The organism is Alcaligenes faecalis (genome assembly GCF_009497775.1).
Taxonomy (GTDB): Bacteria; Pseudomonadota; Gammaproteobacteria; order Burkholderiales; family Burkholderiaceae_B; genus Alcaligenes; species Alcaligenes faecalis_D.
In genome coordinates, this window is record NZ_CP031012.1 from 3650607 (window position 1) to 3765949 (window position 115343).

Annotated in this window: 94 protein-coding genes and 2 tRNA genes (2 of these 96 cut by a window edge); 39 read left to right on the forward strand and 57 right to left on the reverse strand. The window is 57.0% G+C overall.

Annotation, left to right across the window (positions count from 1 at the left end):
- A protein-coding gene (locus tag DUD43_RS16810; protein ID WP_153231177.1) for an exopolysaccharide biosynthesis polyprenyl glycosylphosphotransferase crosses the window boundary here: on the forward strand, nt 1-639 show its 3' portion. It extends 633 nt beyond the left edge of the window; 639 of the gene's 1272 nt are visible here — the last part of the coding sequence; its start codon lies beyond the left edge, outside the window; it ends in the stop codon at nt 637-639.
- Nucleotides 640-649: 10 nt separating this feature from the next.
- Here DUD43_RS16810 and DUD43_RS16815 read toward each other — a convergent pair whose 3' ends face one another.
- The 11 genes from DUD43_RS16815 to DUD43_RS16865 form a co-directional block, all read right to left on the reverse strand.
- On the reverse strand, nt 650-1456 hold the full coding sequence (locus tag DUD43_RS16815; protein WP_153231178.1) for a glycosyltransferase: 807 nt from the start codon (nt 1454-1456) through the stop codon (nt 650-652).
- Nucleotides 1456-2637: an O-antigen ligase family protein gene (locus DUD43_RS16820; RefSeq protein ID WP_153231179.1), complete on the reverse strand. Its 1182-nt coding sequence runs from the start codon at nt 2635-2637 to the stop codon at nt 1456-1458. Before DUD43_RS16820 ends, DUD43_RS16815 begins: the two co-directional genes overlap by 1 nt.
- Nucleotides 2638-2642: 5 nt before the next feature.
- Nucleotides 2643-3752, reverse strand: a complete 1110-nt coding sequence (locus DUD43_RS16825; RefSeq protein ID WP_153231180.1) for a glycosyltransferase — start codon at nt 3750-3752, stop codon at nt 2643-2645.
- A 43-nt stretch (nt 3753-3795) separates the two neighbouring features.
- Nucleotides 3796-4920, reverse strand: a complete 1125-nt coding sequence (locus tag DUD43_RS16830; RefSeq protein WP_153231181.1) for an N-acetyl sugar amidotransferase — start codon at nt 4918-4920, stop codon at nt 3796-3798.
- Complete coding sequence (locus tag DUD43_RS16835) at nt 4917-5678, reverse strand: AglZ/HisF2 family acetamidino modification protein (protein WP_153231182.1); 762 nt, start codon at nt 5676-5678, stop codon at nt 4917-4919. Before DUD43_RS16835 ends, DUD43_RS16830 begins: the two co-directional genes overlap by 4 nt.
- The gene (hisH, locus tag DUD43_RS16840; RefSeq protein WP_221080322.1) at nt 5675-6292 is read right to left on the reverse strand and encodes an imidazole glycerol phosphate synthase subunit HisH; all 618 of its coding nucleotides are present in this window, start codon (nt 6290-6292) and stop codon (nt 5675-5677) included. Before hisH ends, DUD43_RS16835 begins: the two co-directional genes overlap by 4 nt.
- Nucleotides 6289-7536, reverse strand: coding sequence for a lipopolysaccharide biosynthesis protein (locus DUD43_RS16845; RefSeq protein ID WP_153231183.1), 1248 nt, complete (start codon nt 7534-7536; stop codon nt 6289-6291). The genes hisH and DUD43_RS16845 overlap by 4 nt, the downstream gene beginning before the upstream one ends.
- A 39-nt stretch (nt 7537-7575) precedes the next feature.
- Complete coding sequence (locus tag DUD43_RS16850; RefSeq protein WP_153231184.1) at nt 7576-8670, reverse strand: DegT/DnrJ/EryC1/StrS family aminotransferase; 1095 nt, start codon at nt 8668-8670, stop codon at nt 7576-7578.
- Nucleotides 8667-9257 carry a UDP-2-acetamido-3-amino-2,3-dideoxy-D-glucuronate N-acetyltransferase gene (gene wbpD / locus DUD43_RS16855; protein WP_153231185.1) on the reverse strand — a complete coding sequence of 197 codons (591 nt, stop codon included), beginning with the start codon at nt 9255-9257 and terminating at the stop codon, nt 8667-8669. Before wbpD ends, DUD43_RS16850 begins: the two co-directional genes overlap by 4 nt.
- Nucleotides 9254-10201 (reverse strand): Gfo/Idh/MocA family protein, encoded by a 948-nt coding sequence (locus DUD43_RS16860; protein ID WP_153231186.1) that lies wholly within the window; start codon nt 10199-10201, stop codon nt 9254-9256. Before DUD43_RS16860 ends, wbpD begins: the two co-directional genes overlap by 4 nt.
- A 230-nt stretch (nt 10202-10431) precedes the next feature.
- On the reverse strand, nt 10432-11691 hold the full coding sequence (locus DUD43_RS16865) for an O-antigen ligase family protein (protein WP_153231187.1): 1260 nt from the start codon (nt 11689-11691) through the stop codon (nt 10432-10434).
- Nucleotides 11692-12089: 398 nt separating this feature from the next.
- On the opposite strand from DUD43_RS16865, the gene rfbB reads away from it, so the two are divergent.
- Genes rfbB through rfbD form a run of 4 tightly spaced genes read left to right on the forward strand, consistent with a single transcriptional unit; the run spans nt 12090 to nt 15547 of the window.
- Nucleotides 12090-13154, forward strand: coding sequence for a dTDP-glucose 4,6-dehydratase (gene rfbB, locus DUD43_RS16870; protein WP_153231188.1), 1065 nt, complete (start codon nt 12090-12092; stop codon nt 13152-13154).
- Nucleotides 13151-14017 (forward strand): glucose-1-phosphate thymidylyltransferase RfbA, encoded by an 867-nt coding sequence (gene rfbA, locus DUD43_RS16875; RefSeq protein WP_153231189.1) that lies wholly within the window; start codon nt 13151-13153, stop codon nt 14015-14017. The genes rfbB and rfbA overlap by 4 nt, the downstream gene beginning before the upstream one ends.
- Nucleotide 14018: 1 nt before the next feature.
- A complete protein-coding gene (gene rfbC, locus DUD43_RS16880) occupies nt 14019-14558 on the forward strand; it encodes a dTDP-4-dehydrorhamnose 3,5-epimerase (RefSeq protein ID WP_153231190.1) in 540 nt (179 codons plus the stop codon).
- Nucleotides 14555-15547: a dTDP-4-dehydrorhamnose reductase gene (rfbD, locus tag DUD43_RS16885; RefSeq protein ID WP_153231191.1), complete on the forward strand. Its 993-nt coding sequence runs from the start codon at nt 14555-14557 to the stop codon at nt 15545-15547. Before rfbC ends, rfbD begins: the two co-directional genes overlap by 4 nt.
- A 259-nt stretch (nt 15548-15806) precedes the next feature.
- Here the strand turns inward: rfbD and DUD43_RS16890 are convergent, their stop codons facing one another.
- From DUD43_RS16890 to DUD43_RS16935, 10 genes are all read right to left on the reverse strand, one after another.
- Entirely contained in the window at nt 15807-16229 is a 423-nt protein-coding gene (locus tag DUD43_RS16890; protein ID WP_045929555.1) for a F0F1 ATP synthase subunit epsilon, read from the reverse strand.
- A 12-nt stretch (nt 16230-16241) separates the two neighbouring features.
- On the reverse strand, nt 16242-17663 hold the full coding sequence (gene atpD, locus DUD43_RS16895) for a F0F1 ATP synthase subunit beta (protein ID WP_042486019.1): 1422 nt from the start codon (nt 17661-17663) through the stop codon (nt 16242-16244).
- Nucleotides 17664-17707: 44 nt separating this feature from the next.
- Entirely contained in the window at nt 17708-18616 is a 909-nt protein-coding gene (gene atpG, locus DUD43_RS16900) for a F0F1 ATP synthase subunit gamma (RefSeq protein ID WP_035270228.1), read from the reverse strand.
- Between the two features lie 94 nt (nt 18617-18710).
- Nucleotides 18711-20252, reverse strand: a complete 1542-nt coding sequence (atpA, locus tag DUD43_RS16905; RefSeq protein ID WP_026483720.1) for a F0F1 ATP synthase subunit alpha — start codon at nt 20250-20252, stop codon at nt 18711-18713.
- A 35-nt stretch (nt 20253-20287) separates the two neighbouring features.
- Nucleotides 20288-20827: a F0F1 ATP synthase subunit delta gene (locus DUD43_RS16910; protein WP_003805005.1), complete on the reverse strand. Its 540-nt coding sequence runs from the start codon at nt 20825-20827 to the stop codon at nt 20288-20290.
- Nucleotides 20828-20841: 14 nt separating this feature from the next.
- Nucleotides 20842-21312, reverse strand: coding sequence for a F0F1 ATP synthase subunit B (locus tag DUD43_RS16915; protein ID WP_153231192.1), 471 nt, complete (start codon nt 21310-21312; stop codon nt 20842-20844).
- 154 nt (nt 21313-21466) lie between these two features.
- Nucleotides 21467-21709 carry a F0F1 ATP synthase subunit C gene (gene atpE / locus DUD43_RS16920; protein WP_009464117.1) on the reverse strand — a complete coding sequence of 81 codons (243 nt, stop codon included), beginning with the start codon at nt 21707-21709 and terminating at the stop codon, nt 21467-21469.
- 104 nt (nt 21710-21813) lie between these two features.
- Nucleotides 21814-22695 carry a F0F1 ATP synthase subunit A gene (atpB, locus tag DUD43_RS16925; RefSeq protein WP_035270224.1) on the reverse strand — a complete coding sequence of 294 codons (882 nt, stop codon included), beginning with the start codon at nt 22693-22695 and terminating at the stop codon, nt 21814-21816.
- Between the two features lie 56 nt (nt 22696-22751).
- Nucleotides 22752-23237: an ATP synthase subunit I gene (locus DUD43_RS16930; RefSeq protein WP_228125830.1), complete on the reverse strand. Its 486-nt coding sequence runs from the start codon at nt 23235-23237 to the stop codon at nt 22752-22754.
- A gap of 282 nt (nt 23238-23519) precedes the next feature.
- The gene (locus tag DUD43_RS16935; RefSeq protein WP_153231193.1) at nt 23520-24296 is read right to left on the reverse strand and encodes an enoyl-CoA hydratase; all 777 of its coding nucleotides are present in this window, start codon (nt 24294-24296) and stop codon (nt 23520-23522) included.
- A 34-nt stretch (nt 24297-24330) separates the two neighbouring features.
- Between DUD43_RS16935 and DUD43_RS16940 the strand changes: the two genes are divergently transcribed.
- Genes DUD43_RS16940 through ttcA form a run of 3 tightly spaced genes read left to right on the forward strand, consistent with a single transcriptional unit; the run spans nt 24331 to nt 27628 of the window.
- The gene (locus DUD43_RS16940) at nt 24331-26106 is read left to right on the forward strand and encodes a M61 family metallopeptidase (protein WP_153231194.1); all 1776 of its coding nucleotides are present in this window, start codon (nt 24331-24333) and stop codon (nt 26104-26106) included.
- Nucleotides 26107-26157: 51 nt separating this feature from the next.
- The gene (gene folB / locus DUD43_RS16945; RefSeq protein ID WP_086061608.1) at nt 26158-26517 is read left to right on the forward strand and encodes a dihydroneopterin aldolase; all 360 of its coding nucleotides are present in this window, start codon (nt 26158-26160) and stop codon (nt 26515-26517) included.
- Nucleotides 26518-26572: 55 nt separating this feature from the next.
- Nucleotides 26573-27628, forward strand: a complete 1056-nt coding sequence (gene ttcA, locus DUD43_RS16950; protein WP_153231195.1) for a tRNA 2-thiocytidine(32) synthetase TtcA — start codon at nt 26573-26575, stop codon at nt 27626-27628.
- 157 nt (nt 27629-27785) lie between these two features.
- On the opposite strand, the gene DUD43_RS16955 is transcribed toward ttcA, so the two are convergent.
- The 5 genes from DUD43_RS16955 to hemA all read right to left on the reverse strand — a co-directional run bounded on the left by DUD43_RS16955 (nt 27786) and on the right by hemA (nt 32034).
- Nucleotides 27786-28367: a UbiX family flavin prenyltransferase gene (locus tag DUD43_RS16955; protein WP_080748002.1), complete on the reverse strand. Its 582-nt coding sequence runs from the start codon at nt 28365-28367 to the stop codon at nt 27786-27788.
- Entirely contained in the window at nt 28364-28690 is a 327-nt protein-coding gene (gene grxD / locus DUD43_RS16960; RefSeq protein WP_094197909.1) for a Grx4 family monothiol glutaredoxin, read from the reverse strand. The genes DUD43_RS16955 and grxD overlap by 4 nt, the downstream gene beginning before the upstream one ends.
- Before the next feature lie 21 nt (nt 28691-28711).
- A complete protein-coding gene (prmC, locus tag DUD43_RS16965) occupies nt 28712-29578 on the reverse strand; it encodes a peptide chain release factor N(5)-glutamine methyltransferase (protein ID WP_153231196.1) in 867 nt (288 codons plus the stop codon).
- Between the two features lie 2 nt (nt 29579-29580).
- Nucleotides 29581-30660 carry a peptide chain release factor 1 gene (prfA, locus tag DUD43_RS16970; RefSeq protein WP_153231197.1) on the reverse strand — a complete coding sequence of 360 codons (1080 nt, stop codon included), beginning with the start codon at nt 30658-30660 and terminating at the stop codon, nt 29581-29583.
- 99 nt (nt 30661-30759) lie between these two features.
- Entirely contained in the window at nt 30760-32034 is a 1275-nt protein-coding gene (hemA, locus tag DUD43_RS16975; RefSeq protein ID WP_153231198.1) for a glutamyl-tRNA reductase, read from the reverse strand.
- A 295-nt stretch (nt 32035-32329) separates the two neighbouring features.
- Here hemA and DUD43_RS16980 point away from each other — a divergent pair.
- Nucleotides 32330-32405: transfer RNA gene (locus DUD43_RS16980), tRNA-Phe, on the forward strand.
- A gap of 199 nt (nt 32406-32604) precedes the next feature.
- Here DUD43_RS16980 and DUD43_RS16985 read toward each other — a convergent pair.
- The 14 genes from DUD43_RS16985 to DUD43_RS17050 form a co-directional block, all read right to left on the reverse strand.
- Complete coding sequence (locus DUD43_RS16985; RefSeq protein WP_153231199.1) at nt 32605-33255, reverse strand: RNA polymerase sigma factor; 651 nt, start codon at nt 33253-33255, stop codon at nt 32605-32607.
- Nucleotides 33256-33277: 22 nt separating this feature from the next.
- Nucleotides 33278-46885, reverse strand: coding sequence for a filamentous hemagglutinin family protein (locus DUD43_RS16990; RefSeq protein WP_153231200.1), 13608 nt, complete (start codon nt 46883-46885; stop codon nt 33278-33280).
- Nucleotides 46886-46987: 102 nt separating this feature from the next.
- Complete coding sequence (locus DUD43_RS16995; RefSeq protein WP_153231201.1) at nt 46988-47965, reverse strand: FecR family protein; 978 nt, start codon at nt 47963-47965, stop codon at nt 46988-46990.
- A gap of 11 nt (nt 47966-47976) precedes the next feature.
- Complete coding sequence (locus DUD43_RS17000; RefSeq protein ID WP_045929546.1) at nt 47977-48531, reverse strand: RNA polymerase sigma factor; 555 nt, start codon at nt 48529-48531, stop codon at nt 47977-47979.
- A gap of 3 nt (nt 48532-48534) precedes the next feature.
- Nucleotides 48535-49143, reverse strand: coding sequence for an STN domain-containing protein (locus tag DUD43_RS17005; RefSeq protein WP_194273413.1), 609 nt, complete (start codon nt 49141-49143; stop codon nt 48535-48537).
- A gap of 238 nt (nt 49144-49381) precedes the next feature.
- Nucleotides 49382-49852 (reverse strand): hypothetical protein, encoded by a 471-nt coding sequence (locus DUD43_RS17010; RefSeq protein ID WP_153231203.1) that lies wholly within the window; start codon nt 49850-49852, stop codon nt 49382-49384.
- A gap of 111 nt (nt 49853-49963) precedes the next feature.
- Nucleotides 49964-50947, reverse strand: a complete 984-nt coding sequence (locus tag DUD43_RS17015) for a peptidylprolyl isomerase (RefSeq protein ID WP_153231204.1) — start codon at nt 50945-50947, stop codon at nt 49964-49966.
- 11 nt (nt 50948-50958) lie between these two features.
- Nucleotides 50959-51492, reverse strand: a complete 534-nt coding sequence (locus tag DUD43_RS17020) for a YbjN domain-containing protein (RefSeq protein WP_153231205.1) — start codon at nt 51490-51492, stop codon at nt 50959-50961.
- Nucleotides 51493-51524: 32 nt separating this feature from the next.
- A complete protein-coding gene (locus DUD43_RS17025) occupies nt 51525-52238 on the reverse strand; it encodes a DNA repair protein (RefSeq protein ID WP_153231206.1) in 714 nt (237 codons plus the stop codon).
- Between the two features lie 3 nt (nt 52239-52241).
- Nucleotides 52242-53960, reverse strand: a complete 1719-nt coding sequence (locus tag DUD43_RS17030; RefSeq protein ID WP_153231207.1) for a putative porin — start codon at nt 53958-53960, stop codon at nt 52242-52244.
- 43 nt (nt 53961-54003) lie between these two features.
- Complete coding sequence (locus DUD43_RS17035; protein ID WP_228125831.1) at nt 54004-54723, reverse strand: TonB family protein; 720 nt, start codon at nt 54721-54723, stop codon at nt 54004-54006.
- A 19-nt stretch (nt 54724-54742) separates the two neighbouring features.
- Nucleotides 54743-55156, reverse strand: coding sequence for an ExbD/TolR family protein (locus tag DUD43_RS17040; protein WP_153231208.1), 414 nt, complete (start codon nt 55154-55156; stop codon nt 54743-54745).
- A gap of 9 nt (nt 55157-55165) precedes the next feature.
- A complete protein-coding gene (locus DUD43_RS17045; RefSeq protein WP_153231209.1) occupies nt 55166-57112 on the reverse strand; it encodes a DUF2341 domain-containing protein in 1947 nt (648 codons plus the stop codon).
- A gap of 51 nt (nt 57113-57163) precedes the next feature.
- A complete protein-coding gene (locus DUD43_RS17050; RefSeq protein WP_228125832.1) occupies nt 57164-58702 on the reverse strand; it encodes a ShlB/FhaC/HecB family hemolysin secretion/activation protein in 1539 nt (512 codons plus the stop codon).
- Between the two features lie 445 nt (nt 58703-59147).
- Between DUD43_RS17050 and DUD43_RS17055 the strand changes: the two genes are divergently transcribed.
- Nucleotides 59148-59468, forward strand: coding sequence for a hypothetical protein (locus DUD43_RS17055; protein WP_153231211.1), 321 nt, complete (start codon nt 59148-59150; stop codon nt 59466-59468).
- Between the two features lie 144 nt (nt 59469-59612).
- Here the strand turns inward: DUD43_RS17055 and DUD43_RS17060 are convergent, their stop codons facing one another.
- Entirely contained in the window at nt 59613-60242 is a 630-nt protein-coding gene (locus DUD43_RS17060) for a class I SAM-dependent methyltransferase (protein ID WP_194273414.1), read from the reverse strand.
- Between the two features lie 234 nt (nt 60243-60476).
- On the opposite strand from DUD43_RS17060, the gene DUD43_RS17065 reads away from it, so the two are divergent.
- A complete protein-coding gene (locus tag DUD43_RS17065) occupies nt 60477-61241 on the forward strand; it encodes a class I SAM-dependent methyltransferase (RefSeq protein ID WP_153231213.1) in 765 nt (254 codons plus the stop codon).
- Between the two features lie 63 nt (nt 61242-61304).
- On the opposite strand, the gene DUD43_RS17070 is transcribed toward DUD43_RS17065, so the two are convergent.
- From DUD43_RS17070 to DUD43_RS17080, 3 genes are all read right to left on the reverse strand, one after another.
- Nucleotides 61305-63713 (reverse strand): TonB-dependent siderophore receptor, encoded by a 2409-nt coding sequence (locus DUD43_RS17070; protein WP_194273415.1) that lies wholly within the window; start codon nt 63711-63713, stop codon nt 61305-61307.
- 419 nt (nt 63714-64132) lie between these two features.
- Nucleotides 64133-65119 (reverse strand): FecR family protein, encoded by a 987-nt coding sequence (locus DUD43_RS17075; RefSeq protein ID WP_153231215.1) that lies wholly within the window; start codon nt 65117-65119, stop codon nt 64133-64135.
- 78 nt (nt 65120-65197) lie between these two features.
- On the reverse strand, nt 65198-65704 hold the full coding sequence (locus DUD43_RS17080) for an RNA polymerase sigma factor (RefSeq protein ID WP_153231216.1): 507 nt from the start codon (nt 65702-65704) through the stop codon (nt 65198-65200).
- A gap of 199 nt (nt 65705-65903) precedes the next feature.
- Between DUD43_RS17080 and DUD43_RS17085 the strand changes: the two genes are divergently transcribed.
- From DUD43_RS17085 to sodC, 5 genes are all read left to right on the forward strand, one after another.
- A complete protein-coding gene (locus DUD43_RS17085; protein ID WP_060185399.1) occupies nt 65904-66242 on the forward strand; it encodes a DUF485 domain-containing protein in 339 nt (112 codons plus the stop codon).
- A gap of 10 nt (nt 66243-66252) precedes the next feature.
- Entirely contained in the window at nt 66253-68100 is a 1848-nt protein-coding gene (locus DUD43_RS17090; RefSeq protein WP_153231217.1) for a cation acetate symporter, read from the forward strand.
- Between the two features lie 19 nt (nt 68101-68119).
- Nucleotides 68120-69181, forward strand: a complete 1062-nt coding sequence (locus tag DUD43_RS17095) for a carbon-nitrogen hydrolase family protein (protein ID WP_153231218.1) — start codon at nt 68120-68122, stop codon at nt 69179-69181.
- 241 nt (nt 69182-69422) lie between these two features.
- Entirely contained in the window at nt 69423-70325 is a 903-nt protein-coding gene (locus DUD43_RS17100) for a LysR family transcriptional regulator (protein ID WP_153231219.1), read from the forward strand.
- Between the two features lie 139 nt (nt 70326-70464).
- Nucleotides 70465-71013 carry a superoxide dismutase family protein gene (sodC, locus tag DUD43_RS17105; protein WP_153231220.1) on the forward strand — a complete coding sequence of 183 codons (549 nt, stop codon included), beginning with the start codon at nt 70465-70467 and terminating at the stop codon, nt 71011-71013.
- Nucleotides 71014-71102: 89 nt separating this feature from the next.
- Here the strand turns inward: sodC and DUD43_RS17110 are convergent, their stop codons facing one another.
- Entirely contained in the window at nt 71103-72143 is a 1041-nt protein-coding gene (locus tag DUD43_RS17110) for an AbrB family transcriptional regulator (RefSeq protein ID WP_153231221.1), read from the reverse strand.
- Between the two features lie 124 nt (nt 72144-72267).
- Nucleotides 72268-73209 (reverse strand): LysR family transcriptional regulator, encoded by a 942-nt coding sequence (locus DUD43_RS17115; RefSeq protein ID WP_228125833.1) that lies wholly within the window; start codon nt 73207-73209, stop codon nt 72268-72270.
- Nucleotides 73210-73345: 136 nt separating this feature from the next.
- Between DUD43_RS17115 and DUD43_RS17120 the strand changes: the two genes are divergently transcribed.
- Together DUD43_RS17120 and DUD43_RS17125 are read left to right on the forward strand one after the other, a co-directional pair.
- Complete coding sequence (locus tag DUD43_RS17120; RefSeq protein WP_153231223.1) at nt 73346-74668, forward strand: MFS transporter; 1323 nt, start codon at nt 73346-73348, stop codon at nt 74666-74668.
- A gap of 20 nt (nt 74669-74688) precedes the next feature.
- On the forward strand, nt 74689-75639 hold the full coding sequence (locus DUD43_RS17125) for a carbon-nitrogen hydrolase family protein (protein ID WP_153231224.1): 951 nt from the start codon (nt 74689-74691) through the stop codon (nt 75637-75639).
- Between the two features lie 140 nt (nt 75640-75779).
- Here the strand turns inward: DUD43_RS17125 and DUD43_RS17130 are convergent, their stop codons facing one another.
- The 6 genes from DUD43_RS17130 to DUD43_RS17155 form a co-directional block, all read right to left on the reverse strand.
- Nucleotides 75780-76199: a helix-turn-helix domain-containing protein gene (locus DUD43_RS17130; protein ID WP_153231225.1), complete on the reverse strand. Its 420-nt coding sequence runs from the start codon at nt 76197-76199 to the stop codon at nt 75780-75782.
- 685 nt (nt 76200-76884) lie between these two features.
- Entirely contained in the window at nt 76885-78993 is a 2109-nt protein-coding gene (locus DUD43_RS17135) for a TonB-dependent receptor family protein (RefSeq protein ID WP_153231226.1), read from the reverse strand.
- Between the two features lie 23 nt (nt 78994-79016).
- Complete coding sequence (locus tag DUD43_RS17140; protein WP_035270184.1) at nt 79017-79460, reverse strand: CopD family copper resistance protein; 444 nt, start codon at nt 79458-79460, stop codon at nt 79017-79019.
- Nucleotides 79457-80158 carry an ABC transporter ATP-binding protein gene (locus DUD43_RS17145; protein WP_153231227.1) on the reverse strand — a complete coding sequence of 234 codons (702 nt, stop codon included), beginning with the start codon at nt 80156-80158 and terminating at the stop codon, nt 79457-79459. Before DUD43_RS17145 ends, DUD43_RS17140 begins: the two co-directional genes overlap by 4 nt.
- Nucleotides 80151-80930 carry an ABC transporter permease gene (locus DUD43_RS17150; protein WP_153231228.1) on the reverse strand — a complete coding sequence of 260 codons (780 nt, stop codon included), beginning with the start codon at nt 80928-80930 and terminating at the stop codon, nt 80151-80153. The genes DUD43_RS17145 and DUD43_RS17150 overlap by 8 nt, the downstream gene beginning before the upstream one ends.
- Nucleotides 80927-81910 carry an ABC transporter substrate-binding protein gene (locus DUD43_RS17155; protein WP_228125834.1) on the reverse strand — a complete coding sequence of 328 codons (984 nt, stop codon included), beginning with the start codon at nt 81908-81910 and terminating at the stop codon, nt 80927-80929. The genes DUD43_RS17150 and DUD43_RS17155 overlap by 4 nt, the downstream gene beginning before the upstream one ends.
- Before the next feature lie 358 nt (nt 81911-82268).
- Here DUD43_RS17155 and DUD43_RS17160 point away from each other — a divergent pair, with 358 nt between their 5' ends.
- The 9 genes from DUD43_RS17160 (at nt 82269) to DUD43_RS17200 (ending at nt 93229) form a co-directional block, all read left to right on the forward strand.
- A complete protein-coding gene (locus DUD43_RS17160) occupies nt 82269-82982 on the forward strand; it encodes a Crp/Fnr family transcriptional regulator (protein ID WP_153231229.1) in 714 nt (237 codons plus the stop codon).
- Nucleotides 82983-83069: 87 nt separating this feature from the next.
- Nucleotides 83070-83744, forward strand: coding sequence for a DUF1971 domain-containing protein (locus DUD43_RS17165; protein ID WP_153231230.1), 675 nt, complete (start codon nt 83070-83072; stop codon nt 83742-83744).
- Nucleotides 83745-83981: 237 nt separating this feature from the next.
- Nucleotides 83982-87056 (forward strand): formate dehydrogenase-N subunit alpha, encoded by a 3075-nt coding sequence (gene fdnG, locus DUD43_RS17170; protein WP_153231231.1) that lies wholly within the window; start codon nt 83982-83984, stop codon nt 87054-87056.
- 3 nt (nt 87057-87059) lie between these two features.
- Entirely contained in the window at nt 87060-87977 is a 918-nt protein-coding gene (gene fdxH / locus DUD43_RS17175; RefSeq protein WP_088451917.1) for a formate dehydrogenase subunit beta, read from the forward strand.
- Nucleotides 87970-88623, forward strand: a complete 654-nt coding sequence (locus tag DUD43_RS17180) for a formate dehydrogenase subunit gamma (protein ID WP_108728432.1) — start codon at nt 87970-87972, stop codon at nt 88621-88623. Before fdxH ends, DUD43_RS17180 begins: the two co-directional genes overlap by 8 nt.
- Nucleotides 88624-88700: 77 nt before the next feature.
- Nucleotides 88701-89627, forward strand: coding sequence for a formate dehydrogenase accessory protein FdhE (fdhE, locus tag DUD43_RS17185; protein ID WP_153231232.1), 927 nt, complete (start codon nt 88701-88703; stop codon nt 89625-89627).
- Nucleotides 89628-89713: 86 nt separating this feature from the next.
- A complete protein-coding gene (gene selA / locus DUD43_RS17190) occupies nt 89714-91132 on the forward strand; it encodes an L-seryl-tRNA(Sec) selenium transferase (RefSeq protein ID WP_153231671.1) in 1419 nt (472 codons plus the stop codon).
- Nucleotides 91129-93048, forward strand: coding sequence for a selenocysteine-specific translation elongation factor (selB, locus tag DUD43_RS17195; RefSeq protein ID WP_153231233.1), 1920 nt, complete (start codon nt 91129-91131; stop codon nt 93046-93048). The genes selA and selB overlap by 4 nt, the downstream gene beginning before the upstream one ends.
- Before the next feature lie 85 nt (nt 93049-93133).
- Nucleotides 93134-93229: transfer RNA gene (locus DUD43_RS17200), tRNA-Sec, on the forward strand.
- 86 nt (nt 93230-93315) lie between these two features.
- On the opposite strand, the gene DUD43_RS17205 is transcribed toward DUD43_RS17200, so the two are convergent.
- Nucleotides 93316-93918, reverse strand: coding sequence for a helix-turn-helix domain-containing protein (locus DUD43_RS17205; protein ID WP_153231234.1), 603 nt, complete (start codon nt 93916-93918; stop codon nt 93316-93318).
- 86 nt (nt 93919-94004) lie between these two features.
- Complete coding sequence (locus DUD43_RS17210; RefSeq protein ID WP_153231235.1) at nt 94005-94787, reverse strand: aldolase; 783 nt, start codon at nt 94785-94787, stop codon at nt 94005-94007.
- Between the two features lie 392 nt (nt 94788-95179).
- Between DUD43_RS17210 and DUD43_RS17215 the strand changes: the two genes are divergently transcribed.
- The 12 genes from DUD43_RS17215 to pgi all read left to right on the forward strand — a co-directional run bounded on the left by DUD43_RS17215 (nt 95180) and on the right by pgi (nt 111624).
- Nucleotides 95180-97438 (forward strand): FepA family TonB-dependent siderophore receptor, encoded by a 2259-nt coding sequence (locus DUD43_RS17215; RefSeq protein ID WP_153231236.1) that lies wholly within the window; start codon nt 95180-95182, stop codon nt 97436-97438.
- Nucleotides 97439-97646: 208 nt separating this feature from the next.
- Nucleotides 97647-98735, forward strand: coding sequence for a hypothetical protein (locus DUD43_RS17220; RefSeq protein WP_153231237.1), 1089 nt, complete (start codon nt 97647-97649; stop codon nt 98733-98735).
- 70 nt (nt 98736-98805) lie between these two features.
- Nucleotides 98806-99840: a selenide, water dikinase SelD gene (selD, locus tag DUD43_RS17225; protein WP_153231238.1), complete on the forward strand. Its 1035-nt coding sequence runs from the start codon at nt 98806-98808 to the stop codon at nt 99838-99840.
- Nucleotides 99840-100934 carry a tRNA 2-selenouridine(34) synthase MnmH gene (mnmH, locus tag DUD43_RS17230; RefSeq protein WP_153231239.1) on the forward strand — a complete coding sequence of 365 codons (1095 nt, stop codon included), beginning with the start codon at nt 99840-99842 and terminating at the stop codon, nt 100932-100934. The genes selD and mnmH overlap by 1 nt, the downstream gene beginning before the upstream one ends.
- 171 nt (nt 100935-101105) lie before the next feature.
- Nucleotides 101106-103367 carry a NosR/NirI family protein gene (locus tag DUD43_RS17235; protein ID WP_153231240.1) on the forward strand — a complete coding sequence of 754 codons (2262 nt, stop codon included), beginning with the start codon at nt 101106-101108 and terminating at the stop codon, nt 103365-103367.
- Between the two features lie 62 nt (nt 103368-103429).
- Nucleotides 103430-105334 (forward strand): TAT-dependent nitrous-oxide reductase, encoded by a 1905-nt coding sequence (gene nosZ, locus DUD43_RS17240; RefSeq protein ID WP_153231241.1) that lies wholly within the window; start codon nt 103430-103432, stop codon nt 105332-105334.
- Between the two features lie 7 nt (nt 105335-105341).
- Nucleotides 105342-106682, forward strand: a complete 1341-nt coding sequence (locus DUD43_RS17245; RefSeq protein ID WP_228125835.1) for a nitrous oxide reductase family maturation protein NosD — start codon at nt 105342-105344, stop codon at nt 106680-106682.
- Complete coding sequence (locus DUD43_RS17250) at nt 106666-107577, forward strand: ABC transporter ATP-binding protein (RefSeq protein WP_153231242.1); 912 nt, start codon at nt 106666-106668, stop codon at nt 107575-107577. Before DUD43_RS17245 ends, DUD43_RS17250 begins: the two co-directional genes overlap by 17 nt.
- A 3-nt stretch (nt 107578-107580) precedes the next feature.
- A complete protein-coding gene (locus DUD43_RS17255; RefSeq protein ID WP_153231243.1) occupies nt 107581-108411 on the forward strand; it encodes an ABC transporter permease in 831 nt (276 codons plus the stop codon).
- The gene (locus tag DUD43_RS17260) at nt 108408-108923 is read left to right on the forward strand and encodes a nitrous oxide reductase accessory protein NosL (protein ID WP_153231244.1); all 516 of its coding nucleotides are present in this window, start codon (nt 108408-108410) and stop codon (nt 108921-108923) included. The genes DUD43_RS17255 and DUD43_RS17260 overlap by 4 nt, the downstream gene beginning before the upstream one ends.
- Nucleotides 108924-108955: 32 nt before the next feature.
- Entirely contained in the window at nt 108956-109963 is a 1008-nt protein-coding gene (locus DUD43_RS17265) for an FAD:protein FMN transferase (protein WP_153231245.1), read from the forward strand.
- Between the two features lie 89 nt (nt 109964-110052).
- Entirely contained in the window at nt 110053-111624 is a 1572-nt protein-coding gene (gene pgi, locus DUD43_RS17270) for a glucose-6-phosphate isomerase (RefSeq protein WP_153231246.1), read from the forward strand.
- 148 nt (nt 111625-111772) lie between these two features.
- Here pgi and DUD43_RS17275 read toward each other — a convergent pair whose 3' ends face one another.
- From DUD43_RS17275 to DUD43_RS17285, 3 genes are all read right to left on the reverse strand, one after another.
- On the reverse strand, nt 111773-113014 hold the full coding sequence (locus DUD43_RS17275; RefSeq protein ID WP_153231247.1) for a hypothetical protein: 1242 nt from the start codon (nt 113012-113014) through the stop codon (nt 111773-111775).
- A gap of 103 nt (nt 113015-113117) precedes the next feature.
- Nucleotides 113118-114665, reverse strand: coding sequence for an LTA synthase family protein (locus DUD43_RS17280; protein WP_153231248.1), 1548 nt, complete (start codon nt 114663-114665; stop codon nt 113118-113120).
- A protein-coding gene (locus tag DUD43_RS17285) for an SDR family NAD(P)-dependent oxidoreductase (protein WP_153231249.1) crosses the window boundary here: on the reverse strand, nt 114655-115343 show its 3' portion. 85 nt of this gene lie beyond the right edge of the window; 689 of the gene's 774 nt are visible here — the last part of the coding sequence; its start codon lies off the right edge, out of view; it ends in the stop codon at nt 114655-114657. The genes DUD43_RS17280 and DUD43_RS17285 overlap by 11 nt, the downstream gene beginning before the upstream one ends.

Here is a 115343-nt window from a genome sequence, read left to right on the forward strand (position 1 = left end):
CGGGTTCGCATCAACCGCATGTCGGAAAACAATCTGGGGGCCTTGCTGCCTACCAAGGTGTACGAGAGCACGAAGCTGCTTATGGACCTGAGCATTGTGCTGCTCTCTTTGCCTATCGTCCTGCCTCTTGGTCTGATCACGGCCTTATTGATCAAGCTGGAGAGCCCTGGCCCGGCTATCTATACACAGCAACGCATTGGCTTGGGCAACAAGGAATTTACCATCTACAAATTCCGCAGCATGCGCTTTGATCGGGAGCAAGCCCAGCAATTTGCCGGGGAAGATGATCCCCGTATCACGCGTATTGGCCGCATCATACGCAAGCTACGTATCGACGAGCTGCCTCAGTTCCTCAATATCATCAAAGGCGAGATGAGCCTGATAGGCCCTCGTCCCGAACAGCCAAACTTTGTGCGGGAATTCGACGAGAAAATCCCTTTTTATAATTATCGCCACGTCGTCAAGCCAGGCATTACGGGATGGGCACAAGTTCGCCAAGGCTATACCGCTGATGCTGATGCCACCCGCATCAAGATCGAGCATGACTTCTACTACATCAAGAACTGCTCGACCTCTCTGGACTTGCACATTGTCTTTCTGACCATCAAAACCATGTTGACGGGTTTTGGGGCGCGTTAAACAAAGCCGATTAACGCAATAGTTTCAGATAAATAAACTCTCGCACAGCAGGTGGCAACAAACGTGCCGGAGTCCGTTGCAGGCAATTAAGAGTAAAGCGCTTGAAGCCAATAAAGCCCAGGGAATAAAACATATATTGTGCGGCGATTTCTTGCCGCACATAACGCCACCCACCCCGGCGACGATACATGGAGGGGTCGGTTCGGACCCGCACCAATGGTCGTTCGATATTCATCCCCTTGGCACCCGACAAGAGCAAACGCACCCACAAGGCGTAGTCCTCGTAGAAGTACTCGTTGCCATAACTTCCACATGCCAGGACCGCATCCTTACGGTACATCACGGTGACATGATTGAACGGATTTCTGGACTGCCCGTATTGCAAAATTTCAGCGTGGCTTGCAGGAGCGGTACGGTAACTTCGAATGACTTCAGGGTCATCAACGAACTCGGCAATAGCCGATCCGATAATATCGATTTCAGGGTGCAGTTCCAGTTGCTCCAGCTGTGCTGAAAAACGATCCGGCTCATTAATATCATCAGTGTCAAACCGCGCTACCCACGGCTTGGTGCAATGCAAAAGCCCGATATTCAATGCCTTGCCCAAGCCGACGTTTTTCTCCAGCGGCACACTGACGATAGGCAACAGGCCTCTATAGTGCTCAATCAGACTTAACAGCTCCGGGCGCAAAGGCCCATCCTGGACCAGGACGACTTCATCGGGCTGGCGAATAGACTGCACAACGCTATCCATGGCCTGCGCAAAATTCGAGGCTTTTTCACCGTCGTACAAAGAGAGAAGTAAGGAAAACTGCATCAGGAAGCCTTGGCATCAGCCACAGAAAATCGCAAGGACGCCAAAGCGGCTAACGCGAACCAGATATAGGGATATAAATAGCTACGTGCAGCGACTATCCCCAACAGACAAAAACACAATACCGCCAGTATTGCCTGAACATGATGATGGTGCATGGCTTGTCGCACGCCCCCGCTCAGGCTGGCAATAATGACACAAACCAGGCCCACTGCCGGGCCAATCCCGTAAGCACTCAAGAACGACATATAGTTGTGGGCATAGTTGCCTGTCACCCCGGTAGCGACTACGTCATACATATAACGACCCAGCACCCAGTTGCTCCTCAGGAACTCCAGCTCCTGTTGAAACAAGACCATCCGCCCCGATAGCGAAGAGTCGCTCTCAAACAGGAACAAACGCACCATGCGATGCTCGGGCCCCAGAATGTCGACCAGCAAGGGACCGATCAAGAACAAGACCATCACAGCCAACAAGACCATCACAATCGCAGCCAGCTTGTTTCTTACAAACATGATGACCATGCAGGCAAATACAAAAGCAATGAACGAGAAGCGTGAGTTCAGAAAGAACAACACCCAGAAACTGATCGCCAAAAACAAGGCTGCCTGCGTCTTGTTGCGCACCGACACCAACAGCAAAAGGGAAACAATTGCATAGCAGTCGGACAAGGTCAGGTAGACACTGGCTTCTACAATTTCCCTGTGAAAGTCCTGCCCTATGTAAAAATAACTGAACACGTAGATGACGGTAGAGCAGAGCCAGGAAACACGCACGGTACGAGCGCTCCCCTCCTCATTTTCGGCATACCATTTCCCAAGCAAGGTCAGCAAAATAGGTGACACACCCGTATTGGAGAAATAACGCAACAAGGTCCACCAATCGACCTGTTGCAACAAGCTGAAGAACTGCAATATCTGGATCGCCAACACCCACAACAACAAGATGGATATCGCGACAAAAACAGGTTTTCCCTGAAGCCTGCGCGCAGAAAATGCCGCCTTTACCAATAGCAAAAGCAGCAATACAAGCGTACACAACAGGTAAATAGCACTGACGTTCACTCTGGGAAACGCAAACATGGTTTCCAGGAACTTCCAGACCGGGCCAAACACAAAGAAGGCGAAAAACGTCACTTTCGCGACAAAATCATAGAGCGCGTCCGGCCCAATGCGTAATGCCACAGAACTCATAGGTGCTTTACACCCTGCCCCTCCAGGGCCTGAGCCAAACCAGCCAACAGATTGGTCTTGGCAATAAAGGGCTCTGCCTGCTTGCTGACCTCTGCCTTGCTGGCTGTCCGTACGGTGTGTGCATAATCCAGAATCGCTTCCATATCTACCTCGCCTAAACGATAGAAGGGGAACCGGGCATCAAAGACATCCTGATGACCCGAGTAAACCGGCAAACCCAGCATCAAATACTCACGTACCTTCAAGGTACAAGCCTGCTGCATACCTTTGCGGTCCAAGGCAAAAGAAGTCAGCCCGACCCAGCAGCGCTCTACCAATGCAGCAATCTGCATTGCATTCAAGGTCCCGTGCAACACAATCCGGGGGTCTTTCTGGCACCTGGCCAGATCTGCATCAAAAACGATCCCAACAACATGAAGACGAAAGTCTTTTTGGGTACGCTCCATGGCATCCAGCAACAAATCCAGGCCATGCCAGTCATAAAAGTGGCTTGCCACAAACAAGAGTTCTGGCTGATCCGTACGCTGGTCAGGCAAGGCCACATTGGACGAGGGACCGTACATCACTCCATTAGGATAGGTGAACGTGTATTTGTCTGCTTGCCCGGCACGGGCGCACTCATACTCGCTTAACTCTGGGGTCACACCAATCACCCCGGCTGCACGGCGAATAGACCAACGCCCCAGGACAGCTTCTGCACCTGCCCGCAACTTGCCAATCAAGCCCCCACCGGCCAACTCCGGAAGCTCTTTGCTGTGATGCACCAGATAAACGGGTTTGCTACAGGAACGAATAAAAAAGTACTGGAACGGATCATGCACACTATGGCGCAAGATAAACACGTCCACATCCGTCTGTTCCCGTAGCCACCGAACATAACGAACACGGAAAACAATCCAGGCCCAGGCCAGCTTGAATTTATTCTGCCCAGAAACCTGAACACCCGAGTCTACGCGAATAGTCTCGGGCACCTTGCCCTGCGCCGCCGTAAAAGCACGCGTCTGCCAGGACAAGCCCAATTGGTCTGCTGCCTGCTGTTCCCAACTCATCTGAGCCACAATGCCATTGACCGGACGCAACAGCATCGCAGAGTGTAAAAACCGCATATTCCAACCTTTATCTCAAGCCTTGCGCTGACACAGCAATGAATCAGGAGCGGCCAAGCACACGTTTATACAATTTGGCCATCCACTTCCAACGGGCCAAATCACTTGGATAATAGTCATGCGCCACTGCGGGGGCCTTGATATAGGCTTCCAGCTGAGCAGGCGTCCACCCCATTTTCTTCAGGAAATACTGCTTGTCCTCATCGAGCTCGCGCTGGCTGTGATACGGGATTTTTTCCAGATCGGCCAGAGCTTCGTCCCGGCTCATCTGACCCGTCACAATCAAGGTGCTCATGTGAACACGGCGCTTATCAACCCCAAACTTCTCGGGCAGGATATAGCCCTGATAAAAACGGGTGAAGATCGACTCGTAGTGTTTATAGGGATACGGCTTGTAAGAGTAGCGTTCCTGCAACTGCTGCATGGCAGAGAACTTGTTGAACTCCATCAGGTCCAGAATCGAGACCCAGCGTATTTTCTGCAGTACGGCATAGCGTATGTACTCACCGATGCCAAACAAGGGGAAAGTCTCGATCTTTACGTCGCTAAAGCGTTTGGCAATGCTGCGGATGTTTTTCTTGTCAAACTTGAACCAGTTCCAGCTCTCGGGAATCTGCATCCCTTCGGTCGCCTCGTTGGTGCCCGCCAGCAAATGCTTCAGGCCATATTTGGCCGCCTGTTGATAGTTCACGGCCGTCATGGCGTTGTCGTACAGCAGCTCGATATCAACCACATTGGCATCGAAAAAGGCCTGCATCAACTTGCGGTATTCATGCCAATCAATGACGTGGGTATACAGATCCACGCCCAGGCCGTTGATCAGGTTCTCGATATTGTTCTGGGCCAGCTCGGAGTTCCAGCCGTTATCCATGTGCACAGCCAGGGGACGCAGGCCCAGTTCGACCGCCTTGACCAGCACCCAGGAGCTATCTACGCCGCCTGAGACTCCCACAATACAGTCGTAAGGCTTGCCCTTGCCCTGTGCTTTGACCTCGGCCACCAGGGCCTGCAAACGGCGTTCTTTTTCTTCCGGTGCCAAGCCCAAGGTGTTCTTGGTGCTGGCCTCCAGGTCCGTGCAATAGTTGCAAACACCGTCACTGTTAAAAACAATGTCGCGTGCACTGGTGTCCATAACACAGCGCGAACACACCTGGTAATGTTGATTCATTCAATATCATCCAAAGAGTCAAACTCGGCCCGTTTCGGGTAGTTAATCAGTACCGCACGGTGTGGGCCTTTGAACACAAACATGGCACCGGCCGCGACAGCCGAAGCGCCCGCCTTCAAAGCCAGGTTGAAATCATCCATCGAGCGGGCTCCGCCCAGGGCAACGACAGGAACAGGCAAGCGACTGGCCACCGAATGGATCAAATCCAGATCATAGCCATCCATCATGCCGTCATGGTCCACGGCGCTCAAGAGGACTTCCCCTACCCCTGCATCAACTCGCTCAGCCAGATAATCATAAATAGGGCGATTCAGTAATTTGCCCGACTGCGAAATATACAGCTTGGGCTGCTTGAGCCAATTCTTTTTGATATCCACGCCCAGCACGACACTTTGCTGGCCATAAACACGAGCGATATCCTGTATCAGGCGTGTATCCTGCATTACGGCAGACTGCAAACTGACCTTTTCAATACCCAGATCAAAGATGCGCTCTACCTGCTGCATATTCTGAATACCGCCCCCATAGGTCAAGGGCATAAAGCACTCTTCGGCAAACAAGCGCACGACTTCAAAATCGGGCGCAGTGCCGGCACTGGATGCTCCAATATCCAGCACAACCAGCTCATCCACTTCTTTCTCGTTGAAGATGCGAATCGCATTGGTGGGATCACCCACATACTTGGGGTCCTGATAGCGGCGGGTTTTAACCAGACCACCATTTTTCAAGGACAAAACGGGAATAACGCGTGGCTTCATACGGCCTCAGCCATAAAATTCTTCATCAATCCGAAACCAAACTGGTGGCTTTTCTCGGGGTGAAATTGCACCCCCATTACATTCTCACGCTGGAATGCGGCCACAAAAGAGCCACCATAATCTGCCGTCGCCAAAATATCCTCGGGGCAAGCAGCTTCGACCTTATAAGCGTGCACAAAGTAAAAGCGATGACGGCGCTCACCCTCCTGCAACAAGGGGTTCGCCTTGGCGATATCCACTTCCGACCATCCCATATGCGGAATCTTCAGAGGTCTTTCGGGTGTACTTTGAAAACGCCGCACCTGGGCATCAATCCAACCCAGGCCAGGCAAACTGCCTTCCTCACTGGCACGACACATTAATTGCATGCCCAGACATATGCCCAATACCGGCTTTTTATCCTGCAAGGCGTATTGCTCCAGCACAGGCAACAGCCCCCGGTCATGCAATTGCTGCATGCCATGATCAAAGGCGCCGACTCCCGGAATAATCAGCCTGTCTACCGCCGCAATCTCCTGCGCAGTCGATACCTTGGAGGCTTCCCCTCCAAGCTTTTGAATCATTCGGATAACCGAATTAATGTTGCCACAACCGTAGTCCAGGATGCCGATCATAAACTTGCTCGCTGTTTGTGCGATTCACCACAACTATATCGATACGAAATGGCCAGATACACCACGTAGAGCAAGGCATAGGACACAGAGTAGATGAAGATAGCGGCTACCTCTGTATCTACATAGCTCAGCACACCGTAGGTCATGGCCAACAGGCAGGTTTGCCATAGCAGATCGACTTGTTGCTTGTTAAAAATATATATTACGTAACTTAGAGGGCTGGCGATGAAACGCAAGGTAAACATCGGTACCAGCAATACGCTCATGGCGCCTGCAGGACGCCACTCCTCGCCAAAGGCGATGGCAAATACGGGCTCTGACAAAAAGTAGGCACCCACTGCAAAAAGAGCAGACCCGGCCCCCAATACCCAGAATGTGCGCACGTACTCATCGCGGCACTCGCCCCGCTCGCGAAACGCCATCGACGCCTGACGCTTGAACACATCCAGAACAGCCTTGCCCAGGAAAGACAAAGGCAAGCCTAAAACTCGTATGACAAGCGCCAGATAACCAGCACTCTCGGCCCCAAAGCGATGGGCCACAATCATGACAGGCAACTGGATCGCCAATGCATTGATAAAGTCAGCAGGCAAGGAATACGCCAGGAATTTCCGATGACGACGGGCATAAGCAAGCATCAAGGGCCGCCAACGTCGCATCCAGCGCAGGGACACTGGCAACAACCACATGCAATAGGCCTGTGCCAGCAGCAAACCCAGTGCGTAGGACAAGGCGAGTGCAGTCGCATTAGGCCAGAACACACCAGCCACAATCTGCAGAACCACAACAAAGATAGACTGGGCCACCCGCATCATATTCAACTGACGAAAGCGCCCTTCTGCGGCCGCCCAGGACTGCCAAACCTGATTCAAGGCAAATAGGGTTGCACAAGGCACCAGCACGACCAGCAACATTACCGTGTCAAAGTAGTTGTAGCCGGTCAGTATGTGGAGCAAACCCAGGACCAGTAGCACGACGACCGCGATCAGCAAGGTCATGGTCAACACGGCAAAGGCCGCCGCATTGCGGAAACGCCCGTCCCGCTCCAGAGCCAGCGACACTTCCAGACGGGCCGTCAAGGCCGTCGACAAGATAATGACGATACCCAACCACGCTGAAAACAGGCCGAACTGACCAGGTCCAAACTGCCGGGCAATCAACAAAGCGCCCAGCACAGGAATTACCTGAGCAATCGCCGATCCAGTGAATACGGAGAGTACGGTTTTCCAGTAACTATTTTGCATAAAAATGGCTGCGGAATTAAGCCGCAGCCTTTATCGAGATTAAAGCGGTACGCATGCCTGTAGCGCTTGGACGATGTGATCCATATCGTCATCTTTCAGGTAAGGTCCCATTGGCAAACTCAAGACCTCTGTGGCAATCAAATCCCCCACCGGCAATACCGCATCCAGGTCCTGAACCGCAGGCTGCCGGTTCAAAGGGATGGGATAGTGCACAGCAGTGGGAACACCCGCTTTTTGCAAGCTGGCCTGCACCTGATCACGTTGTTGAACCCGGATGGTGTACTGGGCATACACATGCCGGTTATGTGCTTCAACAAACGGGGTGCTTTCGATGCCAATTGCGTTCAGGCTGCTTTGATAACGCTGCGCAACACGGTCGCGCATTTCCAGCTCTTCCGTCAAAATCGCCAGCTTGGGCAACAAAATAGCCGCTTGCAAGGTATCCAGACGACTATTGATACCAATACGGATGTGGTGATAACGACGATCCTGCCCATGACGCGCAATTTGCCGGATCACAGTTGCCAGACCTTCATCATTGGTAAAGATTGCACCGCCATCCCCGTAGCCGCCCAAAGGTTTGCTGGGGAAAAAACTGGTACAGGCGATGGTGCTCAGATTGCAGGAATAACGCCCTTTATAGGTCGCGCCAAAGCTTTGAGCTGCATCCTCGATCACAGCCAGGCCATGCTTGGAAGCGATGGCATTGATCGTGTCAAAGTCAGGGCACTGACCATACATGGAAACCGGAATAATCGCTTTAGTGCGAGGCGTGATGGCAGCCTCCAGCAAAGCCGGATCCAGATTGTAGGTACGTGGCTCTACATCCACGTAAATTGGCTTGGCACCCAGCACGGCGACCGTTTCAGCGGTTGCCACATAGGTAAAGCCTGGGGTGATCACCTCATCGCCTGGCCCGACACCCAAGGCCATCAGGGCAATCTGCAAGGCATCCGTGCCATTGGCGCAGCTGATGCAATACTTGGCCTGGACGTAATCGGCCAGTTTCTCTTCCAGCTCTGTCACTTCAGGGCCAAGAATATAACGACCATGCTGCAGAACCCGCGCAATACCCGCATCAATTTCCGATTTGATACGCGCTTGCTGAGCGTGTAGATCCGTAAATTCAATCATTGCTGTTGGACTTCCCGTTTAATCAAACGATCATTGTGCAATTCATAAATAGCCCCTGAATGCGGGCAGACACACTGTCCAGACCCTTTCAAGGGCAAATCCAGCTGCTCTCCAAACTCACTCATCCAGCCTTTCTGACGCGCAGGCACACCCAGCATCAAAGCGTAGTCCGGGACATCCCTATTGATCACCGCTCCGGCCCCCACAAAGGCAAACTTGCCTATGGTGACGCCACAGACAATGGTGCAATTCGCACCCAATGTCGCTCCGGTACGTACCAAGGTGTCACGATACTGATCCTTACGCTCGATCAAGGAGCGTGGATTATAGACATTGGTAAACACCATGCTCGGACCACAGAAAACACCTTCTTCCAGGGTGACATTGTCATAAACCGAGACATTGTTCTGGATCTTGCAGTTGTCCCCAATCAGCACCTTGTTGCCAACAAAGACGTTCTGCCCCAGCGATACACCCGAGCCGATTTTGGCGCCCGCACAGACGTGGACAAAATGCCAGACACGGGATCCTGCCCCGATCTGTGCCCCTTCATCCACAATGGCTGATTCGTGTTTGTAATAGCTCATTTTTTCAGGAAGGGGTGGTAGTCACCCTGCAAAGGAGCGAGGTCGGCTGTACGAATAGACTGCACGGTCGAAATGGCAGTACGGTTTTCTTCCAGACCAAAACCGCGGCCAGCCAGGATTTCTTCGTAGCTGCGTGTATGCAGGTCGGTAAAACCACCCGAGAACTCGATTTCCTCGCCATCAACGGTGATGGAGCGGAAGGTACGCATGCCTTTGTCCTGAGCGGACTGAGGAACATCTTCCACATCGATCGACAGGAACCAGCGCACCCGAGCGTTTTCATATTCCAGGAAACCGGCGGCTTTGCTGTCTGTACGCGTATGCACCACGCTTTGCTGCAAATCACCAAAAATAAAATGCAGCATGTCAAAAAAGTGCACGCCAATATTAGTGGCAATACCACCAGACTTTTTCACATCGCCCTTCCAGGACTGGTGATACCAATTACCCCGAGAGGTAATGTAGGTTAAATCCACATCGTATTTATTTTTCTTGTCTTTATTATTTAAGACCTTTTCCCGCAGCGCAATAATAGCCGGATGAACACGCAACTGCAAAATGGTATTTACTTTTCTTCCCGTATCGCGCTCGATATCCAGCAAGCCATCAATATTCCAGGAATTCAATACCAACGGTTTTTCACAAATTGCATCAGCGCCAGAGCGCAGTGCGAATCGCATGTGCGAATCGTGCAGGTAATTAGGCGAGCAAATAGACATGTAGTCCACTGCCTCACCCGTTTTTGCGCGGCTCAACTTATCAATATGGCGATCGAAACGCTCGAATTCAGTAAAAAAATGAGCATCAGGAAAATGGCTGTCAATAATGCCTACCGAGTCATTCGGATCCACAGCAGCAACCAGCACATTGCCTGTTGCCTTGATAGCCTGCATGTGACGAGGTGCGATGTATCCACTTGCACCAATAAGAGCAAATTTCTTCATGTTTCCTAGTATTTCTTTAAAAAATTTAAAAACCGATGTCTTGACTCTGGCTACAGATAGGCAACCCTACACCTTACCGAAATATCTTTAATATTTTTTTAAATTATGTTTAAAAATATGACCGCAAAAAATAGAACTGCCTGAATACTGCTGGTCTTCCGAAAAACCGCTTTTCATCAAAACCATGGATGCAGCACCATCAAACCTCAAGCAAAACCTACGATAAACACTCAACTATTTCCAGCAAGCACAGCACGACGGCGTTGATGCATCAACGCCATTAAAACCGCCAACGATAACAAAAAAAACAGCAATGTGTTATTGCGAATCAACATTATTTGCGTTTGCCCGTAAATAACATAGCCACCTATCAAGCATAAACCGCCCAATGCATAACTGCGCAAAACAGAATCAACGTGACGAATAAAAGACAGGAAATACCATGCTGCACTCAGCATGGCAAGCAATAAGGACAGCAAAGCCAAACCACCATACCAAACCCATACTTCCAGAAAGGTATTATGGGTATTAGCCAAACCGGCAGCCACCTCTCCAATCAGACCTGCCTGGCTTTTTTCCTTTAATGCCTGGCGAAACTGAACTTCGCCAACACCCAGCACAGGCTGATCTTTAAGGATTTCCCACGTTGCACCCCAAATCGCAAACCGGGCCCCCAGGGAACTGGAGCTGCTGGATCCGTGAGCCTGATACTCGGACAGGTCGGTAGATACTTCCTGAACGCGACTTTTGATCAGGGGGGATTGATAAGCCAAAAAGCCAGATGCCCCCACCAATACCGCCAAAACAACGCCGCAAGCGAGCAAATTGCCGCGCCGCACGTAAGCAAGCAAGAAAAGAGCAACAAACAAGGGAATCGCAACCCAACCACCGCGAGTTCCAGAATAGTAGGACCCCAGCAGGCCACATACTGCCCCTAATGCCAACAGCACAAACCAAAGGCGGCGATGGGCGCTCTGGTTGGCCATCAGCCAGCACAGTGCCACCATCAGCAAGACGGCCATACTCAGGGCCAGATTCCCGAACTGGATTGCGCCGGTGAAACCAAAGGCCTTGAACTCTCCGAGCTGCCACATCTTCCATGCAGCTACCGCCAGGCCACTCACTGCCCCCACCACCAGGCCCGACCACACTGCCGCCGGTTTGGGAGGGAACTTGATCAGACACAGCGTCAAAAGGATGCTGAATGCAAACTTGACAGGAACCTCAAAACTACGAACGTAAGCCCCATGCCAAAACGTTGCAGCAATACTGATACCGGCAAAAAGCAGCATCCAGCCCAGGACGAATTTCTCTTGCTTGCTCAATGAGACAGCAGGCAGGCCAGGTGCTTTCCACAGGGAGAAAAGCACAAGCGCCCCTATCACGTATGAATACATGTCCTTGGTGGACAACAAGGTGGCATAGAACAGGAACACCAGTACCGATGTCAACCGGTTACCTGGACCTGTTAAAAGAGTGGGAAGAGCCATATGCGACGAGCCGAAAAAACCCTAAAACAACGGTGAACGATACTCGTACTAGCCGGCACTGTGACAGCTCGCCATAGACCCTGAACCCTCAAGGCAGGCTGTCCAGCCAAGCAAATAAAAGCTGCGTAACAAATTATAATCGCCACGACACAAAGCGCAGCGTTCAAAGATAGCAACTAAACGTGTAACTTGCTGGCGGAAATCGGAGTACGCACACGCTAGACAAGCAAGCCATACCCAGAAGTCTAAAAAAAATGCAGACATGCTCCACATATCGGAATGTCTGCTATCTTGCGAGCTAGGTTAAGGTAAGCACTTGGCCATATCCTCCCCCTGAGGGGTTACCGCAGCATGACCTTTGTGCACTCTTTAGCTCAACCCGCGCTCACAACACAACTATGCGTATCCTTGTGACTGGCGGAGCCGGTTTTATTGGCTCCGCTCTTATCCGTCATCTACTCCAAACTAGCGAGCATCACATCCTGAATGTTGATGTGTTGAGCTACGCCGGAAATCTGGAGTCACTGACTCAGGTGCAGGGGCATCCGCGCTACTCGTTTAGCCAGACCAATATTTGCAACGCTGCACAAATCGCCGCGCAACTTCAACAATTCCAGCCGGATACCATCATACACCTGGCAGCAGAGTCACACGTTGACCGCTCCATTGATGGCCCCGCCTCATTTATCCAGACCAATATCGTGGGCACGTACACATTGCTTGAGCAATGCCGCCAATACTGGGAAGGTCTGGAACCACAGCGCAAGCAAGGCTTTCGCTTCCATCATGTGTCTACTGATGAGGTCTACGGCGACCTGGGCAGAACTGATGCGCTCTTTACCGAGTCAACTCCCTACAGTCCCAGTTCCCCCTATTCCGCCAGCAAGGCCAGCGCTGACCATCTGGTTCGAGCCTGGCACCGCAGCTATGGCCTGCCTGTCATCGTCAGCAATTGCTCGAACAACTACGGTCCGTACCAGTTTCCGGAAAAACTGATTCCGCATATGGTGCTTAATGCGCTGAAAGGCCAGCCCCTGCCCGTTTACGGAGCCGGCGATCAAGTACGCGACTGGCTCTATGTTGATGACCACGTCCGCGCCCTTGTCGCCGTCGCAACCCAAGGAAAAATAGGCGAAACCTACAATATTGGCGGCAAGCAGGAGAAGAAAAACCTGGATGTGGTCCAGGCTATCTGCTCTATTCTTGAGGAGCTACGCCCTGGCAAACCAGCCGGACTGGCTCACTACTCGGACCTGATCACCCTGGTAGAAGATCGCCCAGGCCATGATCAGCGCTATGCGATTGATGCCAGTAAAATAAGTGCGGAACTTGGCTGGCATGCTCAAGAAAGTTTTGAGACAGGTCTGCGCAAGACTGTACTTTGGTACCTTGAAAACACATCCTGGTGGGAGCGCATCTTGAACGGTGCCTACCGTCTGGATCGCCTGGGAAAACAAGCTTGAAAGGAATTGTATTGGCAGGCGGCTCGGGCACGCGCCTGCACCCTATCACCATGGGTGTGTCCAAGCACTTGCTCCCTGTCTACGACAAACCCATGATCTACTACCCCTTATCCGTGCTGATGCTGGCGGATATCAGGGAGATTCTGATCATCTGTACCCCGGAAGATCTACCCAATTTCCGCAATTTACTGGGGGACGGTTCACAGTTTGGTATTGAGCTTTCCTATGCTGAACAAGCTTCACCCGACGGCCTGGCCCAGGCTTTTCTGATTGGTGCTGACTTTATAGGCTCGGATTCTGTCTGCCTGATTCTGGGTGACAATATTTTCTACGGCTATGGTTTTAGCCAGATGCTGCGCTCGGCTCGTACCCGCCCTCATGGCGCCACGATTTTTGGCTACCCCGTCAATAATCCCGAAAGCTTTGGTGTAGTCGAAATGGATGCGGCGGGCAAAGCAGTATCCATTGAAGAAAAGCCAGCCAAACCCAAATCCAACCTTGCCGTAACAGGCCTGTATTTTTACGATAATCGCGTCGTGGATATCGCCCGCCAAGTCACCCCATCTGCTCGTGGTGAGCTGGAAATTACCGACATCAACAATGCCTACCTGCACCTGGATGATCTGCATGTTTCCATCCTGGGGCGAGGCTTTGCCTGGCTGGACTCCGGCACGCACGAGAGCCTGATGGAAGCGGGCTCTTTTATTCGCACCATTGAACATCGCCAGGGTTTGAAAGTCGCCTGCCTGGAAGAAATCGCATTCAATCAAGGTTGGCTATCCCGACAAGCCCTGGAAACACAGGCCCTGGCCTTGGAAAAAACGGGCTACGGACAATACTTGGCTCGCTTGCTGCAACAGTAATATGCGCACGCACACCACCCATTTACCCGGCGTTCTGATTATTGAGCCTCGCGTATTCAACGATGAACGGGGCTTTTTTAAAGAAAGCTTTAATGCGGCACGCTATCAAGCGGTAGCCGGGATAGATAGTGCCTTTGTCCAAGACAATCAGTCCTACTCCAAAGGCTCCGTGTTGCGAGGGCTGCACTTTCAGAGGACCAAACCTCAAGGCAAGCTGATCAGCGTCACGCGGGGAGCCATCTTTGATGTCGTCGTGGATATAGACCCTCGCTCCAGCACCTTCGGACAGTATGTAGGATTGGAGCTTAGCCAGGACAACCATAAACAGCTCTGGGTTGCTCCCGGATACGCACACGGTTTTTGTGTTCTAAGCGACGAGGCCGACATCAGCTATAAATGCACGGACTACTATCAGCCGGACGATGAAGGTGGACTCGCGTGGGATTGTCCACGCCTAGCCATCAACTGGCCAATTCAGAACCCTGTGCTCTCCGCCAAAGACAGGTCACACCCAGGGCTGGAGCAGTTCCTGCTGCCATGACACGCATCTTGATCGCCGGAGGGTATGGGCAGCTAGGCCAGGCACTTGCTAGCTGCCACACGCATCTCTGGCCTTCTGCAAGCAACAAGCGCACAACTGACCTTGATCATCTGCCCTCCCAGTCCCCACTGGCAGTCTCCACACAAGCGCTGCAACTGATTCCGCTCAGTCACCAGGAGCTTGATATTACGCACGGCGACTCTATTGCCCGCGCCTTGGATCACTATCAAGCCGATGTCGTCATCAACACAGCTGCCTACACCGCAGTCGACAAGGCTGAATCCGAACCGGATACAGCACATCTGATTAACGGTGTAGCCCCAGGCCTTCTGGCCACTGCCTGCGCCGAACGTGGCATAGGGCTGGTACATGTCTCTACCGACTACGTTTTTGACGGCCTGGCAAAGCAGCCCTATACCGAAGACGCCCCTACGCATCCTGTCAGTGTCTATGGGCAAAGCAAACTGGCAGGAGAGCAAGCCATCCTGGCTGCCCTGCCCTCCGCCATCATTTTGCGTACCAGCTGGGTGTTCAGCCAGTTTGGAAACAACTTTCTGAAGACCATGCTTCGCTTGGGCCAGGAACGCACCGAGCTGAACATTGTGGATGATCAGATTGGTGGCCCCAGCTACGCGCCACATATTGCCCAAGTCTTACTCCAGCTGGCACAACGGCTGTATGAAGCCAAACGAAGCAGCGGTAAGCATCAGCCTCCATCAGGTGTCTACCATTTTGCTGGCCAGCCCTCTGTAAGCTGGTATGGCTTCGCTCAGGAAATCTTTGATCAGGCGGTCAAACTCGGCCTGCTGACTCAAGCACCAAGGCTGACCGCCATCTCTACCAACCAATACCCGACACCTGCCAAGCGGCCAGCTCAATCCAGCTTGCAGCAAGGCAAGCTGGATGCTTTGCTAGGTACAGAACATATAGAAAGAAACTGGCAACACGGTATCGAGCAAAGTCTGCTTACCCTAAAACAGATGTCGTAAACCAAGCCGCATGGGTACCGCCAACAAAGCGGATGATGTGCTTATTCTGTACTGTAGTAGCCGAGTCCGACGAATCATGTACACCCCAACCGTCAGTCGGAATCTCTACTTATACCTTTGACATAGGCGCAACTCACATGGTGGGTTGGTTGCTGTTGCTACCCGGAAATTAGACTTTCCCACCCATCCCTTCAACTGCTTCAAACGCAAAAAAGCCACCCCTAAGGGTGGCTTTTTCACGGATGCTACCGACTTGAACTTAGTGCTTGCGCACGTTGCTCAAGCGACGTGCTGCGGCTGCTTGAGCGGCCAGCATGGCCAGCTCGGCTTCCACAACAGCGATGTCGGCCTTGTCCTTGGTGTTGCGCAGGGCCTCTTCCGCATGTTTGCGGGCTTCCAGAGCCTTTGCTTCATCCAAGTCGTGTGCGCGAATCGCGGTATCCGACAATACAGTGACTTTCCCAGGCTGAACCTCGAGTATGCCGCCAGCGACAAAGATATGCTCTTCGCTGCCATCGTCCATAACGATCTTCAGCGTGCCGGGACGAATCCGCGAGATCAGTGGAGTGTGACCGGGCAAAATACCCAGCTCTCCAGCCTCGCCGGGCAGCGCCACGAACTTTGCCTCACCGGAAAAGATCGATTCTTCGGCACTGACCACGTCAACATGAAGCTTAGCCATGAGTAATCCTTATTACTGAATAGTCTTGGCTTTTTCGAAAGCCTCGTCGATGGAACCGACCATGTAGAAAGCCTGTTCTGGCAGAGCATCACACTCGCCGTCGACGATCATCTTGAAGCCGCGCAGGGTTTCAGCCAGTGGAACGTACTTACCAGGCGAGCCGGTAAACACTTCTGCCACGTGGAAAGGCTGAGACAGGAAGCGCTGGATCTTACGAGCGCGGGCAACAGCCTGCTTGTCTTCTGGAGACAGCTCGTCCATACCCAGAATGGCGATAATATCGCGCAATTCCTTGTAGCGCTGCAGAGTCTGCTGAACGCCGCGAGCCACTGCGTAGTGCTCTTCGCCCACAACTTGTGGATCCAGCTGACGGCTGGTGGAATCCAGAGGGTCCACAGCGGGGTAAATACCCAGAGCAGCAATGTCACGAGACAACACAACGGTGGAGTCCAAGTGCAGGAAGGTCGTAGCAGGCGATGGGTCAGTCAAGTCATCGGCTGGAACGTAAACGGCCTGGATGGACGTAATCGAACCGGTCTTGGTGGAGGTAATACGCTCTTGCAGCTTACCCATTTCCTCGGCCAGCGTAGGCTGGTAACCCACTGCAGAAGGCATACGACCCAGCAGAGCGGACACTTCGGTACCGGCCAGCGTGTAGCGGTAGATGTTGTCCACAAAGAACAGGATGTCACGGCCTTCGTCACGGAACTTCTCGGCCATGGTCAGGCCGGACAGTGCCACACGCAGACGGTTGCCTGGAGGTTCGTTCATCTGACCGAACACCATGGCCACTTTGGATTCGCTCAGGTTGTCCATCTGGATAACGCCAGCATCGGCCATTTCGTGGTAGAAGTCGTTACCTTCACGGGTACGCTCACCCACACCGGCAAACACGGACAGACCGCTGTGTGCCTTGGCGATGTTGTTGATCAGTTCCAGCATGTTCACGGTCTTGCCCACACCGGCACCACCGAACAGACCAACCTTACCACCCTTGGCGAACGGGCAAACCAGGTCAATCACTTTAATACCGGTTTCCAGCAGCTCTACGGAAGGCGACAGTTCGTCGAAAGTAGGAGCAGCCTGGTGAATGGCGCGACGCTCGTCGGACTGGATAGGACCGACTTCGTCGATCGGGCGACCCAGAACGTCCATAATGCGGCCCAGGGTACCAACACCGACTGGCACGGAGATAGGAGCGCCCGAACCGGCCACTTCCATACCGCGGCGCAGGCCGTCGCTGGAGCCCATGGCGATGGTGCGAACTACACCGTCACCCAATTGTTGCTGTACTTCAAAAGTCAGGCCTTTTTCTGCGAAAGCCGAACTTTCGTCAACGAGAGTCAATGCTTCGTAGACTTTAGGGATGCTGTCGCGGGGGAACTGAATATCCACCACGGCGCCGATGCACTGAACGATGGTACCGTTGCTCATGTTGAGTCCTTGCAATATAACTTTGATGGTGTGCCTTGCCGTGATTACACAGCGGCGGCACCCCCCACGATTTCAGAGATTTCTTTCGTAATCGCTGCCTGGCGGGTCTTGTTATAGACCAGCTGAAGATCACCGATAACGGTCTTGGCGTTGTCCGAAGCGGCTTTCATGGCCACCATACGGGCAGACTGCTCAGAGGCCATGTTCTCGGCAACGGCCTGATACACCAGACCCTCTACGTAACGCAGCAACAAGTCGTCAATAACCGACTTGGCATCGGGTTCGTAGATGTAATCCCAACCGTATTCGGAAGAGTTAGCGCTTTCTTGAGCGACTACCTGATCACCAGCCTGGAAAGGATCTTTCAGACCGGAAGGCAGAGGCAACAAGCGAATAAATGTTGGGTCCTGCTTCATCGTATTGACAAAGCGGCTGGTCGCCAGATAAACAGCATCAATGCGGCCTTCCACGAAGTCGTCGATCTGCACCTTGATGGCGCCAATCAGACGTTCCAGGTTAGGCGCATCGCCCAAGCCCACTTCCTGAGAAACCAGATTGGCACCAACACGCGCCAATGTTCCAGCAGCTTTACCACCCAGAGCCGTTGTCTGAACTTTAATACCTTTGTCTTCAAACTCGCGAACACGCGCAAGTACCAGACGCAGAATATTGGTGTTCAGGCCGCCACACAGACCTTTGTCCGTGCTGACAACCACGATACCTACCGATTTGACTTCGGCGGGCTCAACCATGTAGGGGTGAGTGTAGTCGGGGTGCGCCTGCATCAGATGCGAAGCAATCTCGCGCACCTTGTCTGCATAGGGACGGCCAGCACGCATCCGCTCTTGCGCCTTGCGCATCTTGGATGCCGCCACCATCTCCATGGCTTTGGTGATCTTGGACGTGTTTTGCACGCTCTTGATCTTAGTACGAATTTCCTTGATTCCGGCCATCACACTTTCCTGTAAGGGCATTATCGGGAGCCAGACTAGGCTGTCGACTCCCGCTAATCATGACGCCGGGGTTTCCGGCGCCTGCCAACAATGATTAGAAAGCGCCGTGCTTTTTGAAGTCCTGGATGGCTGCAACCAACTCAGCCTCGTCTTCTTTAACCAGTTCCTTCTTGCTTTCGATACGCTCAACCAGAGCAGCGAACTTGCTGCGCAGGTGATCTTTCAGGCCTTTCTCGAAAGGCAGAACCTGAGCGACTTCCAGATCGTCGAAGTAACCGTTGTTCACAGCGTACAGGCTCACGGCCAGTTCCCACACAGCCAGAGGCTGGTACTGGGGCTGCTTGAGCAGTTCGACCACGCGCTTACCACGTTCCAGCTGGCGACGGGTTGCGTCGTCCAGGTCGGAAGCGAACTGAGCAAACGCGGCCAATTCACGGTACTGAGCCAAGTCGGTACGAATACCGCCGGACAGCTTCTTGATGACCTTGGTTTGAGCAGCGCCACCCACGCGAGACACCGAAATACCGGCGTTAATAGCGGGACGAACACCAGCGTTGAACAGGTCGGACTCCAGGAAGATCTGACCGTCAGTAATCGAAATCACGTTGGTTGGAACGAAAGCGGAAACGTCACCGGCTTGCGTTTCAATGATAGGCAGTGCGGTCAACGAACCGGTCTTGCCCTTCACTTCACCGTTAGTGAATTTTTCTACGTACTCGGCGTTCACACGAGCAGCGCGCTCGAGCAGACGGGAGTGCAGGTAGAACACGTCACCAGGGTAGGCTTCACGGCCTGGTGGGCGACGCAGCAACAGGGATACTTGACGGTAGGCCCAAGCTTGCTTGGTCAAATCGTCATAAATGATCAGGGCGTCTTCGCCACGATCACGGAAGTATTCACCCATGGTGCAACCGGAGTAAGGAGCCAGGTATTGCATGGCGGCGGACTCGGAAGCCGAGGCGGCCACAACAATCGTGTACTCCAGAGCACCGTGCTCTTCGAGCTTGCGCACCACGTTGTTGATCGTGGAAGCTTTTTGGCCCACGGCAACGTAGATACATTTAACGCCATTGCCCTTTTGAGCAATGATGGTGTCCACAGCCACGGCAGTTTTACCGGTCTGACGGTCACCAATGATCAGTTCGCGCTGACCACGGCCGATTGGCACCATGGAGTCCACGGCTTTCGTGCCGGTCTGCATGGGCTGGGAGACGGACTCACGGGCGATAACGCCAGGAGCCACTTTCTCGATGACGTCTGTCATCTTGGCGTTGATCGGGCCCTTGCCGTCGATAGGCATACCCAGAGTATCAACCACACGACCCAGCAGTTCGGGGCCAACGGGTACTTCCAGAATGCGGCCAGTTGTTTTAACTGCGTCGCCTTCGGAAACACCTGTATATTCACCCAAAATCACGGCGCCGACAGAGTCGCGCTCGAGGTTAAGGGCCAGACCGAACGTGTTGTTCGGAAATTCGAGCATTTCGCCCTGCATCACATCGGACAAACCGTGGATGCGCGTAATACCGTCGGTCACGGATACGACCGTGCCTTGTGTACGAACGTCAGTCGACGCACCCAGGCCTTCGATGCGGCTCTTGAGCAGTTCGCTGATCTCGGACGGATTAAGTTGCATGTTCAGACTCCTGAAATCCTGTTTACTGACTCGCGCTATGCGGTCAGCGTATCGCGCATGCTGGCCAGCCGGGCCTGCACGGAAGTGTCGAGCACCTGGTCACCAACAATCACCCGAATACCGCCGATAAGGTCAGCGTCGACGGTCACAGTCGGTTTTAGCTTCAGGCCAAACTTTTTCTCCAGCCCAGCGGTCAGCTCAGCAACCTGAGCCTCAGCCATCGGGAAAGCACTGATAATTTGTGCCTGCGCCGTGCCTTCGAGTTGGTGTTTCAATAGATCAAACTGTTCTGCAATTTGTGGCAACAGCAAGATGCGCTGGTTATCCACCAACAATTGAAGAAAGTTGCGAGCCTTTTCGGTGACCTGTGACTTAACCAGGCCCGTAAAGAGTTCGAGTCGCTGCCCGTTATTCAGGCGCGGATCGTTCAGTGCCTCGCGCACATCGTGGAGACCGGCCACCTGAGCCATTTCGGACAACAGGGCCGACCACGATTCGAGGCCCTGGCTGTCGTCGCGCACGGCGGCGAACAGGGCTTCGGCGTAAGGTCTGGCAATAGTCGATAGTTCAGCCATGGCCTGCCTTGATGTTAAAGTTCTGCCTTGAGCTGCTCGAGCAGCTGGGCGTGCGCATTCGCGTCAACTTCGCGTCGCAAGATTTGCTCGGCACCCTTGACAGCCAAGGCAGCCACTTCGCTACGCAGACCTTCACGTACACGTTGCACTTCCTGGTTAGCGTCTTGCTGGGCCTGCGCAATAATGCGGGCTTTTTCGGCTTCGGCTTCACGACGAGCTTGCTCCAAAAGAGCAGTCGCTTGTTTTTCAGCGTCGACAATGCGTTGATGGTTGTCGGACTTGGCCGAAGCATCCATCAGGCTGATACGCGCTTGGGCCTGTGCCAGATCGGCTTTGCCTTTATCGGCAGCAGCCAAACCATCAGCGATTTTCTGACGACGATCATCGATTGCTTTCGTCAGTGGCGGCCATACGAATTTCATCGTAAACCAGGCCAAAACGAAAAACACGATCATCTGAAAAAAGAGAGTCGCGTTTAAATTCACGGTCGTATCCCTTCAATACCACGTGTGTAGGATGCGGTATGCGTCCTGACACATGTATGTTCAAGTCGACAAGCGGTGCATGATCAAATCGAGCAACACACCGCTAACGACGACTGCCTGCCCGTCTGCCAAAAGCGGCAACGGACTCGCCTTATTACCCAACGAATGGGTTGGCGAATGCAAACAACATGGCGATACCGACACCGATCAGGAAAGCAGCATCGATCAGACCGGCCAACAGGAACATCTTGGTTTGCAGAGCGTTCATCAGTTCAGGCTGACGAGCCGATGCTTCCAGATATTTACCACCCATCAGGGCGATACCAATGCAAGCGCCAAAAGCGCCCAGACCGATGATGATACCGCAAGCAAGAGCAACGAGAGCTACGTTGGTCATGACAACTCCTTGGTTAAAAATCAGGTGTAATTCAAAAAAATCAAAGCGTTAGCAGGCTAAGCCTGCTCCCCCCAACCAGACACCATTGTCCAGTCGGAATCGGATTAATGGCCTTCGTGTGCTTGTCCAATATAGACAAGGGTGAGCATCATGAAGATGAACGCCTGGAGCAACACAATCAGAATGTGGAAGATTGCCCACACAGAACCGGCCAGAATGTGACCGATACCCAGTCCCAGGCTGGCGCCATTAAACCCTGTCCATGCGCCACCCAACAGAGCGATCAACATGAAAACCAGTTCACCAGCAAACATATTGCCGAACAACCGCATGCCCAAAGACACAGACTTGGCCGCGTATTCGATGCAGTTCAGCAAGAAGTTGAAAGGTGCGAGCACAACAGCCATCAGGCCAGTCGCGGTGAACGGTGCAGTAAACAGCTCTTTGACGAAGCCGCCTGGGTGCTTGATCTTGATGCCGTAGTAGAACATCAGCAGCAGCACGCCCATGGACATGCCCATTGGCACGTTCAGGTCAGCGGTTGGCAAAATACGGTGGTAGTACAGAGGGTCGCCATGTTCGGCGGCCAGACCGGTCTGAATGAAGATCCAGCCCAGGCCATCAACGGGCAGCAAGTCCAGCACGTTCATCATGATGATCCACAGGAACACGGTCAGCGCCAGGGGCGAGACAAATTTCCGGGACTCAGCGTTGGGAACAATGGATTTGGCCTGGTCTTCAACCCAATCGACCAGCATTTCTACAAAAGACTGCAAGCGGCCTGGTACGCCGGCTGTTGCGGCCGAAGCGGCGCGCCACAGAAAGAAAACCACAACCAGACCCATCAGCAGGGACCAGAACATGGAGTCGTAGTTAATGACACCGAAGTTGGCCAGAACATCCTGTTTTTCACCCAAGTTGTTCAAGTGAACCAAGTGATGCTGGATGTACCCTGACTGAGGCGAAATATCACTAGCAGCAGCCATCTGTATTTACCCTGTGATGTATACGTTATGGGACAAGCCCGTGAAACAAAAATTCGTTATGGCAGCTTGCGGAAAAACAGCAGCAGCACATATCCCTTCAAGACACATAGCAGGCCAAAGAGCAAGGCAGGCCAAACCAACCAGCCCGTGTTTGCCATGGCAGCCGTTGCCAGTGTCAATACCGCAAAACCGAGTTTGAATGCCTCCCCCCAGAAGAAGGAAAGCGCTCCGGCGTTGCCGCCGCCCATCAAACCCAGCAAAAGACGCAATGCGAACAATGCGTTAGGCACAAAATAAGCAGCCGCACCGATAAGTGCCGAGGCTGCTGCATATGCGCCGGAAATCCATGCCGACAGGCCAATTGCCACCAGCCCCATAAAGGCCTGGGCAACAAGTGTGCGCACAATTCCTTGCCCTGCCCGGCGAGCCATGCGGCTACGTTGCTCGGGCGTAAGTACTACGGGTTCAGGAAATGGTGCTTTGTCCCCTGCTGCCTGCACCTTGGCTGTGGTGCCTGTCTGCTGATAAATCGGCTGATTCATAGTAGGAAACAATCAGATAACGTTGTGTGGGTGGATGTACTGCAAAGGCCTGAGCCAATCCATCCGCGCAATATTATCGGCCCCTTTCAAAAGCCGGTGTCGTCAAACCCATAAAGTATAGCGTCTTTTTTTTGTTGTAAGCAAATTCAGCCTTGCTTGTTTGATACTTAATGCAAGGCTGATATACGCAATCTCAATGGCATCAAGGGGTAAGCTTATTTTGTAACATTGCAGTGCAGCAATTTTACAACACACCCCCTGTTTTATCAGCGATTGAGAAACTTAGCGGTGCTTGAACTCGGGCTTACGCTTCTCGACGAAGGCACGCATGCCTTCCTTCTGGTCGTCAGTGGCAAACAAGCCATGGAAGTTGCGGCGTTCGAACAGCAAACCTTCTTCCAGCGACGACTCAAAAGCACGGTTCACGCATTCCTTGGCCATCAGGACCGAAGGCAAGGACATGCTGGAAATAACCGTTGCAGCTTCCAGTGCTTCTTCAAGCAATTTGTCGGCAGGCACCACGCGTGACACCAGACCGGAGCGCTCGGCCTCTTCGGCATTCATCATGCGCGAAGTCAGGATCAGATCCATGGCCTTGGCCTTGCCCACGGCACGGGGCAGACGCTGCGTACCACCGAAACCGGGAATTACGCCCAGCTTGATTTCTGGCTGACCGAAACGGGCGGAGTCAGCGGCAATGATGAAGTCACACAGCATGGCCAGTTCGCAGCCACCACCCAGGGCGTAGCCAGCAACGGCGGCAATGATGGGTTTGCGGAAACGGCGCAGTTCTTCCCACTGGCCACCCAGATAGTCCTGGGAGCTGACATCGTGGTAATTCCAGTCTTTCATGGCGCCGATGTCGGCACCAGCCGCAAAGGCTTTTTCGTTACCGGTCAGCACGATACAACCGATTTCGTTGTCGGCATCGTATTTCTTTAACAGGGCATACAACTCGGCGATCAGCTCGTTATTGAGCGCATTCAAAGCCTTGGGCCGATTTAATGTCAATAAAGCAACACGACCATGCACCTCTGCTTTGACTAAGGGTTCGTTCATGCTGACTCCCAGAAAAATTAAATAGAATAGGGGAATGGAACCTACACCCGTACTTTACCGTGCCGAGCCGACAGATCTCGCCGGCCACCGCCTGACTGTCCAGATACAGATCACTTCCCCCCAAACAGATGGCCAGATTTTGAGCCTTCCGGCCTGGATTCCTGGCAGCTACCTGATCCGCGACTTCTCGCGTCAGATCGAAAGCATAGCTGCCTTCTCTGGCGAAAAGCCGGTTTCCATCCGCAAGCTGGACAATCACCGCTGGCAGTGCGAGCCCTGCGAGGGCCCCTTGAACGTGCAATACCAGGTCTATGCCTGGGACCTGTCCGTACGCGGTGCACATATTGATCAGACTCACGCTTTCTTTAATGGCACCACCGCCCTGCTGGCCGTTGAAGGACAGACCGAACAGCCTTGCCTGCTGGAACTGGTGTCCAACGAGGACATGGAAGATTGGCAGGTCTACACCAGCCTGCCCGAAGCCACTGGCATGCCGGGCGCGGCCGATCGCTATGGTTTTGGCCTGTACCGTGCCAGCAATTACGACGAACTGATCGACCACCCTATTGAAATGGGCACGCCCCAGGTCATCAGTTTCTTTGCCCATGGTGCTGAACACGAGCTGGTCTTTACCGGCGTCATCCCCAATCTGGATTTGCCGCGCATCGCCCGTGATGTAGAGAAAATCTGCGCCGAACAAATCGCCTTTTTTGAGCCTGAAACCCGCCGCGCACCCTTCCTGGATGGCAGCTCGCGCTATATATTCATGACCATGGTGACCGATGACGGTTACGGCGGTCTGGAGCATCGCGCCTCGACAGCCCTGATGGCGTCGCGCCGTGATCTGCCCACCCAGGGCCAGGACAAGTCGGTGAAAAGCGCGGGCTACCAAACCTTTTTGGGTCTGGTCAGCCATGAGTACTTCCACACCTGGAACGTCAAGCGCATCAAGCCTGCCGCTTTTGCTCCGTATGACCTGAGCCGCGAGAACCATACCCGCCTACTGTGGGTATTTGAAGGCTTCACGTCGTACTACGACGATTTGATGCTGCTGCGCTCGGGCGTGCTGAGCGAAGCCGACTACCTGAAGTTGCTGGCCAAGAACATCAATGCCGTTGAGCGTGGCCCAGGCCGCTTCAAGCAGTCCGCCGCACAAAGCTCTTTTGATGCCTGGACGCGCTACTACAAGCAGGACGAAAACTCCCCCAACGCACTGGTCAGCTATTACAGCAAGGGCGCCCTGATTGCCCTGGGCCTGGACCTGTGCATTCGCAGCCACACCCAGCAAGCCAAGGGCCTGGATGATGTGATGCTGCTGATGTGGGAACGCTATGGCCGCGACTTCTATCAAGGCAAGCCACAAGGCATTCCTGAAGACGCCATGCCTGCCCTGATTCTGGAAGCCACCGGCTACGACGCCACAGATTTCATTGCCCGCTACGTTGAAGGCTGCGAAGACCTGCCCTTGAAACCCTGGCTGGCCGAGCAAGGCTTGAAGCTGGAATGGCAAGCCTCCTCCAAGCTGCCCAGCCTGAACGCCCGCTTGCGCCAAAGCGCAGGCCAATGCCAGCTGGCTACCGTCTTCACTGATGGTGCAGCGCATCAAGCCGGCCTGTCTGCAGGTGACGCCCTGGTCGCGATTGACGGCTTGCGTGTCAGCGACACGGCCAGCCTGGAGCGTCTGCTGGCCGCTTACGAGCCGGGTCAAACCGTTCAGGTCCACGCCTTCCGCCGCGATGAACTACACTGCTTCACGCTGCAACTGGCGCGCCCTGCCTTGGACGAATGCGTCCTGAGCCGCCAGTCCTGATTGACTTCACAGGCCCGCCATACCCGGCGGGCCTGATACTTTGTTTTTGCCATGACGACACGCCGTATATTTATCAACAATCTGGTGGTGCAAGCCTCTATCGGCATGCTGGACCACGAGCTGGTTCACCGCCAGCCCCTGCATATTGATGCCGAATTCGACACCACCATTACGCAAGACGTAGAAGACAGCGATATTGGTACCGTGCTGGACTACCGCCAGCTGCGCGAGGCGCTGATTGAAGTCAGCACCACCGAGCACACCAATCTGCTGGAAACGCTGGTGGAACGCCTGGCTGATCGCATCCAGAATGATTTCCCGACCGTGGAACGCGTTAAAATCCGGGCCAGCAAGCCCGAGGCCTTTGCCGACTGTGATGCCGTCGGCATCGAGATCGAACGCAGCCGCTAAAGCCCCGCCCCGCTTCCTGCCGGGGCCACGATGACACTTCTATCCGCTTTTCCTTATGTCCCAAGACACCAGCACCCTACCCACTTCCGAAACCGATACTCCCGTGTTTGCCAGCAAGGCTGAACGCAAGCAGCGCGTCAACGACAACAAGCTGAGCAAACGCATCATGCGTGAAGTGGGCCGCGCTATCGGGGACTTCAACATGATCGAGGAAGGCGACAAGATCATGGTCTGCCTGTCCGGCGGCAAGGACTCCTACGGCCTGCTGGACGTGCTGATGACATTGCAAAAGCGCGCGCCAATCAAGTTCGACATTGTGGCCGTGAACCTGGACCAGAAGCAGCCCGGTTTCCCTGACCATATCCTGCCCGAGTATCTGGAAAAGCTGGGTGTGCCCTATCACATCGAAACTCAGGACACGTACTCGGTAGTGACGCGCGTGATTGCCGAAGGCAAAACCATGTGTTCGCTGTGCTCGCGCCTGCGCCGCGGGATCCTGTACCGTGTCGCCAAGGAGCTGGGAGCCACCAAGATCGCCCTAGGCCACCACCGTGACGACATTCTGGCCACCTTCTTCCTGAATCTGTTTTACGGCGGCCGCATGAAAGGCATGCCGCCCAAGCTGATGTCGGATAACGGCGAACATATTGTGATCCGCCCTCTGGCCTACGTGCCCGAGAAGGATCTGATCGCCTACGCCAAGCTCAAAGAATTCCCCATCATCCCCTGTAACTTGTGCGGCTCGCAGGAAAACCTGAAGCGCCAGGAAATCAACCGCATGATTGCGGACTGGGACAAGAAATTCCCGCACCGTTCCTGGAACGTGTTTGGCGCCCTGACCCGCGTGGTGCCTTCGCACCTGATGGACCCCAAGCTGCATAACTTTGCAGATCTGAAGGTGACAGGACAGGCAGACCCGGAAGGCGACAAGGGCTTTGATCAGGATTATTTTGATGATCACCTGCCCGAGAGCTTGCTGGCTGCAGGCTTTGAGGAAGACAGCGACGAGGCCACTCCGGGCGTGCGTCAGGATGCCTTCACGCCAGCTCAGCCTGCCGCTTCTGGTGAACAGCAGATTGTGTTCATGAGCAAAAGGCGCTCCGGCCAATAAACCTGGCACGCGGCTTAGCCTGAGGCTAGCCGCCGGAAGACACGCGACACGCAGGCAACAAAAAGCCCCGATATAAATCTTCAAAACCTGGGTCTTATTCCAGATACTGGTGATTTATATCGGGGCTTTTTTGCCCCCACCGAATGGCTATCAGGCCTTAGCTCGGCTTTTGCGAACCATCCCAGCGTTCACCGGGCACCTGAATATCAAACAGTTCCAGCACCCGCATCACCGTGTGATCGACAATATCGTCGATGCTTTTGGGACGCAGGTAAAACGCGGGCATAGGCGGGAAGATAATCCCGCCCATTTCCGTCACGGCTGTCATATTACGCAAATGCGCCAGATTGAATGGCGTTTCACGCACCATCATCACCAGACGACGACGCTCCTTCAAGGTAACGTCGGCCGCCCGGGTAATCAGGTTATCGGACAGACCATGCGCCACAGCGGCCAGGGTACGCATCGAACAGGGCACAATCACCATGCCGGCGGTAGGAAAACTGCCACTGGCCAAGGTTGCACCCACATCGCGGAAGCTGTGCACCTGATCAGCCAAAGCCTGGATCTCGTGCCTGCCGATATCCAGCTCATATTTGATGTTCAGCACCCCGGAAGGCGAGATCACCAAATGGGTTTCCACATCCGGACAGGACTGCAGCACTTGCAGCAGACGCACGGTGTAGACCGCCCCGGTGGCCCCGGTCATACCTATGACCAGGCGTCGCTTGGTGCTCACTCCAGAGCCCCAGCCTCGCGCAGCATGGTTTCCAGTTCGCCGTTTTCGTACATTTCAGACACGATATCCGAACCGCCGACGAATTCGCCCTTGATGTACAGCTGAGGGATGGTGGGCCAGCTGGAGAAATCCTTGATGCCCTGACGCACTTCGGCGTCGTCCAGCACGTTGACCACAACCACTTGGCTCAGGCCAACAGCGCGCAGAATCTGCACGGTGCGTGCGGAGAAACCGCACTGAGGAGCTTGAGCTGTGCCCTTCATAAACAGCACAACTGGGTTTTCCGTTACGGTTTCGCGGATGAAATCTTGAACTTCACTCATGATGTTCTCTTAAGAAAAGAATTAACACTGTCCACCTGTGACCCGCCGGATTCCTGCCAGATCCTCGTAACTGATGACCTGTTTGAACCCTGCCTGCCGCAGCATATTTTGCACATGGTCGGCCTGATCCCAGCCGTGCTCCATGAGAAGACTAGCACCCGGGCGTAGATACGGCCCGGCTCCCTGAACTATTGTACGCAAATCCGTCAAGCCGTCAGAGCCATCTGTCAGTGCCTGACGCGGCTCGAACCGCACATCGCCCTGCGCCAGATGTTCGTCATCCACTGCAATGTATGGAGGGTTGGACACGATCAGGTCAAAAGGTTCCTGGCCTGCCACGGCATCGTACCAACTCCCCAGGCAAAACTCGACTTTCCCACACAAACGCTGAGCATTTAAGCCCGCTTGCGCCAATACCAGCGTGCTGATATCACTGGCGACCACATGAGCATCAGGACGTGCCAGCGCCAGTGAAACCGCAATGGCGCCGCTGCCACAGCCCATATCCAGAATGCGGGGAGATGGAATGTTCTGCACGCGCTCCAGCGCGCGCTCGACCAGGGTTTCGGTATCGGGGCGTGGAATCAGCACCGAGGGCGACACCAGAAACTCATGGCCCATGAACTCGCGCACGCCGACGATATAAGCCATGGGCTCACCCGCCACGCGGCGGGCCTCCAGAGCCTGATAGGCTCGGATCTTGTCCAGCGGCAACTCGTCCGTGTCGTGCGCAATCAGCCAGGAGCGACCAACGCCCAGCACCTGCATCCAAAGCATGTCACGCTCCAGGCGCGGCAAAGGGCTTAGCGGCTGCAAGGCTCGCAAGGTGCGGGGAAAATCGGCAGGCGTGGCCGTTTGGGGCGCGGCCTGCTCACCGGATAAGCTCATGCTCACGCCTGTGCCAGATCAGCCAGCAAACCGGCCTGATGTTCGGACAGCAAGGCCTTGATCAGTTCGTCCAGATCGCCATCCATGATGTAGCCCAGCTTGTACAAAGTCAGGTTGATGCGGTGATCCGTCATGCGGCCTTGCGGGAAGTTGTAGGTGCGAATGCGCTCGGAGCGGTCACCCGTACCAACCAGGCTTTTACGCTCGGCAGCTTCTTTGTCGGATTGCTCACGCTGCTGCTTGTCTTTCAGACGAGCGGCCAGCACCTGCAAGGCTTTTTCGCGGTTACGGTGCTGGGAACGGTCATCCTGACACTCCACCACCAAACCCGTAGGCAAGTGAGTCAAGCGCACAGCAGAGTCCGTCTTGTTCACGTGCTGACCACCGGCACCACTGGCACGGAAGGTGTCCACGCGCAAATCAGCGGGGTTGATAGTGATTTCAGCCAGGCCTTCGGCTTCAGGCAAGACGGCTACCGTACACGTAGAGGTATGAATGCGGCCCTGGGCTTCGGTTTCGGGCACGCGCTGCACACGGTGCGCACCGGATTCGAACTTCAGGCGACCATACACATCCTGGCCCTCGATACGCACGATGACTTCTTTGTAGCCACCCACTTCCGAATCGCTGGCAGACATGACTTCCGTGCGCCAGCCGCAGTTCTCGGCGTAACGCATGTACATGCGCAGCAAATCCCCGGCAAACAGAGCACTTTCATCGCCACCGGCACCGGCACGGATTTCAATGAATACGTTGCGGGTATCGTCCGGATCGCGGGGCAAGAGCAGAATTTGCAGCTCGTCTTCCAGTTGAACGATACGCTCTTTGCCCAGCTTGTATTCTTCCTCGCCCATTTCCTTCAATTCGGGGTCGGACATCATGTCCTGCGCCGCCTGCAAATCGCCCTCGGCCGCTTCATAGGTCTTAAAAGCCGTAACGACAGGGTCCAGCTCGGCACGCTCGCGCGACAGTTTGCGAAATTCATCCATATTGCCGGCAATCTCAGGCTCGGCAAGCAAGGCATCAACTTCATGCAGACGGCGAGCCAATTGCTCAAGCCGACTGCGCATAGAGTCTTTCATAGGGAACAGCCTAAAGGGAAAATCAGAGGGTCTGGGCGCAGTTCAAAGCGATCGGGCTGCACCGCAGGAGAGTCGGTGAACAGACAAACAGCCCAAACGCTAACGTCGACGGGTGGTCGAGGGCAACAGACGAGGCAGCAGGTTCAGCAATTGCTCGCGCTCGGAACCTTCGCTGCGCGTCAATTCAGCCATAGGGCCGTGCATGTACTTTTGAGTCAGGCCATGCGCCAGCATTTCAATGACTTCTGCCGGATCATCACCACGGGCCAACATGCGACGGGCGCGTTCCAGCTCGTGCTGACGTACTTTTTCGACCGACTGCTGCACATCCAGAATGGCCGGCACAATCGCACGGGTGCTAAGCCAGTGCATGTAGTGCTGCACCTGGGTGTCAATAATGGCTTCGGCCTGAACTACAGCGGCCTGACGGGCATCGGCACCCCGTTGTACAAAGCGGCCCAGATCATCGACGGTGTACAGATACACGTCGTCCAGACGGCCTACTTCGGTTTCAATATCGCGTGGCACAGCCAGATCGACCATGACCACAGGGCGGTGACGACGCGAACGCACGGCTCGCTCCACCATGCCCAGACCCAGAATGGGCAAAGTGCTGGCCGTACAGGACACCACCACATCGAAATCAGCCAGACGCTCGGGCACATCGGCCAGCTTCATGGTGCTGGCCATAAAGCGGGACGCCAGACTTTCAGCGCGCTCCTGAGTACGGTTGGCGACCACGATGCTACAGGGGTTCACCGCAGCAAAGTGTGTGGCGCACAGCTCGATCATTTCGCCAGCGCCAATAAACAGCACTTTGGCCTGACTAAGATCACCAAACACGCGCTCGGCCAAACGAACGGCCGCCGCCGCCATGGACACCGAATGGGCGCCAATAGCAGTTTGCGTACGGACTTCCTTGGCCACCGAGAAGGTGCGCTGGAACAATTGATGCAGCAAAGTGCCTAGCGAACCGGCCTCGTTGGCGGCACGCACGGCATCTTTCATCTGACCCAGAATCTGGGGCTCGCCCAAGACCATGGAGTCCAGACCGCTGGCAACACGGAACGCATGGCGCACGGCCTCGTTCTGGTTGTAGCGATATAAATGAGGGGTCAGTTCGGCAGAGCGCAGGCTGTTGAAGTCCGCCATCCATTCGGGCAGACGTTCGGCCACATGAGGCTCGGCGGCACAGTAGATCTCGGTGCGATTACAGGTAGACAGGATGGCTGCTTCACGTACACCGGTACCAAAAGTGGCACGCAAGGTATCAAGCGCAGGCTTTAACACATCGATCGGAAACGCAACGCGCTCGCGCACGGCAACCGGCGCGGACACATGATTCAGACCGAAGGTTAGAACATCTACAGACATGAGCAGTACAGGCTATAGCCCTGAAAAGACCAAGACAGGCAATTTTGCAAACGCAAAACGCATGAAATTTAAGTGATTTTACGCCGCAAGCAGGGGTTTTGCCAAAAATGTTACTTGAATTGCCTTTTTGTGATTACAATTGCACTCCTTTATGCAGCCCACTTTTCTCTGAAAAGGGCACCCTCCTAGGGGTACGGCAAATTTGAAGTCGAAAAGATGCATAAAATTTTTGTTGTACTATGCGCACAAATCAAAAAACGTGGTATAGTTCTATTTTTACCGAGCAGTACACGTTGGCCTGGTAGCTCAGTCGGTAGAGCAGAGGATTGAAAATCCTTGTGTCGGTGGTTCGATTCCGCCCCAGGCCACCAAGAATTCAAACAAAAAGCCCAGTCAAACGACTGGGCTTTTTGTTTTTCTGCTCTGCTGAAATCTATCAACACAGCACAAGGCCACATTAGCTGGCACGAGAAGCTAATCCGCTCCCATCCTCGTATCGACAATACCGATAAAGCAAGATTATCGAGAATCTCGATATGCACCCAAAGAGGCCCTGAACAAGGGCCACTCTCAAAACCCCACCGGCTCCGCCATCCACCCGAACCCGGCACTCATGGTCGGTGGTGGTTTCACACAGGTATTGCGCCCCTGCCGCAGTTCCGTCCAGTTTCCCAGCAACGCCTGTTCGCAATGCGCCTCTGCCCGGCGCAGTTCGTTGCGAGCTTTGCTGGTAGTGACGCCGAAGCGCTCGGCCACCACGCTCAGGCTTTGCTCTTCCAGGCGGGCCGCCAGAAAGATGGCGCGGCGTTGGCGGGGCAGCAGCTCAATGGCGTAGATCAGGACTGACAGCAAGGACCGGCCGATCAGACTGGACTCCGGACCAGGCATGGGGGAAACCTGCTGGTGCTCCTCCAGTTCGTCCAAGGGCACCAGCGTGCCCCTGCCTGATTCAGCACGCCATTCATCAATAGCCAGATTACTGGCCATGCGCAACAGATACTGGCGCGGGTTGGCCACTGGCCCGATCTCCCGGCTGCCGTGCAGGCGCAGCCAGGTATCGTGCAGGGCATCGGCTGCGCGGTCGCGGCAGCGCAGCCGGATGGTCAGTTGCCGCAATAGTTCTTCGTAGTTCACCTTCAAGTACAAGCACAGTGAATACTGCGGCGTCACGCACTCCTCATTCCGCTTGCGGGTCGGCAAGGGCAGGCAAGTCGACAACATGATCAGATCTCCCAGGCTCAGGCTACAGTGTCATCCGCCGCCGCTCCTCGGGCGTCAATCGATCCAGAGCGGATTGCGGATTGGCGCCCAGTCCCAGGACCTGCACCGTACTGTCTTGGCGATACGCAGAGGCATCTATCCTGGAAGTCGCTGGGCCTGCTCCTGACGATGTGGCCCCGCCCCCTGACTGCCCTGCATCCCCAAATCCCAGAATCTGCACAGTAATGACCGAAGGCAGATTCTGACGAGCCTGAGCACGAGCGCGGTTCACGGTATCCTGCGCCGCCGAAGCGGCCGAGGATGCCGTTGCGCTGGCGTTGGTCAGCGCTCCGGTGTTGACCGTCGCCATGACCGGAATACCTTTGGACTCGCCCTGTACCTGAATATTGTCGGCATTGACCACGCGCAAGGCGGCGATATTAATATCGCCCGACACGCGAATCCCGGCCTCGCCCGCATCCACGGTTCCCTGCGGCGCAATCAAATCGATATAGCCTGGTGGAACTTCAGGAACAGGATTCAGCGTGGCAATACCCGCGCCGGTATTCGGTGTGGATGGCGACAGCGCCACGTTGCCAAACAAGTCATAAACACGACGTTGCGGGGTGTAGACCACCGTTGTCTTGCTGCCTCGACCAGCGTTGATGTCACCTGCGGCCGACCAGGCCAGGATGTTGCCACCAAAGGTCGTAAAGACCCGGCTCTGCCCCATCAAGATATCGCTTTGCGAGAAGAAGTTGATATCCCCCTCCCCTTGCGTAATCACCCCCGAGCCTGGGCCGGGGTTGAAACCACCATCAACCCCCACCAGAGCACGGCCACCGGGTGTCAGGATACTGATGTCACCACCAAAGTTGGTATGAATACCGGCATCCAGCACGTCGTAGAAGGACACGTTATAACCTGGCATTCCCAGGGCCTCCCACTCAGCTTTGGTCAGGTAATTCACCTTGGGCGTGGGTCGGTTTTTACCGCTCGTATTATTGACGTAGTCGGCGTCGTAATAGAGCGCACTGCTATACATGGTCAAGTCACCGGCATAATTCAGGGCCTTGCCTTGTGCATCCTGCTCGGGGAACAAGGTGGCAATGGCTTCGCGACCACGCAAATAGCTGCCCGCACGCTTGCTGTCCCCATCGTTGTATTCACGGCCTGACGCACGCAATTCTGCGTAGTAGACGTTACGCAGATAACTGCGCTGCTGCTCGGGTGGCAATGCATCGAAGAAGCTGCGTGCATCCATGCTGGCGGCATCGAAATGCAGACCCAAGCCGTTATCGCCCGCAAAGCGTGTTGTCAGCCAGTTGACCAGATGCAGTTGGCTCTCCAGCTTGTACTCACGCGCCAAGGGGCGGCTGGACGCGGTGCGCCCTTCTGCCAGTGCCTGATCGCGCACCAGATCCAGCTCTGTCTGTTTCTGCTCCAGGAAGTCCTGTGCACCGGCTTCGTCGCCTGCGTAGTTGAATTCGCTCTGCAACCACTGCGCCAGCGTCAGACCACCACTATAGACATACAAGGCTTTGCCCTGCTGATCCGCAAACGGCAGTTCCAGATCAGCCTGATTGTCCGGGTTCAGATAACGCGCGGCGAAGTCATCCCAATGCGCACCCTCGCCCATCCCGGCCGAGACCGAAATACTCGCACCACCGCCTCGGCTATCCGAGCCGCTCATTGCCAACGGTCCCAGACTCTTGATCTCGCCCTTGTCGGCAAGATACACATGACGTCCTGCCGACACGTCCAGCAAACCGGGGCCCAGAATATAGAAGCTGCTGTTACGCACATCCCGGCCTGCTTCCACGATGGAAATATCGTCCGCCCAAGCGTGGGTAATCAGATTGCCTCGGGTCGAGGCCGTCGAGCTCCGGCTTCCGGCCACCGCGTCTTTCTGCCCCAGACGGGTCCCGGAATCGGTAATATCACGACCCGCACGAATCGCGACCAGGACCGAGCCTTCCATACGCGAACCTTGCGAACCCGGAGGATAACCCAGCAGCACCTCCTGTCCGACACGCAGGCCCACAATGTCACCATTGACTGCGTAATACCGGGCTGGCTGACGTTGGCTTGCAGCCGTGGCCACATTCACGGGCGTGCCAAAAACAAACAGAGAGCCTGTATTTTGACGACCACCCGCATAGGAAGTTACCGCCTTGCTGGTGACCGTAAACCAGTCATTCAAGCGCATCGCGGCCAAATCCACGTTATGAATAATGCTTGGGTTCTGGCCAAACTCCCCACCACCGGTCTCGGACATCAGACCGACAAAACCGGGACGCAGCGGACTAGGCATGGCAGCCGGGTCGGCTGTTGATGCCGAGAACACATAACCCGCCCCCTGAATGGAGCCACGTGCCAGCAGTTGCAGCTCCCCGCGGCCCGTTGCATTTACAAACTGCTCGCCCATTGGGGATGGGGCCAGCACCGTGCCGAAGCCGTAACGCAACAGCCCACCTGCGGCCACGGATACACTTGCGCCACTGGCGCTGGCTCCATACAAAATACTGCCGTTGGCCGCCGCTGCTCGCAGGATAGACGGGTAGAAACTGCCATCGCCATTGTGAGACTGGTTACGGCCCGGATCGCTCCAGCGCGTGTCTTCGTACGAATTACGTTCATCCCAGGCCGTGGTCGGCGTCAGGTTGCCACCTGCGCTCAGCATGTCTACCCCAGTCGCCGGTGTCCACAAGGAAAACCAGGACCATCCATTGCCGTCATAGTGCTGACCATCTACAGAAAACGGTGTGGAATGCAGCAAGGTAGTACGGCCTGGATCGACGACGCTGCCTAGCACAAGGTCGCCACGTGTTTGCATGCGCACGGCAGAATCACCCAAGACCAAAATCGGGCCACCCGTCGCCGGGCCTCCGCCCGCCGCGTAGATATTGCCTGGCCGGGTATCCATTTGATCTGTGCCGCCAAAACTCAGCTTGATCCCGCCAATGGCCCCTGCATCCAGCGCTGTAGCTCCGCGCAGGTTCACAAAAGTACTGTTCAGATCGTATTCGTTCAGGCGCACCTCGGGATTCGGATTCAAGGTGCCTCCCAGGCGCAGAACCAGATCTCCACCGCCGGTTTGTACCAACTCACCACCCTGGGTGACACGGCCGGTACTGCCCACGACCAGATGCAGGCCCTGGCTGCGCGGAGTATGAGCCTGCTGGTTCCATGTACTGCGGATACCGCGCTGATCAAGCATGCCCGCATCGGCACCGGCTTCTACCGTCAAATTGCCACCGCCTAATGTGCCTACGCCCACAAAGCCTGTCAGAAATGGTTCATTGGAGGCCAACCAGGACTCGTAGGCATCGTATGCACCATTGGCCGCCCCTGCCACGTACGTCCCGAAATTAATCCACCAGGCACCAGGCACACCTTCCTGGGCCGATACGGCACTGCCCGTACCCTGGCGCCACAGCCAACTGCCGACCGCCGTTGAGGCAATCTGCTGACGAGTGTTGTAGAAGGTATAGCCCTGATCATTTCTGGCACTGTTATTGCCGACCAGATCACCTTTCACGCTACCTTGGGCCCGCAGCAGCACATTACCGCCGTTTTCGGGATACCAGGCTTGATACAGACTGTTTGCACCACCATCCACCAGGGATTCGAAGCGCTTGCCTTCAGCACGCAGGATAGTGCCATCAAACAATTTGCCGCGCGCCTGGTTATAGGCTTCACCCATGGAAGCGGAAGGGGTACCAGCGGTGTACACCCCGTACAGCGAATTCATTTCAATATCACCGCCGGACACCAGGTCCAGATCGCCTACACCCGTACGCAAGACGCTGAACAATTGCTCACGGGCCGCGTATTTGACATCCTCCATCTCGGGCGGAGTCGCGGGTGACAGCTCGGTAGCCATCTCACCCATTCCATAGATATTCAGTTCCGTTACGTCGGCACCGATCATTCCCCACAACAGCAACTCGTCAACCTGCTCCTGGGTCACCGGCTGTCCCTCTACCGGGACAAAGCTCAACCAGTACCCGCCGCTCAACAGGGTGACCAGCTCCTCAAAGCGGCTGACATCCCCCCATCCATAGACGGCGGGCAAACCTGTCCCCGGCACAGGCAAAGACTTTACGCCCAGGCCAAAATGGGTGTCAGCCAACATGAGACGGTGCGTGCTATCCACTTGCGTAAGGCGGCTATCGGCTGCCCTTGTATCAGCACCGGCCACCAGGCGGATATCCCAGGACTGCGAACCGGCTGCCAGCATCGGCGCCAAGGCCAAGGTACGCCCCTGGGTATCGTCGGTAGCACGTGGGCGCAGATCAATCATGGCCACGCCCCCAGGCAAAATCACATCCGTCTCTGAAGGGACCAGGGCCCCCTTATTCAGTGCCACTGGCTGACTCAACTTCATGGCGACAGGCAAAGACACTCCTTTGGGCCACCAGGTCGCGGCAATCTGCACATCTTCAGGCAGGCGGAAACCTGCCGAGAGCTGCATAGTGGCCTGCAAGACCACCGGCTCTTTCAGAACCGTGCCTGCGGCATAGAGCACTTGGCCCGAGGCATCCAGCACCGCCGCCGACAGGATCGTGCCTGCGGGCAAGGACAAGTTCTGGGCCAGGCTCATCAGACCAGGAATGACTGTGTCACGCGGAAGCGTCATCGCGCCAACGGGCACGTCGTAATTCAAGGTACGACCCGCCGCAAACTGAGTACCCGTATCCAGAGTGGCCATCCCCCCGTGCGGGATCACCAGATCACCACCAAAAGGCATGCGGCCTGCGGGCAGTACCCAGCTATCGTCATCCGAGGTCACGCCCAGGACGGAAGTATCAAAACCGTCGGTCACACTACCGAAGATCGCCAGATCTCCGGCGGCGCGCAGGACCAGAGCCCCCGCCTCGCCCGAGCCATACTGCGAGTTCTTCTGGCTATGCGGATTCACGCTGGCGTAACGGAAGCTGGACAGATCAATATCGCCGTCCACATGCAGATCACCATCCGGATTGATGGCCGCATTGCTGACAATTTCCACGCCAGGGCGCAGATGGAATTCATCACCATAAGCGCGCAGTCCGGCCAGCTTGCCTTGCATCAGGGCCTGATTCGCCAAGGCCTTGTTGATGAAGGTTTCGCTGTCCTGATGTTTCTGGCGCAGATAGTCCTGATCAATACGCTGATAGCTGCGGCCATCCACACTCAAGTCCGTACCTGGCTCGGCATCGTCGTATTGGTAGAAGGCATTGACGGCGATAGACTTGGCACCGCTGATATTAAGCGTGCCACGAGCATCAATATCCACATCATTGCCCGTTGCGCCACCCAGACGGGGTGCATTCAACGCTACTGTGCCATAGCGTGCATTGGTTCCGGCTACGCTCAAATTCATGCGCATGCCATCAGCCAGAACCAGGCGGCCCTGACCCGAATCCAGTTCGATCACAGCGCGGTTAGGTGCTGCAATTACTTGCCCGTAACTGTCACGGCGCAGAACGCTGGCGCTGGCATCCAGAACAGCAGTCCCTGCCAAGGTTACCCCGCGCTTGGCGGCCAGACGAATGCTGCCGGCCTGCTCGCCGCTGGCATCCACCTTGCCCACCACAGTCAGGCTGCCATTGTCCACGGACACATTGATTTCACGGGCTTTGAGCTCGTCGCCAATGCTCAGATCACCCTGACGCAACTGGAAGCTGCGCCCCCCCCAGAGCGAGCCTTCATTCAAACGGGCATTCAGGCCGGCAAAGTCTGCAATCTGCTGGGCGCGCGCCTCGATAAAGCCCGCAGCAAACGGCACCAGCGTGCCACCCGCATCGTAGTGTCCACTGGCAGCCCCACTGATACGGCCACGCAGATCCAGCAGGCCATCCATTGCCAGTGCCGTCAATTTACCGGCGCGGTTTTGCTGGGCCGACAGGTCAATCAGGGAAGCCGCATCCTGGATCACATTGCCGCTACGACTGTTCAGGATGACATCGCCACCCCAGCTATATTTGCTGACATCAAAGAAGCGGATGGGGCGACCTGCCATATCGATCTGCGCACCGTCACGCAGCATCACATCGCCTTGGGCAGTCAGGGTCAGCTTGCCGCTAGGGAGCAAAACAGCACTATCGAAATTCAGGTAACGGCCTGCATCCAGCATCAACTCTGCACCCAGCGATTGGGCAGCAGTTGCCGCATCGGGCTGTACGTAATCCACGCCTTCAGGACGAACGGCATGAATATTGCCACCCGCGCGGATGTGGTTGATCGAACCCGCCTGCCCGGTAAACACAGGGGTGCTGAAATTCAAATCCCCACCGTAGTAGGTCCAGTCCTTGGTGGCCTCATCCCAGGCACCACGGCTGTGATACACGGCCAAAGAGCCTTTGTGGTTGGCCGTAATGCGTTCGCTGGCATTAAGGTTCACCGTGCTAAAGCCCAGGGCCAGGCGCTCATGCGTGCCCACAGTGTCAGGCTGGCTGCGCGGGCCGTAGCCAAACTCGATCTGCTGGGCATCAATCACCAGACGACCGCTGCCTGTACCGGCACCACCTTCAACCATCGCCCCCGCGGGTGTGGTGGCTCCGTTCCAAACCAGCGTGCCTGTTTCAATACGCGCTTGCGTATTCGCATCGCCGTAGCCATAGATAGCAGGCGTACCCAGCACCAGGCGCTCCAGAACGGATTTGCCGGTGGCCGGATCAATGGTGCTCAGGTTCACATCACCGTAGAAGTTCACGGCGTCACGCGCCGTCAGCACCAGATTTTCCAGGGCCGGCGCACCCATTTGCGTGTCGCCACGCAGCAGGCGTTCCAGTACGGATTGGTTCAAGGTCAGACCCGAGGGCAAAATGCCTTTGGCTGCTGCTTGAGCCAAGGCATCCGCCCCGCCCACATTAATGCCCCCCATCGCCAGCACCAGATTGCGCGTGCCATAACGCACGGACTCATCCAGCTCAAAAGCCTTATTGGTGGACGCAGTAATCGTCCCTTCAGAATACAAACGGGTTTCACCGGAGCAGTTGGCACCCGTCGCACACGTACCTATATGCAGAAAACCCGCGCCTACCGTTCCCCAGCTGTCATCCGCGCGAGGCTCAGTCACATCCAGCCAGCCATTGCTCAGAGCCAAAACCCCTTTTTGACCGGGTTCCAGCACATAGCCTTCCGTGGAATCCCAGGGCGCAGCGCCTTTGCCCAAGGTATTGATCGTGGCGCCCTGCTCGACGGTCAAGCCTTTTTCACGATTGCCCACGACCAGGAACACCTGTGCCGCTTCCAGCACTGCCCCATCACGTACAAAAATCTCGTCGCTGCGGGTATTGCCCAGGCTGACACGCCAGGCATCACGGGTAGAACCGTACCCTTGCAAAGAGAAGGTGGAGGAAGGCGAACCACCCACGCTGATACCAGCCGCCCCCAAGCGATTGAGCATGCCGGACTCGACAGACATGCCCTCAAAACCCGCCGTAGGCGCAGCGCCATCTGCCAGAATTTCAATGCGTGGTCCGCTCAGTACCACGGTGCCGCCACGGCCCTTTTCGGCCGGGGCAAACCGGGCGACGCCTTCCGCAATCTTCAGACTGTTCGCAATCAGATCCAGCTGACGAGCATCACGCTCCAACTGTGGACGAGGCACGCTGTCGCGGGTAGCCCAGTCCAGACCGAACTGCGCGTAGGAGGTTTCGTTGTATTGGGAATACTGACGTAGTGTGTCGGCAGAGGTCAGCACGACACGGGATGGCAGATTATCGACAATGCCTGTGTTGGCAATACCCATACGGGCGGCCACGCTGTAGGAACCGTTGCGCATAGCAATAGTGCCGCCCAGGGCTGCATTGGCACTGGCTGCACCATTGATCTCAACGCGGTACGCCCCTGGCAACAAGGCATAGGTGGATGGCAGCAAGGTGTAGGTGCCTGCCGCCAGACCCGGCACGCCCGAACCTATGTGAATCTGGCGTCCCACCATGGGATCGCCTGCGCCGTTTTCAGCCGACAAGGGAGCAACAACGTGCTGGACACCGGGCACAACGGCATACACCGGATTGCTGGACAGTCCGGGCAGGATAAAACCGTTAGCCGTACTTTGAACCAGAGGGTGCAAACGGGCATCAGTAGAGCCGCCACGACCCGGCAAAAAGCCTGCACCGGTCAGCTCACCACCACCCGACAAATCCATCAGGGCGCCTTCCTGTACCTCCACACTACTGGCTTTCAAATGCAAATTGCCCAGCATGCCACCCAGACCCGCGTAGGGGGCGTCTACACCGGCATAGTTATAGGTCAGACCATCTACGGTACCGCCATAGGGCATGAGCAAGTCCGCGCCGCTGACCGAACTGATACTGCCAGGGCGCAAGACCAATGCGGTCGGGGACTGCAATCCACTGCCTACCCCTATGCCCAGTTCCAGCTGACCGAACGGTGCCAGCAGGACGCCGCCCTGCTCGATATTGGCCGACTGCAAACGCAAGGTGCCAAAGGCCGAATAAGGGGGCAGGACATCACCGCTGCCAATACGCTCAATACGCAGACTGCGTTCCGGATCAAACAGAATTTGCGAATTGTTCCACTGATCGCGCATGACATGGCGTCCAGCCAGCACTTCAGCCACAACGCCTGTACCGGGATAGATGCGGCCTGCGGCCAGCACCAGATTGCCATCGGTCAGCAGATGGGTACGGTCACCCACGGCATGCTTCAAAAAGCGCAGATCGTTCTGAGCACGCAGTTCTACCGTATCAAAACCGGGACGCGACACTTCCGCCTTGGTGGACTGCACTGTATTGCCATAGGCCCCGAAGCTTACGCGGTTGCCAATATCCAGCACGCCGGCCTCAATCAGCAGATGGGAGTCGTCCGGCAACTCCACCATCTTGCCCGAGTTGCTGGAAGGATCCTGCACAGTCGGGGTCAGGTACTTGTCGCGCGTAGCGCGGGTGACGCCAGCCAAGCGGACATGCGGGGCCGCCAGCTTGACCGTGGCCCCCAGAATGGCACCCGGTGCCAAGGCAATCTTGGGCACGGCCAGATGCAGGCTTTGCCCCATCGTCAGGTCCACACCGTTTTCAATCGACAAGACACCATTGGCCAGCAAGGCCAGGTTATCGAAACCACCACTCTGGATACGATCCACGCCAATACGGGCGTGGCCGTACTGCAAGCCCGCATCCGCACGTCCGGGCAGCAAATCAGCGGACAGGTTTTCCAGCTGCTGCTCACGCACCAGCGTCATTTCACGATGCACCAGCACGCGATCGCTAGGGCCAGCGGCGATCGAGTAATTAGGGGCTTCCAAGGCCAGGGACAGCGTGCCGCCTACCGCGTTGGCACCACCAGCCTTGGCCTGCATATCGCCATCCAGGTACAGGCCATTGAAGCTGGACAGATGAATCACGCCGCCATTGGAAGCCAACGTTTGTGCGCCCTGGCCAGGCAAGTCCACCGTGGCCGCGCTACCCGAAGCCAGCAGGCGCGCCCCTTCACGAACCACAATGAAACTGTCGATGGTATCCACGGCGGTGGCTGCTGGCTGGTACTTGTTGCCGATCTCGATACGGCCACCATCCAGCACTTTGCCGTAACGCTGGCCCTGACTATCCACCGCCATCAGTGCCTTGCCCGACACATCCAGCAAGGCCGTGCTGCCCAACCAGACTGAGCCATCGTGGCCTTTGATATGGCTGGTATCGTCACCGGAGGTGCCCAAGTCATAAATGCCAATCTTGCCGCCCGCTGCCTGCAAGGCACCCTCAACCGTGATCTGACCATTACCCTGCAAGATAATGCTCTGGCCGCTATCCACAGCAATGTGTGCGCCCTTGCCCACGGTCAGCGAAGCGCCGCTGGGGTCCACGCTTTGCTTCTTGTATAAAAAGCCGGAGCTCAAGGTCAGATCAGCACCCCCGCGCTGGCTGACGACGCCCTTTTCGGGTGACTCACTGAACTCCGGAGGCAGCCACAATGTGGCGGCTTGCCACGGGTCGCTGCCGGTAGACAATTGGCGGGCCGCAGGCAGATCCAGCTGCATGACGGGCATGTTCAGCGTGAGATTGGCACCCTCGGCCACCGCTACGCCAAAGCCGCCCACTACTTCGTAATACCCAAAACCCTTCTGGAACTGGCTGCTGTCCAGATGCAGCAAGGTATCCACCGCCACGTTTTGTGTCAGACGAGTACCTGCGCGCAACAAGGTACCTGCGGCATAGCTCAGATCCGCAGTGGCAACCGTGCCCGCTTTATACACACCGGCAGCAGGAGCAATGGCCACGCCATTGGGGAAGATCTCCGGCGACAAGACGTAATCTGTCGGAAAACTGCTCGGATTCATGATCTCCATGATCACGGTGCCTGGCGGCAAAGTCGGTGCCACACTCCAGCTATAGCCATCCACCCGTAATTGCTGACCGTTGGACAGCCACACGGTATAGCTGGCGTTTTCATTACTTGGCTTGGGCAACTGCCAGGCCGTACTCAAATGAATCCAGCTGGACGGATTGGTTTGTGTCACCTTGGGGGCACCACCGATCACCTCACCCGCTTCCGCATGGGTACGGGTGTAATGGAAATCCACGGGCAAAATCGCGCCTGCAGCGACGGTGAAACCTTCCAGAGTCACCAGATCGGCCAGCGAAGCCTCGCCTGCTTGCAAGACACCATCGCTACCGGCGACCGTCCCGCCCAGAATCACGGCATTGCCGCTTTGGAAGCGCAGCGTGCCACCACCCGCTACGCCATGCCCACGCACTTCACCTTCAAAAAACAGCTTGCCACCCATACCCGAGCCACTGGTCGGATTCGCGTCCGCCGCCAAGGTAATATTGCCGCCTTTGCCCCCTTGCACAGAACCGTCCGCCATATAGGTGGCACCCGAGGACACGTCCAGCAAGGCATGTTCTGCAACCGTCACATCGGCACTGCCGCGAACCACGATGTCACCACCATTGCGATAAGGCAGATAGCGCATGTCGCGGCCATCCAGTTCCTGATTGCCCCACAGACCACGGGCATCCAGCGTCACGCCGGAAGCGATATAGGTATGCGCAAGATGGGTAGCCGGTACATCCCCTATTTTGCTCGGCTGCCAACCATTACCGGAGCTCACCCATTTCTCCACCATATCGCCCAGCACAATACGGCCAGCGCGAGCGGTCACATCGGCATTCACATCCACTTGGGCAGCATGCAGCGCCACTTCGCCACCTAAAGCGACAGAGAAGGCGTCATTGACGGCCACGTTGTGGCTGGCGTACACCCGCAAGGCGCCCAGGCCCATTTTCGTTAACCAGTCCGAGTCCAGCGTGATGGACGAAGACGCGGCATCCGACGCATCACCGCCGTCTTGCCCGCTGGTCTTGCCAATCACCACTTTCTCGATCAAGGCACTAGGGGTGTAGCGCAGATTCTGCGTGTCCTTGTCATAAACCGGCGTCCAGCCACCCAGAATCAGCTCCGCCCGGCGAGCCACAGCGGTTTGCGATTGCTGATAACCATCCAGCCTGGGCACTGGGGCCTGAATTTGGCGCGGGCCCTGATAGGTTGCGGATTCGATATGGCCTTGCAGATCCGCCGCCTTGGTCGAGATAACCAAACGACCGGCATCACGCCCTACCGTGTAACCTTCTTCGTAGCGCTGTGTGGGTGCCAGAATCGGGTTATAGAAACTGCGGGTTTGACCCCAGCGAGCGCTGGTCTGCTGGTAGCCTTTGTACAGACCTTCGTAAAGCAGATCGCCCGGAGCGCTGTCTACGGTGTACAGGCGTCCATCCACACCCCGCAACCAGCTTTGACGAACAAATCCGCTTTGCACATCCAAGGTGCCACCGGACAGATTGATGATGGAGCCCGGACGCGTCACCACGCTGGCACCGCTGAACTGCACAGTGCCACCCTGGGCCGACCACTCACCAATACCGTGGCTGGCTACCCCCAGGTAACCGCCCACTTCCAAGAGCCCACCTGCCGTATACCAGCGGTCTTTCTCGTAGCCATTGGTTCCGGCAGGCACAAACACCAGATTGCGACGATCCAGCCAGACATCGCTGCTGCGCAGATTGTCGCCTTCGCGGTTAACCGGGGCATCACGCTGCTCGTTGCCCTGGATATTGATCTGCACATTATTGGCTTCCATCGCCACCCGCACACCCACGTGACCGGAGACATCAATCACGGCATCTTTGCGGACGTCGCTGTTCTTGGCCGCATCCACAAAGACCTGGCCGCCAGTGGCCAGGGTCAGGCTGTCAGCATCGAAAACAACATCGCCACCGCTGGCAATTTGCACCAGCGACTGGTCACGACGATGACGCATGCCATCGCCTTCTTTATCGGATTCCTTGATCAGGGCTTCACGCTGTACATCCAAGGCGGTGGCAGCGCTTTCATCCAGCACAATCGCCGTGACGCTGTCCTTGCCCAAGGTCACGCTGGACTGGGCATCGTTCTTGTTGTTCGACAAATGAATGGTGCCGCGGCTATGCACCGAGGTGCTGGCCACCAGCACGCCATCTTGCTGAATGGTGCGACCGGCCAGCGTAATGTCGCCCGTCGCGGCCTGGATCAGACCCGTGTTTTGCACCTTGCCTGCTTTATCTGCAGCGCCGGTCTGAACCACCACGGTATTGCCACGAGTGGTGGAGTTGACGTTTTCCTCTGTCCCCATCCCCTTGCGGATGATGAAGTTTTCACCCGCCGCCAAGGCAACTTGTCCGCCGGGAGTGGAGATACTGCCCGCGTTGACCACTTCCTGACCCAGCAAGAGCACATAGCCCCCGCCCTGGTTCACGGTCTCGGAGGCATGTGTGCCAATATGCGCACCAGCCTGCACTTCAATCTTGCCCTGCGCATTGGTAAAGGACGCCGTGTTGGCATCCTTGCCGTACAAGCCTTCGGTGAATTGCTTGTCGCTGATCGTGGCCGCTGCCGTCACCAGATTGCGCACGTTCACCTGCGACGAACCGCTGAACACCACGCCGTTCTGGTTCACCACCATGACGGTGCCATCACCCTTGATCGCACCCTGGATCTGGCTAGGTGCCGTGTCTGCTCCCACTACACGGTTCAACACGGCATCGGTGGCTTTTTGCTGGAACTGCACCGTGGTGTTGCGACCCACGTTAAAGCTTTCCCAGTTCAGCACCGCTTTGCTGTCGGTCTGCTTGATAGCGACGTTGTGCTGGCCTTTGTCTTCCGTATGGACAGGCCGCTCGGCTCCAGTCCAGACATGCAGATTGCCTGCAGCATCACGATCCCACACCCCGCCTTGCACATAGCCGTCCGGCACACCGGCCTCTTTGGCAGCAGCCTCGCGAGCGGCTTTTTGTGCAGCTTGCTGGGCTGCAATGGCACTGGCAGTACGACCCAGATTTTCTACCGAACGGGCCAATTGCTGGCGGGCTTCGGCATGTTGGCGTGCTGCCGAATTCAATAGGCCATTGCTGGGATCAACCATCCCGCCTTGTGCGCCGGAGACATTGCGTTCCACCGCCCCGCGCGACGCAAACCACGCGCCCGATACGGGTTGGGTTTGTGCATAAGCTTGCGCACTTAAACCACCTGTGACCAGCAAGGTCGCTATGGCTCGGGCCACCGGCGTCAGGCGGTTTCGGGACTTGTCGCGAGAAGCTCTATCGACAGGGTTTCTAGGATCAGATGACTTGGAAGACAAACTGCGTAGGCGTGGCGACATTGCTTGAGGTTCCCGGCTTAAGACTGGAGGGATTTCGTATCCATATCTACAAGACTGGTTCTGGCGAGAAATCAATCATGCCTATTTTGTTACTTTATGTAACTAAGCCTGCCTTACCAGAGCAATGCCGCCCGCCAACTCCTGCACCCGTATGCCGGACATGGCACGCAGCATGTCCAAGGCCAAATCCATATCGCTGATGGACAGGCTCAAATACACCGGGCGGCTCTTCAAGCTGTCGCTATAAACCACGATCTTGCCAGGCCGATAGCGGTTCAGTTCTTCAACCACATCAGCCAGGGGCTGGCCTTCAAAAGCCAGATAGCCTCGCCGCCAGGAGCTGACCTGATCCAGATTGGGACGCTGCACCGCGTGGATGCGTTCATAGTCGTAAACCGTTTGCTGGCCTGCCTGCAAAGTGACAGTCTGATTGGCTTGCACCACCACCTGTCCTTGCAAGCACGTCACCGTCACGTTCTTGCCGGTGTAGCGCACATTGAACTGCGCCTGTTGCGCTTGCATGCGCCCTGGACCGGCCTGGACCTGGAGATGGCTAGTGACCCCATCCAGCACGCGAATTTCCACTTCGCCTTCAACCAGCTCTATGCCTGCGCCTTGCGCGGTATCACGGCGATTGATGCAGGTCTGCGTGTTCATCTGAATGGCCACCGCCTGACCGATCTGGATTTCACGCTGCTCGCCCACGCCGGTACGAAAGTCCGACGTCAGCTCCGTGAAGGACGGCCACAAGCCCCAAGGGGGATGGACGACCGCCACCACCGCCAAGGCCGAGGCAGCAAACGCTCCGCCCATAAAGGCACGCCGTGCCGTAAAGACTGGTTGAGCAGCCGGCGCTTTCCACTCCGGCAGCAGGTGTCTGGCTGCCTGCAAACCCGGCGTCACCGTGTCCATCGTCACCGTCACTTCCTGCCAGGCCGCACGATGCTCGGGACTTTGCTCCAGCCATTGCTGAAAACTCTGGGCATCAGATTGCCGGGCGCTGCCCGAATGCAGGCGCACCCACCATTGATTGGCCTGGCTGCGGGCGGCTTCGGATAGGGGGGAGGAAGAGAGACTCATGGGAGCAAATACTAGGCGTCAGTCAGACTATCGGAGACGCTGACACCCACAGCATCGTTAAATTGTTCCGCGCAACGCAGACGCAAATAATCCAGCGCGCGCATCATTTCCTTGTTCACCAAGGAAACCGAAATATTGTACTGTTTGGCGATCTGGGCATAGGTCAAACCATCCACCCGCGAGGCCATCAAAATCGTGCGCTGACGAATGGGCATGTCCTGCAACACCGCCAGCAATTGCGCCGTCGTCAGGCGCGCCCAGGCACAGCGTTGGGTATCGTAAGTGTCGTCGGCAATATGGCTCAAAGCGTCCAGATCCATGGCAGTCAGCAAGCTGTTGCGCTGTTTGTAGGAATCAATGGCGATATGGGTGGCCATGCGCAGCAAATAAGCTTCGTCGTTATTCACGGACACGCCATTACCCACGCCCCCGATTCGTATCCAGGTTTCCTGCAAGGCATCCGCCGCATCTTCACGCGAACCTATCGTGCGTTCCAGCCGCCGACGCAAATGCGTGTAACGGGCGATCAGGCTTTGACGCAAACGACTACGCAGGGCTTCGGACATGGGCTACCTCCCCGCCTGCAAGGGGCAGTCATCACGCACATGGCCCGAGACGGGGGCCAGCAGCAGAACCAGAGGTTGCGGCAGGCTGGCATCCGGGGCCACGCCCATGGACAAATTACCCAGCACACGGCTGATGGCGTCGTCGCGTGTTGTCTTGCCGGTGCTGCCCAGCAAATGCACGCGCTCTACCTGCCCGTCCGGGTTCAGCCACAGCTGCATAGCCAGACGGTAGCTGCCAGGTCTGGTCTGCGGCGAACGGCACAGAGCATTGCGCACCGCCTGCTGCACGCGCGTGACGTAGGCACTGTAATCATGCGCCCCATCCCGAACACCGGAAATATGGTTCAAGTTCAAGGGACGCTGCCCGGCACTGGCCCGGCCCGGTTTGCTATCGGGCAAGCGAATCACAATCGAGCGGTTATCCACGTAATAGGCCTGCAAGCCCGAGCCGTCCAGCAAGGTGGACAAGGCTTGCTTGCGCGTCATGTCGCCGCGTACGGCTGGCATGGGTCGCTGCGGGTCGGCACCGTCCAGCAGCACAGAGAGGTCAGAGCGTTGTCCATACGCTCCCAAGGCCTGCGCCAAAGGCTGGGCCGGGATGTCGAAAGACAAGCGTTCCGAAGAATTTAGCAGGGTGTCAGCATCAGACCGGGCAACTGCGAAACTTGCACAGGCAAATAACAAGAAAGCGCCGAGTAACACCGCCACACTGATCGCCACCTGAGTCATGGTCATGCGCACGTTAATAGGTCTAGCCGCGGCGTCGGACAGTGAAACGAAAAGGGGTGAGGCGAGGCGATTGTAGAAGTCCCCAATGACAACATAGTGACAGTCCAATCCCGCTGTTTTCTTAGCGCAAAACCAGCCAGGGCGTGGTGCCCTGCAGGTGTTCGCGCATCTGCTCCAGACTGCGTTCCAGCGTCTGGGCATCCCGGCGGTAAATGTGAATCAAGGGAAACAGAGGCGAGCGTGTGTCGATCAGATACTGGTTCGCCCCATTCAAGGCCGGTACGCAAAGCACGGGCTTGTCGGCCAGCAAACGCCAGCGCAAGGCCAGCTCGCGTGTTTCTTTCAGATTGAAATGCCAGTGGCGCGAGACTTGCGCCCGGCGTATCAAATGCTGGCTGACCCCGACCGACAGCAAGGCTTCGTGGGCGGGGATCAGATCAGGATGCGGCAGGCAGTGACGCAGCAAATAGGCACATACCGCTGCCAACGGCGAGGCATGGTAGATGGCGATGGAGGAGGTTTTGGCACTGAACCACGGCGTGGCTTCATGCTGCTTTTCCCAATGCGTACTGCTGATCCGCCACAATCGCATGCCATCCTCCTTCACCTGCCCTGCCCCTTGGCCTGCTGCCTGCTGCCTGCTGCCTGCTGCCTGCAACATTCTGCTTGATGCCTCATCCCGCATCAGCCAATAAGCCCAAGACTATTGAGTCTGCTGCAACAACTGACTCAAGACCTTGCCATCCACAGTCACCGTATCGGCATCGAGCATGCCTGCCACGTAAGCCTGAGTCGCTTCCTGCTGTCGCTGACGACGCAAGGCATCACGTAGCGCCGGTTTCACTTCCTCCAGCGAACGCACACTGGCCGGGCGCAAATCCGTCACTTGCAGAATATGCACGCCATCGGCCTGCACAATCGGATCGCTAAGCTGCCCCGGCTCCAGCTTGGACACCGTGGCACGCAGGGCAGGCACCAGCTGGCTCATCGGTAAAAAGCCATTGTCGCCACCGCGCTCGGCACTGATTTTCTCGTCCGAATGCTCTTTGGCCAAAGCAGCAAAATCCGCCTTGCCTTCGCGCATTTGCTTGACCCAGGCATCTGCCCGTTTCTTCGCTTGCACCAAAGCCTGTTCGTCCTTGTCCGGCACGCTTAAAAAGATCTGGCTCAAGCGGTACATGGCCGGCACCTGGAACTGATCCTGATTGGCCTGATACGCCGTTTGCAGATCCTGCTCGGACGGGTAATCCGCCGCCGGCTCGGACACGGATTGCAGATAGCTGCGCAAGATCACCTGATTCTGCGCTTCTTCAATAGCACTGCGTATCTCGGCCTTTTTGTCCCATTCCTGGGCCTTGGCCTGCTCTACCACGGCCTTCTCGGCCAGGCGGCTGCGCAGCCACTGCTCCAGCACCACGCGGTCATTACGCATGGCTTCACGCTGGGCAGCGGGCAAGACCTGCAGGAACTGCTGCAATTCCTCCTGGCTGACCACCACTTGCCCCAGCGTGGCGACCGCAGGCGTAACAGCGCTGCTTTTTACCGTTGATGCCGGAGCGCTGCTTTGCTGCCCGGCAGCTTGCGGCTGCTGGGCCTGGGCATCACCATTTTTTCCACAACCCACCAGCAAGGCCGACAGGCTCATGGCCAGCACACTTTGCAGCAGGAATTTGGGGTGCGTCATCATGCTCACCTGACTCAAGCCTGTGCCGCTTCAGTGTGTTCAGCGTCGGTGGGTTCAGCCGTCACTTGTGCAGCTTCTTGCTGAGCAGCGACCGCCTCACCCTTGTCTGCGCTATTGGCTTCGTTGTTGGCCGCCGCATGCTGACGCAGGAACAGCAAGAACTCCTGCAACAAGCGGTCCCACAATTCAGCGGTGGCCTGCAGATAGCTCGGGGCCACACCACCGGCCACAATCACGTCCATTTCCAGCACCAGAAACTCGCCTTGCACGGCCAGGCGAGCAAAGCGCTTGCCAATATTCCAGGCCGATTCAATCCCGGCAGGCATCTGGCCTTGAACGCGCAAGGCGCAGCTCAGGGTGTAGTCCAGTGCCTGATCCGCTTCATGCGCAGGATTGCCCAGGCGCACAGCAAAACCAATGCCTTGCGATGCCGACAAGAGCTGACGGTTACCGGCCTGCTCGGACTCGGTCACGCGATAGCCCATTTGCTGCAACAGCTCCTGCAATTGCTTCAAGGAGACGGATTGGATGGTTTGGGAGTCAGTCATACATATTCCTTGTGGGTATCAATCAATAAGGCTCAGGGCGCGACGGACTGTTGTTCCGGCGTCGTGGCACCGGGCGTATACAGGCCGTCGTAGAGCTTGTCGCCCAGCGCCTGGGCATGCTCGTCAAACTTCACCCGCGCCGAGCCTGCCAGCGGTTGTCGGATCTTGAGCAAATCGCCCGTGCTGAACTGCTCATACGCCGCCAGGATTTCTTTCCCGGCTGCATACAGCTCCTTGTTTTTTGCCGTACACAGCGCCAACTCCTCTTCGCGCTGGGCCAGACTGGACGCCAGGCTGGCACGCTGCGTTTCAGTGGCACGAGCTTGCACCTGCAAGGTTTCAAACTCGTTACGTGCACGGCCTAATTGCGATTGCGCGGCCGCCACTTGCTGACGCGCAGAGGTCTTGATGCCCTCCTGCTCGTCTTTCAGGCTTTGCGCCTGCTGGCTGGCCTTGTCCAAACGGGCCTTGAGCTGCTCGACTTCTTTGCGGGCTGCATCACGCTCGGTTTCTGCGGCCGTTTTCGCCGCCGTCAACTGCGCTTGCTGGCTTTGCAACTGCTGCAATTGCTGGGTACTGGAGCGCAGCTGCGTGCGCAGCCGCTCCTCCATATCCGATTTTTGTGCCATGGCTGAGCCAGCCCAGGGGCCCAAACCCGCCAGCAATACTGCACACAGCGTCATGGCAAAAGGCTTGCACCCGCTTGGCTGTACACGCTGCTTCCAGGATGAATTCAATATCTTCATGGCTTAGAACCTGGCGTTAAGTTCAAGCTGGATGATGTCGATAGACAGCGGCGCACCGTAGACTTCCTTGGAACTGCTCCAGCGCAGGTGACCTGTCACGTTCTTCTCGAAGGCGTAGCCTGCACCCACAAAGTAGCCACGTGCATTGGTGCCACCCAGATGGAAGGAGGAGTCGTTATAGCCATCGGGCATGGCATCCGGTTCGATGTACTTGTAGCCAGCAAAGGCCAGCCAATCGCCCCTGTCTTTCAGGCCCAGGCTGCTACCCAAAGTGGCTTGAACCATCCAGGCATTGCCGCCGCTTTCGATGCCGGTCGGGTTGCCGGAGGCATCGTACGTACCGTTGGAAGCGATGTTATGCAAACCACCGGCACGATCCGCCATCTTGTTGCTGTCGTAAGCCAGGTTGCGCACGTAATTACCGGCAAGACGCAGGTTCAGGCCATTCATGACTTCTGTATCCCAGCGCATGTTCACGTCCAGCAAGTTGAACTTGGAGGCCAGGCCCACGTACTGCCATTCGTTCCAGTTTTTGGGGTCTGCCGACCACTGACGAATGTCACGCAAGAGGAACACGGTATTGCCCTTTTGCATGAAGGCCGGACGCGACCAGTCTGTGTCACACACATCGCTGGACGAATACAGCGTGCAGGCGCTGGAGCGTTGACCCGCGATCTTGTTGAAGTGGTAATACGCCAGACTGCCGCGCAGATTATTGCGCTCGTTGATCTTCCACTCGGCACCGATCTGCGCACCCAGCAGCCATTTGTTTTCGCTGGAGCCTTCAGACAGGCTGTTGCGATCCCATGGCGTGTTGGCGTATTCCAGCGCGTAGGCACCCAGATTGCCAAAGACGGTTACTGGACGATCCGAAATCGCGTGCTTGAAGGCGGCAGAAATACCATCCACGTTCAGGTCAGACGACCACAGCAGATCTGTGGAGTCAAAGGGACTGGAGGCACGGCCCGCCACAATGGTGGCCCAATCGGTAGGACGGTAAGACAAGTAGGCCTGATCCAGCCACAGGTGCTTCTTGCCCATGCCATTGCCCAGGGTGTCCGAGGTGGACACCGGATTATCGTCACTACCCGTGGCCAGGCGGATACCCGCTTCCCAACGATCCGACAGAACAGCCTTCACACCCAGACGGGCACGGATACGCCACAAGTTGCGACGGTCCTGGCGGCTGTTCAGATAAGGAATCTTCAAGCCATAAGGCTTGTTTTCGACCACGGTAGGGATAGGGCCGTTGTCGTTCCACTTGGCAAAGTTGATCAGCTCGTTGCTGTTCGCGCCATCCATCAGGCGGGATTCGTTACGCACGCGTACATCGCCTTCAACCGTGATGCGCGATACCCAGTCCGGGAAGGTGTTGGGCTGGGCCCAGTTCTCGGCCTTGGCCTGCGACATAACTTCGTTTTTGACTTCCTCGCGGATCTGCTCACGCACGGTTTCCGGAATGTACGTCACACGCACATCGCCCGGCTGGGCCTGCGCTGCCCCGGCGGCACCAATATCGGCTTTGCGAGCCTGGGCTGCTTCCGCCTCGGCCTGGGCCACCAGCGCATCCGCCTGGGCCTGTGGCAAGACCCCTTGCTGCACCAGCAAGCGAATCAGGTTAACGGTGGCATTCTGGGATGGCGCCTGAGCCAGCACGGGGCCAGCGGTGCAGGTCAAGGCCAGCGCCACCGCGCAAGCCAGCCGAGTAGGATGGGATTTCATGAAAAGCGCACTCCAAATCATTCGGTCAAAAATTTGCAGACAATCAACTGGGCCTACGACCCGTTACCTGGGCCCGGATAGGCATGCTTACCGACGCCGGTGGCCGCTCGCTCAAGCGTCCGACTTCACGCAAGGCGGCCACCAGGGCCTCGTCAATCTCGGTATCGCCCGAGGACTGCGACAAAGCGACACGCGTAATGGAACCGTCCTCGGTCAGCCACAACTGCACCTGGACGCGGTAGACCAGGTTGCGGGTGCGGCTGTCTTCACGCAGGATTTTTTGCAATGCATAAGCCAGGTACTGGCTGTAGGTGGCATTGCCTGCACGGCCACCGCCACTGCCGCCCATACCTCGCCCTTGACCGGCACTGATGTTGAAGCTGTCAGTGCCTGCCTGGGCGTCGCTGTTCATTTGCATCGGATCTGACAAGTTGTCCGATGGCGTAGGCGGCGCTTCGTCCTTGGGCTGGGGTTCTTCAACCGGCGTAGGCTCGGGTTCGGGTTCCGGCTCGACCACTTCCTCTTCTTTGGGCTCTTCAGGCTCGGGTGGAGGTTCTGGCTCGGGCGGTGGTGGAGGCGGTGGCGGCAAGGGAATCAACATGGGCTCTTTGGGCACCTGGCGCTTGATCCCCGCCATGTCATTGGCCCATTTCCAGACCCACCAGCCCAGCAGCGCCACCAGCACCACAACCAGCACCTTGATGGCCAGACGACGCCAGCGTGCGCGTTGGGTGGCTTGCGGTTTGGATGAGTTTGGCAACATCGTTAGAACACCAATTAACTTACTGAGGTTTGCCGGTCACCAGACCGACCTGGGACAACTCCAAGCGCCGCAACACATCCAGCACTTCCACCACTTTCTGGTACTGCACGATGCTGTCGCCGCGCACAATGACCGGGAAATCCGGATTCAGGGCTTTTTCGGTACGCAAGCGGTCCTCCAGCTCGGGCAGGGTTACCGGATAGGCATCCAGAAACACCTGGCCCGCTTCGTTCACGGAGATGGCTTTGGTCTTGGGCTGAACCAGGGACACGGTGGAACTGGCCTTGGGCAAATTCACCTGGATGCCGGAAATTTGTGCGGTGGCGGTCAGGATGAACATGACCAGTACCACCATCAGCACATCGACCAGCGGGGTAATGTTGATGCCGTCAACGGCTGCGGCATCATCGTCGTCGTCTCGTAGGGCTGCCATGTCCGTTCCTTATGCCGAGCCAGCAGCCTGGGCGTTCGCCAGATCAAGGTCTGCGCCCTGAGCCAGTGCCGCCTCGTGCTTGTCGTGTTTGCTCTTGCCGGGCGCGCTGTTCTGACCATGCACTTCGGCCAGGCGGGTGACGAACTCGTCCACGAACACACGCATGTCTGCGCTGACGTCTTTATTGCGGCCAATCAGGCGGTTGTAGCCAAACAGGGCCGGAATCGCGACGAACAGACCCATGGCGGTCGCCAGCAAGGCAGCGGCCATACCGGGAGCGATGGCGTTGATATTCACATCGCCCGCCATTGCGGTTCCCAGGAACACCACCATGATCCCCAGCACGGTGCCGAGCAGACCGATATAAGGGCCACCGGCAATCGCGTTGGACAGAATGCCCAGACGTGCACCCAGTGCTTGATTTTCTTGCGTGCGCACGCCGTCCATGGAAGCGCGGATGGCCTCGATGGTGTTGGGGGACAGCGCCTTCATGCCCTGGGCCTGACGGTTGTGCAGCTCTTTCACCCCCATGCGGTACAGGCGCCACAAAGAGGAATGAGCGAAGTTCTGTTCGGTCTTGGCATCAGTCTGTACGGCATCCAGCTTGCCGCCAGACTCACCAAATGCAGCGCGGAACTGGCGGTTGGCTTCTTGCACACGGCCCACCTGGCGGCTCTTGCGGTACATGATGACCCAGGACTGGAACATCATGAATACCAGCACGGCAATCACAATCCAGGCGTCCATCGGGACCGCTTTCAGCAGGAAACCCAAGGCACCAAAACCAAAGCCGGACTGCTCTTCATCCGCGCCGTAAGCAATCAGGCGGGACTCGGCACCTTGTGCCAGTGCATCGGCGTAAATCAGGGCTGCAGGTCGGGCAATCTTGGACAAGCGCAGCTCGTCGATCGCGCCGACAAAGGGAGCATAGGGAGTCACTGGAGCGGCGACGGGAGCAACTGTCTCGGCACCGGCAACAGCACCAGGCGTGGCACCGTCAGCGCCAGCCACTTCAGCCGCAACAGGAGCAGGCGCGGCCAGCAAGGTGCCGGGCACATCACCACCCAAGGCAGCAACCGTGTTCAACGGTGGCAGGCTGGCATTCAGGGAAGCCGTGGCACGGCCTTGCACGTACAGAATCACCTGGCTGCCATCGGCCGTGACGGCCAGATGCTGCCAGGTGCTGGGCGACAAGGGAGCACCGGCAGGACTACGTTGGCCATTGATCTCAACAAAGGGCACGCCCTGGTCCAGGCCGATCAAAAAGCTGTTCGCCGCATCACGACGGGCATAGACCAATTGCTGGCCTTGGGGCTGGTCTGCACGCACCCAGGCGCTGAAAGAAAACGCACCGGCTGCTGGCACGGCCAGGGAAGGACTGGCGGGCAGCATCAAGGGAGCAGCACCCACAAACTGGGCGGCACGTCCGGACACGCCGTCCACTACACCGGCAGGTGCCGTTTGAGCATGGTTGGTATAGGCCGTACTGTCACGCGAAGGCGCACCAGCAGCACCATCAAAGTGGTAGACCAAGGTGTAGTTGGGGTCAAAGGTGATCTGGCCGTTGGACGCCACCGGGGCTTTCTCATTGCCGTAGTACATCCAGATATCCTGCTTCTGGCTGGCCATCACCTCGGGAATATCCACCCAGATCAGCGCCATGCCCATCAAGGGGTCAAAGCTCTCGATCTGGTGGTTCAGCACGGTCTGATCATCGCCGGACACAAAGCGCAGGTCCGAACCATTTTCATTGGTACCGTCAAAGGAAAAATTGCCGGTATGCAGGCGCACCAGCAAGGGGGTGCGGCCTACGTTCTCGCTGATCGCGCCACCCTCGGGCGTCGTATCAACGGAGATTTGCTTGCGGTACTGCCAATCAGGCTGCCACCAGGCCTGCGCCACGGCGGGTAGCCAGCCCACCATCATGGCGAGCATCAAAAGAAGAAGGCGTTTCATGATCGAATTACTCCGGGAACAAATTCAGGCAGATTGTTCTGGCTAAGGGGGTCAGAAGGAGGCGCGCAGGCTGAAGTGCACACGCGGATCGTGTCGTTCGGTGTTGACGCCTTGCGTCAGGGGATACGCCCAGTCGGCGTGCAGGGACAGCCAGTCAAACATTTGCAAACGCGTGCCTATGCCCACACTGGCCAGATGAAAACTGGACTCCTGTTCGGGCAGGGGATCGCGCAAACGCAAACGCGCAACATCACTAAAGGCGTAGAAGCGCCACTCGTTCACCGAGGGGCCAATCCAGCGAGCCAATGAGGGGGTGCGCAGCTCGACACTGGCCATCCAGCCATCGTCCGCACTGCGCTCGGCAGCCAGATAACCACGCACGCTGGTCGCGCCACCGGCCGAAAACTGTTCGTTGGAAACCAGAGCGCCCGAGCCAATCTGGAAACCCACACGGCCATAAGCCTGCCAGTCTTTGGCAAAGGTTTCGGTGTGGTTCAGATCGCCCTTGAACACCATGAAACTGGGGCTGGCCATCCAGCGCTTGTAGTCGAACTCTTCCCACTCGCTGTTCAGGCCAAACAGGCTGCGGCTGGCGCCAGTCAGGGTCAGGCCCACACTGGTTTGCGAATCTTCGGTGTAGCGGTAGCCGTTATAGGCCAGCGTGAACGGCAGATAGGTCAGCGGCACGCGATCGCTGGTTTCACCAAAGCGGGTTTGTTCTTCAAAATCCTTGTAGTCCATACCGATCGAGGCGGTGTGGTACCACGTGCCGGACTGCGGGAAGGTGTAGGTGGCATGAATGCCGTAGGACTGACCTTTACCCAGCACATTGGTGCCGCCCACGGTAGAGACATCGCTATCGGATTTGTAGCCGGAGAACGCCAGGCTCCAACGTGGCGACAGAGGCATGGTGTAGGCGGCCGACCAGACCTTGGCGTCCTGCATGTCGCGCGGCGCCGTGAAGTAGGTCAGGGAGAAGGTATGGCCGCTTTGCCAGAGATTGTCGTGGCCAATGGTGACCATGCCGCGCAGCTTGCTGGTGTCGGCGCTGTAATCGTTATTCAAGCCCACGCTGGCACTCCAGGGGCTTTTATCGTCAACGCGCAGATCCACATCCATGGTGCCGGGCACGCGCCCTTCTTTCACCATGGGCATGACCTGACGGCTGGCACCGCGATTCAACTCGGCCAATTCAGCCTGGGCCTTGCTGAAGTCCGGCACCTGGCCTTCCTGCAAGGACGGCACACCATCACGGATGGCCAGCGGCGAATAGTGTTCCGCACCGACCACGCGCACGCGGCCCACCTTGGTTTCCGTTACCTGGAAAAACACCACGCCATCGGCCACGGCCTGCTCGGGCAGGTCCACGTAAACCGACTGATAGCCCTGGGCGTTATAGACTTCCTGCAAGGCGTCGCGCGCTTTTTCAATATCGCTCAGGCTGCGTTCGGGACCCAGAAAGGGGTAGACCGCTTTTTCAATGCTGCGGGCATCCAGCACGGTATTGCCACGCACAATGTACTCATTGATATTGACCTTGCCCTGAGCCTGCGCGTAGGCACCATGAGGCAGCAACAAAGCCAGCGCCATCACTGGCGCAGCACAAAGAGAGTGGCCCCTCCACCCGGACAAACGGACGTTGCGCCCTGAAATTTCTGCTGGCATCACGATGCTTCCGATCCTCAATCTGATGAGCGGTGTGTCTGTGTGTCCCAGCTGGGAAGGCACGCCGCGCGACTCGTTGACATCTAGACGCAGCAGAAATCGAAAACGCTCGTTTGTAACAAAAACTTCATATTTCTTTCTGGGTGACGAAGGCAAAACAGGCGGACTCGTCCCCAACGGCACGGTGTGCTTGGCTGTATGGCGGCAGCAAAATACGCCGCCTTTGTCATGAAAACTTCACCCAGAAAAGGAAAGGCTTGCGCTAGGGTGAATGAAACCCGAGCACCGTTATGGTGTGAATTCTTTTTATTGGCACCGCCCTATGCGCCCCCTCTTTTTCTTCTTATTTTTTGTGGTTCAGGCAAGCAGCATGGCCCAGGAAAACGCGCAGGCGGAAGGCACACAAGCGCCGCCATCCGCTGCTTCTCCCGGTTGTGTCAGTGTGGTGGTGAATGGACAGGCGGCCCTGTCCTACGATTGCTTGAGCCAGCAAATGCAACCCAAGGCGGCGGCACCCGGTACGCCAGGGATGGGATCAGAAGCCATTATCCAGAAAGGCCCGAATGCGATGGGTTTGGTCAATCCGGCGACGACCAGCAATCGCATGGGTTCGAATTTCGGGACCTCGGCTTATCCGCAACGGCCACCACGGCCTTCAGCGCCCTCGCCTTTTGCACCGCCCAATCCCTGAGAAAACGGCCAGCCTTCAGCAAATCTGCTGGCATATAAAAAAACCCTGCACAAACCAGACACGAAGCCGGTTTATGCAGGGCTGTTGCTATCGCTTTCTCGTTCCTGCCCCCCAAGGTAAAAAACCTGAGGCAATTTTTGTTGTCTAGCTGCGCTGATACTGCAAACAGCGTCCCTTGTAAGACAATTCCTTGCCTTCGGGCATCAGGATAGGCCGGTCGCGCAAGCAGACCTGTCGCACCAGCTCAAAGCCGTAGCGCTCCATTTCCTGTGTGAACTTATTGCGATGCCCCCGATCCGGGTCTACCACCCAGACCTCGGCCTGCCTCTTTGCACGCTGGTCCACCAACTGGGCTAATTGGGCGGGCGTATTACCTTCATACAGCAGGTCGCTACCCACGATCAGGTCGTAACGCTGCCGGGCGGGTTTCAGGCCCAGGGACGCCAGCAAATCAGGGCAGGATTGCTCCCCCCACTGCGCATGCACATAGGGCAGATCGGACAAGCCATTCAAAGCCTGATTCAGCTTCAGAAAATGCGGCACCATGGGATGGCAATCGCTGGCGTGAATTTGCGCCCCCCGTTTATGCATCACCAGACTGGTCAGGCCCAAGCCGCAGCCCAACTCCAAAATGCTTTCATCCGCCCGAATGGGGCGGTTTTTCAGCTTGCGCGCCAGCTGGATGCTGGACGGCCACACCAGGCCAAACAAGGGCCAGACAGCCGGGCCTATGCCCAGGGACTGGGCATGTCCCTGCGGGTCAGCATATTGCATGTGATCGGCCAAGGAACGAATACGTAACGATTCTCTGGGCGAGATTCGTATATGCTGGAGACGGGTTTTTAACTTGGCGGGCGTGGATGAGGTCGAGCCATATAAGTCTGACATAGACTGATGATCGTCCATATCTACACAAAAAGCGAATTTTGGCTTATTTTGCCGTGGTTTAAACTATAGATAGCCGAATTTAAACGAATTTTTGCTTAACGCCTCTGATAAGGACCGCTATTGTTCAAAGACCTGATTAAAGACCTCAACGACCATTCCATCGTGGAACCTGACATCTTTCTGGACGTACCCTTCGTCCCCAGCGACGACCGCGTCATCGACACCATGCTGCAACTGGCCCAGACCGGCCGCAAGGACGTCTTGTATGACCTGGGTTGTGGCGATGGACGCATTGTCATTGCCGCCGCCAAAAAATACCGCTGCACCAGCATAGGCGTAGAGCTGGACCCGCTGCGCGTGGCCGACGCCATGGAGCAAGCGGGCCATGCAGGCGTGGAGTATCTGGTGGACTTTGTGGAAGAGGATCTGTTTACCGCAGACTTCAGCCAGGCCACTATCGTCACGCTGTACTTGATGGACACCATCAATGCCATCCTGCGCCCGCGCCTGTTGCAGGAGCTGCGACCCGGTGCGCGCATTGTGTCGCACGCCTTTGATATGGGGGATTGGGAAGCCGACGAGATCCTGCATGTAGGCGGCATCAAAATCTACAAATGGATTGTGCCAGCGCGAGTTGCGGGTGAATGGGAGTGGGAAGGTCTGGACGGAACGGACTACCGCTTGCAGCTCAAGCAGCGTTATCAGGATGTCAGCGGGAAAATCTGGATCAATGGTAAGCCTGCCCTGCTGACTGATCTTTATCTGTGCGGCGATTGTCTGGAGCTAAGTACACAGGCCAACGAGTCCGCGCCCGTCGTCAGTTGCAATCTGTACTTCGACCATCAGGAGCTGCTGTCCGTGGAAGAGGTAGAAGAAGAGGCCTGATTCCGCAAGCCCCTGCCTTGCCATACCAATATCAAGCCCTGGCACCCGACCAGGGCTTTTGTTTTAGAACTGGTACTTCATCGTCAGCATGATCTTCTGCGGCGCGCCGTAAAATCCCTGGGAGTCCTCCGTCAGATCCACATACTTCTTGTCGAACAGATTGTTCACGTTCAACTGGGCCGACAAGCTGGGCGAGAAGCGGTAATGCGCCATCAAGTTGGCCAGCAAAATGGAACCTTGCTCACGTCGTGCGCTAAGGTTTGGCGCTACGGTTCTATCTACGTAAACATGACTGCGCCATTGCACACCACCGCCTACTGTCAACTTCCCTTCGGTACCCGGCACGATATAGGAAGTTTGCAAATGCGCCAGGTTCTGCGGTTCAGAGGTTTTGAAAGGGCCGCCTTCAGCATTGCGTACCAGGTTACGCGCAAAGCCCGCAGACACCTGCCAGCCTGGTTGGATTTCACCCGAAGCCTGTAGTTCAAAACCTTCGCTGGTTACGCCCTTGGCCCCCCGATAAGCAAAATCGCTGGAGCCGGGTACCGTCCTGTCTCCATCTTTTTCGGCCACATTGTCCTGCTCGATACGAAACAGTGCCAGCGACGTGTTGAGCTTGCCATCAAAGTGTTCGGATTTCAGGCCCAGCTCGTAGCTCTTGCCCTGCACCGGGTCCAGATAGCCACCACTGGCGTCACGATAGGTCTGTGGCTGGAAGATATCGGTGTAGCTGAGATAAGCCGTGAAGTTATCGTTGAAGTCGTACAACAGGCCAGCGTACGGCGTGAACACATGATGGTTCATGGTGTCATTGCCGGACTCGCGCCTCCAGTTGGTTTGTCGCCCCCCCACAATCAGCTTCAGTGAATCGCTCAAGGACAAGCGCAAGGCACCATAGACCGCATTCTGACGCGTTTCCTGCTCACCCAGCGGCTGGAAATTACCCCATGCCGGTTCAGGATAGGAACCATTCCACTCAAAGATATTGCCTACTGGCGTATTGCCTTGTGGGGCGTGATTGCCATAGCGGTAATTGGACTTGCTGCCCATCACCCCCACAAAAGCCTCGTGCTCCTGCCCAAAGGCCTCAAATGGCCCGCTCAGCTCCAGCGACGCGCTGTTCTGATCGAACTCCTGATGCGAGTTATTCAGCAAGGAAGTCATGCCCAAGCCGGTGACAGGATCAGGGTGTCCCATCAAATACACCAGCTTGGAGTCATACTCACTTTCCAGACGACTGACATTGGCTTTCAAGGACCAGCCGTTGGAAAAACGATGATCAATGCCCGCGTAGAAAGTATTGCTGGTCGTATCCCAGCGAGTCCAATCCGCACCGATGCTGAAAGAACGCCGCCAATCCAGATCCCCACCCTTGTTATCCAAGGTAGGCAGACCGCCCCAGGTCACGCCCGTCGGACGTTTGGCCTGATGCTCTACCCCAACCCGCACAGTGGTATCAGGTGTCAGATCTGCTTCCGCGGTCGCTAACCAGGCACGATTGCGCGTGTGGTAGCGGTCAATATACGAGTCGCGCTCCTCCATCATCCCTGCCACGCGAGCACGCACGGTACCGTCCTTGTTCAAGGGTGTGGACAGATCAATCGTGCCCCGGTGATGGTCCCAGGAACCTATGCCAACAGAAGCGGTGCCGGTAAACACATCGCTGGTCGCACGCTTGCGCACGATATTCACCGAAGCCCCCGGATTGCCGGCACCCGTCATCAAGCCGGTCGCACCACGCACTATCTCGATGCGATCGTACAGAATGGGATCAAAGTTGGAAGTGCCAAAGAAGTCATTCTGCGTGGCAATGGACACCCCATCGTATTGATAAGTGTCGATATAGAACCCACGCGAATGAATATCGGTGCGGTCAATATCCGACATGGAAGTCGCAATCCCCGTCACGGTCTTGAAGCTCTCACCCAGCGTGGTCAGATTCATATCTTCCATCTGCTGACGCGTCACCACGCTGACTGATTGCGGTGTCTCGCGTGGCGACAGGCGCAGGCCTGTGGCCGCCGTGGTCGCCTGCACGGCATAAGAGCCCGAGCCTTCGGTAGACAGATCACGCCCCACTACGCGCACTGGCGCCAGCTGCGTGGTCTCGCCCTGCACCGGACCGGTCAGGGACACGTTCTTGCCGTTACGTCGAAACTCCAGGCCCGTGCCTGCCAGCAAGCGGCTCAAAGCCTGATCTGCCGTCAGACTGCCGGACACAGGGGGAGCCGTAATCCCTTTAACCGCATCCGGCAGATAGAAAATCTGCAAGCCGGCCTGAGCTCCCAGTTTTTCCAGCGCGGCCTCCAAGGGTTGCGCGGCAATGCTGATCGCCACCGGCGTTTCCTGCGCCCAAGCGTGGGGTGCATGCAGACCAATAGCCAGAAAAAGAGAGAGTGCGAGGGCGTTAAGACCAATCGATGTCGTACCCCGACGCGCGGCGGCGAAGGGTATAGCTTGCGTGTCCAGCATGAACAGAGTTCCAAAAAATAAGTACGCGCACGGTGCGCAGACGCCCTTGGCCAAGGCTATGGGCCAGTCTGTTTCCGGTCTGGAAAGCAGGCCCCCATAAGTAAGACGCCGTAGCGAAAAATTTTCCGGAATAATTCTCACTGCTCTTTTTGAGACAAGATGTATCAGTAGTGATGCATGGCTTGTTTGGCAACAGAACTCGGCAGCAAAACATGGTTCGTCTTCGAATCGCTGTTCACGGTTCGCACTTCGCGGCTCGTTGCTTGTTGCTTGTTGCTTGTTGCTTGTTGCTTGTTGCTTGTTGCTTGTTGCTCGTTGCTCGTTGCTCGTTGCTCGTTGCTCGTTGCTCGTTGCTCGTTGCTCGTTGCTCGTTGCTCGTTGCTCGTTGCTCGCAGCCAAGCGTAAAACGAGCCGGAACCTTAACGCGCCATCAGCAACGCACTGCCATCCGTCTGCCGCGCCACCAGCACAAGCGCAATGTCCGGAAGGATATCCAGCGCCGCCGCTGGCTCCTCGATACTGAGTGTGCCGGAAATACGCAGCTTGGCGATCTGAACATCGGCCACCCGCAAGGGATGGTCCAGATAGCGGCTCAGCTCCTGCGCCACCGTTGCCAAAGGCACATCGCGGAACACAATACGCCCTTCTTGCCAGGCCGTAATCGCTTCCACACGCTCCTGCCCCAAAGGCATCACGCTGCTCTTTACCGCGCTGGATACCTGTCCGGCGGATAACATGGCCCGCTCCCTGCGCCACCACGGGCCTGTAGAAAGCTGCACCGAGCCCTCGCGCACTGCCACGGTGACACTCTCCGCCTCCCGGCGCACATTGAACTGTGTGCCAGTAACCAGCACCTGCGCCTGACCCGCGTCTACAGCGAAAGGTCGGCTCTTGTCGGACTGCACGGCAAACAGGGCCTCGCCCCGCAGCAATTCCACACTACGGCGCGACTCGTAAAACGCGATGTTCACTTCCGTGTCCGTATTCAAATCCAGGCGCGAGCCGTCCGGCAGTTCAAGCTGCTTGCGCTCGCCGCGTGCGGTCAGCAGGCGCTGGGTAAACACAGGCGTTTCGGCCCACATCGGACGACTGAACCAGGCCCCGGCGGCCACCGTGGCAAGCGTCGCCCCTGTACCCATCACCCAACGCCGACGCGCGAAGTTGGGCACCTCTTGCGCCGGACGATTCATGATCTCCCGCATCTCGTCCATGGGCAGATGGTCCGCCACCCGCCAGACCTGCTGCAAGGAACGGTACTCCCGCTCATTAGCCGGATCCTGCGCCAACCACGCATCCCGCTCACGCTGCTCTTGCGGCGTCAGCTCACCAAGCTGCTCTCTGGAAAACCAGTCCAGCGCTTGCTCTTGCGGCAGATGAGAAGGGGTGTGCTTGTCGTTTCTAGGCATGGCTCGCGTCGCCAGGGACACAGGGCAAAAAACCGTGCCCTTCACTGATAAGACGTTTATGCATAAGGAAATCCGGAATCAATGAGGGGCATAGTTTTGTAACTTTTTCTGAAGATGCCGTAATGCCCGCTTCATGTATTTTTCCACCGAGCTGGGCGTCAGATCCAGCTTCTCTGCAATTTCCTTTTGCGTATAGCCCTCTATTTTGTTCCACAAGAACACTTGCTGGCACTTCAAAGGCAGTTCCTGCAAGGCATCCCGCAATGCCTGGCTAAGCTGCTCCATGCGCAGATCACTTTCCGGGCCAGGGTCTACCGGGTGCTCCTCCTCGCGCAAATCATGCAAGGGCACCACCTCATGGCGCGACTGGCGGCGGATTTCACTGATCAGCTGGTTTTGCGCACTGCGATACAGATAGGCTTTTTGATTCAATGCGGCCGCATGCTCACCGCGCAACAAGCCTTCAATGGAGTCCTGCGCGGCATCTTCCGCGTCCTGCGGCAAGGAGCTGCGCTTCGCCCACGAGCCGATCAGCCCGCTGTAAAGAGCGAGCCAGCCTTTCTTGGACGTGGGGCGGCGGGACATGGCAGATGCAAGAGACGAATGTCGAATGAAGCGGGAATATTAACAATAATTCTCATTTAGATATAGAAAAGTCCCTGCGGTGTGGCATCGCGCCTCATCCTGCAAATTTGCAAGAGGGCTTGCAACATTGGCGCTTTCCTATCGCGCCCTCCTTCTTAAGAATGGCAAGTACAAATCCAATCATAAAAAGGAGACAAACATGGCGGATATCTCTGCCCAGGTTTATGAGGCGCTGTACGCAAAGCCTCAATTCCAGGATCTGGTACGCAAGCGAAGAGGCGTTGTGCTGCGGTTGTTGTTTGTCAGCATGGCCTTCTTTTTTCTGGTTCCCATTCTTTCCAGTCTTAGCCCCGAGCTTTTTCGTCTGAAACTGAGCAACTCCACCAATTTCGGGCTGTGGTATCTGATCGCCCAGTATCTGGTGGGCGGTGCCGTGGCTTGGCGCTATGCCGTCCAGCTGCGTCACCTGGACAAGATGGTTCAGCAGTTAACACAAGAAGAATCCCAGCAGTTCTCAATGCGCTCCGCGACGGTTTAAGGGGCTCATCATGAAAAAAATAGTATTTGCGACGGCCTTGATGGCTGTCAGCGAAGCTGCGCTCGCACAGGAAAGCACCTTGGTTAATGAAGGCAACAGGGTGCTGACGTTTTCAGTATTCGCCTTCTTGTTCTTGCTCACACTGGGCATCACGTTTCTGGCGGCACGCCGCAACGCCACCGCCAGCGACTTCTACACGGCGGGCGGCGGTATCAGTGCCCGTTTCAATGGGCTGGCCATTGCCGGGGATTACCTCTCGGCCGCCGCATTTTTGGGTGTTTCCGGGCTGATTGCAATATATGGTCTGGACGGCATCAGCTATCTGGTGGGCTTTTTCGTGTCCTTTATTCCAGTGCTGATTCTGGTGGCCGAACCGTGCCGGAATCTGGGCCGCTACACGCTGGGCGATGTGCTGTCCTATCGCAACAACTTCCGTGCCACCAAGCTGGTTGTGGCCGGGTCCAGCATTCTGGTCGCGCTGTTTTACATGGTTCCGCAGATTGTGGGTGGCGCCGTGATTATCCGGGCGCTGATCGGCATTCCCTATGAGGTCTCCGTTGGCATTGTCGGCCTGATGATGCTGATCTACGTGCTGTTTGGCGGCATGCGCGCCACCACCTCGGTGCAAGTGCTCAAGGCCGGGCTGCTGATCACGTTCTGCTTCGTGCTGGTGATCCTGTCCTGGGCGCCCTACGGCTTTAACGTGGAAGCGTTTTTTGGCTCGGTGATTTCCAGCCCTGCCATCCAGAATCATGTGATCAATTTCCTGGGGCAATCCTCGCTGGGTGTGGCTGAAGCCGGGCAGCGTTTCCTGGAGCCGGGCCTGTATCTGAAAAACCCGGTCGAGCAGATTTCGCTGGGTATGGCACTGGTGCTGGGAACCGCCGCCATGCCGCATATTCTGATGCGCTTTTTCACCGTGCCACATGCGCAAGCCGCCCGCAAATCCGCGCTGTACGCCATGTTTGCCATCGGTCTGTGCCATCTGTTCATTGTGGTGATCGGTTTTTCTGCCGCACTGAATGTCAGCCCCAGCGCGATTCTGGGCCTGGACAAGGGCGGCAATCTGGCCGCGCCCATGCTGGCACAACTGCTGGGCGGTGGCCCGGAAAGCATGATGGGCAACTTCATGCTGGCCGTAGTAGCAGCCGTGTCCTTTGCCACGATTGTGGCGGTGGTAGCCGGTCTGACACTGGCAGCGGCGTCCTCGCTGGCTCATGACGTGTATATCGGCGCAATTCGCAATGGTGCAGGCACCGAGCGTGAACAGGTCATTGCAGCGCGTATCGCCACCTTGCTGATGGCGGTGATTTCCATCGCTGCCGGTATTGCGGCCAAGGGACAGAACGTGGCGCATCTGGTGGGCCTGGGCTATGCCGTTGCCGCCTCGGCCAACCTGCCCGCGCTGGTCTGCACCTTGTATTGGAAACGCTGCAATACCGCCGGTGTCGTGGCGGGCGTGGTAGGCGGAACGGTGCTGTCCATCGGACTGGTGCTGGTATCACCCAATATGACGTATCCCCTGCTGCAAAAAGAGGCGGCACTGGCCACCGTCACCAGCGTCAATCAAAAGCTGAGCACGGCAAGCGACCCTGCCCTGCGCGACAAGCTGGTCACTGAACGCAATGCAGCCCAGGCCACGGCAGATGCCATTCCTGCCAATGCAAGCAGCGTGGTGGGCCTGTCCAAGCCCCTGATCAGCCTGCGCAACCCCGGAATTATCTCCATCCCCCTGGGCTTTTTGCTGGTGATTCTGTTCTCGCTGTTCACCCGCAGCGCCCTGTCGGAATCCAGGTGGGTAGAGATGTCGGTTCGCCGGGAGACCGGATTAGGTGTGGCCAAGGCCACGGTTCACTAAACGTAGAGAGAAACACACCATGTCACTTCCAATCACTCAAGTTGCCGCGGCACATATTGCCTCTGTTTACATGGACGCGGCCGCCTCGGTACGCAAGGCCATTGCCATTATTGACGAGGCCGCCCGCCACGGCGCCGAGCTGATCACCTTTCCCGAAGCCTTCATCCCCGGCTTTCCGGTCTGGGCCGCACTGTGGGCTCCCATTTACAACCACGACTGGTTCAGAAAAATGGCGGCCAACAGCATCCATATTGATGGCCCGGAAATCGCCCAGATTCGTGCCGCTGCCAAACGCAATGGCATCTTTGTGTCCCTGGGATTCAGCGAAAGCACCGAGGCCAGCGTAGGCTGCATCTGGAACTCCAATGTGATCATTGGCGATGATGGTTCCATCCTGAATCACCACCGCAAACTGGTGCCCACCTTTTACGAAAAAATGGTCTGGGCACCGGGCGATGGCCATGGTCTGCGCGTGTGCCAAACCCGCATAGGCCGCATCGGCGCCCTGATCTGCGGGGAGAACACCAACCCGCTGGCACGCTATTCACTGGCGGCCCAGGGCGAGCAGATTCATATCTCCGCCTGGCCTGCTATCTGGCCAACCCGCATGCCCAAATCCGGCCAGAACTTTGACAATGTGGCGGCCAACAAAATACGGGCAGGCGGCCATTCTTTTGAGTCCAAAGTCTTCGGCATTCTGAATGCCGGTTTCATGGATCAGGCCATGCTTGATGCCCTGACCGAAGGCGGCGACGCCCAGGCACGCGAAGTGCTGGAAAACACCCCGCGTGCAGCTACTCAGTTCCTGGACCCCACCGGCGCATCCGTAGGCGACTTTCTGCAAAATGAAGAAGGGATTGCCTATGCCACTTTTGATTTGAATGCCTGCGTGGAACCCAAACAATTCCACGACATTGTGGGCTACTACAACCGCTTCGATGTGTTTGATCTGTCCATTGATCGTCGACGCATTACGCCCGCCACTTTCCGCGGACCCAACAACGCAAACAGTAAACAGTCACGTAGCAGTGAGCCCATGCAGGACAGTCAGGTAGCCAGTTCGGAAACGATGGAGGAGTAAAGCCATCGTCTGACCACCCTGCTAGCAGTCCCTGCCATGTACTCCCGTTGCCTCGGGGGTACATGGCAGCCCCTCTTCTTTCCGAACAGGACCATCAGCAGCGCATAGTGCATTGCAAATTTGCAACTCCCTGAAAGCTTGATCCATACAGTGATAGCTCGCAGTAGACTTAAAAATACGCACGGGTTTCAGTACTGATCTTGTACCCGCCTTGCAAATATTCTTGTCCAGGGTTGTGGCCATGTCCCCTATTGATCCCAATTGGCATGATTTGAAGATTTTTCTGGAAGTGGCGCGCTGCGGCACGCTGGGTGCAGCCGCCCGACGCTTGAAGGTAGACCCGTCCACCCTGAGCCGCCACATCAGCCGACTGGAAGAAACCATTAACGCGCCCATCTTCGAGCGCAATAACCAGGGCCTGCATCTGACCGCAGGCGGGCAAGGCTTGCTGGAATATGTGGAGTCCATGGAAGCCAGTGCCGTGGCTCTGGCCGAACAACTGGGAGATCGCCCCAAAGAGCCCTCCGGCACGGTACGGGTCGGCTCCATGGAAGGCATTGCCTCCTTGTATCTGGCGGCGGAGTTTCAGGGCTTTTCATCCCTACACCCCAAGATCGCGATTGAATTGGTCACCACGACACAGCAAATGCACGTCAACCGGCGCGAAGCAGATGTGTTCCTGAGTTTCTTTCCCATGGCAGGCAAGTCCATTGATGTGGTGCCCCTGGGCTCCTTTCCGCTGCATCTGTATGCGTCCCCCGAGTACCTGGCCCGCCACGGCCATCCCTGTGATCTGGACGACCTGCTGGATCACCAGTTTGCCTCGTATGTGGACGACCTGATCCAGCTGGATACCGTGCGCTGGCTAAACGAAATCATCTCCCGGCCCAAGCTGGCTTTTCAGTCCTCCAGCATGATTGCCCAGATGTTTGCCGCTGCTGCCGGGGCGGGCATCGTCATGCTGCCCTCTTTTGCCAAACCGGAACGACTGGGCATGATCAAGCTGCTGGACGAGCAAGTCACGGTACGTCGCACCATCTGGATGACCGTGCATCGGGACTTGCAATACCTGCCCCGCATCAAGGCGGTCACCCGTTTTCTGGAAAAGACGATAGGCCGGGACTACCCCTGCCGAACCGATTAAACACAGGCGCTGCCGTCCTTGCCGGAATAGGGTTGAGGGCGCAGTTTACTGACAAAGAGAAACGTCTCTTAACGGCATATCGCGCCGGCAATGCTAGGCTGATCGAACCCCCTGTTTACCCAGCAAAGGAATCAGCCTTATGCGTTTTTCCACCCTCAAAGCACGATGCGCAATGGCCCTGGCCACCGTAGGCGCTACTTTTGCTTTATCCGCCCCCTCGCTGGCGGACGTGATCATCCCCATGAATATGGCCACCGAAAACGGTGCTGGCGAGCAAATCGGCCAGGTTAGCGTCCGTCAGACCGAGCACGGTCTGGTTTTCACACCAGACCTGAAAAACCTGAAACCCGGTGTGCATGGCTTCCATGTGCACGAGAACCCCAGCTGCGCCCCCAGCGAGAAAGACGGCAAGGTCACCCCAGCCGGAGCGGCAGGCGGCCATCTGGACCCTGAAAAAACTGGCAAACATGGTTTCCCATGGGGCAATGGCCACTTGGGCGACCTGCCCGCCTTGTATGTTCAGGCTGACGGCACCGCCAGCACACCCGTCCTGGCTCCACGCCTGAAGTCTCTGGACCAGATCAAGGGCCACTCCCTGATGATCCACGAAGGCGGTGACAACCACTCCGACCACCCCGCGCCACTGGGCGGCGGTGCCGGTCGCTTTGCTTGCGGCGTCATCAAGTAAGCGGGTCTATTCAGAACACAAAAAAAGCCCGATCTCATGTCGGGCTTTTTTAGTGTTACGGCTTGCTAATGGGCCGTTCGAGATCAGCCTTATTCCAGCTTCAGCCAGCGAGCAATACGCTTGTACAAAGGCCCGGTCAGGACAAGCACACAGACCATGCGCGCAACCTGGAACGAGGTGACCAGCGGTGCTCCTAACTGCAGCACTTTAGCGGTAATAGCCATCTCCGCAATCCCGCCGGGGCTGACACTAAGCACCAGCGTCGGATAGGCAATGTCCGAGAGCCGGTACAAGCCATAGGCAAAACCAAAAGCCAGCACCAGATTGAGCATATTGCTGATGGCCGCCACACCCAGATAACGCGGTGCACGGCGGAAAAAATCCGGTCCGAACTTGTCACCCAAGGCCCAGCCAATGCACAGCTGCCCCAGACTGGAAATTTCCATGGGCAGACCCGACAAAATCACATTGTTAAATGTCAGGATTCCCACCATCACCATGGGGCCCAGCACCCAGGGATTGGGCAGTCGAAAATACTGGAACAGTTTGCCTGCTGCTGCGCTCAATGCCGCCAGCAACAGCAGGCCAGGAATATGCAGAAAATCGGCACGGGCCAGATGCCCTGCCTGCTCGCCACTGAAGTCCAGCCATTCAAAGATAAAAGGGATGCTGACGACCACCATCATCACCCGCAAACCATGCGCAGACGCCACCAGATCAGGGCGTGCGCCATAGCGTTCGGCCAGCTCCGTCATCTCGCTGGCACCGCCTACGGCACTGGCAAACCAGGCAGTCTTGAAGTCCGCATGGGCAAAGCGGCTCAGTATCCATGCCCCCAGACAACCCAGCATCAAGGCGAACACCACACCCAGCACAATCAGGCCCGCATTATTGCCAATCAGCTGCACCATCTCGTGGCTGAAGTACAGGCCCAGCGAGGTTCCAATCACCCACTGCCCGGCATTGCGGGCAAAGGGCAGACACACTCCGGGGCTGCCCGCCACTTTGGTGACCGCCGTCACAATCAAGGGCCCCAGCATCCAGGGCAAGGGAATATGCAACCAACTAGCGCCAATTGCGCCTGCCAAGGCAATGGCAAAGCCTATGGCAACGTGAAACCAGGTAGTCATGGACAAAAAAACAAAGCCAGTCCGGGGACTGGCATGTTCCTAAAACACCGGCTTGTGGCTGGCCCTGAATCAGCACAGTACAAGAGCAAGGCATCAAGCAACGGAGATTGAAAAGAAATCGGGTCTAGCGAAATAGTACACCCTCTTGCGAGGACCCCATGCCAGAGCGCCCGTTCACCTGCTCGGTCAGCTCCAGCACAAAGCGCCGCAACCAGCGGCTTTCTTCATCGTGCTCCTTGTTGATGTCCCAAATCATGGATACCACAAAGGACGGTACACGCAGCGGCACCGGCGATATGGCCAGGCGGCTATTGCACTCGGCAAAGGAGTGGGCGGCGTAATCGGGCATGGTCAGCACCAATGGGCTGTCAATAATGGCGTTGATCGCCCCGGAAAAGTGCGTGAACGAGGCCTTGACCTTGCGCTGCAAGCGCTCGGCATCAAAGAGTTCATCCACAAAGCCGCGCAGACCATCAAAAGACACTCGGCCATGACGCGCATGCAGATATTCCTGCTTGCTGATGGGCGTCGAAAAATGGGTGGATTCCTGATCGTAAATACAGACATAGGAAGCCGAAAACAGCACTTGCGACTTGTGCATGGTGCTCAGAAATTTGGGACTGGAACAGATCGCCAGATCCGCCCCATGCTCCACCATGCTTTGCGGCCACAAATAGCTATTGGTTTGATAGAAGGAAAAACTGATCGCCCAGCCCTGCTCATCAGCCATACGAATCATGCGTTTGGCCAGCATATTCTCCAGATCGTCGGACAAAGCGATGCGAAAAACCCGGCTGGCGCTACTTGGGTCGAACTCCTGCTCGGACGTGACCAGCGCCGAGATGCTTTTCAGGGCCTCGGATATCTGCGGAGCAATCTCCAAGGCCCGATGCGTAGGCGTCATTCCGTGCGAACCACGGGTAAACAGCTCGTCATTGAACGCCACCCGCAACTTGCGCAAGGACGCGCTGACCGCGCCCTGGGTCAGAAACAAGGCATTGGCGGCCTTGGTCACGCTGCGCTCGTTCATCAAACACTGGAACACCAGCAGCAGGTTCAGGTCCATCCGCCTGATATTAGCGATATTGATTGAAGCCATTTTTATAATTAGTTTGAATAATTATTTGGCTTGATTAGACTAAAAATCAGCCACAACCACAATAAGGGTCAGGTATTCACCTGCCCTGCTCGAGGAGATCTCTATGGGCACTGCTACCGTCGCCCCTTCGCATGCCAAATCGGCACCCCCAGGCCAGCCGGGCCTGAGTAGAAAACAAGTTGTTGCCGTGGGTATTGGCAACTTTATGGAATGGTTTGACTTCGCGATTTATGGCTACTTTGCAGCCATTATCGGCAGTATCTACTTTCCATCCGACGCCACCGGCGTTTCCCTGCTGTCGTCCCTGGCCGTATTTGCCGTGGGCTTTGTATCGCGCCCCTTTGGCGCCCTGATTCTGGGCCCCATTGGCGACCGCTTTGGTCGCAAAACCGTGCTGATGATTACCGTTTTCGGGATGGGTGTCTTCACCACCCTGATCGGCCTGCTGCCAGGCTATAACACCATCGGCATTACCGCTCCTATCCTGCTGGTTGTGCTGCGCTTCCTGCAAGGCATGATGGTGGGTGGCGAATGGTCGGCTGCCGGTATCTTCCTGGTGGAAAGCGCCCCCTCCAACCGTCGCGCCAGCGCTGCCAGCGTGGTGACCTTCACCGCCGGTATCGCCTTCCTGCTGGGTACCGCCACCGCCGCCGCCATCAACGCCACACTGACCGAAGCCCAGGTCTACAGCTGGGGCTGGCGTGTGCCGTTCGTACTGTCGATTGTGATGACCTTCATCGCCGTCTTTATCCGCCGCAAGCTGAACGACACCCCCGTCTACCACGAGCTGCAGGAAAAGAAAGCCAACAACACGCTGGAGCGCGTTTCATCCAAAGACAAGTTCAACGCCTTTGTGCTGTCCTTTGCGTTCTCCGCCCTGTTCCTGGTATCGCTGTACTACTTCATCACCTACGCCAATAACCACCTGGTCTCCATCCTGGGCATGAGCAAGACTTCCGCCCTGTGGCTGTGCAGTGCCTCGCTGGTGGTGTATTGCATTTTGCACCCACTGGTTGGCCGCTTCTCGGACCACTACGGTCGTCGCAAACTGGCCCTGTTCGCCGCTGCGGGCCTGACCGTCATGGCCTACCCGATCTTCCTGATGATGAACTCGGGCAAGCCTGCCCTGATCCTGCTGGGCCTGATCATCATGGCCTTCCTGGTCGCGATCTCCGCCGTCATGAACGTGGTGCTGCTGGTGGAAGTATTCCCCGCCTCGATCCGCTCGACCGGCGCCGCATTGGGCCACAACGTCTCGTCGGCTCTGCTGGCTGGCCCTGGCCCCTTCATTGCTGCTGCCCTGATCCAGTACACAGGTAACCCCAACGTGCCGGCCTGGTACCTGGCTGCCGTATCCCTGGTGTGCTTCCTGATCCTGTATACCCGCCTGCCTGAAACCAAAAACGTGGACTTGTCCGCAGGCTGACCTTTAAAGGAGACCTAGTTATGAGCAAAGTTGCTGTTATCCAAGCGGCATCCGTACCTTTCGACTCTGCCAGCAGTGTAGAAAAAGCCGCCGCCATCTTGCAGCGCGTGGCTGCCAACGGCGCCACCCTGGCTGTCTTTCCTGAGGCCTTTCTGGGCGGTTACCCCAAAGGCATCAGCTTTGGCAGCGTGATCGGCAACCGCCGCCCCGAAGGCCGTGCCCTGTACCAGATGTACGTAGAAGGCGCTGTCACCCTGGGTGGCCCGGAACTGGAAGCGCTGGCCGATGCCGTCACCCAAACCGGTGTGTACACCGTGATGGGCGTGATCGAAAAAATGGGCCGCACCCTGTACTGCACCGCTCTGACTCTGGCTCCCGGCAAAGGCGTGGTGGGCATTCACCGCAAACTGATGCCTACCGGCCAGGAACGTCTGGTCTGGGGCTTTGGCGATGGCTCCACCATGGGCACTGTCGACACCCCCATGGGCCGTATCGGCAACGTGATCTGTTGGGAAAACTACATGCCGACCCTGCGTCAGACCATGTACGCCCAAGGCACCGAAATCTATTGTGCCCCTACGGCAGACGACCGCCCCACCTGGGCCTCGTCCATGATTCACATCGCCGTTGAAGGCCGCGTGTTTGTGCTGTCCGCCTGCCAGGCCATTCGCCTGAACAACTACCCCGAGTCCTTCCAAAGCGAATTTGCCCTGCCCGGCGAATTTGCACCGGACAGCTACGTGATGCACGGCGGTAGCATGATCGTCAGCCCCACCGGCGAAGTTCTGGCCGGCCCGGTGTTTGACGAAGAAACCGAACTGTACGCCGAACTGGATATGGACCTGCTCAAACAGGCCAACCTGGACTTTGACGTCTACGGCCACTACTCGCGCCCGGACATCTTCTCCCTGCATGTAGACACCCGTGCCAAACAGGTCATGAAACTGCAAACCGAAGACTCGGCCGAGTAACACCCGCCAAATCCTGCACCCAAAAAACCGGCCCCATCGCGCGATAAACGTGATGGGGCCGGAACTGCTTCAGAGCCTGGCACAGCCTGCTGCCTGCACCTGCTCCTTCCTGTCGTAGCTTTCTTTTTAATCCCCTGGCCCTAGCTCAAAGCCAAAGGTTCCAGCACGGGCTGATACGGAGACATCTGCAACTGCGTCTCGTCCAGACCCATTCCCTGCGCCAGCAGAGCCAGCATCGTCTGGCTCAAAGGCACAAGACCTTTCTCGATCACGTTGTATTCCGCCACACTGATCCCCAAACGACCGGCCAGACGCTCGCGCTTGATCTCCAGATACTCGCGCCAGGCACGAATCAGAGTCCAGCGATGCGTACGCATATCCTTGAGCACCACATACGGAATACCCTTGTCCGAGCGCACAAAACGCGGCGCGGCCATCAACTTGCGCACGCATTCATCATTCATGGCATCGCGTGTCAACAGATGGGCATACAGCACAGCCTGCTCGGGCAAAGTGCGAGGATCAATATCTTCAGTGGTCAACAAGTATGTATTCATCATGGCTGACAAACCTCAGGATGTAAGAGGACGGTGTACCCAGAACTTACCGACCCGCTCCACCCCGGTCTGTCAGATAATTCTGAAAGTGCGCCCAACCCGCCCTATCGGCTGATCCTGATCAAGAAACACGCCCACACAAACCATAAAAAATGCCCCTGAACACGTTCAGAGGCACTCTTCCAAGACACAGCGCTACGCACATCTACAACTACAACTACAACTACAACTACAACTACAACTAGCAAACCAAGTTTAGACACCAGAAGCCCTGAAACCACCCAAGCCCAGCGTCTAAAGTCACAGCCTATCCAAGGCATCGCGCAATAAAGCCCAAATCCAAAGCCCAGAGTCAGCCCCCCCTAAGGCATGAATCCCCTGTGAGCCCCTCTGGCCTGCGCCGGGGCCTTGGGGCGATTCAGAGTGCTTGCCGCAGGCGGGAGATCAGGCAGGGGTACAAGCACCCAGTTGTTTGAACCCGACGCTTGTACTTGGTCCGGGGGACCAAGTACCGGGTGAGTTCTGGGTGCGCCCTGCCTGATCTCTCGACAAGGGGACCGGTGCGCAGCACCGGCAAGCGCTCAAGCCCCAAGGCCCCGGCGCAGGCCAGAGGGGCGTCTTCACTGAGACAATTCCTGCCTGAGTCCTTATTCCGCCCCCCAACTACAACCTGAGGCACCAAAAACGATCAGAAGTTATATTTCACCCCACCAAAGAAACTCCTGCCATTGCCCGCCAGATAAGTCGGCATCGCCTCCGAAGCCGAACGACGAATCACATAGCTGCTGGCATAAGTCTTATCAAAAATGTTATCCGCCATCAGATAAGCACTCCAATGCTTGTCATGCTGATAAGCGACCTTGAAGCCCCAAATAGCATAGGCATTTTGATGCGTGCCTTCCACATTCTGATGATTAGTCGGCGTATCCGAAGCCAGCCAGCGCACATTCGGCCCAAAGCGCCAGCCACCACGGCGATACATCAACTCCGCCCCCAGCAAATGCTTGGGCACCCCGGCAATACGATTACCTTCATACTCGCCGCCACGGAAACGGAAATCGCTGTAGGTGTAAGACAGACGATAGTCCCAGCGTCCCGCCGCCGGAGCAGGCAAAGAACCGCTCAAACCCGCTTCCACACCCTGATGCCGCGTGCGATCACCATAGTTGAACGTCACCGACGACGCCCCTGTCGCATCACTGACAGCCATCAGCTCATCTTTCACATTGCTGCGATACACGGCCAAGGACCAATCCACCGCCGACTCGCCACTACCCAAACGTCCTGCTCCACCCAACTCAAAAGTCGTGGCCTTTTGCACATTCAATTCCGTCAGCCCTGTCACGGCCGAACGCACATTCATGGGCTGCGGCACTTCCGCACTGATGATTTCCCAATACGTAGGTGCTTCATGACTGCGGCTGACATTGGCAAACACCCGCAAATCCTCGGACGGCTGCCACACCACGCCCAGTTTCGGGCTGGCATACGACCACTTCTGATTCAAGGTATCGCCCCCCAAACGATTGCGCGCATCACGAATCGCCTGGCTGTACTTCACATCCCCCACCACCGTCCACTGGGGCGCCACCTTCCAGCTCAAGCCCAACAGCGCATTGCGGTTTTCAGCTCGCAGACGATAGTCCCCAAAAAACAGCGCACGGCTGCCATTGGCAGGATTGACCGCATACAGCTCACGATCCATATCACTGCGCGCCCAGTCCAAGGCCACACGATAGTCCAGAGAACCCTCGCGGCCCGCAACTTGCCACTGCGCCCCATAGGTATTCCCCTTGGTGGGCGAAGACACCTGCGGATTCGTAAAGGTATCGTCCACCGTCTGCCAGTACAGGCCCACGGTCTGGTTGAAATCCTCGGTACCCCAATAACTACGGTTAGCCAGACGGAATTGGGTGGCCTTGCGATTCGGATCGCGGTTATAGACATTGGCCGCCATATCCTGCGGCGTGCCGTAATCCCCCATCACACTGCGCGGATCGCTGTAAAGACGCTCACGCGGGACCACATTGGGAATATCAAACTTCAAATCCACATAGGACAGGTAAGTGCGGTTCTCGAACTGCCCGCGCCTGAAACCAATATTGCCCTGCACATTCGTGCGCTCGGAGTCCGAGTGATGACGATAGCCATCGGCCTTGTCATGACTGACAGCCAATCGCCCATCAAACTCGTCCGTCTGAAAGCCCTTGGCCGCATACAAACCCAAGCGCCCAAAGCTGCCACCTTCCACGCTGATGGCATCGCCCTGCGTGCCATTCATGGAACGGAAATTCAGCTCGCCACCCAAGGTGGTCGCACTGGCGGACAAGGCATTCGCACCGCGCCGCACGCTGATCAAGGAGCTGTTGCGCGGTTCCAGAAAACCGATCACAAACGAGCCGTCTGCCTCATTCAAAGGCAGGCCATCTTGCAGCAGCAAGACACCCCGATTAACCGGATTGCTTTGAATCCCCGAACCGCGAATATTGAGCCGTGGCTGATCAATCCCGCCAAAGAAATCCTGCACGATCAGACCGGGCTGATAGTCCAGGGCATCGCGCAAAGTCACCAGACGCACTTCATCTTGCGGCTGAATCAAATTGGTGCCACCGGGCACAGCGCCCAGGCGGGCTCTTTCTTGTCGCAGGTCAGCCTGCAGCACGCTTTGCCCGACAGGCGCCTTGATGACAATGGGAGACAAGGTGGAGGTAGACGGGTCGGCCCAGGCGGCGCCCGACCACAGGCCTCCCAGCGCCAGGCTGATCGTCAGCCGACGCAATACAGGAACGTGTGACATCGTATTCTCGATAGAAAGTGAAATTACCAGTGCAGATAAAACATGGTCTTGGCCAGGATCACGATCCCGACCATGTGACAGAACACGCTTAGGTGAATGCGCTTGAAATGGATGGACTTCATGCGTCCGGTGCGCCGCAAGGTCATGGCCGTCAGAAAGTGGCCAAAAACGCTGAGCGCCAACAGAATCTTGATCGTCAGAAACAGGCCCAGGGTGTTGTCAAAAGGATGGGCCAGCGCAGCGCGGTGATGCCAGGCCAGACCTATCCCGGCGCTGTACAGAACCAGCAGAACCCAGGGCATGATGCGGCGGGCGCGATCACCAATCGCAATTTCCAGGGTACGCATGGCCTCTCGCGGAACGTGCTTGCGTATGCCTTCCAGCATCAGGACTTCAAAGAACACCGTGCCGATGAAAAACAGGGCGGCAAACAGGTGGAACAACAGAATCACGGGATAGGCAGTCATGGCGTCAAAGCCTCCTGAGACAAAAGTTGGGCGTACAAGGAATCGGCCAGACGCTCGCGGGCAACGGTATCCGCCGGGGCCACAGGCTCAAACAGCTGGCCCCGTCCCTTTTGCAGCAGCAGGCAGGAATCAGCGACCCGCATCAATTCACGGGGTTGATGGCTGACGTACAGCAGTGCCGCTCCGGTTTCTTCCAGACAACGCAGGCAGACTTGAGCCAGACTGTTACGCAGGGCCGGGTCCAGAGCGCTGAAAGGTTCGTCCAGCAGCAATAAATCCGGCTGCAAGGCAAAGGCGCGGGCCAGTGCCACCCGCTGCGCCATGCCACCGGACAACTCGCCGGGCCAGGACTGGGCAACATCGGCCAGATCCACCTGCCCCAGCCAGTGCATGGCACGCTCTTTGGCTTGCGTAGCGGACAGACCTTGCGCGCGCAGCGGAATCTGCACGTTGTCCAGCACGCTGCGCCAAGGCAGCAAACGAGGCTGCTGAAACACCAGCACAGGGTGACGAAACTCGTTCCAGATCTGGCCGTTATCGGGCTTGATCAGCCCTGCCACCAAACGCAGCAAGGTACTTTTTCCTTCACCGCTAGGCCCCAGAACGCCCAGGCGCTGCCCGGCCTTCAAGGTGAAACTTAAATCCTGCAAAACCGGCTTTTGCCCGAACAGGACCTGCACATGGCTGAGTTCAAGCATGGCTGTCCTCCCGCCACTGTCCCAAACGACGCTGCAAGGGTTGCAGCAGGACAAATTCAATCGCGGCGACCAGACCCAGAATCAGCAACACCCAGGCATACAGCTCGGCACTGTCAAAGGTGCTGCGCGCATTGGCCAGGGCATAGCCCGCACCACTTTCTGCTCCCAGCACTTCGGCCATCACCACCAGACGGACACCGCCGCAGCAGGCGATCAGTAAAGCAGCCGTCAAGGGGGCCGTCAGGGACGGCAGATACAGGTGACGCAGACGACGCCACCAGCCAAAGCGGTAAACGTGACTCATCTCGATCAGGTCGCGGTCTACCTGCAACATGCCTTTGACAGTGTTCACGTACATGCCCGGCACCATCATCAGTACCGTCATGAAAATCACCATGCCCGAACCCAGGCCAAACCAGAGCATGGCCAGCACAACGACCACCACAGGCGGAATCGCCATTAGCAGCCACCGTAGGGGTTCCAGCAAGCCACGCAAACGCGGGCTGTGTGCCGCCAAAATGCCTAGCGTGAAACCGATGGAGCAGCCCACGCTGACGCCAATTGCCACACGCAAGAGGCTGGCTCCGGCGTCATTCAGAAAATGGCCGGACATCATCAAGCGCGGAATAGCGCGGGCGGTTTCTATAGGGGATGCCATCAGCAAAGGCCCCAGAAACAGGGCGCTGATCTGCCAGCACAGCAAGATCAGCAGCACGCCCGCTAGACCCCATGCACGAGAGCTACGGGCTGTTAAATGAGACCTGGTTTTCATGGTCCATAAAACCCGGCAGCAGGCAGACCACCACCCAAAGCTTGGGGATGCTGATCCGCCAGCAATTGGTACAGCGCTTCCAGTTGAGGGCGGATTTCAGTGGCCGGGCGGCTGTCCAGACGTGTCTTTTCAATCGCGGTTTGAATCGCCGGAACCGGGAACTGGGGCAGATAGCCATGAACCATTTGGGCGCACTCTTGCGGCTGCTGGCTGCACCAACGGGCCGACTCGGCATAAGCCCGTTCCACGGCCTGATTCAGCTCGGTATCGTGGGCAACGGTGACGTTAGCCATGACACCGGCTTGAGGCAGCGCCTGTTGCGAAGGGAACACCTCCGCCCAGGCTTGCTCCAGACTTTGGCCGCGATGCAGCTCCACCTTCTTTTGCTCGGCCTGCCACAAGAGCAAGGAGGCAGTAGGCTCGACCAGCAAGGCCTGATCGCCCTGCCCGGTCAGCATCAAGGCAATGGCGTCCTGAGCATCGCGGGTACGGCGCAAGCGCACGGCCTCCTTGCCCGGTTCGGCTTGCTTGGTTAGCAAGGTATCCAGCAGGACAGCAGGCAGATCACGCTGGAATGGCACCAGCAGTTCTTTACCAGCCAGATCGCTAAAGCTCTTGACGGCAGGATCACGGCTGACCAGCCACAAAATCCCCCAAACCGAGATATTCAACTGTTTGACGGCCTGCCCCTTGTTGAACATCAAGGCGGACAAATTGCTGGGCGCAGCGCTGTAATCCACCTCTTTCTTTGCCAGCAGGACACGTAACTGATCCGGGTTTTGCCACAGACGAAACTCCAGCCTGTCCGTGTATTGGCTCAAGGCCTGGGTCTGCGCCATATGCATTAGGGGATAGGACACCACCGCGCCTGGACCAGCCAGAGTCAGGGACTCATAACGGGGAGCGGCCTGAGCACCTACTGCCAGCGAGGCCAAGAGCAAGCCAGGCAAAACACGGTTCAAGACTTTACGAACGAACATCCCACGGCCATCTCTTTTGGAAGTACCCAGCGCCGTAGAGGCAAACCGAGCAAGAGCCCGCTTCTTAACTCCACCCAAAACGTGAACCTGTGCCCCGTTTTTTAGATCAGGTTCACCCAGACGGGGCATGGCAGCACGCTTACCTGATAAGCCAGCATCAATTGCCTTGGGAGCAGCCTGGTTTAAGAGAAGCCCACGCGCATGGCTGTCTATAGCCTGCTGCCCTCTGTCTGAACGGGCACTTTTTGCCTGGGGAGCAGCCCAGCGGCAAAACCCTTGATAGATATATGGCATGAAGATTCGTATAATGAGAACTATTATCAAATGGAAATTCTCCCATCTTCATCCCAGCGCCCAAATGACAAAAGTCAACATGCCCGGCCCGTGTCCAGCTTTGTTTGAATTGCTGGCCCGCCACCGTCTCCTGCAAGGTTTGCCCATCGAGGTCATCCAGCATTTGTGCCGTGACGCTTTGGCTCAAAACGCCAGCGCCGGGCAAATTCTGTTCAATGAAGGTGACGAGGCCCGCCATTGCCTGCTGGTCGATAGCGGCCAGGTAGAAATCCTGCGCTACAGCCAAAATGGTGACGAGCGTGTTTTCAACGTGTTCGAACCCGGCCAGCTAGTGGCGGAAGCCGCCATGTTCATGCCGCATGGTCGCTACCCCATGTGCGCCCGCGCCAAAGGGACCGTACGCATCTACAAGCTCTCGCGCAGCAGTCTGCAAGAAGCCTGCCGCCGCTGGCCCGAACTGGCCATGAACATGATGGCGGGCCTGAGCAGCGCCTTGTATGCGCAAGTCAACAAAGTGGACTGGATTTCCGCCAGCTCGGCCGCCGAGCGCCTGGCGAACTACTTGCTGAATCTGCAAGCCCGCCAAGGGGAAAATATCCAGTTGCCCTTGAACCAGCGGCAACTGGCCGCCCATTTGGGGATACGGGCAGAAACCTTGAGCCGTTTGTTTACAGACTGGCAGGCGCGCGGCTACGTCAGTGGCAAACGCAGCGACTGGCAGGTACACGACCAGGCCCACCTGCGCCGCTTGGCCAGCCCAGCCCAACGCTCTTTTTAAGCGATCGACGCACTCATGACTTTTGTCATTTGAGGACCTTTCAAGCAGACCGAGAATGCCGACTTTTAGCTTCTCTGCTTGATACCGATGACACACTTGCCGCCACAGGCCGATTACACCGAAGCCAACATCCGCCAACTGGTGACCCAGTTCTACGCCCAGGTGCGGCAAGATGCGCAGCTAGGCCCGATTTTTGAACACAATGTGCAAGACTGGGACGAGCATCTGGATATGCTGTGCGATTTCTGGTCGGCCATTTTGCTGGGCACACGCCGCTTCAAGGGCGCCCCGATTGCGCGCCATGCCGCCCTACCCGAGTTATCCTGGCCCTTGTTTGAACACTGGCTGGAAATTTTCCACCAAACCACGGCCGATCTGGGCAAACCCGCCCTGCAACAGAAGGCAGACGCTATGGCAGACCGCATTGCCGCCAAACTCTGGCAAACCTATCAAGCGCAAAGCAATCAAACACGCTTGCCCGATACCCTGCCCGAAGGGCTGGAACGCTACAGCCAATCCCCTGTTTTCACGCCAGACAATTTGCCCGACGCCCTGCGCCGCGCTCACAACACCAAGGTCGGCACCTGGGGCCTGCTACGGGTTCAAACCGGCGTATTACGCTTTGCGCTGGACGAGGAGCCCTTTACCGAAGTGGTCCTGACCGCCGGGCAATGCGTGGCGATTGAGCCTCAGGTCCTGCATCACGTGGAATTCGAGCTGCCCGGCAGCTTCCAGATCGAATTCTTCAAACAAGCCCGCTAAATTGAAAAAATCCCTTACAAATAGTAGGTGAATACCCGCATCCCCGACTACACTTGCGGCTCTGGCGTGAAAACCTCAATAGAATCAAGATTGTCCTTGATCAACTAGTCACGCTCTATGGGCAGTAACCCATAAGTTCAACGCTTATACTGTTCAACTATAAAACAGGGGCAGAGCTCACAAGGCGACTCCCCTCACGATTTCAAACACGAAAACACAATCCTATTGGAGAGCCGCATGGTGAACATGAATCGGCGTCAGTTCTTCAAAGTGACGGGGGCCTCGCTGGCCAGTTCCAGCATGGTTCTGCTGGGCGCTGCGCCCACCCCCGCCATGGCGGAAGTCAGGCAGTACAAGCTGACCCGCATGACAGAGACGCGAAATACCTGTCCTTACTGTTCTGTAGCCTGTGGAGTGCTGCTGTACTCCCGTGGTGACGGTGCCATGAATGCCGAGCCCAGCGTGGTTCACATCGAAGGCGATGCCGACCACCCGGTCAATCGCGGCACACTCTGTCCCAAGGGCGCTGGCTTGGTGGATTTCATCAAGAGCCCCAACCGACTCAAATACCCCGAATACCGCGCCGCTGGCTCGGACAAGTGGGAACGCATTTCCTGGGAAGACGCCTTCACGCGTATTGCCAAGCTGATGAAAGAAGACCGCGACGCCAACTTCCAGGCAACCGCCGAAGATGGCACCGTGGTGAACCGTTGGCTGACCACCGGCATGCTGGCGGCATCGGCCAGCAGTAACGAAGTGGGCTATATCACTCATAAAGTCGTCCGCAGTATGGGCGTCCTGGCGTTCGACAACCAAGCACGTGTCTGACACGGCCCGACGGTGGCAGGTCTTGCCCCGACGTTTGGCCGTGGAGCGATGACGAACCATTGGGTCGACATCAAGAACGCGGATATTGTGCTGATCATGGGCGGCAACGCAGCCGAGGCGCACCCCTGTGGCTTCAAATGGGTGACCGAGGCCAAAGCACACAACAATGCAAAACTGATCGTTGTGGATCCACGCTTTACGCGTTCGGCATCCGTAGCGGACTTTTACGCGCCTATACGTACCGGTAGTGACATCACCTTCCTGGGTGGCGTCATCAAATACCTGCTGGATAACGACAAGATCCAGCACGAATACGTGCGCAACTACACCGATATGCCCTTTATCGTGCGCGAAGACTTTGACTTCGAGCAGGGGCTGTATTCGGGCTACAACGAAGAAAAACGCAGCTACGACAAGTCCTCCTGGGACTACGAGCTGGGCGAGGACGGCTACGTCAAAACCGACCCCACCTTGCAACACCCACGCTCGGTCTACCAACTGCTGCGCAAGCACTACGAGCGCTATACGCCCGAGATGGTGGAACGCGTCTGTGGCACGCCCAAGGACAAGTTCCTGAAAGTCTGTGAAATGCTGGCCTCGACCGCTGAACCGGGTCGCGCGGGCACCATTCTGTATGCACTGGGCTGGACGCAACACAGTATTGGTTCGCAGATCATCCGTACCGGTGCCATGGTGCAGTTGCTGCTGGGCAATATTGGTATTGCCGGCGGTGGCATGAACGCGCTGCGCGGACACTCCAACATTCAAGGTCTGACTGACCTGGGTTTGATGTCCAACCTGCTGCCCGGCTACCTGACTTTGCCCAACCAGGCCGAGAAGGAGTTTGACGGCTACATTGGCGCGCGTGCCCAACAGCCGCTACGCCCCAACCAGCTGAGCTACTGGCGCAACTACAAGAAGTTCCACGTCAGCCTGATGAAAGCCTGGTTTGGTGATGCCGCTCAGGCCGAGAACAACTGGGCCTACGACTATCTGCCCAAGCTGGACAAGCTCTACGACATGCTGCAAGTGTTCGAGCTGATGGACGAAGGCAAAATGACGGGCTACATCTGTCAGGGCTTCAACCCCCTGGCGGCGGCACCGTACAAGGCCAAGCTGCTGCGTGGTTTCTCCAAGCTCAAGTACATGGTCATCATGGACCCGCTGGTCACGGAAACGTCAGAGTTCTGGAAGAACTATGGCGAGCACAATGATGTCGATTCCGCCTCCATCCAGACCGAAGTCTTCCGTCTGCCCACCACCTGTTTCGCCGAGGAAGAAGGCGCACTGGTGAACTCGGGCCGCTGGCTGCAATGGCACTGGAAGGCCGCCAACCCTCCGGGCGAGGCCAAGAGCGACATCGAGATCATGAGTACGCTGTTCACGCGCATTCGCTCGCTGTACCAGAAAGAAGGCGGTGCCTTCCCTGATCCGATCCTGAACCTGTCCTGGCCGTACTCCAACCCGGATGATCCAACCGCCGCTGAACTGGCCAAGGAATACTCGGGCCGCGCACTGGTGGATCTGCATGATCCCAAGGATCCGACCAAGATCACGCGTAAAGCAGGCGAGCAGCTGGATGGCTTTGCCGAATTGCGCGACGACGGCACCACGCTTAGCGGTTGCTGGATCTATGCCGGTGCCTGGACGCAGCAAGGCAATATGATGGCTCGCCGCGACAATAGCGACCCAACCGGCATCGGCCAGACGCTGAACTGGGCCTGGGCCTGGCCAGCAAACCGCCGCGTGCTCTACAACCGTGCTTCCTGTGACCTGACCGGCAAGCCCTTTGACCCACGCCGCAGCCTGGTTCACTGGGATGGCAAGCGCTGGGGTGGTGCGGACGTCCCTGACTACAAGGCCGATGAAAATCCGGCTGATGGCATGGGTCCGTTCATCATGAACCCCGAAGGTGTCGCCCGCTTCTTTGCCCGTAAAGGCATGGCAGAAGGCCCCTTCCCCGAGCACTACGAGCCTTTTGAAAGCCCGCTCAGCTACAACCCGCTCAGTCCTGACGAGCCACGTGCCATGACCAACCCGGCAGCGCGTATCTTCAAGGACGACCTGGCGGCCATGGGTACCGTAGACAAGTTCCCCTATGTGGGCACGACCTACCGCCTGACCGAGCACTTCCACTACTGGACCAAGCACGTGAAGCTGAACGCCATCGTGCAGCCGGAACAGTTTGTGGAAATTGGCGAGGAACTGGCCAAGGAAGTGGGCATTGCGCAAGGCGATCGCGTCAAGGTGTCCTCCAACCGTGGCTATATCAAGGCCGTGGCGGTGGTGACCAAGCGCATCAAGGCCCTGAACGTGGATGGCAAGGTTGTCCACCAGGTGGGTATCCCGCTGCACTGGGGATTTGTGGGTCTGGCACGACCTGGTTTCCTGATCAATGCACTGACACCGCCCGTGGGTGATGGCAACTCGCAAACGCCAGAGACCAAGGCCTTCCTGGTTCAACTTGAAAAGATTAAGGAGTAAGCCATGGCCTTGCAATCACTTGATATCAAACGGCGCTCCGCAACCACCACCCCCATGCCCAGCGTGCGCGAGCCCGTGGGCGGGGAGGTGGCCAAGCTGATCGACACCAGTAAGTGCATTGGCTGTAAGGCCTGTCAGGTCGCCTGCATGGAATGGAACGATACGCGCGACGAGATCGGTCACAACGTCGGGGTGTATGACAACCCGGCTGACCTGACCGACAAGTCCTGGACCATCATGCGTTTTGCGGAGTATGAAAACCCCGCTGGCGATCTGGAATGGCTGATTCGCAAAGACGGCTGTATGCACTGCGAGGACCCAGGCTGCCTGAAGGCCTGTCCCTCGCCGGGCGCCATCGTGCAGTACACCAACGGCATTGTGGATTTCCACGAGGAAAACTGCATTGGCTGCGGCTACTGCGTTACTGGCTGTCCTTTCGATGTGCCCCGCATTTCGGAAAAGGACAAGAAAGCCTACAAGTGCACCTTGTGTTCGGACCGTGTCGCGGTCGGACAGGAACCGGCCTGTGCCAAGACCTGTCCTACCGGCGCGATTGTGTTCGGTACGAAAGAAGACATGCAGCACCACGCTGCAGAGCGTATCGAAGACCTGAAATCGCGTGGCTTTGAAAACGCCGGTCTGTACGACCCGGCCGGAGTGGGCGGCACCCACGTCATGTACGTGCTGCACCACGCCGACAAGCCCGAGCTGTACAGCGATCTGCCCAAAGACCCGCAGATCAGTCCGATGGTCTCGCTCTGGAAGGGAGTGGCCAAACCGCTGGGGGTTGCTGCCATGGCACTGACCGCCCTGATTGGTTTCTTCCACTACATCCGAACCGGTCCTAACGAGACCGACGAGGAAGACGAGCGCCGCGCCGACGAGGACGCACGCAAGATCCAGGAGGCTCACCATGACTGATCACAACCGCAAGGGCATGATTCAGCGCTACACCACCAGTCAGCGCATTAATCACTGGATCATTGCCATGAGCTTTGTGCTGCTGGCCTTGTCCGGGCTGGCGCTGTTTCATCCGTCAATGTACTGGCTGACCAATCTGTTTGGTGGTGGCCCGTGGACACGCATTCTTCACCCGTTTATTGGCGTGGTGATGTTTGTGTGCTTTTTCCTGTTTGCGGCCCGCATGGTACGGCACAATATGTTCTCCAAGGGTGACGCGGCCTGGCTGCGTCACTTCAAGGACGTGCTCAATGCCAAGGACGAGCGTATCCCCGAAGTAGGCCGCTATAACGCCGGGCAAAAGATCCTGTTTTTTGCTTTGGTGATCTTCATGATCGGCCTGCTGGCAACCGGTGTGGTGATGTGGCGCGAATACTTTTCCGCCTTCTTCCCCATCTGGGCTATCCGCCTGGCCTCCGTGCTGCACGCGGTCTGCGCCCTGCTGATGATTTGCGCGATTATCGTGCATATCTACGCCGGTATCTGGGTAAAGGGTTCGGTCAAAGCCATGACCCGTGGTACGGTCACCCGTGCCTGGGCCTGGAAGCACCACCGTGCCTGGTTCCGTGAAGAAATGGAAAAAGGTCCCAGCCGTCCTGCCGAATAAGCGGGGCTCTGGTACATAAGCAACCCGGCTGCCATGCGCCATTTCGGGCATGGCAGTCCTGTTTTCAGGAGTCTGTCTTGCAACGCATCCTTCCGCGCGGCGAAATCGAAAGTCTGGACCACACCTCCATCCCCCGACTGCGCCTGCCTGTGCGAGCCAGCGTCTTTGCAGACCGGGCAGCGCGTCTGCGTCAATTGGCTGACGGCAATCCCGTCGGCGCCTACCTGCTCTTGCTGGCGCATCTGGTGGACGGGCAGCACAGGCAGCTTACTGCACTTGCCCCGGCCGAACTGCCCGCTGATGTGCTGGAAACGGCACAAAGGCACGGCATGCCGCCCTTGCTGGCATCGGGCTGGAAGCGCGATCCGCAGTGGCTCAGCATTTTGAGCAGCCTGCTCAATCACATGATCAAGACCTCGGACGTGCCTGCCGCCGCCCAAGAGGTTTGCCAGGGTCTGCTCAACAAAACCCAGTCCGATCCGCAAAAGCTGGAAGACCTGGCCGACGCCATTCTGGCCGAGCAATTGCCGGAACAAGACGGTGCCGCTGCCCCCTTTGTGATGGCCGCCTTGCAGGTCTACTGGACGCACCTGGCCTGCTCATTGACCGAAGGCCAACTGTCCGTGACCAGCCCCTTTGGCGTGTGCCCATCTTGCGGCAGCCTGCCCGTATCCAGCGTGGTACGTGTCGGTGGCCGTGAAGATGGTTGCCGCTATATGTGCTGCCCCCGCTGCAGCGTGGAATGGCATCTGGTGCGGGTGACCTGCTCGCACTGCGAGAGCACCAAAAGCGTGGCTTACCACGCCATTGAAGATGGCCCGGAAGGGATCAAGGCCGAGTCCTGCGACAACTGCCACACCTACCGCAAAATCTTCTACCAGGAAAAACAACTGGGCCTTGATCCGGTTGCGGACGATCTGGCCAGTCTGGCTCTGGACGTTCTGATGGGCGAAGAAGGCTATTCCCGCGCCAGCGGCAATCCGCTTCTTTGGAACCAGTCTTAAGCTAAGATTCCCCTACGCCTTGCTGCTTCACGCGCAAGGCGTAGCTGACGGACCCGCCCATAGACTCAAATGCCTGCCTTTGAATGATGAGCCCTACTCCTGAACTCTCCCCCGCCCATATCCCTTCCCTGGACCGCCTGCTGCGCTCGCCAGAGTTCCAGCCCTTGCTAAGCCAGTTCGGCCATACGCGCCTTAGTCAAAGCACGCGCGGCCATTTACAGGCACTGCGAGAGGCTGTGTTGAAGGGATCACTAAGCCCTCAGGATCTGGAGCCCGCTCAGCTTGCCAAAGCACTGCAAGCACAGTTGCAGGAAGAGTCCCGGTTGCAGCTGCGCCCGGTCTTCAACCTGACCGGCACCGTGCTGCACACCAATCTTGGGCGTGCCATGCTGCCGGACGAGGCCATACAGGCTGTCGTCCAGGCCATGCGCTCGCCCGCCAATCTGGAGTTTGATCTGGAAACCGGCGGCCGAGGCGACCGCGATGACCTGATCAACCCCTTGCTCTGCGAACTGACCGGCGCTGAAGCCGCCACAGTCGTGAACAATAATGCCGCCGCCGTGCTGCTGATGCTCAGCACCCTGAGCCCCCGGCGCGAAACTGTAGTGTCGCGCGGCGAGCTGGTTGAAATTGGCGGTGCCTTTCGTATTCCGGACATCATGAAGCGTGCTGGTGCTCGCCTGCATGAAGTGGGCACCACCAACCGTACCCATGCGGCTGATTACGAAAACGCCATCAACGAGCGCACAGCCATGTTGATGAAGGTGCATTGCAGCAACTACGCCGTCAAAGGTTTCACCAAAAGCGTTTCAGTCGAAGAGGTTGCACAGATCGCCAGGAAACACGGGCTGCCAACCAGCGTGGATCTGGGCAGTGGCACCTTGGTGGACCTGAGCCAGTGGGGTCTGCCGCCTGAGCCTACCGTGCGCGAGACTATCGAAGCCGGTGCCGATATCGTGACTTTCAGCGGTGACAAACTGCTGGGTGGCCCCCAGGCCGGTCTGATCGTAGGTCGTGCCGACCTGATCGCCAAGATCAAGAAAAACCCGCTCAAACGCGCTCTGCGCGTGGGCAAGATCACCTTGGCCGCGCTGGAACCTGTGCTGGCCTTGTACCGTTCACCAGAGCGCTTACCCGAACACCTGACCACCCTGCGTCTGCTAACCCGGCCTGCAGCTGAAATGCGCGCCCAGGCGCTGCGTTTGGCTCCTGTCCTGCAGCAATGGGTGGGCACACAATTTGCTGTCGAGCCCATTGCCATGCTGAGCCAGATTGGCAGCGGTGCCCTGCCCGAAGATGTACTGCCCAGCTTCGGGCTGCGCTTTGCCTACAAAGGCACCGGACGTCCGGGCCGCCATCTGACTCAACTGGAAAAACGCCTGCGCACTTTGCCCCAGCCCGTTATCGGGCGCATTGCGCAAGATGCCTTTTGGCTGGACCTGCGCTGTCTGGAAGAACCCTTCGAGGCTGCCTTCAGCGCACAACTGATTCCCGAGCAAGCATGATTGTTGGTACCGCAGGCCATATCGATCACGGCAAAACCACTTTGATCCGCGCCTTGACCGGCGTGGATACCGACCGTCTGGAAGAAGAAAAAAAACGCGGTATCTCCATCCAGCTGGGCTATGCCTATACGCCTTTGCCGGACGGGCAGATCCTGGGCTTTATTGATGTGCCAGGCCACGAACGTCTGGTACATACCATGGTCGCAGGAGCAACCGGCATTGATTTTGGTTTGCTGATCGTAGCGGCGGATGATGGCGTCATGCCGCAAACCCGCGAACATCTGGCCGTGCTGCAATTGTTGGGTCTGCAGGCGGGGGCCATCGTCCTGAGCAAGGCTGATCGCGCCGATGCGGCTCGCATTGAAGCAGTCAAAGCCGAGCTGCAAGCACTTGTCCACGGCACCTTTCTGGACCAAGCCCCCATCTTCGTTGTCGATGCCCTGTCCGATGACAAACCCGGCCTGGAAGCGTTGCGCGAGCATCTGCACGCACAGGCCATGCAATCCGCCAAACAGGATGGCCAAGGCTATTTTCGTCTGGCCATTGACCGCGTTTTCACCCTGCAAGGCCACGGCACGGTCGTAACCGGCACCGTGCACGAGGGTGTTCTGGATCTGGATGGCCCCGCTATCGATCTGCGCCTGATGCCACGCGATACACCCGTTCGGGTACGCAGTATTCACGCCCAGAATCAGGCCTCTCGCCAAGCCCTGGCGGGCCAGCGTTGCGCCCTGAACCTGGGCGGGATTGATGTGCAGGATATCGAGCGTGGTGACTGGCTGGCCGACTCCCGCTGCTTCATCCCCTCCACTCGTATCGACGTAGAGCTCAGTCTGCTGGACAAAGACATCCCCGCCTTGCGCACCTGGTCTCCCTGGCATGTCCACATGGGAGCCGCGCACCTGACAGCCCATGCCGTCCCATTGGATGGCGAGTCCTTGCAGCCCGGCCAGACCGGCAAGGTCCAGTTGGTCTTTGACCGCCCGATCTGCACCATGACGGGCGAGCGCTTTATCTTGCGCAACGCCCAGGCCAGCGAAACAGTCGGCGGCGGGATTGTGCTGGACCCAAATGCGCCGGACCGCAAACGACGCTCTACGACACGCCTGGCCTGGCTGGACGCCTTGGCGCACTGGACACGCGGCGGCCCACTGGAAGGCCTGCTGGCGCAAGCGCCTTACGGCCTGGACGAAGCAACGCTGCTGCGTCTGTCGGGAGGATCTCAACAAGGCTTGAGCGCCCCCGCCAATGCCCGCTGGCACACCGGATCTCGCCCACAAAGTCAGCCAATCCTGCTGAGCGATGCACGCCTGGAAGCGCTGTGTCAGCACATAGAAAGCGTGATGCTGCAGTTTCACGAGCGCAATCCGGACGAGCCGGGCCTGTCCATCAGCCGCTTGCGACGCATGGCCGCCCCCACCATGCCCGACACAATCTGGCAGCTACTGACCGAACATCTGCTGGCAGAGCAGCGCCTGGCCCGACAAGGAGCCTGGCTACATACACCCGGTCACCGCGTCACCCTGAGCCCCGAAGACGAAGCCCTGGCTACCGCCCTGCTGCCCTTGATCGAGGCAGGCCGCTTCGACCCTCCGTGGACAAGGGATCTGGCCAAAGAAACCGAAGCCCCGGAAGACCAGACCCGCAACGTGCTGCGCCGCCTGGTCCGCCAGGGCGAGCTGTTTCAGATCGTGCATGACCTGTTCTATCACCGCCGCCAAATCGCAGCGCTGGCCCATATCGTCAGCGAACTGCACACCGGCCAAGGCGTCAGCGCCGCGCAGTTCCGGGACGCAACGGGGCTGGGCCGCAAACGGGCCATTCAGATTCTGGAGTTCTTTGATCGCGTCGGCTATACACGACGTGTACGAGATCGCCATGTATTACGGGGTGAAGCCTGGGCGGCAGCGGATTGAAACAAGAGCGCGTTGCGAGTGCCGAAACGTGCAGCGCCCTGATCGTTGAAGCGTAATCGGCCCTAACGTATGATAGGGCCTCAATGGAAAGCATCCGTGCCCGGTGGCACGGCCGGGCTTCAAACCCGGTTGGGGGCGTCAGACGTTCCCAGGTAGGTTCGACTCCTGCTGCTTTCCGCCACCTGGCTCCATCGCCCTGCGCATACTTTGGTGGCTCAGCCTACCCTTGAGCGCGGTCCAGGTCATCCCTGATTCAGCAAACAAGGATCAGGCCTGTGCATCAGATGCCTTACGACGCCCCGCTGTCGGCCCCTTGTCCGAACAAGTCACCGCCAGGACCTGTGCCTGCTGATCACCCAGACTCAACACACTGTGGGGCAGCTCCGAGTCGAAATACACCGAGTCACCCGCCTCCAGGCTAATACTGTGCTCCGCAATCGTGACTTGCACTTGTCCCTGAATCACAAACAAAAATTCCTCGCCCCCATGCGGAAAAGTGGGTGCAGGCTGCTGCTTGTCATGCGGGGGATAGATCACAAACGGGTCCATCAAACGAAGGCGCCGCCGCCCCGCCATGCTTTCGTAACGGTAGGCACTGTGGCCCGCCACACTGGGCAAGGGCGTGCGATCATGACGACGCACCACGCAGACACTTTCGTCCTGATCCAGATCTGCCTCTCCAATCAATTGCGACACGCCCATGCCATACGCCTGGGCCAGCTTGACCACGGTAGAGATAGACGGAGCACTGACCGCCCGCTCCAGCTTGGAAAGATAGCTTTTGGTCAGGCCCGTACGCTGGGCCAATTGCTCCAGCGACAAGCCGTGCTGACGTCGCAAAGCACGCAGGCGAAAGGGAAGATTAATCATGGATTTCGCAAAAAACCAGGGATTCAGAGCCGATAGTAGCTTGCCGGATCCAAACAGGCAGGCCGATAAGCATCAGCCTGCCTATTTTACGCAAGAACATCTGCGTGACGTTTCAATGCCTTACGCACGTAGTACTCGAACCCGATCTCGGAACGTCGCGGACGAAGAATCCAGTCATGAGCCTCTCGGCCCAGTTCCGGAAGAATAGGCTTGATCTGCCCCGCTGACATGGCCAACAACTGCATCCGCGCCGCACGCTCAAACTGCAGGGCCAGCACACAGGCTTCCTCAATAGAGCTGGCTGCAATCAACATGCCGTGATGCGCCAGCAAAATAGCACGTTTGTTGCCCAAGGCTTGAGAAATAATCTGCCCTTCCTCATTGCCCACCGGCACACCGGGCCAGTCCTTTAGGAAAGCGCAGTCCTCATACAAGGTGCAATTATCCATATGGGATACCTCCAGGGGCACACCCAACATGGATAAGGACGCCACATGCAAGGGATGCGTGTGAATAATGCAGTTCACGTCCGGGCGAGCCCGATAGACCCAGGAATGAAAACGATTGGCAGGATTGGGCATCCCTTGGCCTTCCAGCACAGTCAGATCCTCGTCTACCAACAAGATATTGGACGCACTGATCTCATCAAAACCCAAGCCTAACTGCTGGGTGAAATAGGTGCCTTCCTGCTCGCCCCTTCCTGTAATCTGCCCCGCCAGCCCGGAGTCATGACCGCCATCAAACAGGATGCGACAGGTCAAAGCCAACTTTTCCCGCACACTGCGTTTCGGAACCTGAAACTGGGCCTGCATTTGCTCTTGAGCGCGAGCTATCAGAGTGGGTTTGGAAAGGTTCATGGTGCTTGTCACATTGATTCCTTTAAAAGTGCGTCGTCTCTTCAAAAAAAGTCGACTTGGGCTCCATTGCCTATCAGCGGCTCGGAATAAGACACAAAAAAATCTGAAGCAACTTGGAAGCTTGATTTACTTGGTTTGGATAAAGAAAACTCCGAAGCCCTAAGAAGGTGAGTCAGAAACACTCACGAACGAGCCAATTTCAGGCAGTCCCTTCACACCAAAAAAGACACATATTTCCTCTGCAGGACACTAAGTGTCAATCTTTAAAAGCCAATTCCCCTTTGTCTTGACCGTGTTTGAAACACAACAAATCCGTCAGGTTTCTCGACACCAGTCACATTTTTAAACACAATCCTTACCGCGAACAATTCTCATTCTGTTTATCGTTTACTAGGAAAGTGATTATGAATTCATTGGCGCCTCCGGCTCGCCGCCCGATCTTTGCATTGGGCCTGCTCGCCACGGCTTTGGCAGCCAGTTTCAGTGCTCACGCGCAAACCTCCAACGTTCGTGGTGGGGTCACCTCGTTGGAAGAGATTCGTGTCTTGCCTTCGGCCGAAGAAGCCGTCAAACAAGCTCCCGGCGTGTCTACCATTACCGCCGAAGACATTGAAAAACGTCCTCCAGCCAACGATCTGTCCGAACTGATCCGCACTATGCCTGGTGTGAACCTGACCGGTAACAGCCCATCCGGCTCCTACGGTAATAGCCGCCAAATCGACTTGCGCGGCATGGGCCCGGAAAATACCTTGATTCTGATTGACGGCAAACCAGTCAGCTCGCGCGACTCCATTCGCATGGGCCGTGACGGTGAGCGCAATACCCGTGGAGACAGTAACTGGGTGCCCGTCAACGCAATCGAACGTGTCGAAGTTCTGCGTGGTCCAGCAGCGGCCCGTTATGGTTCCGGTGCAGCAGGTGGTGTGGTGAACATCATTACCAAAGCTCCTACCGACACTTTCTCCGGCTCGGTAACCGCTTACGGTCTGATTCCTGAAGACAGCAACTACGGCTCCACCCGCCGTACCGGCTTTAATCTTTCTGGCCCTATCGCCGACAAGCTTTCTTTCCGCGTCTACGGCAATATCGCCAAGACCGATGCGGACAAGCCCGCCTTGAACGCCAAATCCTCCGGCATTGATGTGAGCGAAACCAACGTTCCGCCCGCCGGCCGTGAGGGTGTACGCAACAAGGACATCAACGGTCTGGTCCGTCTGGACATCAACCGCGACCATCGCCTGGAACTGGAAGGCTCTTTCAGCCGCCAAGGTAATATTTTTGCTGGTGAGCGCCTGTTCACCAACGGAAATGCCACTATCGCTTCGCTGGCTGATGATGGCGCAGAAACCAATATCATGTATCGCCGGGCAGGCTCGCTAAGCCACTATGGGGACTACGGCCAAGGTCGCACCTCGCGCCTGACTTTTGCCTACGAAGGCACAACCAACTCGCGCCTGAATGAAGGGATGGCCGGGGCAGGTGAAGGCAGCATTTCCAACCCGGGTACCGGTTCCGTTTCCGAACTGCGTTCGCTGAACATCTCCGGCGAATACAACACGCCCCTGCAGATTGCGAACAAGCACGTTCTGATGACAGTCGGTTTCGAGCACCGGGATCAAAGCCTGGATGACGATTACGCTACCCGCTCTGGCCAGACCATCAATGGCAATAGCGACTCCAAGAGCAAGGCAAAAACTACGGCCGCCTTCGTGGAAGGCAATATCGAGTTGACTGAGGCTTTGAGCATCACCCCCGGTGTCCGTTTTGACCATCACAGCAAATTCGGTGATAACTGGAGCCCAAGTCTGAATGCCTCCTACTTCATCACTGACACAATTACTTTGAAAGGCGGTATCGCACGCGCGTTCAAGGCTCCCAACCTGTATCAATCCAACCGCAACTATCTGTACCAGACACGTGGTAACGGTTGCCCCTATGACCCCGTAACAGGCCAACGCGTCAGCGGTCCTTGCTACATCTTCGGGAATGACGACCTGTCACCCGAGCGCAGTATCAACAAGGAAATTGGTCTGGCCTACGACAACGCAGGCTGGGCAGCCGGTCTGACTTACTTCCAGAACGACTACAGCAACAAGATTGTGGCCGATATGGGTGACCAGACCATTCCGGATGCGGTGTACATCGGTGGCTCCCTGGTCCGTCCATTCCAGTGGGTCAACTCCGGCAAGGCCGTTATCCGCGGTCTGGAAGGCAACCTGACCATCCCGATTCTGGGCGAGAACGGCGACACACTGAGCCTGAGCAACAACCTGACTTACATGATTACCAACAAGTCCAAGGAAACCAATCAGCCTCTTACCGTGATCCCACGCTTCACCCTTAACAGCACGCTGGATTGGCGCGTGAACGACAAGCTGTCCATGCTGGCTACCGCCACGCTGTATGGCAAGCAAAAGCCACGCTCACACAACCTGTCCAATAACTCGGAAGTGAAAGGCGATGGTCTGCGTGAACGCGGTTCGTATGCCATCTTCGGTCTGAGCGGCGCTTATCAGGTGACCAAGTCCACCAATATCCGTCTAGGCGTAAACAACCTGTTTGATAAACGTTTGTACCGCGAAGACTCGGGTAGCGGCCAAGGTGCCAACACCTATAACGAACCCGGCCGTCAGTACTACGCGACATTGACCGCCAGCTTCTAACGCCCCACGCTTTATTCCGGACTCCAGCAGGAGTCCGGATGGCTGATCGTTTTACCCGCCCCTGCCTGCCCCGTCTGGAGCAGCAAGGGCGTTACCCCATCCCGCCCCAATCCAAGAGAGCCCTCCCCAGCCTCGCTCCAACAGCGCTAGACTAAAGCCTTGTTGGCCAGCGTTCTGGCTACAAAATCACCATATTCGGGAGCTGATCTTGTCGTCCACCGAGCCTGATCTCGCGATCTACGCCGGGCCTCGTGCCTATCGCCACATTCAAAGCCATGGTCTGCATGCCAAGGACATCAGCACGCTGATTGGCAGTGCGGGCGGGCCCAAGGCCTTGGCGCTGACCGGGCTGGATCAGTATCTGTTTGGGGACTGGCTCAACACGCATGACGAGCCACTGTGGTTGTTTGGCAGTTCAATTGCCTCCTGGCGTTTTGCCTGCGCGGCCCAGAGCGATCCGCACAAAGCCTTTGCGGACTTTGCGCAGCTTTATATACACAGCCCCTTTCTGCCCAACTCCACGGTGGCGGACATTACCCGGTCTACCCAGACCATGCTGAAAACCTTGCTGGGGAATACGGACTCACAGGCGGCAATCCTGAACCACCCACGCTATCGCTTCGCGATTACCGTGGCGCGCAGCAAAGGCTGGGCGGGTTCCAGAAATCAAAAGCAACTTGGTGCGGCTCTACTCAGTTGCATGGTCGGCAACTATGTACACCCCGCCATCCCGCACTGGTTCTTTGAGCGAGTCATCGTGCACGACACCCGCAGCCCCTTACCCATTCACGGCAAGCATCAAGGCCAGGCTCGTTACGCGGCGCTGGATCAGCACAATCTGTTCGAGACCTTGGCCGCCAGCACGGCCATTCCATTGGTCATAGACGGTGTGGATGCGGCCCACAACTGGCCCGCCGGGCTTTACCGGGATGGTGGGCTGGTGGACTACAACTTCTGCGCGCTGGATCTGGATAGCCCCGGTCTAACCTTGTTTCCTCATTTCACGCAAAAAATCAGTGCCAGCTGGTTCGACAAATACCTGCCGCGCTGGCAGAAGGCTCGTCGCCCTCACAGCCTGGATAATCTGATTCTGCTGTGCCCCACTCCTCGCTTCTATCAGCGCCTAAAAGACCACAAAATCCCCGATCGCTCCGACTACAAGCGCTTGTCTGACTCGGACCGACGTCTGGCCTGGCAAAACTCGGTTGAACAAAGCCAGCGCCTGGGCGAGCAGTTTGCGCAATGGGTCGCTGATGAGCAGCTTGCCCAGGTTGTACGCCCCCTGCCCTTCCCCTAAGTAAAGGCCTGCAGGGGCCATAGGCAATTTAGTATCATTTCAACTTCAACCTATTTCATGGTGCGCGCTCATGGATACTCCCATTCGTCTGACCCAATACAGTCATGGAGCCGGTTGCGGCTGCAAGATTTCCCCCAAGGTACTGGACATTATCCTGGCCGGCAGCGGTGCCCAGAACGTGGACCCCAATCTGTGGGTAGGCAATACATCACGTGATGACGCGGCTGTTTACGGTTTGAATGAAGAAACAGGTGTCGTCTCGACCACCGACTTTTTCATGCCCATCGTGGACGATCCGTATGACTTTGGGCGCATTGCCGCGACCAACGCCATCAGCGATATCTACGCCATGGGCGGCAAGCCCATCATGGCAATTGCGATTCTGGGCTGGCCCATCAATGTGCTGTCGCCCGAAGTCGCCCGTGAAGTCGTGCGTGGCGGGCGTGCTGCTTGCGATGCCGCTGGCATCACCCTGGCCGGTGGTCACTCCATTGATGCACCCGAGCCTATTTTTGGTCTGGCCGTGACTGGCGTAGTTGATAAAGGCCAGTTAAAGCGCAACGACACGGCTACCGAGGGCTGTCAGCTCTATCTGACCAAGCCTTTGGGCATTGGCGTGCTGACTACCGCCGAGAAAAAAGCCAAGCTGCGCCCTGAGGATCAAAACCTGGCACGCGACTGGATGTGTACGCTGAACAAGCCCGGCAGCCGCTTTGCACAACTGCCTGGTGTCAAAGCCATGACAGACGTGACCGGCTTTGGTCTGCTGGGCCACTTGATCGAAATGGCGGACGGCAGTGGCCTGACTGCCCGTCTGAACCTGGACCGTGTGCCCTTACTGCCCGGCATTGAATACTACCTGGAACAAGGCTGCGTCCCTGGCGGCACGCAACGTAACTTCGACAGCTACGGCCACCGCATCGCCCCCATCAGCCAGGAGCAAATCAATATCCTGTGCGACCCCCAAACCAGCGGCGGCTTGCTGATCGCCGTTGAACCCTCTGCCACGGCCGAATTTCTGGCCACTGCTGCCGAATTGGATCTGAACCTGGAAGCCATCGGGGAATTCATCCCCGCCAAAACCCACGCTGTCGAAATCGCTTGATGCGCCCTGATACCCACCACTACCGCGAGTTGTTCCTGAACGACGTGCCTTTGATGGACGCTCGCGCTCCCATCGAGTTCAACAAAGGTGCCTTTCCCGGCGCATTGAACCTGCCGCTGATGAACGATGATGAGCGTCATCAAGTGGGTATCTGCTACAAGCAACATGGCCAGGAAGCGGCTATTGCTCTGGGCATCAAACTGGTCAGTGGTCAGATCAAGGAAGAACGGCTGCAAGCCTGGGTGCAGTTCACGCAAGCCCACCCCGACGGCTATTTGTATTGTTTTCGGGGTGGTCTGCGCAGCCAGATCACACAAACCTGGCTACGCGAAGAAGCAGGCATTCGCTACCCCCGCGTAGTGGGTGGCTACAAAGCCATGCGTGGCTTTTTGCTGAGCAATCTGGAGCAAACCGTCAGCAGCGCCCATTTTCAGGTTCTGGGCGGCATGACAGGCACTGGCAAGACCGATGTGCTGCAGCAGCTGGATCACAGTCTGGATCTGGAGGGCTATGCCCACCATCGCGGTTCCAGCTTTGGAAAACACGCCACCGGCCAACCCAGCCAGATCGACTTTGAGCATCGCCTGTCCATCACCATGCTCAGGAAAACAGCGCAAGGGCATCAAGGCTTTGTATTGGAAGATGAAAGCCAGACCATAGGTCGTTGCAGCCTGCCACTGAGCCTGTATCGAGGGATGCAGCAGTGGCCCATTATCTGGCTGGAAGACAGTCTGGAGAACCGCATTACGCGCATCGTGCGCGACTACGTCCAGAATCTGCACGCGGAATTTACGCAGCAGCACGACCCGCAAACCGGCTTTGCACTGTTTGCCGAGCAACTACGCCAAAGCCTGTCCCGCATCACCAAACGGCTGGGGCATCAACGCTACCAACAACTGTCAGCCATCATGGACGCCGCCTTGCAGGAACAGGAACGCAGCGGCGCACTAGACGGCCACCGCGACTGGATTGGTGGCTTGCTGACGCAGTATTACGACCCCATGTACAGCTATCAGCGCGAACAAAAAGCTGATCGGGTTATTTTTCAGGGCGATGCCGACGCGGTCCTGAATTATTTGCGCCACCAAGGCTGAATTTCATTCAAAGCCCGGCCCGCAAGGCTTGCCATCATTTATCACAGACCCGCGACAGACTGACACAGGCCCGCACCCACTCTTGTCAGAATCTGTCCTTGCTCTGACACAAAGAGTAAACAAAGGGTAACCCCTACCATCTCGCAAGAATCTTGTTGCAGGTGGTAAGAAATGACGTCCCTCAATCGCTTGGCCCGGCATGTCCAGTTACGTACTATCTGGCTCCTGCTTTTCCTTCTGGCAGCCTGTTTAAGCAGCACTTCCGCACACTCCACGTCGCGCATTGCCCACTTCCTCCCGGACATTGCCCTCAACGAGATCTTTCCCACCGCCACCCACACCAGCGAGCCCGCAGGCTCGCTGCCTGTCGCCAAGGTATTTAAAGATCAGGAGCAGCTAGGGTATGTGTATGTGACGACCGACATCGTCAACACCCGCGGCTATTCCAGTTTCCCCATCGACACTCTGGTTGCCATGAGCATGGATGGCAGCATCGTCGCCGCCAAGCTGCTGGAACACCATGAACCCATTGTCTTGATCGGTATTCCGGAGTCGCGCGTCGAAGCCTTTATTCAAGGCTATATCGGCCAGAACTACATCAAGAACCGCCCCAAACCCGGCGCACCGCCACCCGTAGATATCATCAGCGGTGCCACCGTGACCTTGATGGTCGTGGGCGACAGCATCATGCGCTCTTCTCAGTTGGTGGCCCGGCAAGAAGGCATAGGCCAGCCTGCCGCCCCCGCCACGGCACCCGTCGCCGTCAAGCGCAGCATAGATACCAGCAACCACACCATTTCCAGCTGGGACGAACTGATCCAAAGCGGAGCCATCCAACGCCTGCATGTCAGCGTGGCCGACATCAACCAGGCCTTTATTGATAATGGCCGCACAGAGGCCGCCGCCCATCCTCAGGAAGGCGATCCACAAGACACGTTTATCGACCTGTACGCCGCCCTGGTCAGCGTGCCCAGCATTGGACAAAGCCTGTTAGGCGAGGCCGATTACAACTACCTGCAGCAAGAACTGAAACCCGGCCAGCAGGCCATGCTGGTCGTGGGCAATGGGCTGTATTCCTTCAAGGGATCGGGCTATGTGCGAGGCGGGATTTTTGACCGCATCGAAATCATCCAGGACCTGGACAGCTTTCACTTCACCGACCTGGATCACCAACGTCTGCCCGGCGTGAAAGCCGCAGGCGCTCCGGATTTCAAAGAAGCCGCCCTGTTCAAGATCCCTGCTACCGCCACCTTTGACCCCGTTCTGCCCTGGCGACTGCAACTGCTGGTGCAGCGCGTCCTGAGCGTCAAAGACAAAGCCTTTGTCACGCTGAACCTGAATTACCAGCTTCCTGACTCCTATTTGACGGCGCCTCCTCCAGCAACCGCTGCAGCGGCCCCCGAAGCCGCAGAGCACGATGACCTGGAAACCGCCAGCCAACCCTTGTACAAGCAAATTTGGGCTGGCAAGAAAGTACAAATTGCCGTGCTGCTGGTGTCTTTGCTGACCTTGGGCGGAGTCTTCTTCTTCCAGGACACGCTGACCAAGCACGAAGTGTTCTACCAGCGCTTTCGCATCGGCTTTCTGCTGTTCTCCCTGGTCTGGATTGGCTGGTACGCCTCGGCCCAGCTGTCCGTGGTGAACGTGCTGACTTTCTCCCACGCCCTGCGCACCGATTTCCGCTGGGAATACTTCCTGATGGATCCACTGGTCTTCATTCTGTGGATCGCGACCGCCATTTCCCTGATTTTCTGGAACCGGGGCGCCTTCTGTGGCTGGCTCTGTCCTTTCGGAGCACTGCAAGAGCTGGCCAACAAGCTGGCCCGCTTCCTGCGCATTCCCCAGATCAAGGTGGCCTACAGCGCCCATAAACGGCTGGTAGCCATCAAGTACGTGATCTTCATTCTGCTGTTTGGCTTTGCCCTGTACGACATGGCCGTGGCCGAAAAGATGGCCGAAGTCGAACCCTTCAAGACCGCCATCATCCTGAAATTCATCCGCGACTGGCCCTTCACGATCTTTGCCGTACTGCTGCTGATTGCCAGCCTGTTCATCGAGCGTTTTTACTGCCGCTATCTCTGTGCCCTGGGCGCTGCCCTGGCCATCCCCGCCCGCCTGCGCATTTTTGACTGGCTGCGTCGCTACCCCATGTGTGGCAACCCCTGTCAGCGCTGTGCGACCGACTGTCCCGTACAAGCCATCGAGCCCGAAGGCCCCATCAACCCCAACGAATGTATCCAGTGTCTGAATTGCCAGATGCTGTATCACCACGAGAAAAAATGCCCGCACCTGATTCAAAAGATCGCCAAACGCAAGCGAGATAAACCGGCCCCCGTCGCCGTTGCCAGCTCGCTGCAAGACGATGCTGCTGCCCGCCCTACCGTGCGTCCGCGCAGCGTAGACAGTACCGATTCCCCCCCCGCCACGCCGTGAGACGCCTGGGCGCGCCCCAGCGCCAAGTCGGTCACGTCATCACACACAAGGAAAATCACACCATGTCCGAGAACAAGCAGGATAAACAGGGTTTGAGCCGCCGCGCCTTTTTGGGCACCGCCGCCTTATCCGGCGCTGCTGTGGTCAGCGCCACCCACATTGGCAATGCCTTGGCCGAGACCAAAAAGGCGCCGAACGGGCAAAGCGCCCATATTGAGCCGGGTGAACTGGACCAGTACTACGCCTTTAACTCCGGCGGCCAGTCCGGCGAGATCCGCATCATGGGTCTGCCCTCCATGCGCGAGCTGATGCGCATTCCAATCTTCAATATCTGCAGCGCCACCGGCTGGGGGATTACCAACGAGAGCCGCCAGATCATGCGCGCCAACCTGACGCCTGAAACCCTGGCGTTTGCTGACTCCCTGGGCGGCATCCTGCCCAACGGCGATGCTCACCACCCCCACATGTCCTTTACCGACGGGACCTATGACGGGCGCTTCATCTACATCAACGACAAGGCCAATAACCGCGTGGCTCGCGTGCGCTGCGATGTCATGAAGTGCGACAAGATCATTGAAATTCCCAATGCCGACGGTATTCACGGTCTGCGCCCCCAACGTTACCCACGCACCGGCTATGTGTTCTGCAACGGCGAGCACATCGTTCCCCTGCCCAATAACGGCACAGTCTTTGGCAACCCCAAGGAAAACTACTTCTCCGTCTTTACCGCCATTGATGGCGACACCATGGAAATCGCCTGGCAGGTGATCGTGGACGGCAACCTGGACAACTGCGACGCCGACTATCAAGGCAAATACGCCTTCTCCACCTGCTACAACTCCGAAAAGGGGCTGGATGTAGGCGAGATGAGTGCCAACGAGCAGGACTGGGCCGTGGTGTTCAACCTGAAAGCCATTGAAGACGGCATCAAGAAAGGCGATTTCAAAGAAATGCAGGGCGTCAAAGTTCTGGATGGCCGCAAAGGCTCGCGCTACACCCGCTACATTCCTGTGCCCAATTCCCCACACGGTTGCAATGCTTGCCCCGATGGCATCCACGTGGTCTTTAACGGCAAGCTCTCGCCCACCGTCACCATGATTGACGTGCGCCGCCTGGATGACCTGTTTGCCGACAAGATCAAACCACGCGACTGCGTAGTGGCAGAGCCTCAGCTGGGTCTGGGCCCACTGCACACCGCCTATGACGGCCGCGGCAATGCCTACACCACTCTGTTTATCGACAGCCAGATCGTAAAGTGGAACATGGCCAAGGCCATTGAGGCTTACCAGGGCAAGGACGTAGACCCCATCATCCAGAAACTGGACGTGCACTACCAGCCTGGCCACAACCACACCACCATGGGCGAGACCAAAGAGGCCGATGGTAAATGGCTGGTGTCGCTGAACAAGTTCTCCAAAGACCGCTTCCTGAATGTAGGTCCACTCAAGCCAGAAAACGATCAGTTGATCGATATTTCGGGCGACGTCATGAAGCTGGTCCACGATGGCCCAAGCTTTGCCGAGCCACACGACATGCTGCTGGTCGCCGCTGACAAAGTACGACCCAAGCGCGTCTGGACCCGCGACGACCCATGGTGGGACGGTGCTCGGAAAATGGCCGAAAAAGACGGCGTCACCCTGGAAGGTGCCTCCAAGGTCATCCGGGATGGAAACAAGGTGCGGGTCTACATGACCGCCGTGGCACCCGTGTTCTCCGTGCCCAGCTTCGAGGTCAATCAGGGTGATGAGGTCACCGTCGTGGTCACCAATATGGAAATGATCGAGGACTTGACCCACGGCTTCACCTTGTCCGGCTACGGCGTGGCCATGGAAATTGGACCGCAGCAAACCAGCTCGGTCACCTTCACGGCCTCTCGCCCCGGTGTGCATTGGTACTACTGCCAGTGGTTCTGCCACGCCTTGCACATGGAAATGTCCGGTCAGATGAACGTGAAACCTAAAGCCTGACGGTGACATGAAGCCTTCTCACCTGCTCCCCACCCGTGCACGATGCCTCAGCCCAACTCTGGTGCTGAGGCTGGCCGTCAAGCCGCTTACGATCCTGGCCCTTGCGGCCAGTGGTCTGGCTGCTCAAGCGGCCACCATTGAGGTGCCCGCCGATACCGCGCTGCAAGCCGCCATCGATGCTGCCCAAGCCGGCGACATTCTGGTGCTGGCTCCCGGCACGTATCAAGGCAATATCATCGTGAACAAACCTTTGACGCTTCAAGGCCCCAGCAACCGGCAAGCCGTGTTGATGGGCGAGCGTGAAGGCCGCACGGTGTGGGTGCAGGCGGAAGATGTGCAGATACGTCAGATCACCGTGCGTAATTCCGGCTTGAGCCTGCCCGATATGGATGCGGGCATCTTCCTGGACAAGCCCGCCCATAACGCCCTGATCGAGAACAACGACATCCTCGACAATCTGGTTGGGGTGTACGTCTGGGGGCCCCACAACGCGCTGGTGCAACACAACACCATCGTGGGCAATAAAGAGCTGCGCCTGAACGAACGCGGCAATGGCGTCACGCTGTGGAACTCCCCCGGCTCACGCATTTTGTACAACGATATTTCCTGGGGTCGCGACGGCATTTTTTCCAATACCAGCCGCGACAACGTCTTCAGCCATAACCGCTTTACCCAGCTACGCTATGCGGTGCACTACATGTATACCAATAACAGCGAGGTCAGCAGCAATGTCTCCATAGGCAATGACATTGCTTATGCCCTGATGTTTTCGCAGTTCCTGACGGTACGTGAAAACATCAGTATCAACAGTACACATCAGGGCTTGATGCTCAATGCCGCCCAGCAATCGACCATTACCGACAATATTGTGGACGGGGCCGAGAAAGGCGTTTTTCTCTACAACGCCAACTTCAACAAGATCTCCGGCAACCTGATTCAGAACACCCAGATCGGGGTGCACTACACCGCCGGTTCCGAAGGCAATGAGATCACGGAAAACGCCTTCATCCAGAACCAGAATCAGGTGAAGTATGTGGGCACCCGCTACCTGGAATGGTCCAGCAAAGACCGGGGCAATTACTGGAGCGATCACAGCGCCTTTGACCTGAACGGTGATGGCATCGGTGACACCGCTTATCGCCCCAATGGCCTTATTGAACAACTGGTCTGGCGAGCCCCTTCCGCCCGTGTGCTTTTGAACAGCCCCGCCGTCTCCATTGTGCGCTGGGCGCAAACCCAATTTCCTGCCATTTTGCCCGGCGGCATCATCGATAGCGCACCGCTGATGCGTGCGCCCGAGAATCCCGTCTGGGAGCGCTACAAGGCCAATCATGACTCCATCCAATAACTGTACGGCTCCTGTCGCGCTGGCCAATGTCAGCAAGCTGTATGGCCAGCAGCGTGCCGCCAACGCGGTGAACTTCGAGCTTTACCCCGGCCAATGCACGGTACTGGCTGGCCACAATGGCGCGGGCAAAAGTACCGTCATCAAGCTGATTCTTGGTCTGATCCGCGCCGATGAAGGCAAGGTCACCTTACTGGACCACGATGCAGGTTCATCCCAGGCTGCCCGGCTGCGAGCCCATATCGGCTACCTGCCTGAAACCGTCGCCTTGCACCCTGCCTTGACCGGCACCGAAACACTGGCGTTTTACGCGCGCCTGAAAGGCCTGCCTACCAGTGACAACCAGGCTTTGCTGGCACGTGTCGGCATTGCCCAAGCGGCTCACAAGCGCGTAGGAACCTACTCCAAAGGCATGCGCCAACGGCTGGCACTAGCCCAAACCCTGCTAGGCAAACCCCGTGTGCTTTTGCTGGATGAGCCCACAACCGGGCTGGACCCGGCCTCCCGTCTGCTGTTCTACGAAATTGTGCAAGAACTGCGCGATGCCGGGGCCACCATCCTGCTCAGCACCCACGCTCTGGCGGAGATGGAGCGTCTGGCTGACCGCATCATCGTGATGCAACAAGGAAGAAAAATTGCCGATGGCACCTTGTCCGAACTGCGCCAACACGCAGGCTTGCCGGTACGTATTCGCCTGACCGTAGAGCAAATCCCCGATTCTGTTCCACAGCACTGGAATGTCATCGGAGCCAATCGTCTGGAGCGTCATTGCACCGAAGCTGAAAAAATCCAGATCTTGCGCGAAGCGCATGCCATCCCGGGATTGACCGACCTGGAGCTGGAATCCCCCGGTCTGGACGAGTTGTATGCGCACTTTTTAAAGCGCGAGGATTACTAAGCCATGAACCCTGTCCTGATCATCATCCAAAAGGAAGTGCGCGACGGACTGCGCAATCGTTGGGTACTGGCGGTCACCCTCTTGCTGGCCGCACTGGCTTTGTCTCTGGGTTTTCTGGGCAGCGCCCCCACCGGCAGCGTCAAGGTAGATCCCTTGACAGTCACGGTTGTCAGCCTGTCCAGCCTGTCTATTTTCCTGATCCCGCTGATCGCCATGCTGCTGTCCTACGACGCCATTGTGGGCGAGATCGAACGCGGCACCATGTCCTTGCTGCTTAGCTACCCCGTCCATCGCTGGCAGGTTCTGGTCGGCAAATTCCTGGGCCACGCCCTGATCCTGAGCCTGTCTACGGTGGTGGGCTACGGTCTGGCAGGCATCACCTTGCAAATAGCACATGGCGGCCTGGACTTCAGCGTATGGACGCCCTTTCTGGCCATGATGGGGGCCAGCATTCTGCTCGGTGCCAGCTTCCTGTCCATGGGCTATTTCATCAGCACCCTGGTCAGAGAACGGGCAACGGCGGCCGGGCTGGCCATCGGTATCTGGCTGTTCTTTGTGGTGATTTATGACATGGCTCTGCTGGGTATTCTGGTTGCCGATCAAGGCGCCATGATCACCGCTTCCTGGCTGAATATCATCCTGCTATTCAACCCCACCGACGTGTACCGCCTGCTGAATCTGACCGGCTATGAGAATGTAGCCATGTTTGCAGGCATGGCCGGTTTAAGTGAACAGGCTCGCCTGCCCGCCAGCATGTTGATGAGCGTTCTGCTGCTCTGGATCGCCGTGCCTTTTGGTCTGGCAAGCCTGGTATTCAAAAGAAAAGCACTATGAAAAAACTGCGCACCCTTCTGTTGCTGTGCCTGGGTCTGGTACTGGCCGCTTGCGGTCAACCTGAGCCTATACAGGCCCCACCGTCGCCCGTCGTCCAGATCCCCCAAACCGCCGTAGGCCACTACTGCGGCATGTACCTGTTCGAGCACCAAGGCCCCAAAGGGCAGATTCTTCTGCGCGAACGCGAAGCGCCGCTCTGGTTCACCACCATACGCGAGGTCTTTGCCTACACCATGCTGCCTGAAGAATCCAAAGCCATTGCCGCCACCTACGTGCAAGACATGGCCCAACGCGACCAGGATGGTCAGTTCCCCGAACAAGCCTGGATACCAGCACAAGATGCCTGGTATCTGATCTACAGCCGCTATACCGGCGGCATGGGCACCATCGATGCCCTGCCCTTTAGCCTGGAGCAGGCCGCCAAGGACTTCCAGCAACAACATGGCGGCCAACTGGTTCGCTTTGCCGACATGCCGGAGAACTACATCTTTGGTGCGGTCGCGCTGCCTTGAAACGCTTATCTTCCTGATCCCAGGTATTTGCCATGACTTCTACTCCTGTTTCCCGTCGTCGTTTTATCGGTATCGTGGCCGCGACCAGCGCCCTGACTTGTGTGCCGTGGGCCGCCAAAGCGATGCAAGCAGCCACGACCCCGCTCAGCTCCTGGCAAGGTGTGGCTTTGGGTGCGGACGCACAACTGCATATCCATCACCCCGATCCGGTTTTTGCTCAAACCTTGATCGATCAAGCCCTGTCCGAAGTGCGACGGCTAGAGCGGATATTCAGTCTGTATGAAGAAGACAGCGCCTTGCGACGCCTGAACCGCGACGGCTATCTGAAGCAAGCGCCCGGTGATCTGACGCGACTGCTGCTGGAGTCTCAGCGCCTGAGTGAATTAACGAACGGGGCCTTTGATCCAACCGTGCAGGTACTCTGGGAACTGTATAGCCAGGCAGCTCAACGCAAAGATAAAGCCTCCATCCCTGATGCTGCCGAGATCAGCCAAACGCTGCAACAAGTCGGCTACCAGGCCATCCACATTCAGGACGACACCGTTCAACTACAGCACCCCGGCATGGCTCTGACCCTGAACGGAATTGCCCAAGGCTACATTACCGACCGCATCACCGAGCAGTTGAAACAAGCAGGACTGGAGCATGCCCTGGTCGATATGGGCGAGATACGCAGTCTAGGCATGGCTCCGGGCAATCGCCCCTGGCGCGTCGGCTTGGCAGGCGACCAGGCCGAGCCTGCCAGCTTGTTGAATCTGGATGTGCACAATCAGGCGGTCAGCACCTCCTCAGGGTCAGGCACTGCACTTAGCCGCGATGGCTCGGTCACCCATCTGTTCAACCCCGCCAATGGTCAGGCCCGGCCTTTGTATCGCAGTGTCTCTGTCGTGGCCGGAAATGCCACGATTGCCGACGCCCTGTCCACGGCTTTTTCTTGGATGTCACCGCCAGAGATTGCACTGGTATTGGCTAGTGACCCCGGTTTGCGCGCATGGGTGCTGCCCTACGATGGGAATCAGCTAGTGCCCATGCACTCGTAAACACCAAGACAAACCCGCTTACCGGCAGACGCTCAAGCCCGATAAAGCCTCGTACAATGGCGGTTTCGTCTACTGCAGGCCAAATCCCCATGCCCCTGAACGCTGAAACCCTTCCCTCTGCTGCCCCTTTGCCCGGCCTGCCAGAATGGACCGGGTTTTGCGAGGCAGCGCGCCAGTCCGATCGTTACGCGCTGGACCTGCATTGTTTGAAGGCAGCAGGCTTGCAAGTGGACTTGAGTGGACAGCGACACTCGCCGGAATTGCAGGCAGCCGGAGCCGCTCTTTTGACTGCCCGTCACTTCGACCAGGCGCGCAAGCTGCTGCTGAACGGCGGCATCATCAACAGCACCGAACACCGCGCCGCCTGGCACAGCGCCCTGCGCGCTCCCGCCCCCATGGCGGAAGTCGCCAAGGAACGCGAGCGCATGAACGAGTTCGTGCGCGTAGCCGACTCTGAGCGCCGCTGGCGCAACATTATTCATATCGGTATTGGTGGCAGCGACTGGGGCGTGCGCCTGTCCCTGGCGGCCTTTGGCTATCGCCACAGTTGGCGTAACGTACGCTTCCTGGCCAATATCGACGGCCATGCGCTGGAACATGCCTTATCGGGCATGGACCCTCACGACACCTTGATCGTGATTGCCTCCAAGTCCTTCACCACCACCGAGACCCTGAAGAACGGCCAGCGTGCCCTGGAATGGCTGCAAGCAGCTGGCGTTGCCAACCCCTACGAACAAATCGTTGCCGTCACCGCCCGCCCTGAAACCGCCTCCAACTGGGGCGTGCCACAAAAACAAATCTTCCAGTTCTGGGATTGGGTGGGTGGACGCTTTTCACTATGGTCTGCTGTCAGCCTGACCACGGCCCTGGCCGTCAGCAGTGATGTCGTCGCTGGCATGCTGTCGGGCGCTGCCGCCATGGACCAGCACTTTCAGGAAGCCCCCATCGCCACCAATGTGCCCGTACAAATGGCACTGGCCGGCGTGGTCAACCGCAGTGTGCTGGGCTATGGGTCCTTGAACGTTTCGCCCTACGACTTCCGCCTGGGCAATCTGGTGCCCTACATTCAGCAGCTGGACATGGAGTCCTTGGGCAAGTCCGTCACCACCAGTGGAGAACCCGTTGGCTTAGCCACCGGCGCAGCTGTCTGGGGACTGGCTGGAACAGACGCGCAACATACCTTCTACCAATGGCTGCACCAAGGCAGCGATGGCGCTCCTGTGGACTTTATCGTGTGCCAGCAGGCGGATCACAACCAGGCCGAGCACCATAACCTGCTGCTGGCGAACTGCCTGGCGCAGCGCGAAGCCTTGATGCGCGGCAAAACCTACGAGCAGGCCCTGGCCGAATGCGAACAGCAGGGTCTGGGTGAGCAAGCGGCCGAGCTAGCCCATCACCGGGTGCACTCGGGCGGACGCCCCAACACGCTGATCGTTTTGCCCCGCCTGAACCCCTTCTCACTAGGCGCCTTGCTGGCCTTGTACGAGCACAAGATTTTTGTGCAGGCCTTGATCTGGGGGATCAACCCCTTTGACCAATGGGGTGTGGAATACGGGAAAGTATTGGCGAACGGGATTTTGCAGGAGCTGTCGGGAGAGAAGGAAACCTCTGCCGAACATGATGCGTCTACCCGGCATTGGATAAAGATATTCCAGGGCTAAGCGAGTATCAAAACTCGTCGGTTAACTTGCCAGCATTAACACGCTAGCCCAATAATCCACACTAAGAAAACTGGGCTAGACTCTCCACCCTGAATCGTTAACGCAACTCAGGAAAACATCTTTCCCCAATCGCCCACTGTACCTGCGCTTACACAGGCCGGTCTTTAGTCGCCAGGTGATTTCTCTCAAGCTCCAAGGCCACATCCAAGGGGCCTTTCCCTACAAGCAACAGAGTTAGTCCCGCCGCAATCATGTCTTTTGATGGGGGTACATGTCCGTCGCCCCAATCACCTTCCCAATAGGCAACTTTTTGGTTGAATGACAGAACATCCTCTGATGCTTTCTCACCAACCCCAAATTTTTCCAAAAAGGGTTTGGCATGGGACTCGACGTGCCAGTCACTCTTATTTTGCAAATATAAAATAGAGCGTTGTCCCACCATAACAGAAGCACGAGAGTCCAGGCTATAAATGACTCCAGATGTATCTAATGTGCTTTGTATATCCGCAGAACCAGAAAGCGAAGGGAATGCCACATCCAAGTAACGCTGTACCGATTTAGGGGTATAGCGCGACAGTGACGTTTGCGGATTCCACACAAATGCTGATGCACGTGGTGTTTGAATCAAACTCAACGTGAGTAACGATGCAAAGCCTCCACCAGACCCTCCCATCAGGATCAAATGTGCTCCGGTTTGCTCAACAAAGGCATCCAGCAAGCCTGCGATACGCTTTGGAAGGTCTACAAAGCCCTCATGGCCTGCATACCAACCCAAAAAAAGTCGATGTGATCGAGTCAACGAAGGATCAGCGACCGATATCACCGGAGCGCCAAGTTTTTTTGCAATCTCGACTCCAGAAAAAAATGGTGCCGAAGTCCCTTCCCGAGATGTCAGAGCTCCACTGAAACAAACCAAAACTGCCGGACTGCTTGCTAACTTATCCATACCACTGAGCAGAAGGTCTGCATGAAGCTCACCTGCTGTGAAGTGATACAACCCATCAACAAACTCCTCCTCCACCCAAGGAGCGCCTAAATCACGCTCAAATAACGGACGTTGGCTCCAACGTCTTAAATCATAAGGGGGGCCATTTTGTACGACGCGTTCCGAGTCCAGTGTCCTAGTGGAAGGGCCAGCACTTTCAGTGGCCGCCTTTTTTATAAACACCCGGGCCTGATAACGCCCTGCAACTCCATCGTTAGCAAACTTTGCAGTCAGGCTCTTTTCATACCAACGATGGGCTACCCGAACGCCATTTCTAAGCAAATAAAAAGCGTAGGTCACACCCTCGGAAGATCCTGCAGGTACCTTAAATTGAGCAACCCAATTTTGACCATCCAAGGTTAAGCAGACCTCGGGGGTTTCAACAAACTCAACCATCAAATCCATCCCTTCTTATGTGGCATGCCTCCATGCCAAGACGTTAAGAAACTGACTACGCCTTCATACACCTATGACGCCGTTCAAACTCACGACGCAATTTTTCACCGCATCAGCCCAAAGATACTCCACTAAAGCACATCCACTCTCGCGCCAGATCATGAATCGCCGCATCCCGATGCGGCGTTCTTGTCTGACCCTGCGTGGAGTTCCAGATAAAGTAATCCACATCTCCACACGGAGTCCCCAGAGCTGCGTAGACCGAGGGCATGATGGGGACGTGGTCGCCATACCAGCACAGGCTGGCGGGCCTATCCGATGCACTCAAGGCTCCGCGCAAACGTGTCAGCATGGCATCTGCATTGCGGATATGGCGCAAGTAAATCGTCAGGTCCTCACAACCTTGCGGAGGTGGTTGATGGTACAAGGCATCGATATCACCCGCAGCGACTTTTTCCAGATGCAAAGGCCCGTGATTCTCCATCGTGATCACATGTATGAATACCGGCCCTGTGGCCTGCTCCAGCACACTGGCGACTTTATCCGCCACCGCCAGATCGCCAATATAAGGGCCGGTACGCTCCACATCGGCAAAAGCCTTGATGTCCAGAAACTCGTCAAAACCAAATAGCGGAAATACTCGATTACGCTGGTAAAAGCTGGCGGGGTAAGGGTGAATACAAATTGTCCGGTAGCCCTGCTGCTTCAACCAGGAAGCCAACGTCGCCACCGACCATCCCGCACATACGGCGCGATAGGGGTTGAAGCGGTGCACACCCAGAGCACTGTTTTCAATACCGCTCAAGAAGGAAAACTCCGAGCGCACCGTGTTGGCCCCCCAGGCGGGAACCTGCAAATATCCACTGGCCACCGCTTCGGATTTGAAGCGATCAAACTCCGCCAGAATCTCTGGCCGAATCCCATCAGATATCCGCCGAGCATCAAAGAAAGACTCGCTTTGTACTGAAACCAGATGAGGCAGATCGGCTGAGGAATCCGCGCCGGCCAAAACAGACGCGGGCGTTGAGGCAGCACCTGCAAAAGGAGAAGACAAGCTTGGGCGCTCCCGCCCTTGCTGCCAATAACGCCAGAAACTGGCTAACAGCCCCAGGGCCTGCACATCCTGCTCCGGTGCAATCTGCACCATCAAACGCGCGCTATTACCCCAAAGCAGCAAGCCAAGACTCAGCACAGCAAGCAGAGCCAAGGCTCCCCATTGCGCTGTCCAGGCAGCCCGCAAGGCGGGCACTGCTTCCAGCCATAAACCAATCGTCAAAGCAGCAATAAAGCCCGCTGCTGCCAGAAAGAACTTCCCCCACCCCAGAAAAGGAATATAGAGCCGAGGGTGACGGATCGCATCCGTAAAATACTCGTAGTCCTGGAACACAAAGGCTTCACGCAAAGCCTTGAACTTGGCGTTGCTGACCACGACCAGCAGCAGGAAAAACGCGCACAGCAAGGCCGTGGCAAAGATAGGCCGCCCCAACACGAAAACCAGCACGACATACGCCAAGCCATACAGGCCAACATGCAAAGCCCAGGCCGCCGCAGGACGACGCAAGCTGGCTGCCGTTTGCAAGAAACGCTCCAGCCCAACTGTCAGGGCCAGTCCCAACAAGGCCGCCAGGATTGCACTCCAGAATCCGGGCTCAAGCGTCATAACCGATCTTGCTCAGAATAAAGACGGACAAGCGGGCGGGCAGTACAGCCAGAAACCAGCAACCCAGGTTCAAAGGGAAAGGAAAGCTGATGCGCGCTTTATTGGCTTTCAGACCACGAGCAATACGCTTGGCGGCTTTTTGCGGGGTCCAGAGAAACGGTTTAGGGCCCGGCATGGCATCGCACATGGGCGAGCTAACGTAGCCTGGCATCACCACATTGACCTTGATCCCCTCCGGGGCCAACCAGCCGCGCAAGCCTTCACCATAAGCTTTGACAGCCGCCTTGCTGGCGCTATAGGACGGAGTGGTGGGCAACCCAAAGTAAGCGGCCAAGGAGCTCATCAGGGCAATCTGACCGCGCCCTCTCGCTCGCATGGCTGGCAGCACAGATTGCACGACGCGCAGCGAGGCCTTCACATTGATATCCAGCAACAGTTCGGTATCTTCCCAGGCCTCCGGCTCGCCGTTGGGACCTACATGGATATTCATGCCAGCATTCACGATGACAAGATCAAACGCAGCGCATTGCGACAACCAATCATGCAAGGCATCCAGATCACGCAAATCCAGCTGATGCGTCTGTACCTGCGCACCCGCCTGCCGGCAGCGCTCGGCCAAAGGCTCCAGAATCGCGGCATTGCGACCATGCAAAGTCAGCTCTGTACCGGGCTTGGCGT

Excerpts from the sequence above, each read along its gene's own strand:
- DUD43_RS17055 (WP_153231211.1), top strand. The coding sequence starts at position 59,148 with ATGGCCCAGGAAAACGCGCAGGCGGAAGGCACACAAGCGCCGCCATCC.
- DUD43_RS17045 (WP_153231209.1), bottom strand. The coding sequence starts at position 57,112 with ATGAAACGCCTTCTTCTTTTGATGCTCGCCATGATGGTGGGCTGGCTA.
- DUD43_RS17080 (WP_153231216.1), bottom strand. The coding sequence starts at position 65,704 with ATGTCCCGCCGCCCCACGTCCAAGAAAGGCTGGCTCGCTCTTTACAGC.
- rfbD (WP_153231191.1), top strand. The coding sequence starts at position 14,555 with ATGACACGCATCTTGATCGCCGGAGGGTATGGGCAGCTAGGCCAGGCA.
- DUD43_RS17215 (WP_153231236.1), top strand. The coding sequence starts at position 95,180 with ATGAATTCATTGGCGCCTCCGGCTCGCCGCCCGATCTTTGCATTGGGC.
- DUD43_RS16860 (WP_153231186.1), bottom strand. The coding sequence starts at position 10,201 with ATGAAGAAATTTGCTCTTATTGGTGCAAGTGGATACATCGCACCTCGT.
- DUD43_RS16830 (WP_153231181.1), bottom strand. The coding sequence starts at position 4,920 with ATGAATCAACATTACCAGGTGTGTTCGCGCTGTGTTATGGACACCAGT.
- DUD43_RS17260 (WP_153231244.1), top strand. The coding sequence starts at position 108,408 with ATGAAAAAACTGCGCACCCTTCTGTTGCTGTGCCTGGGTCTGGTACTG.
- sodC (WP_153231220.1), top strand. The coding sequence starts at position 70,465 with ATGCGTTTTTCCACCCTCAAAGCACGATGCGCAATGGCCCTGGCCACC.
- DUD43_RS17130 (WP_153231225.1), bottom strand. The coding sequence starts at position 76,199 with ATGATGAATACATACTTGTTGACCACTGAAGATATTGATCCTCGCACT.
- DUD43_RS16930 (WP_228125830.1), bottom strand. The coding sequence starts at position 23,237 with ATGAATCAGCCGATTTATCAGCAGACAGGCACCACAGCCAAGGTGCAG.
- DUD43_RS17030 (WP_153231207.1), bottom strand. The coding sequence starts at position 53,960 with ATGAAATCCCATCCTACTCGGCTGGCTTGCGCGGTGGCGCTGGCCTTG.
- atpE (WP_009464117.1), bottom strand. The coding sequence starts at position 21,709 with ATGACCAACGTAGCTCTCGTTGCTCTTGCTTGCGGTATCATCATCGGT.
- DUD43_RS16815 (WP_153231178.1), bottom strand. The coding sequence starts at position 1,456 with ATGCAGTTTTCCTTACTTCTCTCTTTGTACGACGGTGAAAAAGCCTCG.
- DUD43_RS17050 (WP_228125832.1), bottom strand. The coding sequence starts at position 58,702 with ATGGCGCTGGCTTTGTTGCTGCCTCATGGTGCCTACGCGCAGGCTCAG.
- DUD43_RS17140 (WP_035270184.1), bottom strand. The coding sequence starts at position 79,460 with ATGACTGCCTATCCCGTGATTCTGTTGTTCCACCTGTTTGCCGCCCTG.
- DUD43_RS17180 (WP_108728432.1), top strand. The coding sequence starts at position 87,970 with ATGACTGATCACAACCGCAAGGGCATGATTCAGCGCTACACCACCAGT.
- DUD43_RS17015 (WP_153231204.1), bottom strand. The coding sequence starts at position 50,947 with ATGATGACGCACCCCAAATTCCTGCTGCAAAGTGTGCTGGCCATGAGC.
- DUD43_RS16845 (WP_153231183.1), bottom strand. The coding sequence starts at position 7,536 with ATGCAAAATAGTTACTGGAAAACCGTACTCTCCGTATTCACTGGATCG.
- DUD43_RS17070 (WP_194273415.1), bottom strand. The coding sequence starts at position 63,713 with ATGCTGGACACGCAAGCTATACCCTTCGCCGCCGCGCGTCGGGGTACG.
- DUD43_RS17100 (WP_153231219.1), top strand. The coding sequence starts at position 69,423 with ATGTCCCCTATTGATCCCAATTGGCATGATTTGAAGATTTTTCTGGAA.
- fdxH (WP_088451917.1), top strand. The coding sequence starts at position 87,060 with ATGGCCTTGCAATCACTTGATATCAAACGGCGCTCCGCAACCACCACC.
- DUD43_RS17125 (WP_153231224.1), top strand. The coding sequence starts at position 74,689 with ATGAGCAAAGTTGCTGTTATCCAAGCGGCATCCGTACCTTTCGACTCT.
- selD (WP_153231238.1), top strand. The coding sequence starts at position 98,806 with ATGGATACTCCCATTCGTCTGACCCAATACAGTCATGGAGCCGGTTGC.
- DUD43_RS17160 (WP_153231229.1), top strand. The coding sequence starts at position 82,269 with ATGACAAAAGTCAACATGCCCGGCCCGTGTCCAGCTTTGTTTGAATTG.
- rfbB (WP_153231188.1), top strand. The coding sequence starts at position 12,090 with ATGCGTATCCTTGTGACTGGCGGAGCCGGTTTTATTGGCTCCGCTCTT.
- atpA (WP_026483720.1), bottom strand. The coding sequence starts at position 20,252 with ATGCAACTTAATCCGTCCGAGATCAGCGAACTGCTCAAGAGCCGCATC.
- folB (WP_086061608.1), top strand. The coding sequence starts at position 26,158 with ATGACGACACGCCGTATATTTATCAACAATCTGGTGGTGCAAGCCTCT.
- DUD43_RS17075 (WP_153231215.1), bottom strand. The coding sequence starts at position 65,119 with ATGCCTAGAAACGACAAGCACACCCCTTCTCATCTGCCGCAAGAGCAA.
- DUD43_RS17060 (WP_194273414.1), bottom strand. The coding sequence starts at position 60,242 with ATGCAATATGCTGACCCGCAGGGACATGCCCAGTCCCTGGGCATAGGC.
- prfA (WP_153231197.1), bottom strand. The coding sequence starts at position 30,660 with ATGAAAGACTCTATGCGCAGTCGGCTTGAGCAATTGGCTCGCCGTCTG.
- DUD43_RS17280 (WP_153231248.1), bottom strand. The coding sequence starts at position 114,665 with ATGACGCTTGAGCCCGGATTCTGGAGTGCAATCCTGGCGGCCTTGTTG.
- DUD43_RS17245 (WP_228125835.1), top strand. The coding sequence starts at position 105,342 with ATGAAGCCTTCTCACCTGCTCCCCACCCGTGCACGATGCCTCAGCCCA.
- DUD43_RS17165 (WP_153231230.1), top strand. The coding sequence starts at position 83,070 with ATGACACACTTGCCGCCACAGGCCGATTACACCGAAGCCAACATCCGC.
- DUD43_RS17095 (WP_153231218.1), top strand. The coding sequence starts at position 68,120 with ATGTCACTTCCAATCACTCAAGTTGCCGCGGCACATATTGCCTCTGTT.
- DUD43_RS17145 (WP_153231227.1), bottom strand. The coding sequence starts at position 80,158 with ATGCTTGAACTCAGCCATGTGCAGGTCCTGTTCGGGCAAAAGCCGGTT.
- DUD43_RS17155 (WP_228125834.1), bottom strand. The coding sequence starts at position 81,910 with ATGTTCGTTCGTAAAGTCTTGAACCGTGTTTTGCCTGGCTTGCTCTTG.
- atpG (WP_035270228.1), bottom strand. The coding sequence starts at position 18,616 with ATGGCCGGAATCAAGGAAATTCGTACTAAGATCAAGAGCGTGCAAAAC.
- DUD43_RS16865 (WP_153231187.1), bottom strand. The coding sequence starts at position 11,691 with ATGGCTCTTCCCACTCTTTTAACAGGTCCAGGTAACCGGTTGACATCG.
- mnmH (WP_153231239.1), top strand. The coding sequence starts at position 99,840 with ATGCGCCCTGATACCCACCACTACCGCGAGTTGTTCCTGAACGACGTG.
- DUD43_RS17020 (WP_153231205.1), bottom strand. The coding sequence starts at position 51,492 with ATGACTGACTCCCAAACCATCCAATCCGTCTCCTTGAAGCAATTGCAG.
- atpB (WP_035270224.1), bottom strand. The coding sequence starts at position 22,695 with ATGGCTGCTGCTAGTGATATTTCGCCTCAGTCAGGGTACATCCAGCAT.
- DUD43_RS16985 (WP_153231199.1), bottom strand. The coding sequence starts at position 33,255 with ATGTTGTCGACTTGCCTGCCCTTGCCGACCCGCAAGCGGAATGAGGAG.
- prmC (WP_153231196.1), bottom strand. The coding sequence starts at position 29,578 with ATGAGCTTATCCGGTGAGCAGGCCGCGCCCCAAACGGCCACGCCTGCC.
- DUD43_RS16990 (WP_153231200.1), bottom strand. The coding sequence starts at position 46,885 with ATGTCGCCACGCCTACGCAGTTTGTCTTCCAAGTCATCTGATCCTAGA.
- DUD43_RS16825 (WP_153231180.1), bottom strand. The coding sequence starts at position 3,752 with ATGCGGTTTTTACACTCTGCGATGCTGTTGCGTCCGGTCAATGGCATT.
- DUD43_RS17120 (WP_153231223.1), top strand. The coding sequence starts at position 73,346 with ATGGGCACTGCTACCGTCGCCCCTTCGCATGCCAAATCGGCACCCCCA.
- nosZ (WP_153231241.1), top strand. The coding sequence starts at position 103,430 with ATGTCCGAGAACAAGCAGGATAAACAGGGTTTGAGCCGCCGCGCCTTT.
- DUD43_RS16890 (WP_045929555.1), bottom strand. The coding sequence starts at position 16,229 with ATGGCTAAGCTTCATGTTGACGTGGTCAGTGCCGAAGAATCGATCTTT.
- selA (WP_153231671.1), top strand. The coding sequence starts at position 89,714 with ATGAGCCCTACTCCTGAACTCTCCCCCGCCCATATCCCTTCCCTGGAC.
- DUD43_RS17265 (WP_153231245.1), top strand. The coding sequence starts at position 108,956 with ATGACTTCTACTCCTGTTTCCCGTCGTCGTTTTATCGGTATCGTGGCC.
- DUD43_RS16910 (WP_003805005.1), bottom strand. The coding sequence starts at position 20,827 with ATGGCTGAACTATCGACTATTGCCAGACCTTACGCCGAAGCCCTGTTC.
- selB (WP_153231233.1), top strand. The coding sequence starts at position 91,129 with ATGATTGTTGGTACCGCAGGCCATATCGATCACGGCAAAACCACTTTG.
- DUD43_RS17255 (WP_153231243.1), top strand. The coding sequence starts at position 107,581 with ATGAACCCTGTCCTGATCATCATCCAAAAGGAAGTGCGCGACGGACTG.
- DUD43_RS17085 (WP_060185399.1), top strand. The coding sequence starts at position 65,904 with ATGGCGGATATCTCTGCCCAGGTTTATGAGGCGCTGTACGCAAAGCCT.
- DUD43_RS17275 (WP_153231247.1), bottom strand. The coding sequence starts at position 113,014 with ATGGATTTGATGGTTGAGTTTGTTGAAACCCCCGAGGTCTGCTTAACC.
- DUD43_RS17010 (WP_153231203.1), bottom strand. The coding sequence starts at position 49,852 with ATGCGATTGTGGCGGATCAGCAGTACGCATTGGGAAAAGCAGCATGAA.
- DUD43_RS17090 (WP_153231217.1), top strand. The coding sequence starts at position 66,253 with ATGAAAAAAATAGTATTTGCGACGGCCTTGATGGCTGTCAGCGAAGCT.
- hemA (WP_153231198.1), bottom strand. The coding sequence starts at position 32,034 with ATGTCTGTAGATGTTCTAACCTTCGGTCTGAATCATGTGTCCGCGCCG.
- hisH (WP_221080322.1), bottom strand. The coding sequence starts at position 6,292 with ATGATCGGCATCCTGGACTACGGTTGTGGCAACATTAATTCGGTTATC.
- DUD43_RS17250 (WP_153231242.1), top strand. The coding sequence starts at position 106,666 with ATGACTCCATCCAATAACTGTACGGCTCCTGTCGCGCTGGCCAATGTC.
- rfbC (WP_153231190.1), top strand. The coding sequence starts at position 14,019 with ATGCGCACGCACACCACCCATTTACCCGGCGTTCTGATTATTGAGCCT.
- atpD (WP_042486019.1), bottom strand. The coding sequence starts at position 17,663 with ATGAGCAACGGTACCATCGTTCAGTGCATCGGCGCCGTGGTGGATATT.
- DUD43_RS17135 (WP_153231226.1), bottom strand. The coding sequence starts at position 78,993 with ATGTCACACGTTCCTGTATTGCGTCGGCTGACGATCAGCCTGGCGCTG.
- DUD43_RS17025 (WP_153231206.1), bottom strand. The coding sequence starts at position 52,238 with ATGAAGATATTGAATTCATCCTGGAAGCAGCGTGTACAGCCAAGCGGG.
- pgi (WP_153231246.1), top strand. The coding sequence starts at position 110,053 with ATGCCCCTGAACGCTGAAACCCTTCCCTCTGCTGCCCCTTTGCCCGGC.
- wbpD (WP_153231185.1), bottom strand. The coding sequence starts at position 9,257 with ATGAGCTATTACAAACACGAATCAGCCATTGTGGATGAAGGGGCACAG.
- ttcA (WP_153231195.1), top strand. The coding sequence starts at position 26,573 with ATGTCCCAAGACACCAGCACCCTACCCACTTCCGAAACCGATACTCCC.
- DUD43_RS17040 (WP_153231208.1), bottom strand. The coding sequence starts at position 55,156 with ATGGCAGCCCTACGAGACGACGACGATGATGCCGCAGCCGTTGACGGC.
- DUD43_RS16835 (WP_153231182.1), bottom strand. The coding sequence starts at position 5,678 with ATGAAGCCACGCGTTATTCCCGTTTTGTCCTTGAAAAATGGTGGTCTG.
- DUD43_RS16940 (WP_153231194.1), top strand. The coding sequence starts at position 24,331 with ATGGAACCTACACCCGTACTTTACCGTGCCGAGCCGACAGATCTCGCC.
- DUD43_RS17110 (WP_153231221.1), bottom strand. The coding sequence starts at position 72,143 with ATGACTACCTGGTTTCACGTTGCCATAGGCTTTGCCATTGCCTTGGCA.
- DUD43_RS17205 (WP_153231234.1), bottom strand. The coding sequence starts at position 93,918 with ATGATTAATCTTCCCTTTCGCCTGCGTGCTTTGCGACGTCAGCACGGC.
- DUD43_RS17035 (WP_228125831.1), bottom strand. The coding sequence starts at position 54,723 with ATGTTGCCAAACTCATCCAAACCGCAAGCCACCCAACGCGCACGCTGG.
- DUD43_RS17235 (WP_153231240.1), top strand. The coding sequence starts at position 101,106 with ATGACGTCCCTCAATCGCTTGGCCCGGCATGTCCAGTTACGTACTATC.
- DUD43_RS16935 (WP_153231193.1), bottom strand. The coding sequence starts at position 24,296 with ATGAACGAACCCTTAGTCAAAGCAGAGGTGCATGGTCGTGTTGCTTTA.
- grxD (WP_094197909.1), bottom strand. The coding sequence starts at position 28,690 with ATGAGTGAAGTTCAAGATTTCATCCGCGAAACCGTAACGGAAAACCCA.
- DUD43_RS17150 (WP_153231228.1), bottom strand. The coding sequence starts at position 80,930 with ATGAAAACCAGGTCTCATTTAACAGCCCGTAGCTCTCGTGCATGGGGT.
- DUD43_RS17115 (WP_228125833.1), bottom strand. The coding sequence starts at position 73,209 with ATGGACCTGAACCTGCTGCTGGTGTTCCAGTGTTTGATGAACGAGCGC.
- DUD43_RS16995 (WP_153231201.1), bottom strand. The coding sequence starts at position 47,965 with ATGAGTCTCTCTTCCTCCCCCCTATCCGAAGCCGCCCGCAGCCAGGCC.
- DUD43_RS17000 (WP_045929546.1), bottom strand. The coding sequence starts at position 48,531 with ATGTCCGAAGCCCTGCGTAGTCGTTTGCGTCAAAGCCTGATCGCCCGT.
- DUD43_RS16850 (WP_153231184.1), bottom strand. The coding sequence starts at position 8,670 with ATGATTGAATTTACGGATCTACACGCTCAGCAAGCGCGTATCAAATCG.